This is a genomic window from Aeromicrobium sp. Leaf350 (assembly GCF_916858655.1).
Lineage (GTDB): Bacteria > Actinomycetota > Actinomycetes > Propionibacteriales > Nocardioidaceae > Aeromicrobium.
In genome coordinates, this window is the sequence record NZ_CAKASL010000001.1 from 503656 (window position 1) to 618998 (window position 115343).

Genomic DNA, 115343 nt, shown 5'->3' on the forward strand with positions numbered 1-115343 from the left:
CTACTACAAGTGGGTCGAGCGGGCGTGGCGTGGAGGCCAGCGCCTCTGGGTCAACCTCCTCGTCGAGAACAACGTGCTGTGCTCGGTCTATCCGGGCCCGAACAAGACCTGCAACGACCTGGACTCGATCCGCACGCAGGCTGCCGAGACCCGAGCGTTCGAGAACTACGTCGACGCGCAGGCCGGCGGTCCCGGCAAGGGCTGGTACCGCGTCGTGACCACCCCGACCGAGGCCCGCGCGGTGATCAACCAGGGCAAGCTCGCGGTCGTGCTCGGCACGGAGTCGAGCAAGCTGTTCGGCTGCAGCGCGGTGCTCGACTCACCCGCGTCGGAGTGCACCGAGGAAGCGATCAACGCGGGGCTCGACGAGCTGTACGCCCTCGGCGTGCGCCAGATGGTGCCGACCCACAAGTTCGACAACGCGTTCTCGGGCGTCAAGGGTGACGAAGGCTTCAACGGCGTCGTCACGAACCTCGGCAACGTGCTGGCGAGCGGCACCTTCCTCGACATGGACATCTGCCCGGAGGGCCTCGGCCCCGACAACGCGCAGCTGAACCCGTCGCTCATCCCCCAGCCCGACGTCGCGCGACTCCTCGGCGGGCTGTTCGGCACCATCGCCAGCCTCGACCTGCTGCCCGTCGCGGTCCCGCTCTACAGCGAGGACCCGAACCAGTGCAACTCCCGCGGCCTGACCGAGACGGGCCGCTACATGCTCGAGCAGATGGTCGCGCGCAACATCGTCTACGACGTCGACCACATGAGCGCGCGGGGCCGCTCGGAGGCCCTGACGGAGTTCGAGCGCCTGGGCTACTCCGGCGTGATCTCGAGCCACTCGTGGTCCGACCCGTATGCCATCCCCCGGATCTTCGCCCTCGGCGGCATGGTCAACTCCTACGCCGGCGAGAGCACGGAGTTCGTGGAGGAGTGGCACGGCCACGTCGAGGACATGGACGGCCGGTTCTACTTCGGGCTCGGCTACGGCGCCGACACCAACGGCCTCGGCCCGCAGGGTGGTCCGCGCGGCGCCGACGTCGAGAACCCCGTGACGTACCCGTTCCAGGGCACCTTCGACGTCGAGATCGACCACCAGGAGTCCGGTGAGCGCACGTACGACATCAACGTCGACGGCGTCGCGCACTACGGGCTCTACCCGGACTGGATCGAGGACCTCAAGCAGATCGCCGGGAACACCATCGACGACGACCTCGTGCGTGGCCCTGAGGCGTACCTGCAGATGTGGGAGCGGGCCAACGGCATCACGAACGACGCGTGCCGCCAGCCCGAGCTGCGCCGCCAGGCCAGCGACTTCACCACGATCGCGGCCGGCACGAGCTCGGACGACGTGCTCACCGGCTTCGGGCAGCCGCACCTGCGCCGCGACTCGACCTACCAGTACTGCGCGCTCGACGGTGCCGCCGAGGCGACCGTGACCGTCAGCTTCGCGGGCACCGCGGTCGCCTCCGTCAGCACGGGTGACGTCCCGAGCGGCACCGGTGGCGGCGGGGCCACGACCGGCGGCGGCACCCCGCTGGTGGGTCCCGACGGGCAGACGCTGGCCGGCGGCGGCACCGTGAACACGTCCGGCGCACGGATCCCCGACACCGGCGGTCCGAGCCTCGGCACGCTCATGGCGGGCCTCCTCGCCGCCCTGATCGGCGGCGCGATGGTCGCCTCCACCCGGCGTCTCAGGGCCACGCCCCGTGCGGGGGACGTCGGGTGAACGCAGCCTGACCGCCCGATTTCGGGACGGGCGGTCAGGCTGGTAATGTTTTCACCCGCGCACCCCTAGCTCAATTGGCAGAGCAGCTGACTCTTAATCAGCGGGTTCTCGGTTCGAGTCCGAGGGGGTGTACCACTCGCCCTCCGACCTTCGGGTCGGAGGGCGTTTCCCGTTCACAGGGTTGTCTTCGACCGGTCGCAACATAACTTTAGGTACTGAAGGTTGTGCTCCTCGAGCGTGATGACCTGCCTGCACTCGCGCACGCGGCACTGGTTGACCCTCGGCTCGAGATGATCCATCCCTTCGCCGACCTCGACGACTTCGCCGCTGGCATCCGCCCGGCTCCGATCGCGCGTCGCACCCCGCGTCGCCTCCGCATCGCCGACGGAAGGCTCGCGGAGCTGGACTGATAGGCGGTCACACCGGGGTTCCGGAGTTGTCCCCAGGCCTCTTCGCGGCTCGGAGCGGGTGTCGGTGGGGGCGGGTTGGCTGGTCTCATGTTCGAGGACCTGGCACCGGAAGACGTGCTCGCCGCTGTGGCGAGTGCGGACTACGGCGTGGTCGAGCCGATCGACGTCATGGGCGGCAAGCACATCGACGCCATCTCCGCGTTGGAGCGGCTGGTGCGTGTGGCCCAGGCACGGATCGCCGAGCACGTGGCCGACCTGTATGCCCTGCGGCGGCTGGACTACTCGGGTGACCCGGCGCTGACGGTCGCCGCCGAGGCTGCGATGGCCCGGGGGCAGTCACCGAGTGCGGGCCGGAGCCTGCTCGAGGTCGCCATGACGCTGCGGCCGATGCCGAACCTGCGCCAGGCGTTCGGAGACGGTGCGGTGTCGGAGCCGGTAGTCCGCGCGGTGGTGCGGGTCGTGCGCGACCTCGACCCCGACACCATCACCGCCATCGACACCCACCTCGCCGGACGCCTCGACGGCCTGACCGCTCCTCAGGCGGGCGATCTGGTGCGTGAGCTCGTGGTCACCCATGACGTCGAGGCCGCCGCCCAGCGCGAGCAGGCCGCGCGGGCCGACCAGTTCGTCTCCTACTGGCCCTCACCCGACGGCGTCGGCACCCTGATCGTGCGTGGCCCCGCCGAGCAGCTCGTCGGCATCAAGCAGGCCCTCCAAGCCCATGCCGACCGGCTCCGCGCCCGGGGTGACGACCGCCGCCGCGGGCAGATCATGGTCAACACCCTCTTCGAACGGGTCACCGGCGTCGAGACCGTCGCGGGGCCGGATGTGGACCTGTCGATCGTGCTGCCCGTGGAGGCCCTGGCCGGTGCCGCGGCAGCCGAGGACCATGTCGGCACGACCGGCCGGCAACGACAGGGCGAGCCGAAGGCGAGGCAGGCGCCCGGGCGTAGCCCGGCACCGGCGAGGCACGAGCCGGTGAGACGGCGACGAAGGAGCCGTGCGCCCCACCAGTGCCGACAACCCGGATGCGGGTGCGGAATCCGCGACATCGACCACATCCGACCCCACCGCAACGGCGGACCCACCACCCAGACCAACGGCCAAGGCCTGTGCCGACTGTCCAACCTCGTCAAGGAGCTTCCCGGCTGGCACGTCGAACCCGGCGACAGTGGCGAGGTCACCTGGACCACCCCCACGGGGCACAGGTACACCTCACCGCCACCACGCGCCCACCCACGCACGTGAGGTCGTGGCTGGTCGTTCGACTAGCGGCGGTTCCACTCGATCGCGGGGCAGGTGTCCATGACCATCGGGACGCCTGCCTCGCGAGCGCGGTCGAACGCCGCCTCGTCGATCACGCCGAGCTGCAGCCAGATGGCCTTGGCGCCGACCTCGATGGCCTCGTCCACGAACTGTCCGGCGGCCTCGGAGCGCCGGAACACGTCGACGACATCGATGTCGAAGGGCACGTCGGCGAGGGTCGCGTACCCCTGCTCCCCCAGCACGACGGGTGCGTCCGGGTGGATCGGCACGATGCGCTTGCCCCGCTGCTGCAGCAGGGCCGCGATCGAGTGGGCCGTGCGGCTCGTGTCGCCCGAGAGACCGACGACGGCCCACGTCTCGAGGTCGTCGAGCATCAGGTCGACCGCTGCCTTGTCCTGCCAGTTCTCGCTCATGACTCCACCGTAGGCCGGAACTCCACGAGGGTTCAGTACGTTGAGGCCCAGAAGGAGCTGATTGCTGATGAAGTGCCCCACCGATGGAGCGACGCTCACGATGAGCGAGCGCGCCGGCGTCGAGATCGACTACTGCCCCGAGTGCCGTGGCGTCTGGCTCGACCGCGGCGAGCTCGACAAGATCCTGGACCGCGCTGCGGCCGAGGCCGGGCCGGCAGCGCCGGTGGCCCCGCCCGTCACGCCCGCGGCCCCGCAGCCCACCTACCGCGACGAGCCGTACAGGGACGACCGGTACCGCGACGACCGCCGCGACTCGTACCGCAGCGACTCCTACGGCAAGCCGTACCGCAAGAAGCGCAAGGAGAGTTGGCTCTCCGAGATCTTCGACTGACCGGCCCTCGGAGAGCCGGACCAGCGGCTTTCCGTCCTTGGTTGACTGAGGACATGAAGATCTTGCTCACCGGGGGAACCGGGTACATCGGATCAGCGGTCCTGGACCGCCTCACCAGCGCCGGCCACGAGGTCACGGCCGTCGTGCGCAGCGACGAGTCGCGCGCCACGGTCGAGGAGGCCGGGGCCACCGGTCTCGTCGGCGACCTGTTCGACTCGGCGTGGCTGCGCGAGCAGCTCGCGACGCACGACGCCGGCATCCACACCGCGGCGGGCAGCGACGCCGACGACCAGGCGCTCAACACGTCGGTCGTCGACGCGGCCCTGGCCGCCTTCGGCGGGACGTCCAACCCGTTCGTCCTCACGGGCGGCGTCTGGACCTACGGCTCGGGCGAGGACCTCTCCGAGGACCGCGAGCCGAACCCCGTGCCGCTGACGGCGTGGCGCGTGCCGCTCGAGCAGAAGCTGCTCGGGTCCGACGTGCGCGCGACCGTGGTGCAGCCGGCCGTCGTCTACGGCCACGGCGCCGGCATCCCTGCGATGCTCGCCGGTCAGAAGTCGCTCCCCGGCACCGGCGACCAGCACTGGACCACGGTGCACGTCGACGACCTCGCCGACCTGTACGTCTCGGCCCTCGAGTCGCCCGGAGGCCAGACCTACCTGGCGGCGGCCGGTGACAACCCGACCGTGCGCGAGCTCGGCGAGGCCATCGGCCCCGACGTCACCGCGCAGGGCGACCAGGCCACGCTCGACGCGCTCGGACCGTTCGGCGAGGCGCTGCTGCTCGACCAGCAGGCCTCCGGCGCCAAGGCCCGCACCGACCTCGGCTGGAGCCCGTCGCGCCCCGCGCTGGTCGACCTGCTGCGCGAGGGCTACCCCGCCGACCGCTGAACGACGAGCCGATACCCCTGACCGGGGTCGGTGAGGAAGAGGGTGGGGGCCGCCGGATCGGGCTCGAGCTTGCGCCGCAGCTGCGCCATGTACACGCGCAGGTAGTGCGACTCGCGGCCGTAGCCGGGCCCCCACACCTCTCGCAGCAGGTCCTGCTGCGACACGAGGTGGCCGGGCCTGCGCGCCAGCACCTCCACGAGATGCCACTCGGTCGGCGTGAGCCGCACCGGCTCGCCGTCGCGCTCGGCATGCCGCTCCGTCACGTCGAGCCGCACCCCCGCTGCCTCCACGACGAGGGGCGGCTCGGCCGCGGACGAGCGGCGCACCGCAGCACGCACGCGCGCCATGAGCTCCTCCATCTCGAACGGCTTCGTCACGTAGTCGTCGGCCCCGGAGTCGAGCGCCTCGACCTTGTCGTCGGTCTCATGACGCGCCGAGAGGATCACGACAGGCACGGCGTGCTGCTCACGCAGCCGCTGCAGCACCGACAGCCCGTCGAGGTCTGGGAGGCCGAGGTCGAGGATCACGGCGTCCGGCAGACGCTCCTCGACGATCTGCAGGGCCGATCGTCCGTCGCCGGCCGTCTCGACCTCGTAGCCGCGCGCCCGCAGGTTGATGCCCAGCGTGCGCACGATGGCCGGGTCGTCGTCGACGACGAGCACGAACGTCACGGCGCCTCCTGCGGCAGGTCGACGACGAACGTGGTGCCCCCACCAGGGGTGTCGTCGAGCGTGAGGGTACCGGCCATCGCCTCGGTCAGGCCGCGGGCGACCGCCAGACCGAGGCCGACCCCGGTGCCGCCGGGCACGTCGCCGAGCCGCTGGAACGGCGCGAACACGCGCTCCCGGTCGGCCTCGGCGATGCCGGGCCCGGTGTCGACGACCCGCAGCAGCACCCGGGGCCCGCTCGTCGCGGCGTCGACCCGCACGACCGCCGGCGCGGGTGCGTGACGGAGCGCGTTCGTGACGAGGTTCTCCACGACGCGCTCGAGGAGCCCGGCGTCGGCCCAGGCGTGCACCGTCGGGTCGACGGACACCGAGACCCGGTCCAGGGACTCCAGTCCGGCGAGCGCCGAGCTGACCACGGCCTCCAGGTCCGTCGGCCCGCGGCGGCTCGTGACCGCCCCGGCCTCGAGGCGGCTCATGTCGAGCAGGTTCGCGACCAGGGCGTCGAGGCGGTCCGCGCCCTCCTCGACCGTCGCGAGCAGCGCCTCGGTGTCCTCGGGGCTCCAGTCGATGTCGTCGTTGCGCAGGCTCGACGCCGCCGCCTTGATCGAGGCGAGCGGGGTGCGCAGGTCGTGCGACACCGCGGCCAGCAGCGCGGCGCGTGCCCGGTCGGCCTCGGCGAGCGCTCGGCGCTCGGCGCTCTCCTGCGCTGCCGCCCGCCGCTCCCGCAGCACTCTCACGTGGGCGGCGTAGGCCGTCATGAGGCGGAGCTGGTCGGGCGACGGGGCCTCCCCCGTGAACACCAGGGTCGCGGCGTCGTCGACCTCCACCCGCGTGGACTCCCCGAGCGAGGTGTCCCCGGCCGAGACGATCTCCAGACCGTTCGCGTCCAGCACCGCGACTCCGCGCATCCCGAAGACCTCGCGTGCGCGGTCGACGACGCCCTGCACGTCCTGACCGGCGTGCAGCAGGCCGTGGGCGAGCGCCGACAGGGCGTCCGCCTCAGCCGTGGCGCGCAGCGCCTGCGTCGTGCGCCGGGCGGCCAGGTCGACCACCGAGGAGACCGCCACGGCCACCGCGATGAACAGGGCCAGGGCGTAGGCGTTGTCGGTCGTCGCGATCGCGAGGGTGCGCAGGGGCGGCGTGAAGAAGTAGTTGAGGGCGAACCCGCTGACGAGCGCGGCGAGCACCGCGGGCCGCAGCCCGCCGACCAGGGCCGTCGCCACCACGACGACCATGAACAGCATCGCCTCGCTGGGCAGCGAGTGCAGGTCCGGCGTCACGAGCAGCAGGCCCGTCAGGGCCAGGGGTCCCAGCACCGCGAGGGCGAAGCCGGCCACGGTGCGCACCACGCCGAGCCCCTCGCGGGCCCGCACGTCTCCACGTCGCTGCCGCGCCTGCTCGTGCGTCACGATGTGCACGTCGATGTCACCGGACTCGGCGATCACCACCTCGCCGATCCCCGGGCGGACCAGGGTCGAGAGCCGGCCCCGCCGACTGGCGCCGATCACGACCTGTGTCGCGTTCTCGGCCCGCGCGAAGGTCAGGATCGCCCCGGCGGTGTCCCCGCCGTCCGCACCGCGCACGACCACGTGGAAGGTGCCGCCGAGGTCCTCCGCCAGGCGCCGCAGCGCCTCCAGGCGCGCCGGCGTGTGCTGCACCAGGCCGTCACCCCGCGCGACGTAGAGCGCCATCCACCGGCCGCCCCCGGTGCGGGAGGAGATCCGCTCGGCGCGTCGCATCAGCGACTCCGACTCGGCCCCGCCCGTCACGGCGACGACGAGCCTCTCTCGCGCGGCCCACGTCGCATCGATGTCGTGCTGCGCGCGGTAGCGTTCGAGGCCCTCGTCGACCCGGTCGGCGAGCCAGAGCAGCGCAACCTCCCGCAGCGCCGTCAGGTTGCCCTCGCGGAAGTACTGCCCGAGCGCCGCGTCGACGCGGTCGGGCGGGTAGATGTTGCCGTGCGCCATGCGTCGACGCAGCGCCTGCGGGCTCATGTCGACGAGCTCGATCGCGTCGGCCGAGCGCACGAACCGGTCCGGCACGGTCTCGCGCTGCTGCACGCCCGTGATGGCCGCGACGACGTCGTTGAGCGACTCCAGGTGCTGCACGTTGACCGTCGTGATGACGTCGATGCCCGCCGCGAGGAGCGCCTCGACGTCCTGCCAGCGCTTGCCGTGCTCCAGGCCCGGCACGTTGGTGTGGGCGAGCTCGTCGACGATCGCCACCTCGGGCGCCCGGGCGAGGAGGCCGGGCAAGTCGAGCTCGGACTGCTCGGTGCCGCGGTGCTCGACGGAGCGGCGCGGCAGCACCTCCAGGTCGCCGATGCGGTCGATCGTCTGTTGCCGACCGTGCGTCTCGACGATGCCGACCACCACATCGGTCCCGCGGGCCGCGCGACGACATCCCTCGTCGAGCATGCGGTACGTCTTGCCGACGCCCGGCGCCGCTCCGAGGTACACCCGCAGGGCGCCCCGTGCCGGCTCCTGGAGATCGCTCACGGGATCAGTCTGCTCCCTCGAGGGCCTGGTCGAGCGCACGGTTGAGGGCGACGACGTCGACCCGAGGCTGCCCGAGGAATCCGAGCTGGCGTCCCGAGGTGTGGTCGTCCACCAGCTGCTCGACCTCCGTGACCGGCAGGCCACGCTCCTCGGCGACACGATCGACCTGCAGCGTGGCGTACTCCGGCGAGATGAACGGGTCGAGGCCGGAGCCTGACGCCGTGAGCGCGTCGGCCGGCACGAGCGCCGGGTCGATCCCCTCGACCTCCGCGATCGCGGCCCGTCGCTCGTCGATCAGGGCGAGGAGGTCGGGATTCGACGGTCCGAGGTTGGACGGCGCTGACGCGAGTCCGTCGTAGTCGTTCGCGGACGGACGGCCGTGGAACCAGCCGTCGTCGGCCACCGGGAAGTCCTGGCCGATCGTCGCGTCGTCGCCGGGCACGGCCCGACCGGCCGCCCAGACCGCGGCGGGGTAGGCCACCCCGAGCAGGACCGTGGCCACGAGCAGGAGCCGCAGCCCCACCCAGGCCTGTCGACCCGTCGACGTGAGCGTGAGAGAGACGTTCATGTGATCACCCGATTCCCGGAATCATCGACACGAAGACGTCGATGAGCTTGATGCCCACGAACGGGACGACGAGGCCGCCGAGCCCGTAGACGAGGACGTTGCGGCGCAGGAGCGCCTCGGCCGACAGCGGCCGGTACTTCACCCCGCGCAGGGCGATCGGGATGAGGGCCACGATCACCAGCGCGTTGAACACGACCGCGGAGGCGATCGCCGACTCCGGCGTCGAGAGCCGCATGACGTTGAGCGAGTCGAGGGCGGGGTACGCCGCCAGGAACATCGCCGGCAGGATCGCGAAGTACTTCGCGACGTCGTTGGCGATCGAGAACGTCGTCAGCGCCCCGCGGGTGATGAGCAGCTGCTTGCCGATGGCGACGACGTCGATGAGCTTGGTCGGGTCGGAGTCGAGGTCGACCATGTTGCCGGCCTCCTTGGCCGCCGACGTGCCGCTGTTCATCGCGACGCCCACGTCGGCCGCCGCGAGGGCGGGAGCGTCGTTGGTGCCGTCACCCGTCATCGCGACCAGGCGTCCGCCGGCCTGCTCCTTGCGGATCAGCGCGAGCTTGTCCTCCGGAGTCGCCTCCGCCAGCACCTCGTCGACGCCGGCCTCGTGCCCGATGGCGGCCGCCGTGCGCGGGTTGTCGCCCGTCACCATCACGGTGCGGATGCCCATCGCGCGCAGCTGGACGAAGCGCTCGACCATGCCGTCCTTGACGACGTCCTTGAGGTGCACGACGCCGAGCGCTCGCGAGCCGTCGGGGCCCGACTCGGCCACGACGAGCGGCGTGCCGCCGGCGCCACTGACCTCGTCGACCTGCACCTGCACCGCGGCCGGCAGGCTGGTGCCGAGCCACGCCTCCACCGCCGAGCCCGCTCCCTTGCGGAGCGACCGCCCGTCGGCCAGGTCGACGCCGGACATGCGAGTCTGGGCCGTGAACTCCACGAAGGCAGCACCGTCGGGCAGGTCGGAGTCGTCGGCGCCGCGCTCGAGGGCGAGGTCGACGATCGAGCGGCCCTCGGGCGTCTGGTCGGCGAGGCTCGTGAACCGGGCGACGTCGCGCAGCTCGTCGTCCGTGACCCCCGGAGCGGTCAGCAGCTCCGAGGCCCGCCGGTTGCCGTACGTGATGGTGCCCGTCTTGTCGAGCAGCAGCGTGCTGACGTCGCCGGCCGCCTCGACCGCGCGGCCCGACATCGCGAGCACGTTGACCCGCACGAGACGGTCCATGCCAGCGATGCCGATCGCCGAGAGCAGGGCACCGATCGTGGTCGGGATCAGGCAGACCAGCAGCGCCACGAGCACGAGCGGCTCCTGCGGTGCGCCGGCGTACTCGGCCATCGGCGCCAGCGTCACGACCGCGATCAGGAAGACGATCGTCAGGCTCGTGAGCAGGATCGACAGGGCGACCTCGTTGGGGGTCCTGCGCCGTTCGGCACCCTCCACCAGCGCGATCATCCGGTCGAGGAACGTCTCACCCGGGGCCGCCGTGATCTGCACGACGATCCGGTCCGAGAGCACCCGCGTGCCGCCGGTGACGGCCGACCGGTCGCCCCCGGCCTCGCGGATGACGGGCGCGGACTCACCGGTGATGGCCGACTCGTCGACCGAGGCCACGCCCTCCACGACGTCGCCGTCACCCGGGACGACCTCGCCGGCCTCGACGACCACGCGGTCACCGACCGCCAGCTGGGTGCCGGGCACGACCACCTCGGAGCCGTCGGCAGCGAGCCGCCGGGCGCTGACGTCACTGCGGGCGGCTCTGAGCGAGTCGGCCTGGGCCTTGCCGCGTCCCTCCGCGACCGCCTCGGCGAGGTTGCCGAACACGACCGTGAGCCAGAGCCAGACGGCGATGAACCAGGCGAAGACCGACGGATCGGCGATCGCGACGACCGTGGTGGCGAGCGAGCCCACCCACACCACGAACATCACGGGGCTGCGCCAGAGGTGGCGCGGGTCCAGCTTGCGCAGGGCCTGCGGCAGCTGGGCGGCCAGCATCGGCAGCAGGGACGAGGTGGTCACGAGATGACTCCGTTCGTGAGGGCCTCGGCGATCGGGCCGAGGGCCAGGGAAGGCAGGTAGGTCAGGCCCGTCACGAGCAGCACGACCCAGACGAGCAGGGAGCCGAACAGGACCGTGTGGGTCGGGAGCGTGCCGGCCGTCGTGGGCACGGGACGCTGGCGGGCCAACGAGCCGGCCAGCGACAGCACCAGCGCGATCGTCACGAACCGGCCGAGCAGCATCGCGACGGCGAGCGCGACCTGGAAGAAGGTCGAGGTCACGGTGATGCCGCCGAACGCGCTGCCGTTGTTGTTGGCGGCGGACGTAAAGGCGTAGACGACCTCGCTGAACCCGTGCACCCCGGAGTTCCCGAGCGCGTCGTTCGTGGCGGGCAGGGCGATCGCCACGCCGATCCCGACCAGCACGATCGCGGGCACGCTCAGCGTGTACAGCGCCACCCGGGTGATCTCGGGACGGCCGATCTTCTTGCCGAGCAGCTCCGGCGTTCGACCGACCATGAGGCCGGCCACGAACACCGTCACGACGGCCATCACGAGCATCCCGTACAGGCCCGATCCGACCCCGCCCGGCGAGACCTCGCCCAGCATCATGTTGACGAGCGCGGCACCGCCACCGGTCGCCGTCAGCGAGTCGTGCGAGGCGTTGACGGCACCGGTCGACGTGCTGGTCGTGGCGGTCGAGAACAGGATCGATCCCCACGCACCGAACTGCGTCTCCTTGCCCTCCATCGCGGCACCGGCCGCGCGGGCCGCGGCACCCTGCCCGGTGGTCTCGGCCCAGGTCGCGACGGCCAGCGAGGCCGTGAACAGGGCCGCCATCGCACCGAGGATCGTCAGCCCCTGGCGGCGCGAACCGATCATGGTGCCGAACGTGCGCGTCAGGGCCACCGGCACCAGCAGCATCAGGAAGATCTGCAGCAGGTTCGCGAACGGCGTCGGGTTCTCGAGCGGATGCGCCGAGTTGGCGTTGAAGAAGCCGCCACCGTTCGTGCCGAGCTGCTTGATCGCCTCCTGGCTCGCGACCGGTCCGCCGGGCACGACCTGGCTGCCGCCGGTGACGGTCGTGATGGTCTGGTCCGCGAAACTCTGGACCACCCCCTGCGTGAGGAGGAGGACGGCACCGACGACCGCCACCGGCAGCAGGATCCGGCCGGTCACGCGCACGAGGTCGACCCAGAAGTTGCCGATCGTGCCGGACCGCGAGGCGAGGAAGCCCCGGACGAGGGCCACTGCGACGCAGATGCCGACGGCGGCCGAAAGGAAGTTCTGCACCGCGAGCCCCGCCATCTGGGCCGTGAAGCCCAGCGTCGACTCACCCGCGTAGGACTGCCAGTTCGTGTTGGTCACGAAGGAGACGGCGGTGTTGACCGCCATGTCCCACGGCATCCCGGGCAGGTCGCGGGAGAACGGCAGGTGCTGCTGACCCATCAGGATCGCGACGAGCAGCACGATGCCGACGGCCGAGAACGCCAGCACGCTCGTGGCGTACGACCGGGCGCTCTGCTGCGCCTCCGGGTCGACGCCGACGAGCCGGTACAGGGCCCGCTCGGGGCGGGCGTGGCGGGTTCCGGTCATGACGCGGGCCATGTAGTCGCCCAGGGGCGCCCACACCAGGGCCAGCAGGCCGGCGAGGGCTGCGATCGTCAGCAGCCCGGAGAGGGTGTCGTTCATCGCCGCCTCAGAACCGGTCCGCCAGGACCAGGGCGACGAGCAGGTACACGATCAGGGCGCCGGCGACGACCAGCCACAGCGCGGAGGAGAGTTCCATGTGCTCATCGCACACCCGCGCGGGCACCGGTCAGGCGTCCTTGACGGACCCCTGACCGGGTCTTGACGCGATCTTGACGCGGGGCGGGTCAGTCGCGGGTGACGCTGCGACCGGCGAAGGCCGCGAGGCGCTCGTACGCGTTGGCCCCCTCCGGGGCCGGCTTCTCGGGATCGAACGCGCCCTGGCGTTGTTCCGGACCCAGGTTCTCGAGCATGAACGCGTGGCCGACCTCGGCGACAGCCGGGTCGAGGTCGTCGGTGCCCTGCCCCAGGGCCGTCGCGAGGTCCCAGGTGTGCACGGCCAGCTCGGCGGCCGGCAGTCCGAGCTGCGCGTCGTCGGCCGCGGCCAAGAGGGCGGCGCCCCGCTGCCGGAACTCCGCCAGGGAGTCGTCGTGGTGCTCGACCGGGGCGCTCCAGTCGACTTCTTCGCCCTTGACCATCTGCGTCAGGCCGGCCGTCGTGTGCAGGACGTGGTCGACGAGGTCGCGCACGACCCACTCCGAGCACGGCGTGGGCGCGTCGTCGGTCTCGGGGCTGATCGAGGAGATCAGCGACTCGAGCTGGAAGACGGCGGTCGTGAGCGTGGCACTGGGCATGGGGTCAGTAGACGCCCCTGCACCGACACGATCAATACCCCCGGCATACTGACCCTCGACGTGACGCCTCCGAAAGGGACACCGTGCGCAATCCCCGTGCCTTCCTCCGCCCCCTCGCCGTCGGCGCTCCGGCGCCCGTGTCGGAGGTCCCCTTCCGGCCCAGCCGGATGATCCACTTCTTCGACCCGAGCAACGAGAAGATGGCCGCCAAGGTGCCGGACATCGCCGCCAAGGTCGACATCATCCTCGGCAACCTCGAGGACGCGGTGAAGACCGAGAAGAAGGAGGCCGCCCGCCTCGGCCTGGTCGAGATCGCGAAGAAGACCGACTTCGGCGACACCCAGCTGTGGGTGCGCGTCAACAGCCTCGACTCCCCCTGGGTCCTCGACGACCTGACGACCCTCGTGACCGAGATCGGCGACAAGCTCGACGTCATCATGGTGCCGAAGGTCGAGGGCGCCCAGGACATCCACTACGTCGACCGTCTGCTCGCGCAGCTCGAGGCCAAGGGCAACGTCCAGAAGCCGCTGCTCGTGCACGCGATCCTCGAGACCGCGCTCGGCGTCACGAACGTCGAGGAGATCGCCGCGGCCAGCCCCCGCATGCAGGGCATCAGCCTCGGCCCGGCCGACCTGGCCGCCTCGCGCCGCATGAAGACGACCCGCGTCGGCGGTGGCCACCCCGGCTACCTCGTGCGCCAGGACCCCACCGGCGACGACCTCCACGAGGGCCGCACGATCTACCAGCAGGACCTGTGGCACTACACGATCGCGCGCATGGTCGACGCCTGCGCCGCGAACGACATCCTCCCGTTCTACGGCCCGTTCGGCGACATCAAGGACGTCGTGGCGTGCGAGGACCAGTTCCGCAACGCGTTCCTGCTGGGTTGCGTCGGCGCGTGGAGCCTGCATCCCGTGCAGATCGACATCGCCAAGAAGGTGTTCTCGCCCTCGAAGGAGGACGTCGAGCACGCCAAGACTGTCGTCGAGGCGATGGGCGACGGCTCCGGCGCCGTCATGATCAACGGCAAGATGGAGGACGACGCGTCCTGCAAGCAGTGCCTCGTGATGCTCGACCTGGCCCGTGAGCTGGCCGAGCGCGACCCCGAGCTGAAGGAGCTGTACGACCTGTGAGCACCCCCTCTTCGAACGCCGCGATCCGCCCCCGCCGCTCCGTCCTGTACATGCCGGGCGCCAACGAGCGGGCGCTGGAGAAGGCCAAGACGATCGACGCCGACGCGCTGATCCTCGACCTCGAGGACTCCGTCTCCCCCGACGCCAAGGAGACCGGCCGCGCCAACGTCGTGGCGGCCGTGCGCTCCGGCGAGTACGGCCACCGCGAGCTCGCGATCCGGGTCAACTCGATCGGCACGCAGTGGCACGACGACGACGTGAAGGCCGCCTCCGAGGCCGGCCCGGACGCGATCCTCGTGCCCAAGGTCGAGTCGGCCGAGCAGGTGCACGCGCTCGTCGCGGCCATGGAGGCCGCCGGCGCGCCCGAGCACACCCAGCTGTGGGCCATGATCGAGACCCCGCGCGCGCTCCTGCACGCCGAGGAGATCGCGGCGGCGCACGAGCGGCTGACGGTCATCGTGATGGGCACCAACGACGTCGTCAACGAGACGTACGGCCTGCACGTCCCGGGTCGCAACGCGGTCGTGCTGACCTCGCTGGCCTGGACGCTCCTCGCGGTGCGCGCCGCCGGCAAGGTCATCATCGACGGCGTCTACAACGCCGTGAAGGACCCGGAGGGCTTCGATGCCGAGGCGAAGCAGGGCCGCGAGATGGGCTTCGACGGCAAGACGCTGATCCACCCGTCGCAGGTCGAGCCCGCCAACGTCGCGTTCAGCCCGTCGGAGGCCGACGTCGAGCGCGCCGAGGGCATGATTGCCGCCTTCGAGGAGGCCTCGCGCGAGGCCAAGGGCGTCGCGACCTACAACGGCAAGATGATCGAGGAGCTGCACATCCGCGACGCGAACCGCATCCTCGCCTTCGCGGAGGCCCTCAAGAACCGCTGACCCGACGAGGTCTCGTCTCCGGGCCCTGAGGGTCAGGCAGTCAGGCGCTGCGCCGCAGCGTCGATGCGCTCGTCGGTGGCCGTGAAGGCCACGCGCACGTGCTGGGCGCCGGCGGGGCCGTAGAACTCCCCCGGCGCGGCGAGGATGCCGTGCTCGGCGAGCCACGCGATCGTGTCGCGGCACGGCTCGCCGCGCGTGGCCCACAGGTACAGCGCGCCCTCGGAGTGGTCGATCGTGAAGCCCGCACCCTCCAGCGCCGCGCGCAGCAGCAGCCGACGGCGGGCGTAGCGCTCGCGCTGCTCGGCGACGTGCGCGTCGTCGGCCAGCGTGGCCGCGAGGGCCTGCTGCACCGGCGTCGGCACCATGAACCCGAGGTGCTTGCGCACTGCCAGCAGCTCGCCCACGACGGCAGGGTCACCGGAGAGGAATGCCGCCCGGTAGCCGGCCAGGTTCGAGCGCTTCGAGGTCGAGTGCAGGGCGATCAGGCCCGTGAGGTCGCCGCCGCTGACGTCGGGGTGCAGCACCGAGACCGCGGGGGCGTCCCACGCGAAGTCGAGGTAGCACTCGTCGGAGACCACCAGCACGCCGCGCTCGCGAGCCCAGGCGACGACCTTGCGGAGGTGGTCGACGCCCAGGATCCGGCCGCTGGGGTTGCCCGGCGAGTTCAGGTACAGCAGCTTCGGCGTGCGCGGGCCGATCGCGACGGTCGAGTCGGCCGCCAGCACCTCGCAGCCGGCGTAGCGGGCACCGACCTCGTAGGTGGGGTAGGCCAGCTCCGGGTACACCACCAGGTCGCCGGCGCCGAGCCCGAGCTGCGTCGGCAGGTTGGCGATGAGCTCCTTCGAGCCGATCGACATGAGCACCTGGTCGCGCGTCAGCTGCGGCGCGCCCGTCGCCCGGGTCACCCACCGCGCGATCGTGTCGCGCACCTGGTCCGGACCGGCCACGGTCGGGTACCCGTGGGCGTCGACGGCCGCGAGCAGCGCCTCACGCGCGACGTCGGGCACCGGGTCGACCGGCGTGCCGATCGACAGGTCGACGATGCCGCCCGGGTGCTCGGCAGCGCGGGCCTTGGCACCGGCCAGCGTGTCCCAGGGGAACTCCGGGAAGCGCGCCGAGACGCGGGACACGGTCAGTCCTGGTTCTGCGGGGGCAGCTCGGCGATGAGCGGGTGGTCGAGGTCGATGACCCCGAGCTTCGCCGCACCGCCGGGCGAGCCGAGCTCGTCGAAGAAGTGCACGTTGGCGTCGTAGTACGACGCCCACTCCTCCGGCGTGTCGTCCTCGTAGAAGATGGCCTCCGGCGGGCAGACGGGCTCACACGCACCACAGTCGACGCACTCGTCGGGGTGGATGTAGAGCATGCGCTTGCCCTCGTAGATGCAGTCGACGGGGCACTCGTCGACGCACGCGCGGTCCTTGACGTCCACGCACGGCTGGGCGATCACATACGTCACTGCTCACTCCTTCGAAGATCCGCTCACCAGTATCGCGGCAAAGCGGGTGGGGCCACACGTTAGGTTCGCCTCATGGACACCAGCCCCGTCCGACCCCCCGGAGCGGAGGTCGTGGGACGCCGCGTCAGCGTACGCCACCGCACCTCGGACGGCGGGGCGAGCGACGTCGTCGGCCGCGTGCTGGCGACCGCGCCGGAGCTCCGCCTGGAGCGCCGGGACGGGTCCGTCGGGGTCGTCGACCCGGCCACGGTGCTGATCTGGCGGCTCGTGCCCGACCGTCCCGTCCGCGCCCGGCGCGCCACCGCCACCCCCGTCGACCAGCTCAGCCGCACCATGGCCCGGGGCTGGCCGGCCATCGAGAGGGCCGAGCTCGGCGAGTGGGAGATGCGGGCGTCGGGCGGGTTCACGAAGCGCGCGTGCTCGACGGCCGCGTTCGGCGACCCGGGGATCGGCATCGACGGCGCGCTCGACCAGGTGCTGGCGTACTACGCGGCCCGGGACCTGCGCCCGCTGGTCAACCTCGAGGCCGGCGGCCCCTGGGAGGCCGCTCTCGTCGAGCGCGGCTGGACCCCGGTCGACGGCGGCGACACGACGGTGCTCGTCGCCCAGCTCGACCGTCGGTGGCCGCTCGACGCGGAGGCCGAGGTCGCGGGCGACCCTGACGACGCCTGGCTGGCGGCGTACGTCTCCCCCGGCGAGTCCGTCGACCTCGCGCGACAGGTGATGGGTGGCGCGCCGACCGCGGCCCACGTCAGGCTCGGCGGGGCGATCGCCCGCGTCGTCGTGACGGGAGAGTGGGCCGGGCTGAGCGCCCTGTGGGTGCCCGAGGAGAAGCGTCGCCCCGGCCTGGCCCGGCGCCTGGTGACGACCTGCCTGGGCTGGGCCGTCGAGCACGGTGCCGACAAGGCCTACCTGCAGGTCGTGACCGGCAACGACCCGGCCGAGCGTCTGTACCGCGCGTTCGGGTTCGTCGACCACCACGAGTACCGGTACCTCACGCTCACAGGAGCGGCACAGCCGACGCCCTGACGGAGTCCAGGCCCGCTGCCTACCGTCGGCCGCATGAGCGATCACACCGAGACCGAGGCCCATGACCTGGGCCTGTCGCACGACCTGCCGACGATCTTCACGCGGCGGCGCGCGCTGGGCATTCTCAGTGCCGCCGGCCTCGCTGCGGCCCTGGCCGCCTGCGGCGCCGACGGCACGAGCTCGGGCTCGTCCACCGGATCGACGCAACAGGGCGGGCCCGGCGGCGGCGCCCCGGGCGGATCGAGCGGCGTCGAGGTCGGCGACGGCGAGATCCCCGAGGAGACCGGTGGCCCGTACCCCGCCGACGGCACGAACGGCGTCAACGTGCTGACCGAGAGCGGGATCGAGCGCAGCGACATCCGCTCCAGCTTCGGCGAGGCGAGCGGCGTCGCCCAAGGCGTGCCGCTCACGTTCAGCCTCACGGTCATCGACGTCAGCAGCGCCGACGACCCGGGATCGGCGCTCGCCGGGGCCGCCGTCTACGCGTGGCACTGCGACCGCGAGGGCCGCTACTCGATGTATGACGACGAGGTCGTGGAGGAGAACTACCTGCGTGGTGTGCAGGAGTGCGACGCCGACGGCACGGTCACGTTCACGTCGATCTTCCCGGCCTGCTACTCGGGGCGCTGGCCGCACATCCACTTCGAGGTCTACCCGACCCTCGCCGACGCGACCTCGGCCAGCAACCGGATGCGCACCTCACAGCTCGCCCTGCCCGAGGACGTCTGCAGCACGGTGTACGCGACCGACGGCTACGAGGACAGCGTGCGGAACCTGCAGCAGGTCAGCCTCGACTCCGACAACGTCTTCAGCGACGGCTACTCGCTGCAGCTCGCCACCGTGACCGGGTCCGTCGCCGACGGCTACACCGCCACCCTCCGCGTCCCCGTGTGAGTGCGGGCGGGACCCGCTAGGCGGGCGGCGGGCCGCAGACGACGGCGTCGCCGGCGCGGTACACCGCGGTGTCGACCTCGGTCTTGACGACCTGACCGTTCTGCTTGAACGTGCGGGTCACGTCGACGTCGAAGCCCTGGATCGCCGCCTGCGGGGTGCACTCGGGCGACGTGTCGTACACCGTCGTGCCGCTGCGGAAGTTCCGCTTGGCCGAGACGCCCGCCTCGATGTCCCAGTACTTGGTGCTCCACATCTCGACGTGCATCGTGCCCTGCCGGCTCGAGTTGCTCGGCACGACCCAGGCCTTGATGAGGATCCCGTAGGGCGTGGAGTTCGTGAACTTCAGATCGGTCGTGCCCCAGTTGACCGTGGCCTCACGGCCCAGCGGGTACCGGGTCAGGTAGAGCGAGTGCGGCTTGTGCTCGTCGTCGTCGAGACCCGCGAAGAAGGCCGCGTTGTAGGTCGTGGTGGCGACCTGGGAGACGCCGCCGCCGAAGGACTCGACGAACCGGCCGCCCTCGATCACGCCGCCCTGCACGAAGCCGTTGGCCGCGGTGCGCTGACCGACGACCTTGTCGAAGCTGAACTGCTCGCCCGGCTCCAGGATGGTGCCGTCGATGAGCTCCGCGGCGCGCCCCTGGTTGATGTTGCGGTACTGCGTGTTCGGGTAGTTGGTCTCGAACTCGCTGACCTTCTCGACGATCTTGAGCGCCTCGGCGTCGGCGGTCGTGAACTCCGGCTCGACCGGCTGCGCCTCCAGCGTGAGCGCACGCTCGGGGCCGGCGGCGGTGAGCACCGGCAGCAGCTCGGTCGCCATGACGTCCGGCTGCAGACCGATGCCGGGCTTGCCCGGCGTGATGACGGGAGCGCCGTTGACGATGTCGATCGTGGCGTCGACCGCCTTCTCGCCGATGCCCGTCGTGGAGTCCGTGAGCGGACCTGCCAGCGCGACCGGGTCGATGAAGGGCTTCATCTCGTCGCCCTCGGTGCGGATCTGCAGGGCCGGCGTGTACGCCGTGACGGGCAGCTCGATCTGCTGCTGTCCGACGTTGAGGAGCACCGGCGCGCTCACGGCCGGGACGGCGATCTCCTGCATCGCGACCTCGAGCCCCTCGGCGTCGACGCCGGGCTCGACGACCTGCGTCGGGATCTCGACAGGGTCGTCGCTCAGCAGGTAGACCTCGCGCAGCGACTCCAGGAGGTCGTCGGAGGTCACCTGACGTCCGTCGGCCGGCTGGGTCGCGACCGGCTGGCCCTCGGGGAAGGTGATGAGCGACTCGGTGACCGGGATGTCGATGGTCTGGGCGATCGTGGCGCGAGCGGTGTCGAAGAGCTCGGTGTCGACCGTGAGCTCGGCCGGGTGGTCCTCGCCGCCGAACAGCGTCTCGACCATGTCGAGCGGATTCCAGCTGCGCTTGCCACCAGCCTCCTCGACCGAGCCCTTGGCATCGAGCGCGAGGCCCATGTCGGTGGCCGTGAAGGTGAACTCGCTCTCGTCGAGCACGAACGTGAGGTTCTGGCCCTCGCGGGGCCCGAGCTCGTCGGTCAGCGTCGCCTCGGCCTTGGCCGGGCTCATCCCGCCGACGTCGACGCCGGCGATCGTGGTGTCGGCCGCGAGGCGCGAGCCGGTGAAGTAGTAGCCGCCGACGTACAGGCCGCCCAGGACGATGACGGCGGCCGCGACGAACCACGGCCAGCGGCGACGCTTCTTCGGCTCCTCGCCGTCCGCCTCCGGCTCGTCGACGGGCGGGAGCACGGGCGGCACGACGGCCGTGCCGTCGGCGTCCTGAGGGCGGTCGACGGGCGGCAGGTCGCTGTGGGGGTCGTGCTCTGCGGCGGTCGTGAGGACCGTCGCCTCGGGATCGACGAGCGGCTTCTCGGCCGGAGGCTCCTCGACCGCGGGCTCCTCGACAGGCGCGTCGTCGGCCGGCGGCTCGGTGCTGCTCGTCCCGGCCAGGGCGGCGGCAAGCACGCCGGGATCCTGGTCGTCGGCGTCGGGGCCCTCGACCCGCTCGGTGAGCTCGTGATCGACCTCGTCCGGCGTCGCGACGCCGTCGGTCGGCTCGGGCGACTGGGACGGATCTCCCGTCCGTTCGTCGCTGCTCATGTCGTCTCCCCTTGGCGATAGGTCATCTCGGACTCCGGTGACCGCACGATGGTGCCGTAGTGCGACCGGTAATACAACAACGGAGCGGCGGGGTCCTCCCGCACGCGCGCGGCCACCACTTCACCCACCAGGATGACGTGGTCGCCACCGTCGTGCACGGCAACGGTGCGGCACTCCAGCCAGCCGAGGGCGTCGTCGAGCAGCATGACGCCCGTGCGACCCCGGTGGTGCGCGAAGCCCTCGAGCTGCCGCTCGAGCGGCCGTCCGCGCCAGGCGAACCAGGAGGCGGCGTCCTGGGCGGTCTCCGCCAGGATCGAGACGCCCCAGGTGCCCGACTCCAGCACGGCCTCGTGGAACCGGCTGACCCGATGGGCGCACACCAGCACCTGCGGCGGGACGAGCGAGACCGAGGTGAAGGCACTCGCGGTCATCGCGTGGTCGATCGCCCCGGACGGGGCCTGCTCGACGGTGCTGACGACCGTGACACCACTGGCGAAGTGGCCGAGCGCACCCCGGAACGCTGCGTCGTCGACGGGTGTCAAGCCGTCGCGAGCGTGGTCGAGGTTCACCGCCTCAGCCTAGAGTTCCCGATCACCGTGACCACGAGCAGGGCCAGCCCCAGCAGGGTGTACGTCCAGCCGACGGGGTCGTCGCCGATCAGGTACTGCCCCGGCGACGCCGAGCTCTGGAGCACCAGCACGGCACCCCAGCCGATCATGATCGCTGCCCCACCGAGCGAGACCGTGCGGTCGGCCACCAGGACGAGGGGCACCAGGGGCGCGAGCGCGACCAGCAGGCCCCAGGGCACGTCCACGCCCACGAGGTCGGCGTCGTGCCGGTGCACCACGGCACCCAGCACCCCCACGTACAGACCCGCGAGGACCCAGACCCCGCGGGTCAGAGCCCGGCGAACAGGTCCTCCTCGAGCCCCGACTCCCCAACCGGGCCACGCGTGCCCTTGACGAGCCGGTAGTGCTCGGTGCCCCAGGCGAGCTTGGCGAGGTCGACGCCCATCGCGAAGAACATGCCGTCCGGGGTGATCTGCGAGCGGTGGGCCCGCATCGCGGCGAGCTTGGCGTCGGTGTGCTCGGGCGACTCGATCACGGCGTCGAGCTGGTCGTCCTCGACCATGAACGGCGGCAGGTTGTCGGGGTCGAAGCCGTCGAAGCCCTCGGCGCCCGACTCCCGCATGAGCTTGATGCCCTCGCGCATGCGGTTGGCCGACATCGCGCCCCAGTAGACCTTCGCGACGTCCCACGCCTCGCCCAGGTCGGGACGGTGGCTGCGGGCGGCCGCGAGGTCGACGGCGTAGTGCGCGACGCGATGGGCCTGGACGTGGTCGGGGTGGCCGTAGCCGCCGAAGGTGTCGTACGCGAGCACGACCTGCGGGCGGACCTCACGGATGATCTCGACCAGCAGGTCGGACGCCTCGAGGAGGTCGGCGTTCCAGAACGAGCGGGGATCGATCTCGTCGGCCGCCGTGGCGTGTCCCTGCTCGTCCCACTTCATGCCGGAGTCGCGGAACCGGCCGGGCCCGCCCAGGATGCGGTGGTCGGTCACGCCGAGCTCGGCCATCGCCTCCGCGAGCTCGCCCGCCCGGTGGGCGCCCAGGGCGTCGTCGCGGTCGGCCGCGAGGTGCTCGAGCTCGGGCACCAGGATCTCGCCCAGGTCGCCCAGCGTGCAGGTGACGAGCGTGACGTGGGCGCCCTCCGCGACGTAGCGCGCCATCGTGACGCCGTTGCCGATCGACTCGTCGTCGGGATGGGCGTGGACCAGCAGCAGCCGACGGGCGGGAAGGGTCATGGGCCCAGGCTAGTCCGCGGCCGGCGGGCCGACGCGCTGCGCTCGACCGGCCGTGACGTGATGGGATGACGTCATGACTGACGACGTTGTCTCCTATCCGCGTCTCGCGGCGCGCACGCTGCGGTTCACGCTCGGCGTCCCCCGCTCCGTCACGGTGTCGCCCGACGGGGCCACCGTCCGCTTCATCCGCACCCCCGACGGGGTGACGCGCACCGGCCAGCTGTGGGAGCACGACGTCGCGACGGGTGTCGAGTCGCTGCTGGTCGATCCCCTGGCCCTGCTGGGCAGCGGCGACGAGGAGCTGTCGGCCGAGGAGCGCTCGCGGCGCGAGCGCAGCCGTGAGGGCGCCGCCGGCATCGTCGGCTACGACGTCGACGAGACCGGCCGCTGGGCGACGTTCGCGCTGTCGGGTCGGCTCTGGGCCACGCACCTGGGCACGAAGGCCACGCGCGAGCTGCCGTCGGAGGGCGCCGTGATCGACCCCCGCCTCGATCCGACCGGCCGCCGGGTGGCGTACGCCGCGGCCGGGGCGCTGCACGTGGTCGAGCTGACCGACTCCGCCCACAGCACGATCGCCTCGCCGGAGGGCGAGCACGAGGTGTGGGGCCAGGCCGAGTTCATCGCGGCCGAGGAGATGGAGCGCATGCGCGGCTTCTGGTGGGCGCCCGACGGCCGGTCGCTGCTGGTCGAGCGCTACGACGACGCAGCCGTGCCGGTCTGGCACGTCGCCTCGCCGGAGCACCCCGAGCGGCCCGCCGTCGCGCACCGCTACCCCGCTGCCGGCACGACCAACGCCGAGGTCACCCTCTGGCACGTGACGCTCGACGGACAGCGCACCGAGGTCACGTGGGACCGCGAGTCCTTCGAGTACCTCGCGCGCGTCTCGTGGAGCGAGGACGGCGCTCCCCTCCTGCAGGTGGTCTCGCGCGACCAGAAGCGCTCGCACGTGCTCGCGGTCGACGTCGCCACCGGCGCCACCGAGGTGCTGCGCGAGACCACCGACCCGGCCTGGATCGAGCTCGGCGCAGCGCCCCGCTGGACGCCCGACGGTGCGCTGGTCACGATCGAGGACGTCGCGGGGCAGCGCCGGGTCGTGATCGACGGCACCGCCGTCAGCCCCGACGGGTGGCAGGTGCGCGGGATCGTCGCCACGTTCGCCGACGCCGTCGTGGTCACGGCCTCGCACGAGCCCACGGAGGTGCAGGTCGTGCGCTGCGGGATCGACGGATCCTTCGACCCGATCACGCAGGGCCGAGCCGTGCACGGTGCCGTGATCGACGGTGACACGACGGTGGTCTCGCGGGTCAGCCTCGACGACACGCTCGTCCATCACGCGGTCCACCGCGCCGCTCCGGGTAGCGAGGCCGATGGGGAGCCCTCCTCCCTCGGCAACGTGGCGTCGCCGCTGCCGCTCTCCCCGTCGGTGCACCTGCTCAGCGCCGGCGCGCACGAGATCCGCACCGCTGTGCTGTTCCCGACCGACCACACGCCCGGCACGCCGCTCCCCGTGCTGCTCGACCCGTACGGCGGCCCGGGCGCCCAGCGCGTGTGGGCCTCGGCGCGGGCCTTCGCGGAGGCGCAGTGGCTCGCCGACCAGGGGTTCTGCGTGATCGTGGCCGACGGTCGCGGCACGCCGGGACGCGGCACCGCGTGGGACCGCGCGATCCACCACGACTTCGCCGGCGTGACGCTCGACGACCAGGTCGAGGCCCTGCAGGCCGTCGCGGCGGCCTTCCCCGACGACGTCGACACCGCACGGGTGGGCATCACGGGCTGGTCGTACGGCGGGTACCTCGCGGCGCTCGCCGTGCTGCGCCGCCCCGACGTGTTCCACGCGGCCGTGGCCGGCGCGCCCGTGACCGAGTGGCGGCTCTACGACACGTGCTACACCGAGCGCTACCTGGGGCATCCGGACGAGCTGCCGGAGGTCTACGACCGCAACTCGCTGCTGCCGCTGGCGGCGGGGCTCGAGCGGCCGCTGATGCTGATCCACGGCCTCTCCGACGACAACGTCGTCGCGGCCCACACGCTGCAGCTGTCGTCGGCCCTGCTGGCCGCCGGGCGTCCGCACACCGTGCTGCCGCTGAGCGGTGTCACGCACATGACGCCGCAGGAGGTCGTCGCCGAGAACCTCAAGCTGCTCCAGGTGCAGTTCCTCCGCGACCACCTCACCTGACCCCCGGGCGGTGACGTGCAGGACCCCCGCACCGGTGTCGGTGCGGGGGTCCTGTCGTGCGGGGTGCCGGTGATCAGCCCCGGCGCTGCGCGAGCGCGGCGTCGACCTCCGGGTCGCCGAGCTGGCCGAGCCACTCGAGCATGCCCGGGTAGGCCTGCGGGTTCGCGGCGGCGGCCGCGCGGGCCTGCGGGTGGTTCTGCACCAGGTCGGCGAGCTCGGCCTGCGAGATCGTCGGGTCCGAGGCGCGCTGCACGATCGGGTCGACCGAGACCTGCTCGGTCGGGGCGTCCGCGATCGGGATCTGCTGCGTCGGCGTGGGCTCGGCGGCCGAGCCAGCAGGTGCAGCAGGGGCGGCCGGAGCAGCCGGGGCCTCCGCAGCCGGCGCGGGAGCCTCGGCCGCCGGCGCGGGGGCCGGAGCAGGCGCCTGGTACGCCGGCGCGGGGGCCGGAGCCGGGGCGCTGACGATCGGGGCCGTCGGAGCCGGAGCACCGGGCAGCGGAGCACCCGCGGCCGGACCCGCAGCCTGCGCGTTGGCGAAGGCCTTCTTGAAGAACCCGCCGATCGAGGCCGCACCGGTGAGGGCGAACGCGATGAGCAGGGCCGCGAGGATCGCGCCCAGCCACGTGTCGGCTCCCGGGCCCGCCGTGCCGAAGCTCAGCGTCAGGAAGCCGGCAGCGCCCTCGTCGATGATCGCGACGATGATCGCGAGGATCGTGACGAGCAGCGCCCACACGCCAGCGGCGACGAGCGGGAGCAGCTTGCCCCCGGTTGACGACGTCGTGACGAAGCCGAAGACGGCCACGGCGGCGGAGAGGACCGAGAGGATCAGCGTGACGATCACGGCCGCGCCGAAGTCGTCGCTGATGATGCCGATGAAGATCGCACCGAGCACGTGCAGCAGCGAGGCCAGCGCGAGCAAAAGGAAGGCCGACTTCGCGGCACCCGCGAGCGAGACCGGGTGCGTGGCGCCGCCGGTCGCCCGCGAGGCGCCCGGCGACAGGGCCGCTGCGGCGGCACCCACGAGCAGGAACGCACCGAAACCGGGTCCGTTGAAGCTCTCGACGCCGGCCAGCAGCGTGAGGAAGCCGGTGAGCTGCGAGGCGTTCTGGCCGTCGATGTGCAGGATGCCGAGCACCAGGACCAGGAGACCGAAGCCCGCGACCAGGGCGATGCCGGCCGGCTTCGACAGCAGCGCCTGGACGGCGCCGTAGGCCAGGAGGACCGTGTAGACGATGGCGGCGAGGACGAACACGATGATCTCCGGCGCCTCGGCGCCCAGGTCGTTCAGGTCGTCGATGAAGAGCAGCGACGTGACCAGCGCGAGGAGCGCCGAGAGGGCGACGAGGCCACCCGTCACGTAGACCCAGATCTTGTCGCTCGGGGCGAGCGAGGCGGGCGGCAGCTCGTGCTTGCGCGGCTGGGCCACGAGGATCGCAGCGAACAGGCCGATTGCCACACCGACGCCGACCGCGCGGTCGTCCGCGAGGTCGAGGATCACGACGACGAGCACGACGATGAAGTACGGCACGGTCGCGAACAGCCGGATCAGTCCGTTGGTGCGCGGGTTCCAGGCCTGGCCGAACACGCCGAGCTTCCACAGGTAGGTCGCGGCGAGCGAGACGAGCGAGATCGCCATCGCCACGTCGACGAACCAGAGCTCGGCGCCACTGTTGACGCCACCGTCGAAGTTCCAGTCGTAGAACAACGAGGTGACCAGGAGCACGAGCGCGGCGACGTCACGCAGGACGTCGACGAGCGGGATGCCGGAGAACGGGTTGGTGACCTGGGCCGGCGCACCGGGAGCCTGCTGGTACTGCGGCTGCTGGTACTGCGGCTGCGGCTGCTGCGGCGGGTAGGGCTGGGAAGTCATGGCCAGCAGACTAGCCCGAACGGGCCATGAGGGCAGTCCGGAGTCCACCCAACGGCATGGGGACCACTCCCCCGCGGTGCGACGGGAACATCGGGAGCCCCCGTCGCCTCACTCGCGCCCCCGTCGCTTCGGCCCGTCCGGCAGCGCCGGACCGGTGCCCTCGGCCGGGAGCCGCTCGTCGCCGGGCATCCACCCGCCGTAGACGTCGACCATCTCCACGACCCGCTCGTCGAAGGGCGAGACGGTCAGGGCCCACGCGTGGTCCTCGGCGTCGTCCTCGCCCGCGAAGGGCTCCCGCCGCAGGTCAGCGGCGTATCCCTCCGCGGTGAGCGCCTTGACGAGCTCGGCCGCGTCGTCGGCCTCGTCGAAGTAGATCTCAGGGCTGCGTTCGGACATGACTACCCCCGGATGTGGCCGAGCACCTCGTCGCGGACCTTCGCCATCGTGGCCTCGTCGTCGCCCTCGACGTTGAGCCGCAGGAGGGGCTCGGTGTTGGAGGCGCGGACGTTGAACCACCAGGTGTCGGCCGTGACCGTCAGACCGTCGAGCCGGTCCTGGTCGAGATCGCCGTACGCCTCGACGAGGCGGTCGATGACCTCGGTGGCGTCGGTGACGGTGCTGTTGATCTCACCGGACGCCGCGTAGCGCGTGAAGCTCTCCATGAGCTGCGACACCGTGCCGTTGGTCTCGGCGAGCGCGCCCATGACGTGCAGCGCCGCGAGCATGCCGGAGTCGGCCAGGTAGAAGTCGCGGAAGTAGAAGTGGCCCGAGTGCTCGCCCCCGAAGACCGCGTCGGTGCGCGCCATCTCTGCCTTGATGAGCGAGTGGCCCACGGGCGTGCGCACGGCCGTGCCGCCGTTCTCGGTGACGATCTCCGGCACCGCGCGGGAGGTGATGACGTTGTGCAGGATCGTCGCCCCGGGCTGCTCGGCGAGGTAGCGGGTGCCGATGAGTGCCGTGATGGCGGACGGCGCCACGAGCTCGCCGCGCTCGTCGACCACGAAGCAGCGGTCGGCGTCGCCGTCGAACGCGAGGCCCAGGTCGGCGCCGTGCTCACGCACGGCCGCCTGCAGGTCGACCAGCGTCGAGGAGTCGAGCGGGTTGGCCTCGTGGTTCGGGAAGGTGCCGTCGAGCTCGAAGTACAGCGGCACCAGCTCGACGTCGATCTTGTCGAGGACGGCGCTGGCCGTGTGGCCGGCCATGCCGTTGCCGGCGTCGGCGACGACCTTCAGCCGACGGCCGGAGACGGGGGCCAGCGAGACGACGAGCTCGGCGTACTCCTGGAGGAAGTCGCGCTCGGTCAGCGTGCCGAGCAGGGCGCCGACCGGCTGCTCGAGCAGGTCACCCGCGGCCTCGGCGATCGTCGCCAGCCCGGTGTCGAGACCGATCGGCCGGGCGCCGGCCCGGCACACCTTGAAGCCGTTGTAGCCCGCCGGGTTGTGGCTGGCCGTGACCATCACGCCGGGGAGGTCCAGCACGCCCGAGGCGGCGTAGAGCATGTCGGTGGAGGCCAGCCCGATGAGCACCACGTCACCGCCCTGCGCGCGGATGCCGTCGGCGATCGCGCCGGCCAGCTCGGGCGAGGTGTCCCGCATGTCGTGACCGACCACGACGGTGCCGCCACCCTCGCTGACCCCCACCTCGTCGGCGTAGGCGCGGCCGAAGGCCAGCGCGAGGGAGGCGTCCAGCTGGTCGGGGGTGGTGCCGCGGACGTCGTACGCCTTGGTCACGGCAGCGAAACGGGGGTGCATGGATCTCCTGGGTCGGCCGGCGGGTCGACACGAGCCTAGTCGTCGCCCGAGGTGGGCGCGCCGGACGGACCTCAGTCGCGCGGAGGGACGCTGCTGAGCCCGGGCGGACCCGGCTGCTGCGGCTGCGTGCGGACGTCGCGGCCCGCTTCACGGACGGCGTCGGCGAGCGCCAGGAGGTCGTCGCGGGACGGCTCGGAGGCACCGGCGTCGATCGCGAGGCGGATGACGTTCCAGCCCTGCGGCACGGAGAGCCGGGCCGCGTGGTCGACGCACAGGTCGTACGTGTGGGGCTCGGCGGCCGTGGCGAGCGGGCCGATCACGGCCGTCTGGTCGGCGTAGACGTACGTGAGCGTGGCGACAGCCGCGGACGGGCAGCCGGCTCGGGTACAGCGTCGGACACTCACCCGGGCGAGACTACCCCGGCGGTCCGTCAGACCCGGCGAGACTCGCGCCGCGGCTACGATCGGCTCGTGGGCACCCCATCGCGTGACGAGCGCCGCTTCGTCGGTCCGGGGCTCGACCCCGTCGTCACCGGACCTCGACCGGGCCGCCTGCGCGACCGCCGCGGCCGCGGCGCGCGAGGACCGTTGGCGCTCCCCGGCCCCCTGTCGCCCACGAGCGTGCCGCTGCACCGCGCCCCGCGTGACGCCTTCGACCGTCTCGTCGCCGACGTGCTGGCCGCACTCGAGCCCCACTTCGTCCGCGAGACCGACGACGTCGACGTCGTCGTGGAGGAGGCGCCGCTGCTGCCGCCCGAGTGGGACGAACGCGTGCCCACGAGCGTCGTCGCGCAGCACCTCACCCCCGCCCGCCTCGTCCTCTACCGCCTGCCGCTCGCCAGCGGCTGCGAGACGCGCGCCGACCTCGAGGACGCCGTCTGGGACGCGGTGCTCGACGGCCTCGCCCAGGTCTGGCACGTCCCCCCGGAGTCCCTCGACCCGAGGTAACGCGCCGGTGGTTGAGGTGCGAGTGCCGCCTGCGGCGCGAGCCTCGAAACCTCCCGGTACGTGACCGCTCCCGTCGCCGACGGACAAGCGGCATGGACCGCGAGCGGCCCCCGGCGGTCGCCTCACCCCCGCGCCTGCACGATGTGGTCACTCCGGTCACGATTTGGGGCCACATTCGTGACAGAACTGACCACATCGTGCGGCCGTCGAGATATGGCGACTTTGGTCCCATTCTGGCGCCCAAAATGGGACCAAAGTCGACACATCTGGGCGGGGACACCCCTCGCGGTCCATGCCGCTTGTCCGTGGGGCGCGCTGGGCCGATCAACCGCCCCTGAACCGCGCTGGGCCTAGAACCCCGGGCGGACGTCGGGGCCGAGGGCGTCGACGGGCGCTTCCTCGAGGCCGAGCAGCGAGAGCAGGTTCTCGACCCGGTAGACGGCGGTGCCGTGCACGGGTTCGTCCGCACTGAGCACGACGTAGGCGATCTCGGGCGAGCCGAAGGCCGCCGGGTCGGCGAGGTCGACCTGGCCGAGCACGGTCGAGCCGACCTCGACCGTCGTCGACCCGACCGAGGTCATCGAGGCGTCGAACGCCTCGACCGTGACCTGCGCGGTCGCGTCGTCGGCCAGCAGCTGCAGGACGGGACGCAGCGGACCCGCGCCCGTGTCGACCGGCACGACGACGGGTCCGGTCCAGGCGGGGCTGGACGTCGCGTAGGCGAAGTCCTGCGCCGACGCCGTGACCCGGACGGTCGACAGCACCGGTCGGTCCGACGAGATGCGGAAGGCCGTGGCGTCGACGCCGGACGCCGCGGGCAGCGGGACGGAGACGACCGAGCCCGCGGGCACGGCCACGGCGTCGAGACCCTCGGGCACGAAGTCGGACTCCGCGCCGGCCTGGCGCACCGACGCCGTGGCGGCCGTGCTGCCGGGATTGGCGAGCAGGAGCGTGCGGGTGCCGGACGCCGCGACGCCCGGCAGGACGGTCTCGGTGGCGGGCTCCCCGGTCGAGGGCAGGACCTCCGAGCCGGCCAGGACCGAGGTGGAGGTGTCGACCAGCGCCGACGTCACCGCGCCACGGGTGCGGACCACGCGCAGTGCGACCTCGTCGGCGCCGACCGCAAGGTCGCTGATGCTGACGGTGCGGGTCTCCCCCGGCTCCACGACGATGCCGGTCTCGCCGACCGCGTCGATCGGTCCGGCGGGCCCCCAGAGCTCGACGTCGACGCTGCCGACCACGTCGGCGACGTTGGTCAGCACGAGCGACGACGCGTGGCGTGCGGTCGTGCCGGCGCCGAGGTACCAGGTCTCGTCGGTGACGCGGGGACACGCGCTGACGACCAGCCCGTTGCCGGAGGCAAGCCGTCCGGCGGCGTAGGCGACGCCACCACCCGTGCCGTCCTGGCGGACCGTGGCGCTGTCACCCGTGGCCGCGGCCGGGGTCCAGACGTCGGGGTCCAGGTCGGTCCGGGCGGTGTCCTCGCCGGTGGTCGTCGAGACCTCGCTGGAGGTGCCCGCGTCCACCTGACCTGCGGACGCCGTGAGGCCTCCGCCGATCGGGCACGCGGCGACCGACGCGGCGATGTCGACCTGGCGCGGACCGGTGGGGGCGGGTGTGGCGGGCCCGACCACGATGCCGAGGGCCACCACGACCACGCCCACGAGGGGCAGCGTGAGGACCTTGAGGGTCTCCAGCCCCATGCGGGGCTTGACCGAACGCCGACGGCTCATGGCAGGACCACCGCCTCGTCCTCCTCGACCTCGTCGGCGAAGGGCTCCGGCTCGGGCCGGCGGCGCACCGGCGCCGTGAGCACGAGGGCCAGGAGCCAGCTCACGGCTTGCACCAGACCCAGGGCGACCCGCCACCAAGGGCTGTCGCGCACCGTGACGTCGGCCTCGCCCTCGATCGTCCAGACGCGCGACGTGGGGCTCTCGCTGCCGGCCGGCTGCATCGAGGGCGCCGAGTCGACGCGTGACGCCAGCTGCTCGTCGGCGTCCGGCAGGTAGACGGCCGTGATGCCGGCGTCGAGCAGCGTCTGGACGTCGCCGGCGGACGGCGAGCTCAGGAGTCGGTCGACCGCGGTGCGGACCTCGTCGGCCGCGTCGGACGAGCGCGACATCGCCTCCTCGCCCAGGTGCTCCCCCGCGCCGCGCACGACGACGTAGGTGGCGCCGGACTCCAGGTCGCCCCGCACGACGAGCGTCGAGCCGTCACGATCGACCAGGTAGGCGGGGACGACGCCGACGGAGCCGTCGTGGAGGGGATCGTGCGAGCCGCGGACCAACCAGTGCAGGCCGGCCAGCGCCGGGAACACCAGGGCGAGCACGACGAGCCCCGCGGTGAGGCGACGCGGCAGGAACTCCAGCTCCTCGGACGCCAGGAGCGCAGCCCCCAGCATCGAGCCGAGGAAGACGCCGGCCGGGAGCGCGAGCGTCGGGACGATGCCGGACGCGCCGCTCGGGGTGCCGTACGTGACGGTGTAGCCGAGCACCGCGGTCGCCAGGCCGACGAGTCCCACGATCCAGGCCCACCGCACCTCCGAGCGGGTGAGGGCGGGCAGGAGCGAGAGCGCACCGACGAGCACGGCGGTGATGCCGATCCACCCCGGCGCCGACCCGGGGCCCGACCAGCCACCGAGGACGGACGACGGGAGCGACGGGTCCGCCGAGACCGCGAGGCCCGCGTCCCAGAAGACGCGCCAGGGGTTGAGCGCGCGCTGCACCAGCCACGGTCCGAGCAGGACCACCATGACCCCGACGGACAGGGCGACCTGGGTCGCCAGCGCGCGGAGCTCCGCATGACCGCGGCGAGCACCCAGCACCACGGCGAGGCCGAGGAGCGTCATCGGCAGCACCAGCGGGGCGAAGGCCGCGCCGATCGCGGTCCAGATGCCGAGCCGCAGACCCGTCTGCCAGTGCGGCACGGCGACGAGCTGCAGCGCGACGTTCACGATCACGGGGGCGACGACGAGGCCCACGACCGTGCCCAGGCGGCCCTGGTCGATCGCACCGCCGGCGGCGACGACGAGCCCGTAGGAGATCGCGAAGGTGATGCGGGCCGAGCGATGGCTGCTGACCAGACGGGCGAGGCGGTGGGCCGTGAGTCCCGCGAGCACCGGACCGAGGACGAGGAGGGCCCAGACGAGCAGCTCGGGCGCGAACCAGACCGGGATCGCGGCGAGCGCCAGCAGCAGCACGTAGGGCGGAGCGGTCGCGAGCGTCGGCAGGCCGATGTCGTCGGCACCCCGGAGCACGAGCTCCCACCAACCGCCCGCGGTCTCGGGCGCCGGCAGCAGTGCCCCGCCCGACAGGCCCGGCAGGAGCTGACGACCGGCGACCAGCGCCAGGATCGTGAACAGGACCGTGGCGGTGAGCCACGGACGGCGACGCCAGATCGACGGACCGGCGTCGAGCTCGATCTCCTCGCCGTCCTCGGTGTCGTCGTAGTACGTGCGGCGGCCGACGGTCTCGACCGTCTCGGGCCGCACCATCGCGCGCACGGTCTCGACGAGGGTGTCCCAGGTGTGCTGGTACGGCAGCCACCACGGCGGGAACAGGTGGGCGATGTCCTCGTGCGGGACGCGAGCCGTGGACTGGCGCCAGCGGCGGGCGCGCTTCAGCCGTCCCGGGTGCAGATAGATCGAGCGGAGGGCGAGCAGCTCGTCGGCCGCCCCCTCCGGGTAGCGCTCCACGAGCTGACCGACGAAGCGCAGCAGGGTGCCGAAGAACAGGCGCACGTACTGCCACGCGAACCGGCGCGTCGACACGTTGGCGAGCACCGTGAACATCTCGGCCCGACGGCGCTCGAAGTGGGGCGGGTCGCCCGCGCTGCGCTCGCGCACCCGGCGCCGGCTCGCCTCCGCGTGGAAGACGACGGCCGCCGGTGCCGTGCGGACCCGGTGCCCAGCGCGGTTGGCCCGCCAGCCGAGGTCGAGGTCGTCGGCGAACAGCGGCATCTCCGGGTCGAGCCCGCCCAGCTCGTCCCACACGTCACGGCGGACGAGCATGCCCGCGGTGTTGACGGCCAGGACGTCCTCGGCCCAGTCGTGCTGGCCCGCGTCGGGCTCACCCGTCTCCAGCCCGGTCTCGCGCGAGGCGGTGCCCGAGAGCGTCAGGCCGACCTCGAGCAGGCGACGCAGCGACGGCCACTCGCGGATCTTCGGGCCCACGATGCCGACGTCGGAGGATCGGGTGGCCTCGTCGAGCAGGCCGGCCAGAGTGCCCGGGGTCACCGTGACGTCGTCGTGGAGCAGCCAGATCCAGTCGGTGCGCGGCAGCTCGGACAGACCGAGCCTGACCGCCTGACCGAATCCGGTGCCGGAGGGCGCGTAGGTGATGCGCTCGGCGCCGAACGACCGGCGGAGCAGCTCGGCCGAGCCGTCGGTCGAGCTGACGTCGACCGCGTGCCAGGCCGTCGGCGCGTGCGTCAGGCCGGCGAGGGACGACAGGACCTTCGGGAGCCAGGTGGCCCCGTCGTGCGAGACGAGGACCGCGGCGACGGTGGGTGGACTGCTCCGCCACGTCGGGGTTGTCTGCTCGTCGTCCACGAGCGTCGACACTACCGGGCACGTGGATGAGCGGTCCGGGACGTCACGGGCCGCAGAGCGGGCTCCGTGACGGGGGTCTCAGGCGCGCTTCTTGAGCTTGCGCCTCTCGCGCTCGGACAGACCGCCCCAGATGCCGAACCGCTCGTCGTGCTGGAGCGCATAGTCCAGGCAGTCGCTGCGGACGTCGCAGGTCAGGCAGACCCGCTTGGCCTCACGCGTCGATCCGCCCTTCTCGGGAAAGAAGGCCTCCGGATCGGTCTGGGCGCACAAGGCGCGCTCCTGCCACAGGAGTTCTTCGGTGTCGCCCACCGGAAGGCCCAGATCGAATGACATGCATGTGATTACAGTCCCTCATCTGCCACACGTCAAGCCGAAAGTCCAAGATGGTGCCCCTGGACGGCGTGTCGCCCTGTGATTACGGCACGATGGACCGCATGCAACTCGTCCTGCTGTCCGGTGCGGCCGGTACCGGTCTGGCCCGGGAGCTCGCCGGTCGGTGCGAGCTCACGGTGGTCGCCCCGACCACCCGTGACTCGTGGGCCGACGGCCTCAAGCGGTCCCCCGACATCGACGCCTTCCTCTCCGATCCCGCCCACGAGCCGACCTACGGCGTCGCTCGGGCCCTGGAGGAGCTGGCCTTCGGTGCCGCGTGGCAGCGGGCGCACGACGACGAGATCGCCCTGCGCATCATGCGCACGGAGCTGCTCCACGCCGACTTCACGATGACCACCGCCGTCGCCGCGCTCGCCGAGCGCCGGAAGCTGCCGTTCACCCTGCTCCCACTGAGCGACGACCGCGGCGAGATGCGCTACGTCGTGACCGACGAGGAGTCGGGATCGCGCGCCGTCCACCACGACGAGTACCGGGCAGCGCTGCCCGTGGGCACGCCGCTGGAGCCGGCCGTCGTGGCCCTGACCTGGTCGGTGACCGAGCAGGTCGTCGAGGCCGTGAAGGCCTCCGAGCAGACCACGGTCGCGGTCGTCGGGGCGGACGCCGTGCTGCGGCACGCGATCGAGGCCATCGCCGCGCGCGTGCCGGAGGCCCGCTTCGTCGACGTGTCCGAGGCGGGCGTCGCCGAGGTCCTGCGCGCCGTGACGACGCCTCGATGAGGCCGACCAGCACCCTCTTCGACCTCGCCGCGCGGGTCGACCGTCCGGCTGCTCCGCTCGTGACGTACTACGACGCGGGCACCGGCGAGCGGGTCGAGCTGAGCGGCGTCACCACCGCGAACTGGGTCGCGAAGACGGCGAACTTCCTGCTCGACGAGCTCGACGCCGAGACCGGCGCGCGCCTGCGCATCGGCCTGCCGTCGCACTGGCTCCGGATCGTGTGGCTGCTCTCGGCCTGGCAGGTCGGGGCGGTCGTCACCGACCGCGACGCCGGCATCGCCGTGACGGGCCCCGACCTCGACGCGGACGAGCCCACTCGCGTCGCGTCGGCCCTGCTGCCGTTCGGCGTGAGGTTCCCGACCCCGCCGGAGGGCTTCCTCGACATCGGCGCGGAGATCCCGGGACATCCCGACATCTTCCTGGGTCTGGACCGCCCCGATCCCCAGAGTCCTGCGGTCGACCTGCCCGGCCTCGCTGCCACCCACGCGGACCTCCTGGGCACCGCCCCGGACGACCGCCGACTCCTGATCGGCGAGGGTGACGTGACCCGCGACGCCGTCCTCCTCGTGGCCGCGTGCCTCGGCCGCGGCTCGTTGGTGCTGTGTCGCGGCGGCGACGAGGCCGACCACGAACGGATCGCCGTTCAGGAACAGGCCACCATCTGGTCGCCGACCGTTTGACCTGAACCCCTAGCGTCCGGTGACGTGGTGACCACCGAGCCTGACGCGATCGCGCCCGCGGCCCGGCCGGGGCTGGTCCCGCTGACGCTCGTCGGGGGGCGACCGCCGCTCGGGACCTACCTCCGGCAGGTCTGGCAGCGCCGCTCGTTCATCTATGCGCTCGCGCGGTTCCGCATCGAGGCCGAGAACCACCAGAACCGCCTCGGCATGGCGTGGGTCGTGCTCAAGCCGCTGCTCAACGCCGGCCTCTACGGGACCATCTTCGGCGTCCTGATGGCCAGCGGCCGGCCGCCCCACTTCGTCGAGTTCCTCGTCATCGGCGTGTTCCTGTTCGAGTTCTTCGCGACCTCGTTCACGAGCGGCGCCAAGTCGATCACCACCAACACCGCTCTGGTGCAGAGCCTCGCGTTCCCGCGGATGGCGCTGCCGATCGCGGTCGTGCTCCAACGGCTCCTGCAGTTCGTGCCGATGCTCGCGATCATGGTCGTGGTGGTCGCGGCCTTCGGCCACCCGATCGGCCCGGAGTGGCTCCTGCTCGTGCCGCTGACGGTGCTGTTCTTCGCGTTCAACACCGGTCTCGCGCTGATCGCCGCACGGCTCACGGTCCACGTGCGCGACCTCAACAACCTGCTGCCCTTCATCACGCGGATCACGTTCTACACGACCGGGATCTTCTTCAGCATCGAGCAGCGCTTCGCCGACGACCCGCTCGTGCTGCGCATCGCGTCCTTCGTCCCGCTGCACGAGTTCCTGACCCTCGCGCGGGGCGTGCTGCTGGACGACCCCGTCTTCGAGGCACCTCCGGAGTTCTGGCTGTACGCGAGCGTGTGGTCGATCGGGGTGCTGGTGGTCGGGATCGTCTTCTTCTGGGCCGCGGAGGAACGCTATGGCCGGACCGACTGACCCGCAGGGGCGCCGCCCCGTCGTCGTGGTCGACGACCTGCACGTGGAGTACCGCGTGCTCGCGACCGGCAAGCGCGCCAAGGCCGGCGAGGCCCGGGGCGGTCTGCTCCACCGCGGACGCACGACCCGCACGGTGCACGCGCTCCGCGGCGTGAGCTTCACCGCCTACGAGGGCGACAGCGTCGGTGTCATCGGGGCCAACGGGTCGGGCAAGTCGACGCTGATGCGCGCGATCGTCGGCCTGACGCCCGCGACCCGCGGCACGGTCCAGGCGGCCGGGCGCCCGAGCCTCCTGGGCGTCGGCGCCGCGCTGGTCAAGGAGCTGTCGGGATCGCGCAACATCATCCTCGGCGGGCTCGCGCTCGGCTTCACCCGCGAGGAGATCGAGGCCCGCCACGACGACATCGTGGCCTTCGCCGGCCTCGAGGAGTTCATCGACCTGCCGATGCGGACCTACTCCTCCGGCATGACGGCGCGGCTGAAGTTCGCGATCGCGACGGCCCGCAACCACGACATCCTGATCGTCGACGAGGCGCTCGCCGTCGGCGACAAGGGCTTCCGCGCCAAGAGCGAGGGCCGCATCCGCGAGATCCGTGACGACGCCGGCACGGTGTTCCTCGTGAGCCACTCGATGAAGTCGGTGCGCGACACGTGCAGCCGCACGGTCTGGATCGAGCGCGGCCGCCTCGTCATGGACGGCCCGACCGACGAGGTCGTCACCGCCTACGAAGCCCGCTAGCCGAGGACCTAGCCCCAGGAGGCCTCGAGCTCGGACAGGGCACTCTCGAGGTGCAGGAGGAGCCGCTGGAGGTGCGGCACGGTGCGGCGGCAGCCGATGATCCCCACGTCGATGTGTCCGGCGCGGCTCGTCAGCGTGATGTTGATGGCCTGTCCGTCCAGCGCGATCGAGACGGGGTACATGCCGTCGAGGCGCGCCCCGTTGAAGTACATCTCCTCGGTCGGTCCGGGCACGTTCGAGACGATCACGTTGAAGGGCGGGTGCGTGTACTTCACGAACCCGGGCACCGGGGTGAAGGCGAGCGGCAGCATCTGCAGCGCCGAGAAGGCGAGGATCTGGGTCGGCGTCAGGTCGCCGAGGATCCGCTTGGCCTGGCGGGCCGAGTAGGCGATCTCCTCGAGGCGGGTCGAGCCGCTCTCACGGTCGGTCGCCAGGTTGACGATGATCACGCCGACCTGGTTGCCGCCCGTGCCGTCGTCCTCGCCGGCACGGAGGGCGAGCGAGACCGGCACCATCGCGGTCATCGGCTCGTCGGGCAGCGCGTTGTTCTCGACGAGGTACTCGCGCAGCGCGCCCGAGACCATCGCCAGGACGACGTCGTTGAGCGTCGTCGCCGACGACTTCGCGACGCGGCGGATGCGCTCGATCTCCCACGACTGGGCGGCGAAGCGCCGGGCGCCGCCGATCGGCACGTTGAACATCGTCCTCGGCGCCCGCGGCAGGGTCAGGTCGTTCGACCCGATCGCCTCCGCCGCGATGCGGGCCGACGCGGGCAGCAGCCCCGCGAGGTCGCCCGCCACGCCCATCGCGGCGCCCGCGAACGAGCGCGCCATCGACAGCGGCGCGAACCCTCCCCCACCGGAACCGTCGGGTCGTCCGCCGGTGCGCTCCGGCTGCAGCCACGGCGGCAGGCAGTCGTCGGCCTCCGCGTCGGTGCTGAGCGAACGCTGCATGAGCCGGATCGCCGAGACGCCGTCGATCATCGAGTGGTGGACCTTGTTGTAGACGGCGAACCGGCCGTCCTGCAGCCCCTCGACGACGTGGCACTCCCACAGCGGGCGGTGCCGGTCGAGCAGCGAGCTGTGCCAGTGCGAGGTCGCCTGCAGCAGCTCACGGATGCGCCGCGGCTCCGGCAGGGCCGAGTGCCGCACGTGGTAGTCGAAGTCGACGGTCTCGTCGAGCGACCACCAGGTGTTGCCGACCGCGCCGACCGGCTCGGCCGGCCGCTTGCGGAACAGCGGGTTCACGTTGTCGCTGCTGCGGAACTGCTCGATCAGGTCGCGCACGTACTCCGGCCCTGCGTCCGCCGGCGGCTCGAAGAGCTGCAGGCCGCCGACGTGCATCGGGTGCTCGCGGGACTCGGCGAGCAGGAACATCGAGTCGGTCGGCGGCATGAACGGCATGGTGGGTTCCTCGCGCAGGTGGATCGGACGTCGCGTACGCTAACGAGCGGATGTGAAGCAAGTCACAACAGGTCACGTTCTCGTGAAATCTCGAGAGCCGCTGGGGAACGGCAGTGACAGGAGGGAGTCGAGATGGGAAGCCACCTCACGGTAGCCGCGGACGCGCAGTTCCGCTCTGGTGCGAGCCTGCCGTCCCAGGTGCTGGCCTTCGGGCTCAAGCACACGGTCCGACCGCTGCTCGACACCTGGTCGAGGCTGCCGTTCGACGTCTTTCCGCCGAACCTCCTCGAGCACGCCGCCCGCCTCCTGCCCGCGCCCGAGGGCACGCGCTGGCGCACGGTCGACCTGCCGCACTGCCGCGCCGAGTACGTCATGGGCGCCGACGTCGACGACCTGCCCGGCCAGGGCGGGGCGATCCTGTACCTGCACGGTGGCGCCTTCCTGACCTGCGGCCTGAACACGCACCGACGCCTCGTCTCGCGCGTCTCCTCGGCCTCCGGGGTCCCGGCGCTCAACGTGGGCTACCGCCAGATGCCGTACGAGCCCGTCACCGAGTCGATCGCCGACGGCCTCGAGGGGCTCCACTGGCTGCTGGCCCAGGGCCACCGCATCGAGGAGATCACGATCGCCGGCGACTCCGCCGGTGGCTACCTGGCCTTCGCCGTGGCCCGCGCCGCGATGGACGCGGGGCTCGGCCGGCCTGCGGGCGTCGTCGCCCTCTCGCCGCTGCTCGACTTCGACCCCGCGGGCAAGGCGGCCCACCGCAACGCCCACCGCTGCCAGACGTTCTCGCTGCGGGCCGTCTCGAAGCTCACCGACGTCACGGACCGGCTCGACACCCGTCGTGGGGTCTCCGGTCGTCGCACCTGCCCCGTCAACATGCCGCTGGCCGACATGCCGCCGACCCTGATCCACGTCGGCTCCCGCGAGATCCTCCTGGCCGACGCCGAGCTCATGGCCAACCGCCTCGTCGCGGCCGGCGTGCCGTGCGACCTGACGGTCTGGGACCGCCAGGTCCACGTGTTCCAGGCCGCGGCCTCGTGGGTGCCGGAGGGCCGGGCCGCGATCAGCGAGATCGGCTCGTTCATCAGCTCGCTCGAGGCGCGTGAGGGCACGGTCCACGCGCCCGCGACCGCGACGTCCACCGGCTCCCTGCGGGGAGGTCGTCGGAGCTCCGCGGCACCGGCCTGACCCGGGACACCGCCGGTAGGGTGCTCACGTGAGCAGCAACCCCGGACGCATCTTCCTGTCCCGCATCGTCGGTCAGCCGGTCTTCGACCCGGCCGGCGACCGCGTGGGCAAGCTGCGTGACGTCGTCGTGACGGTGCGCTCGGCCGGACGACGACCGCGGGTGCTGGGCATCGTCGTCGAGGTGCTCGGGCGACGCCGGGTCTTCCTGCCCATCACGCGTGTCACGTCGCTCGACGGCGGGCAGATCATCACGACGGGCGTCGTCAACATGCGCCGCTTCGAGCAGCGCAAGCACGAGACCCTCGCGGTGCACGAGCTCTTCGACCGCCAGGTCTCGCTGCGCGACGGCGTGCCCGGCACGGTCTTCGACCTCGCCATGGAGATGGACGCCCGCCGGGACTGGCACCTCACGCACGTCGCGGTGCAGGAGTCCGGCAAGCGCTTCGGCCGCCGCGGCACGGCCCACACGCCGGAGTGGTCGGACGTGGTCGGCCTGGCCGACGAGGACTCCGTGCAGGGTGCCCAGCACCTGCTCAAGACGATGGACGAGATGCGGGCCGTCGACCTGGCCAACGCGCTGCTCGAGGTCACCCCGAAGCGTCGTCTCGAGATCGCGTCCGAGCTCGGCGACGAGCGCCTCGCCGACGTGCTCGAGGAGCTGCCCGCCAGCGCCCAGGTCGAGATCCTCGGCGTGCTCGACCCCGAGCGCGCCTCCGACGTCGTCAGCGAGATGAACGACGACGACGCGGCCGACCTGCTCGGCTCGCTGCCCCCGGCGACAGCCGAGCAGCTCCTGCAGCGCATGGAGCCCGAGGACGCCGAGGACATGCGTCGCCTGCTGACCTACGAGGAGGGCACGGCCGGCTCGATGATGACGACCGACCCCGTCGTGCTCGCCCCCGACGCCACGATCGCCGAGGCCCTCGCCCGCGTGCGCGAGCCCGACCTGATCCCGGCCCTCGCCTCGATGGTCTACGTCTGCCGCCCGCCGGTGGAGACCCCCACGGGCCGCTTCCTGGGCGTCGCGCACCTGCAGGCCATGCTGCGCCACCCCCCGTCGACCCTGGTGAGCGCGATCGTCGACGACGACATCGAGTGGCCGCGCCCGGAGTCGTCGCTGGCCGACGTGTCGAGCCTCCTGGCGGCCTACAACCTCGTCGCCCTGCCCGTGATCGACGAGTCGAAGCACCTCGTCGGTGCGGTCACGATCGACGACGTGCTCGACCACCTCCTGCCCGAGGGCTGGCGCGAGTCCTCCACGGACGGGGTGCGTCATGGCTGAGCAGTCCCGTCGCGACAGCGACCGCCAGAGCCGGCTCGACCAGCCGCGCGACCGCCGCCGCGGGTGGAAGAAGGGCACGTCCTTCGACACCGAGCGGTTCGGTCGGTTCGCGGAGTCGTTCGCCCGGTTCATGGGCACGGCCACGTTCCTGGCCGGCATGACGGTCTTCATCATCGTGTGGCTCGTGTGGAACGTGCTCGGCCCCGAGGACGCGCAGTGGGACCCCTACCCGTTCATCTTCCTCACGCTGATCCTGTCGCTCCAGGCGTCGTACGCGGCCCCGCTGATCCTGCTCGCGCAGAACCGGCAGGAGGCGCGCGACCGCGTGCAGCAGCAGCAGGACCGCGACGCCGACGCGCAGTCGCACGCCGACATGGAGTTCCTGGCCCGCGAGGTCGCCAGCCTGCGGCTGGGCCTGGGCGAGGTCGCCACGCGCGACTTCCTGCGCAGCGAGCTGCGCAGCCTCGCCGAGTCCCTCGACCCCTCTGACGACTCCGAGCGGCGCGAGAAGCCCAAGAAGGACAAGCGCGACTCCTCCTCGTCGTGACCCCTCCTGGCTGACTGAGGCAGGACTCACCTCGGACGCACAGCGGGCCCCCGTACGATGGAAGGCATGGCCGTCGTCACCGAGGAACAGGTCCGTGAAGCGCTCACGCGCGTCAACGACCCCGAGATCAAGCGTCCCATCACCGAGCTGGGGATGGTCGACACGATCACGATCGACGACACCGCGATCACGGTGCGCCTGCTGCTGACCGTGGCGGGCTGTCCCCTCAAGGACACGCTGACGCGTGACGTCACGAACGCCGTGGCCGGGGTCGCCCCCGCCCACCTCGTGCACGTCGACATGGGCGTCATGACCGACGAGCAGCGTACCGACATGCGCGCGATGCTCAAGGGCGGCGCGGCGGAGAAGGAGATTCCCTTCACGCAGCCCGGCAACCTGACCCGGGTCTACGCGATCGCGTCGGGCAAGGGCGGCGTCGGCAAGTCCTCCGTCACGGTGAACCTGGCCGCGGCCATGGCCCTGAGCGGGCTCAAGGTCGGCATCCTCGACGCCGACATCTACGGCCACTCGATCCCCGACCTGATGGGCGTGGGTGACCACCGCCCCACCCAGGTCGACGACATGATCATGCCGGTGCCCGTGCCGGTCGCCACGCTCGGTGACGCGCCGGGCGCCCTCGTGGCCCCCGACATCAAGGTCATCAGCATCGGCATGCTGAAGCCGCGCAAGGACCAGGTCGTCGCGTGGCGCGGGCCGATGCTCGACCGTGCCCTCGTGCAGATGCTCAGCGACGTCTACTGGGGCGACCTCGACGCCCTGCTGCTCGACCTCCCGCCGGGCACGGGCGACATGGCCATCAGCGTCGGCCAGCACCTGGCCAACGCCGAGGTCGTCGTCGTGACCACCCCGCAGCAGGCCGCCGCCCAGGTGGCCGAGCGGGCCGGCACGATGGCGTCGATGCTGCACCAGCGCGTCGTCGGTGTCGTCGAGAACATGTCGTACCTCGAGCTCCCCTCGGGCGAGCGCATGGAGGTCTTCGGCAAGGGCGGCGGCCAGCAGGTCGCCTCGACCCTGGCCGAGCGTCTCGGCCACGACGTGCCTCTGCTGGCCGAGGTCCCCCTCGACGAGGAGCTGCGTGTCGGCGGCGACGGCGGACGCCCCATCGTGGTGGCCAACCCGCAGTCCACCTCGGCTCGCGTCCTGCAGGCCGCGGCCGACCGGCTCAGCGGCCGCTCCCGTGGCCTGGCCGGCATGCAGCTCGGCCTGACCCCCGCCGGCCGGCTCTAGGACCCACCGTGTTCGGGATGGGCTGGGCCGAGATCGGCGTCATCGCGGTCGTGGCCATGCTCGTCTTCGGACCCGAGCGGCTCCCCGAGCTCGCACGGCAGGCCGGCGGATTCGTCCGCACGGTCAAGCAGATGGCCGACAACGCCAAGAACGACCTCGGGCGCGAGATCGGCCAGGACCTCTCCGGCCTCCAGCTGCGCGACCTCGACCCCCGCGAGGCCGTGCGTCGCACGTTCCTCGACGAGCCGGCGCGCACGAGCGTCGCCGCCAAGGCCGTCGCCGCACGGTCGCTGCGCCCCGGCGAGAAGCCGCCCTTCGACGCCGAGGCCACCTGACGCGCCCCACCCGGGGTCCCGAGATGTGCTCCCGAATCCACCGAAAGGTCGACGCCGGTCGGTGGATTCGGGAGCAAATCTGGGGCGGCGTCAGCCCGCGGCGACCCAGGAGGTCATGCGGTGCAGGCCGTCCTCGATGCGCTCGACCGTGGACCGGGCGGGGGTCGAGGGCAGCTGCGAGACGACCTGTGCGATGCGGTCGGTCCCGGCGTCGGTGACGACGGTGTAGACGACGCCCTCGGCCTCCCAGGCGACGACGGTGGGCATGCCCTCGCGGACCCAGACGTCGGAGCCGGCGACCGTGCGGCGGTCGAAGCCGGCCATCGCGGGCTCCTCGAGCGCCCCGATCTGCTCGATCAGGTGAAGCTGCACGTGCTCGCCCTCGTACCGCAGCGAGACCTCGGCGTCACCGACCAGACGGCCCTCGATGCGGTCCAGGTCACCCGCGAGCGTGACGTGGCAGGGCCATCCGTCGGCGTCCAGCTCGTCGAGCTCGGCCGTGCTGAGCCTCTCGCCGCCCACGGTCGAGGTCGAGGCAGCCACCACGTCGGGCGCGCGCTCCGAGGCGGCCTCCTGCAGGAAGTCGGCGGCGTAGCCGTCGAAGTCGGGGCTCACGGGGTCGGCCGTGGTGGGCGGCGTGGGCGCCAGCACGTAGGCCAGCAGCAGCACGGCCGCAGATGCGCCCACCAGCGCGACGACGACGCCGAACGAGCGCTGCAGGGCCTGGCGGCCCCGTGGGTCGGCCGGTCCCGGGTCGGCCGCGACCGCGGCGAGCGCGGCAGCCAGGTGCGCCGGGACCCCGGTGCTCGGGCCGGCGGACATCCGCCGCTTGAGCTGCTCCTGCTGGATGACCAGCTCGCGGCACCGCTCGCACCCGGACAGGTGACGACGCGCCAGCTCCTCGCGCTCGGGCGAGAGCTGCCCGTCGACGAAGGCCGCGACATCGGCACCGAGATGGGTCATCCGATCCCGACCGGTCCCCAGACCCGCGTGCGACCACGGCTCGGCGCGCGGTGGGCCAGCGCCGCCCGCAGCTGGGTCCGTCCGCGGTGGATCCGCGACCGGACGGTGCCGAGCTTGATGCCGAGCACGTCGGCGATCTCCTCGTAGGTCAGTCCCTCGACGTCGCACAGCACCACGACGACCCGGAAGTCCTCCGGCAGCGACTGGAGGGCCTGCTCGATGTCGGGGTCGAAGCCCGCGTCGTGCACCGTCTCCTCGGGCCGCAGGTCGCGCGCGAGGATGCGCTCCTCCGCGCCGTCGGCGAAGCGGTCCATGCGGATGCGGGTCGCGCGGCGGGCGCGGTCGAGGAACAGGTTGGTCGTGATGCGGTGCAGCCAGCCCGGGAAGTTGCCCGGCTCGTAGGTGTCGAGCGAGCGGAAGACGCGCACGAACACGTCCTGCGTCAGGTCCTCGGCGTCGTGCGGGTTGCCCGTGAGACGCAGCGCCAGCCGGTACACCCGCGCGGAGTGCTCCGAGACGATGGCGTCCCACTCGAGGGAGGGGTGCGGCTCGCTCTCGGCCGCTGCGCTCACCTCGGCGCCCGGCGCGGGGCTCACCTGGAGGCTCGTCACGGAGTTCCTGTCGCTCGTCATGGGTCGATCGTGGCGCTTCTTGCTGAGAGAACGCCCAGCACCCGCTGACGGTTCCCCAAGCACCTGCACCGGTCTCGAAGTGCCCCCATCCTCCCGCGCGCCGCCGGAGTCTGCAGGCCGGATCGCACTACGCTGGCGCCGTGGCCCGGAGGACAGCATGATCAACGCAGCCAGCCTGACGTTCGCGGAGGAGTACCCCCGCGAGGACGCCGTCCTGGCCGAGGCCCGACAGCGCGCGACGGTCGTCGGAGTGGTGCCGATCGGCGCTGGCGGTGGAGCGACGCTCGCCTTCCTCGCTGCGGCCGTGGGCGCCAAGGCGGTCGTCGAGATCGGCACGGGCACCGGGGTCTCCGGGCTCTGGATCCTGCGCGCCGCCCCGGACGCCGTGCTCACGTCGGTGGACCTCGAGGCCGAGCACCAGCGGCACGCCCGCGAGGTCTTCGGGCTCGCCGGACTCGCACCGCAGCGATTCCGTCTGATCGCCGGGGCCGCGCTCGACGTGATGTCGCGGCTGGCCGACGGCAACTACGACCTGGCCTTCCTCGACGGCGACAAGGTCGAGTACGGCGAGTACCTCGACGAGGCGATCCGCCTCGTGCGGCCCGGCGGCCTCATCTGCTTCGACAACGCCCTGTGGCACGACCGCGTGGCCGATCCGTCACAGCGTGACCCGGAGACGACCGCGATCCGCGAGCTCATCGCCCGCGTGAGCGACGACGAGACGTTGCGCGCGATCGTTCTCCCGGTCGGCGACGGACTCCTCGCCATCCAGAAGATCGGCTGAGTCAGCTCTCGAAGCGGGCCGACGACCGGAAGCCGGCCGGGCCCCGCACGACCGCGACGACCTCGTAGGGCTCGATCAGGATCGGCAGGCTCCCGATCAACCGGGTGCCGGCGGCGGTCGCCACGCTCGCCTCGAACTCCTCCTGGAACTCGGCGCGCGCCTCGGCCGAGACGAACACGTAGGTGCCCTCGAACCACTCACCGTCACGGGCACGCCACGTCTTGTGACGCAGCCCGTCCATGCCGGCGAACCGGGCGAGGGACTCCTCCTCGATGAAGGCGTGGAGCCGTTCGAGCGTGCCGACCGGTGCGTCGGTCAAGGACCAACGCACCGAGAGTCCGAACATCAGACCGCTTTGAGGGCGTCGCCGAGCGTCGCTGCTTCCTCGTTGTTGAGCTCGACGACCAGGCGGCCTCCACCCTCCAACGGGACGCGCATGACGATGCAGCGTCCTTCCTTGGTGACCTCCATCGGACCGTCTCCGGTCCGTGGCTTCATGGCCGCCATGAGTTCCCCTCTCGTCGAGCAGGACCCGCCGTCGCAGCGGGCCCGAGCCCCCATTATCGCCCATGGTCGCGACCGATGCGACGTCACCTGGGTTCCAGGTGGGTGACGACCTGGTCGGTGCCCTCAGGCGGGGGCCACGGCGCAGTCCTGGAGGTGGTCGTCGACCAGCCCCACGGCCTGCATGAGCGCGTAGGCGCTGGTGGGGCCGACGAACCGGAATCCCTGGGACTTCAGGTGCTTGGCGAGCGCGGTGGACTCGGGGGTGACTGCCGGGACGTCGGCCAGCGTGCGCGGGCGAGGGCGCTCGGGCAGGGCGTACGACCAGATCTGCGCGTCGAGGCGACCGTCGAGCGCCACGACGGCGCGGGCGTTGGCGAGCGTGGCCTCGATCTTCGCGCGGTTGCGCACGATGCCGGCGTCGCCGAGCAGCCGCTCGACGTCGGCGTCGCCGAAGGCGGCAACGGCGTGTGGGTCGAAGCCGGCGAACGCCTCGCGGAAGGCCGGGCGCTTGCGCAGGATGATGGCCCACGACAGACCGGACTGGAACGCCTCGAGCGTGAGCCGCTCGAACAGCCCGACGTCGCCGTGGACCGGACGCCCCCACTCGGTGTCGTGGTACTCGAGCATGTCGGGCGCCGCGCCCCAGGGGCAGCGCAGCAGACCGTCGGGGCCGGGGATCGCGTTCACGCGCCGATCGTGCCACTCGCCACGGACACGAGCTCCTCCCACTACGCTTCTCCACGTCGTCGGCGATCGTCTCGCCGCGCGCACACCGGGAGAAGGAGCAGGGGTGACCGAGGCACGCGCACGGGTGAGGGCTCTCGTCGACTCGCCCCGATTCCAGTGGTTCATCATCGGCGTGATCGTCGTGAACGCCGCCGTGCTCGGCGTCGAGACCTCGCCCGGCATCCTCGACGACGCGGGCTGGATCGTGACGCTGGGCTGGGTCACGGTGGGCATCTTCGTGGTGGAGATCGCGCTGCGGATCTTCGCCCACGGCACCGACTTCTTCCGTGACGGCTGGAGCCTGTTCGACCTGTTCGTGGTGCTCATCGCGCTGGTCCCGGCGTCCGGCAACCTCGGGGTGCTGCGCGTCCTCCGGGTCCTGCGCGTGCTGCGACTGCTCTCGGCGGTGCGCTCGATGCGTCGGGTGGTGGCCGCGCTCGGCGCCACGATTCCCGGCATGGCCTCGATCGGTGCGCTGCTGCTGATGCTGGTCTACATCTGCGGCGTGATGTCGACGCACATGTTCGGCTCCACCGATCCGGAGCACTTCGGCGACCTGCCGACCTCGCTGCTGAGCCTGTTCCAGGTCATGACGGGCGACGACTGGGCCAACGTGATCCGCCCCGTCACCGACGAGCACCCGGCGGCCTGGGTCTTCTTCATCGTGTACATCCTGGTCTCGACCTACATCGTGCTGAACCTGTTCATCGCCGTCGCGGTCGAGGCCCTCGACCGCCAGTCGGAGGACGACAAGGCCGAGATCGTCGCCGAGGTCGAGGAGGGCGAGAGCCTGATGCTCGCCGCGATCGCCGACCTCAAGGCCGAGGTCACGCAGCTCCGCTCGGAGCTCGAGGCCCGCGAGCCGGGGCGCTAGCTAGCCCTGCTCGAGCCGGCGCGCCATCAGCACGTCGTCGACGTCGGCGCCCCCGAGCCGGTACTCGGCCCGCAGGACGCCCTCGACCTCGAAGCCGCACCGCTCGTACAGCCGGCGCGCGACGGCGTTGTGGCCGAGGACCGCGAGGGTGACCTTGCGCGCGCCGCGGCCCCGCGCCCGCTCGAGCGCTGCCTCGACGAGCGCCCGCCCGACTCCGCGCCCCTGCGCCGAGGGCGTCACGCCGAATCCCGAGATCTGCAGCACGTGGTCGTGGCTGGGCGACGGTCCGACGGCTCGCAGGCCTACGTAGCCGACGACCGCGTCGTCGACCACGGCCACGAGGTGCTCCGTGCGGTCGTCGTCAGGGTCGACGAAGCTCGAGCGCGTGGCCCGGTCCGGACGCTCGACCGGGCTCGACCACGGACCCCACGTGGCGTCGTCGACGTCCACAAGGGCCTCGTCGTCGCCGGGCTCGGCGAGCCGGACGTGGACCGACATCAGGTCATCCCTCCCGCGTCAGGTGGTCAGCCAGGCGCGGAGCTTGTCCTCGACGCTGCGCAGGTGCGCGACCGGGACCTGCTCGTCGGCCTTGTGCGCGTAGACGGGATCGCCGGGTCCGTAGTTCACGGCCGGCACGCCGAGCACCGTGAACTTCGCGACGTCGGTCCAGCCGAACTTGGGACCCACCTCGGCCCCGACGGCCTCGACGAACGCGGCCGCGGCCGGCCGCGAGAGCCCGGGCAGCGCGCCGGGGGCCGAGTCGGTGACCACCAGGTCGAAGCCGGCGAAGGTCTCGCGCAGGAAGTCGAGGGCCTGCTCCTCGGAGCGGTCCGGCGCGAAGCGGAAGTTGACCGTGACCGTGGCGGCGTCGGGGATCACGTTGCCCGAGACCCCGCCGGTGATGCCGACGGCGTTGAGGCCCTCGACGTACGTGAGTCCGTCGATCTCGACCCGACGCGGCTCGTAGGCGTCGAGCGTGGCCAGGACCGGCGAGAGCGCGTGGATCGCGTTGGACCCCATCCAGGCACGGGCCGAGTGCGCCCGCTCCCCCTGCGTGCTGATGTCGATGCGCATCGTGCCCTGGCACCCGGCCTCGACGCCGGCGCGCGAGGGCTCCATGAGGATCGCGAAGTCGCCCGCGATCCAGTCGGGGTGCTCGCGCGCCAGCCGACCCAGGCCGTTGTGGACCGCGGCGATCTCCTCGGCCTCGTAGAAGACGTACGTGACGTCGCGCGTCGGCTCGGAGACCGTGGCGGCCAGTCGCAGCGCCACCGCGACCCCGCCCTTCATGTCGCACGTGCCGAGTCCGTGGAGCACGTCGCCCTCCAGGCGCGACGGCAGGTTGCCGTTCTCGGGCACGGTGTCGAGGTGTCCGGCGATGACGACCCGCTCGCCGCGGCCGAGGTCGGTGCGGGCCACGATCGTGTGACCGTCACGCACGACCGAGAGGTGCGGCAGCTCGCGCAGCGCCGCCTCGACGTCGTCGGCGATCTGCTGCTCGTCCAGGCTCTCCGACGGGAGGTCGACGAGGGCGGCGGTCAGGTCGACGACGTCAGCGGTCAGATCGAGGGCCATGCGTCCACTCTGCCACGCCCCGCGGACGGACTCAGCGCGGCTCGAAGACGCAGAACTCGTTGCCCTCCGGGTCGGCCATGACGGTCCAGGGCTCGTCGTCGAGGGGTGCGCGCAGCAGGAAGGCCCCGCGGTCCTGGAGGTCGCGGACCGACGCGCCGGGCTCGAGGAGGACGTCCCAGTGCACCCGGTTCTTCACGGTCTTCGGCTCGGGCACCGGCGAGAAGTCGAAGCCCTCGCCCGGCATGCCGGGGACGTCCTCCAGCGAGGAGTAGCCGTGGTCGTCGTGGTGCGTGAGGGTGCCGCCGATGACGTCGGCCCACCACGCGGAGACGGCCTCGTGGTCGACCGCGTCGACCTCGAGCGCCTTGAACGCCGGCGCGGCGCCCTCGGTCACGAAGACGCAGAACTCGTTGCCCTCGGGGTCGAGGAAGGTCGTCCAGGAGAACTCGCCGGTCGCGCTGACCTGCGTGAGCTCCTCGAGCCCCGCCAGGGAGCCGGCTCGGACGTCGAGGTGCACGCGGTTCTTGACCGTCTTGGGCTCCGGCACCGGGTTGAACCAGATCGTGCGGCCGGGCTCGTCGCCGCGGAGCACGGCGTCGTCGCCCTCGCCGTCGTCGAACACCTCGAGGCGGAGGCCGAGTCGCTCGGCCCAGAACGTGGCCGAGGCCGGGGCGTCGGCGGCGTCGATCACGAGGTCCTTGAACGTCACGAGGCTCATGCTCCGAACCTAGGCTCGCGCACCGACATCGGCACCTCGTGCCCGTCACCTCGTGCCCGTCGCCTCGTCAGTCCTGCACGGCCTTCGTGATCGTGACGGCGACGGTCACCCGGTCCGGGTCGCCGTCCTCGATCGCCCACATAGCGTTGTGGGCCTCGCGGACCAGCACCCAGTCGCGGGCGCGGTCCTCGTCGAGACCCGCGCCGTCGACCAGGGCGTGGAACCGGCGGCGGACCGTGCGGCGCGCGTCGTGGGAGGCGACGACCTCCTCCCACCGGTTCCAGAGCATCGGAGCCGGCTCGTAGTGGGGGTCGCCCGAGAGGGGCTGGGGGTCGATCGCGAGCCACGGCTCCCGCTCTGCGCCCAGCACGTTCTCGTCGTGCAGGTCGGTGTGCACGAGCGTGCCGTCGGTCGCGGGGTCGGAGGCGAACGCGCGACCCAGGTGCACGGCCTGCTCCACGAGGCGGCGCGGCAGGGGCGCCGACCTCGGCAGGGCGGCCAGGTCGTCGGTCCGACGCGCGACCGCGACCGAGAGACGGTCGAGCCGCGGCGGAGCGGGGACGTGCAGCGTGCCGTACAGGGCGGCCACGACCTCGCAGGCCGCGACGTCGTCGAGCGAGAGGAGGTCGACGGGACGCAGGCGCTCGAGCAGCAGGACGTTGGACGACGGGTCGGCGCGCAGCAGCCGTACCGCTCCGTGACCGTCCCAGTGCCGCAGGGCGAGCCACTCCTGGCGAGGCTCCTCGTACGGCCAGCCGACCTTGAGCGCCGCCGGGACGCCGTCCGCGACGACCGGGACGACCAGCGCCGTGTGACCGTGCCAGGGCGCGCCGTCGACCGTCAGCTCCCACGCCTCGAGGGCGCCCGCGACGCGTCGCGGCACGGAGTCGACCCAGGCCGCCCACCGCTCGTCGCGCTCCGCGTGCGCCAGGAAGGACGCCGGGAGGTCGAAGGGCAGCAGGCTCACGTCTCGAGCCTGCCACCCCTCGGGGAGACGAACGCGTGGATCAGAGCGTCGACTGGACGCCGGCGAGGAGCTGGCGGCCCATGACGATGCGCTGGACCTGGTTGGTGCCCTCGTAGATCTGCGTGATCTTGGCGTCGCGCATCATGCGCTCGACCGGGTAGTCACGCGTGAAGCCGTAGCCACCGAGCAGCTGGACGGCGTCGGTGGTGACCTGCATCGCGACGTCGGAGGCGAACGCCTTGGCAGCAGCGCCGAAGAACGTGAGGTCGGAGTCGCCGCGCTCGGAGCGGCCCGCGGCAGCGTAGGTGAGCTGGCGGGCGGCCTCGATCTTCATGCCCATGTCGGCGAGCATGAACTCGATGCCCTGGAACTCGGCGATGGCCTTGCCGAACTGCTTGCGCTCCTTGACGTAGCCCAGCGCGTAGTCGAGCGCACCCTGCGCGACACCGACGGCCTGCGCCGCGATCGTGACGCGCGTGTGGTCGAGCGTCTTCATCGCGATGCCGAAGCCCTCGCCGACCTCGCCGATGATGCGGTCACCGGGGATGCGGACCTGGTCGAGGTAGACCTCGCGGGTCGGCGAGCCCTTGATGCCGAGCTTCTTCTCGGGCGCACCGAACGAGACGCCCTCGTCGGACTTCTCGACGACGAACGCCGTGATGCCCTTCGAACGCTTCTCCGGATCGGTCTGCGCCAGGACGGTGTAGTACTCCGACTCGCCCGCGTTGGTGATCCAGCGCTTCGTGCCGTTCAGGACCCAGTCGTCGCCGTCGCGGGTCGCGCGGGTCTTCTGGTTCGCGGCGTCGGAACCGGCGTCGGGCTCGGACAGGCAGTACGAGAACCCGCCCTCTCCGGCGGCGAGCTTGCTCAGGTAGGTCTTCTTCACCAGGTCGCCACCGCCGATCTGCACCGGGAGCGAGCCCAGCTTGTTGACGGCGGGGATGAGGGACGACGACACGCAGACGCGGGCGACCTCCTCGATCACGAGGACCGTGGCGAGCGCGTCGGCCCCGGCGCCGCCGTACTCCTCCGGCACGTGGGGCGCGTGGAAGTCGGCTGCGAGCAGCGCGGCAGCCGCCTCGTGGGGGTAGCGCGCCTCCTCGTCGACCTCGGCGGCGAACGGCGCGATCTTGGCCTCGGCCACGTTGCGCACGGCCTCACGGATGGCCTGGTGCTCCTCGGACAGCACGAACATGTCACTCATCGTCGACTCCTGGTGGACGGATTTCTCCGGCCCGGGGTGGTGGGCCGTGCTCACATTGTAGGACTTCCGACTAACGGGCGTCCCAGCAGCCGGGCTGCCGAGACGCGTGGCGTCACCCACACTGGGTCCGTGACACGACGATTCGACGGCCACATCGTCGGCCTCGGCACGACCAGCGGCACGCGTGTCGTGGTCGGCATCTGGGACCGGACGCCGCACGGGCGCTTCGCCGACGCGATGGTCGAGCGCGCGGACGGCCGACGCCTCCTGCTCGCGCCCGACACCTGGGTGGCCGACCTCGTGTCCGCGACCTACACCTTCGACGAGGTGCGCGTCGTCCCCGTGGTGGTCGACGGCTGGGGCGTCACCGCCGGTCCCCTGCAGGTGAGCTGGACCCCCGGCACCCGCGCCCCGATCGGATGGGTGCTCCGGACCGTGCCGCCGCCACTCGGCCGGCTCGAGGCGTGGGCGCGGTTCTGCGACCCGATCGCCCGGCGGATCATGCCCGGCGTGCGCACCCACGGCAGCGCCGGGAACGGCCGCACGGAGTGGTACGCCGCGTCCGACGCCTGGCGCGTCGAGTCCGCGCGCGTGACCTGGGACGGCGACGACCTGGGCCCCCTGGCGCCCGTCGACCCGCCCGTGCGGTTCGGCTTCGCGTCCGCCCCGCGCACACCGACGCTCACGCGGGTGACGTCCTTCATCCGCGACTGAGACGCACTTCACATCGCGGCCGGGCAATCTCACACCCGATCGATGCGGCCCTCAACCACCTCGTCCGGCAGAGTTGAACGGTGGACCTCCGACGGTCCCCACGTCTGCCGCAAGGAGTTGTCGAGCGTTGTCCGAGAACGCCAGTCTTCCCGTCCCGCCGGCCTCGCCGCTGCCCGATCGCGTCACGACCGACGTGCTGCTCGTGGGCGCCGGCGTCATGAGCGCCACGCTCGGCTCGATGCTGCGTGCGTTCGAGCCCGACTGGTCGATCACGGTGCTCGAGCGCCTGGCGCACCCGTCGCTCGAGAGCACCGGCCCCTGGAACAACGCCGGCACCGGCCACGCCGCGCTGTGCGAGCTCAACTACACGCCGAAGACGGCCAACGGTGACGTCGACATCTCCAAGGCGCCGATCGTCAACGAGCAGTTCCAGCTCTCGCGCCAGTTCTGGTCGCACTGCGTCGACAACGGGGTCCTGAACGACCCCTCCACCTTCATCAACCCCGTGCCGCACGTCAGCTTCGTGCAGGGCGCCGAGAACGTCGAGTACCTGCGCAAGCGCTACGACAAGCTCTCGGCCAACCCCCTGTTCCAGGGCCTGGAGTTCATCGACGACCGTGACGAGTTCGCGCGCCGCCTCCCGCTCATGGCCGAGGGTCGCGACACCGACGAGGACGTCGCGGTCAGCTGGTCCGACCACGGCACCGACGTCGACTTCGGTGCCCTGACGTCCCAGCTCATCAACCACCTCGCCCGCACGGGTGCGGACATCCGCTTCGACCACCACGTCAAGAACCTGACCCGCGAGAGCGACGGCACCTGGCGCGTCACGGTCAAGGACCGTCAGTCCGGCAAGAACGTCATCATCTCGGCCAAGTTCGTCTTCGTCGGCGCCGGCGGCGGCGCGATCTCGCTGCTCCAGGCCTCGGGCATCGAGGAGATCAAGGGCTTCGCCGGCTTCCCGGTGAGCGGCCAGTTCCTGCGCTGCCTCGACGAGGACATCGCGTCGAAGCACCAGGCCAAGGTCTACGGCATGGCCGCCGTCGGCGCACCGCCCATGTCGGTGCCGCACCTCGACACCCGCGTGATCGACGGGCACCGGTCGCTGCTGTTCGGCCCGTACGCCGGCTGGACGCCGAAGTTCCTCAAGGAGGGCTCGTTCACCGACCTCCCCAGCTCGATCCGTCCGCACAACCTCTTCCCGATGGCCGCCATCGGCGTCACGTCGTGGTCGCTCATCAAGTACCTGGTGCTCGAGCTGGCCAAGACCCGCGGCGGCAAGGTCGACGCGCTGCGCGTGTTCGCCCCCGAGGCGGAGGACCGCGACTGGGAGCTCATCACGGCCGGTCAGCGCGTGCAGGTCGTGCGCAAGAAGGGTCGCTTCGGCGGCTCCCTCGAGTTCGGCACGACCGTCGTCAACGCGGCGGACGGCTCGATCGCCGGCCTGCTCGGCGCCTCCCCGGGTGCCTCGACGGCCGTCTCGGCGATGCTCGACGTGCTGCAGCGCTGCTTCCCGACCGAGTTCGAGGGATGGCGCACCCAGCTCAAGGACGTCGTCCCGTCCTACGGCACCTCGCTCGAGGACAACCCCGCGCTGCTCGACGAGCTGCGCACCTGGACCGACAAGACCCTCCAGCTCACCCGCTGACCCCACCCCACCCCGCGGGGCGGTGGGTGGTCAGCGAGGGCCGAAGCCGGCGGGGCCGTGGCCCGTGGCGCCGTCGCGGACCTTCGCGCCCTTGGCGCGCGCCGCGTCGGCCAGCGCGGACTGGAAGTCGAGCATCTTCTGCGTCAGCGTCTCGTCGCCCGTGGCGAGGATGCGCGCCGCGAGAAGACCCGCGTTGCGGGCGTTGCCAATCGAGACCGTGGCCACCGGCACTCCGGCGGGCATCTGCACGATCGACAGCAACGAGTCCATGCCGTCGAGGTACTTGAGCGGCACCGGGACGCCGATGACCGGCAGCGGGGTGACCGCCGCGAGCATGCCCGGCAGGTGGGCCGCTCCCCCGGCACCCGCGATGATCACCTCGAGGCCGCGCGCGTGCGCCTCGCGGCCGTACGCCAGCATCTCGTCGGGCATCCGGTGGGCGGAGACGACGTCAGCCTCGAAGGCGATGTCGAACTCGCCGAGCGCCTCCGCAGCGGCCTCCATCGTCGGCCAGTCGGAGTCGGATCCCATGACGATGCCCACGCGTGCGCTCATGCCCTGATCCTAGTGCGGTGCCACCCCGCGACGGAGCGCCCGTCGCCACGGCTCAGCCGTCGGTGAGGAGGGCGGCGGCCCGGCGGGCGTCGGCGAGCACGGCGTCCAGGTCGTCGCCCACGACCGTGACGTGCCCGACCTTGCGACCGGGCTTGACCGCCTTGCCGTACAGGTGGACCTTGGCGTGCGGCACGGCGGCGAGCACGACGGGCAGCTGCCCCTCGAGGTCGGTCACGGCGCCGCCGAGCACGTTGGTCATGACGCTCCACGGCGCCAGCGGGCGCGACGGGCCCAGCGGCAGGTCCATGACGGCCCGCAGGTGGTTCTCGAACTGGCTCGTGACGGCGCCGTCGATGCTCCAGTGGCCCGTGTTGTGCGGGCGCATCGCGAGCTCGTTGACCACGATCCGGCCGTCCTGCGTCTCGAAGAGCTCGACCGCCAGCATCCCGACGACGTCGAGCTCGGTCGCGACGCGCTCCGCGAGGGCCGCGGCCTCCTCCGCGAGGGCCGGGTCGAGGTCGGGCGCGGGGGCCACGACCTCCGCGCACACGCCGTCGGCCTGACGCGACTCCACGACCGGGTACCGCACGACCTCGCCGCCCGGGCGGCGCGCGACCTGGGCCGAGAGCTCGCGCCGGAAGTCGACAAGCTCCTCGGCGAGGAGTCGGACGCCGGGCGCCAGCGCCCCCTCGTCGAACAGCGCCTCCGCGTCCGCGGGCTCGCGCACGACCCAGACGCCCTTGCCGTCGTAGCCACCACGCGTGGTCTTGAGGACGGCCGGGAAGCCGAACGCTGCGACGTCCTCGCCCGACTCGACGAACGCCCAACGGGGGCACGGCGCGCCCAGCGCCGTCAGCCGCTCGCGCATCTCACCCTTGTCCTGCGCGAACAGCAGCGCGTGAGGACCCGGACGCGGAGCGTGACCCGCGGCGGCGAGCGCCCGCAGGTGCTCCGGCGGGACGTGCTCGTGGTCGAACGTCACGACCGAGACGCCCTCGGTCACGGCCTCGAGGTCGGCCAGCACGGTGTGGTCGCCCACCACGGAGTCGGCGACGACCTGCGCGGCGGAGACGTCGGGCCCCTCGGCGAGGAGACGGATCCGCAGGCCGAGGGCGATCGCCGGCTGCTGCATCATCCGGGCCAGCTGGCCTCCGCCGATCACTGCCAGGTGTGCGCGCGCCATGCGCCGAACTCTAGCGAGCGGCCTCCGCCGATCCGCGGGACGGCCGCTGCCCAGGCACGAAAGGACGGTGAGTCTGGGACCCGTCCCGGAGGGCAGCGGTGACCTAGGGACGTGTCTCGACCCTCGACACGTCCCTGTCTCACCGCCCACGCAGACGACACGTCCCTGTCTCACCGCCCGGGGTGGGGTCAGCGGGAGCGGAAGGCGCGGCGCTGGGTGACCGTGATGGGCGAGACGTTGCCGAAGCCACGCAGCGGGCGGGGCGGCAGGGCGCGCGTGGCGAACTCGGGCCCGATCGCCCGCGCGGTCTCCTCGTCGACCAGCACGCGATGGGCGCGGGCGACGTGCGAGAGGCGTGCAGCGAGGTTGACGGGCGGGCCGAACACGTCGCCGAGCCGGCTCACGACCGACCCGGTCGCCAGCCCCACGCGGATCGCCGGCACCTCGTCGTGCGCCCCGACGCTGCTGACGAGGTCGAGCGCGATGCGGGTCGCGACCACGGGATCGACGGTCACGTAGAGCACGGCGTCGCCCAGCGTCTTGATGACCCGGCCGCCACCGACCGTGATGACGTCGGCACCGCGCTCCTCGAACTTCTCCACGAGCGATCCCAGGGCCGCGTCGTCGAGCTGGTTGGAGAGCGACGTGAACCGGCTGAGGTCGGCGAACCCGACGGTCATGGTCGTCGTGCGGAGCTCGGCGTCCTTTGCGCCGATCGCCTCCATGCGGGCCGCAGCAGCCGTCAGGTGGCGCCGCCACACCTGCACGAGCACCTCCTCGAACCGCGGCGCGACGTGCTCGGCAAGCGTCATCGCCACGCCGAGACGGCTGTCGGCGCGGCCGACCTCCACGTCGCGCTCCATCTCGTCGACGAGCGTCGCGACCTCCCAGTCGGCGAGCCGCGCCATCGTGACACCCAGCGCCCGCGCCAGTCGGAGCACGGTGTCCTCGGTCAGCAGGTCCGACGTGACGGCCGCCTTGACCTGGGCGAACGCGGCGACGTCGGCGTCACCGAACGCCTGCCGGTCGCCGGGCTCGGGAAAGCCCAGGGCCCGCCACAGGCGGCGCGCCAGCTCGACGTCGACGTCGGCGTCCTTGGCCGCGGCCGCGACGTCCCGGTCCAGCTGCTCGCGCAGCAGCAGCCCGAGGAGCTGCGACCGCAGCTCGCCCCGGGCGGGCTCGCGTGACGGCGTGGGGTCGGGACGGGTCATCGAGGCGCCGGCTCAGTCATCGTTCTGGTTCTGCGCCTCGAACACCAGGTCGCTGATGGCGCGGTGGAACTTCTCGACCTGCGGGACGTCGTCGAGCTTGAGACCCTCCTCGTCGGCGGCGTTGTGCACGATGAGGGTGCCCGAGCGCAGGATGCGGTCGTTGAGGTTCTTCTCGTACGACACGTCGTTGATGCGGCTCAACGGGATGATGCGGCCCGTGCGCGTCAGGATGCCCTTCTGCTCGACGATCCGACGGTTCGTCAGCGTGTACGTCCAGAGGTACCAGCGCAGGAACGGGATCACGACGAACCACAGGCCGAGCACGACCGCGATCGCGACGATCGCCCAGCGCACGTAGCCGTCGCCCGTGTCGCCGGCCTGGGCCGCGCCGAACGATCCGGCGAACGCGATGACCAGCAGGAGCAGGAAGGGCAGGATCAGCGCCTTCACGTGCGTGCGGGTGGTCTGGATGTTGTGCTCGCCGGTCATGAGCATCTTGTCGGACAGTGCCATGCGCCTGATCTTGTCACGTGGCGACCGTGGCGGGGAGAGCCTTCTCGCGACTGTGCTCGTAGGGCGCTGGCGCGCCGGGGCTCGCAGGGCGCTGGCGCGCTACGGCTGTCAGGGCGCTGGCGCGCCGGGGTCCTAGGCGCGAGCGCGCACGTGCGTGACGTCGCCGGCGCTGACGGCGGTCCCGGCGACGACGAGGCGCCCGTCGACGTCGACGTCCTCGGCCGTGCCCTGCAGGACCGAGCCGTCCGGCATCGCGACGTCGACGACACGACCGACCGTGTCGCAGCGCGCCACGTAGTCGGCGCGCAGCGTCGCCGCGTCGCCGGTGCGCCAGCGCTCGTACGCGAGGTCGAGGTGGTGCAGCAGCAGCGCGAGCACACGCCCGCGGTCGAGGTCGGCGGCGCCGGCGATGCGCAACGACGTCGCGTGCGGCACGGGGAGCTCGTCGTCGGTGAGGTCGACGTTGAGGCCGATCCCGACGACCGCGGCGGCGGCAGAGCCCGCGCCGGGCGTCTCGACCCGCTCGAGCAGGATCCCGGAGATCTTGCGCCCGTCGACCAGCACGTCGTTGGGCCACTTGAGCCGACCGTGCACGCCGAGCTCCACGAGGGTCGCGTCGAGGGCCAGACCCGCGGCGAGCGGCAGCCACACCCAGTGCCGCAGGGGCACCTCGGGACGCCAGACGACCGACACCGCGATGCCGGAGCGCTCGGGGAGCGTGAAGCTGCGGTCGAGCCGACCCCGACCAGCGAGCTGGTGGTCCGCCGTCACGACCGAGCCGTGCGGCGCCCCCTCGCGCGCCCACTGCGCGGCGTCGGCGTTGGTGCTGCCCGTCTCGACCAGCACCCTGATCTCGGCGTACTGACCGGAGAGCGCGGCCTCGAGAGCAGTGGCGTCGAGCGATCCTCGCGACAGGTGGGCGTCCACGCGCCCAGACTCGCACACGGCGTCACGACGAACCTCACAGCACGGTCACCGCTGACGGTGGTTACGCTGACCCCCGTGACCGAACCTCTGAGCACTGACGACCTCGAGATCAAGCCCGAGCTGCACACGACGGCCGGCAAGCTCTCGGACTTCCGTGACCGGCAGCACGAGGCGACCGTCGTGGTCGCCGAGAACGCCGCCGAGAAGCAGCACAAGCGTGGCCGCAAGAGCGCCCGCGAGCGCATCGAGCTGCTCTTCGACGAGGGCTCGTTCGTCGAGCTCGACGCCCTCGCCCGCCACCGCAGCCACTCCGCCGCGCTCCAGGACAAGCGTCCGCTGGGCGACGGCGTCATCACGGGCTACGGCACCGTCGAGGGCCGCCAGGTCTGCGTCTTCAGCCAGGACTTCAGCGTCTTCGGCGGCAGCCTCGGCGAGGTCTACGGCGAGAAGATCACCAAGGTCATGGACCTGGCGATCAAGGCCGGCTGCCCCATCATCGGCATCAACGAGGGCGCCGGCGCCCGCATCCAGGAGGGCGTCGTCTCGCTCGGCCTGTACGGCGAGATCTTCAAGCGCAACGTGCACGCCTCGGGCGTCATCCCGCAGATCAGCATGATCATGGGCAACTGCGCCGGCGGCCACGTCTACTCCCCCGCGGTCACCGACTTCACGATCATGGTCGACCAGACCTCCGGCATGTTCATCACCGGTCCCGACGTCATCAAGACGGTCACCGGCGAGGACGTCACGATGGAGGAGCTGGGCGGTGGTCGCACGCACAACACCAAGAGCGGCAACGCGCACTACCTGGCCGCTGACGAGGACGACGCGGTCGAGTACGTCAAGGCGCTGCTCTCGTACCTCCCGCAGAACAACCTCGAGGAGGCCACGGTCTACGACGAGGTGGCCGACCTCGAGCCGAACGACGGCGACCTGGCGCTCAACACGCTGATCCCCGACTCGGCCAACGTGCCCTACGACATCCGCACGGTCATCGAGACCGTCGTCGACGACGGCGACTTCCTCGAGGTGCAGCCGCTGTTCGCGCCCAACATCGTGATCGGCTACGGCCGGGTCGAGGGCCGCAGCGTGGGCGTCGTGGGCAACCAGCCCATGCAGTTCGCCGGCTGCCTCGACATCGACGCCTCCGAGAAGGCCGCGCGGTTCGTCCGTACCTGCGACGCCTTCAACATCCCGGTCCTGACCTTCGTCGACGTGCCGGGCTTCCTGCCGGGCACCGAGCAGGAGTGGAACGGCATCATCCGCCGCGGCGCGAAGCTCATCTACGCGTACGCCGAGGCGACGGTGCCGCTCATCACGATCATCACGCGCAAGGCCTACGGCGGCGCGTACGACGTCATGGGCTCCAAGCACCTCGGTGCCGACGTCAACCTGTCGTGGCCCACGGGCCAGATCGCGGTCGTGGGCGCCTCGGGCGCGGTCAACATCCTCTACCGCAAGCAGGTCGCGGCGGCCGACGACCCGGAGGCCCTGCGTCAGGAGCTGATGACGGCCTACGAGGACGAGCTGTGCAACCCGTACATCGCGGCGGAGCGCGGCTACATCGACGCGGTCATCGAGCCCGCGACGACTCGCGCCGAGGTCACCAAGGCGCTGCGGCTGCTCAAGACCAAGCGCGAGTCGCTGCCGCCCAAGAAGCACGGGAACATCCCCCTGTGAGCGAAGCGAACGAGTCCGGCACCGTGAGCGAAGCGAACGAGTCCGGCACCGTGAGCGAAGCGAACGAGTCCGGCAACGTGAGCGAAGAGACTCCGGAGCCGCAAAAGCCTGCCCTCCGGGTCGTCAAGGGCGACCCGACGCCCGAGGAGCTCGCCGCGCTCGTGGCCGTGCTCGCTGCGCGCTCGGCGGCTGCGGCCGACGCCGCGGCGCGGACCCGCAAGCCGGTGCGCTCGGAGTGGGGCCACCCGGCCCGCGCCGTGCGCGGTGTGCACCGCCCGGGTGCCGACCAGTGGCGCCGCTCCTCCTGGGGCTGACGTGACGCTGACCCACGAGCCGGACGCCTCCGTCGCCGACTGGTTCGTCGACGCGGAGGCACCGGCCGAGGTGCTGGCCCTCCAGGGGCCACCGGGGTACGAGGCGTACGCGACGATCCACTTCGACGGCGCGAGCGACGCGGCGGACGAGTCCGGCTACCGCAGCGACCCCGCTCTCGTGGCCCTCGTGACGGGGCTGTGCGCCCACCACACGGCCACACCCGAGGACGTGTTCTTCGCCCTCTGGGACGGCTGGGGCGAGATCGACGGCGGCGACGCCCGGCTGCTCGGGGTCGACGTGCGTCACCGCGTCCTGCCGCGGATCTACCGCGACCACCGGGGCCCCGCGTCGCCCCCCGCCTTCGGGCCGTCCGTCGTCGACGCACCCCGGGCCGACCTCGGTGGCATCCGGTCCTACCTGCTCTTCCGAGGACCCCTCTCACAGGTCGGCGAGTGGGGCGCACGCCCGCTCGCGCCGGGTTGGCCCCGCGCCCTGCCCCAGGCCTCGCTGACGTGGCCGCGCGACCGCGCGTGGTTCATCGCCTCCGACGTCGACCCGGCGTGGTTCACCGTCGCGGGCTCCCGCGAGCTCGTCACCATGCTGCTGGGTCGCACCGACCTGGTCGCCTCGGTGGGCCGTCACGGATCACCCAAGGAGGTCTGATGAAGGTCGTCCTCGCCTCGCAGTCACCCGCGCGGCTCGCGACCCTGCGGGCGGCCGGCATCAAGCCGGACGTCGTCGTGTCGGGCGTCGACGAGTCGCAGATCGTGTCGCGCGACCCCGCCAACCTCGCCTCCGCGCTCGCCCAGCTGAAGTGTCGGACCGTGGCGGCCGATCGTCCCGACGACCTCGTGATCGGGTGCGACTCGGTCCTGGCCTTCGAGGGCGAGATCCTCGGCAAGCCCGGCGACGCCGCCACGGCCACCGCACGGTGGCGCAAGATGCGCGGACGGTCCGGTGTCCTGCACACGGGGCACTGCCTGCGCCTGCGCGGGGAGGAGGTCGTCGAGTCGGCCTCGACGATCGTGCACTTCGCCGACGTGACCGACGACGAGATCGCAGCCTACGTCGCGACGGGCGAGCCGCTGCACGTCGCCGGGGCCTTCACGATCGACGGCTACGGGTCCGCCTTCGTCAAGGGGATCGAGGGAGATCCGCACACCGTCGTCGGCATCAGCATCCCCCTGCTGCGCGAGCTCGTGGCCGATCTGGGCCTGCGCTGGACCGATCTCTGGGCGTTCATCCACCCCGACGCCTGAGGCCGCGACGGACACGATTGGCTTCCGGAGCCCGACTGGAGGACCCTAGGAGGACCATGACCGCCAATCGCCGCCCCCTCGCCAGCAGTCCCTTCCAGCCGCCGAAGCCTCCGGAGGACCGGACCTTCGTGGTGGGACAGCGGGTCGCGCACGACACGTACGGCCTCGGCCGGGTGGTCAGCGTCTCCGGGATGACGGCCGTCACGGTCGACTTCGGCACCCGCGTCTGCCACCTCGCGCTGCCCTGCGTCGCCCTCGACATCCTCTGAGGTGACGGTCAGCCGTCCGTCCGGCTGAGGTGGGCCACGGCGTCGTCGAGACTGCCGGCCCCGTAGGTGCGCAGCAGCTCCGCGATCGCGGGGTGGCTCTCCTCCAGGAGGTCCGCGGCACCCAGGTGGTCGGTGGCCGCGGCGACCCCGCGGAACACGGCCTGGACGGCCCCGGCGGTGTCGCGGGCCGAGACCCGTCGCGCCGTGCCGGTCAGCGCCTCCCCCGAGGCACCCGCGTCGTCGATGCGCGCCAGGGCGTCCGACACCCCGACCGCGCCTGAGGCCACGTCGTCGAGGACCTCGACCATGACCTGCAGCCGTCGGACCGCGCTCGGGTTGCCGATCTTGATGCGCTGGCCACTCATGACCTGCGACAGCATCGGGGCCGAGATGCCGAGGACGGCCGCGAGCTGCGACTGGTTCAGTCCGAGCACCTCCCGGCAGCGACCGAGGACGTCACCCAGCGGCGCGCCGTAGATCTCGCGCTGTGCCGCGCGGTTGGACTCGACGTCAGCCACCGGATCTTCCCCTGTCGACCACTCGAATTTGCAGATGCGAACTCCGCCATGTTGACACTGCAACGCTTTCGAGGCAAACTCCTGCCAAAGATTTGCAACTGCAAAGGTTCAGGGGGAACCATGCGCCATCTGCTGGCCGTCGCGCTCACCGCGTTGACCTGCCTCGTCCCGATCACGACCGTCGCACCTGCCTCGGCGCAGGAGTCCGAGACCGAGACCGCCGGGCGTCTGATGCTCGTCCTGGACTCCTCCGGCTCGATGTCGGAGCTGACGGGTGACGGCCGCACCCGCATCGACGCCGCCAAGGACGCCCTCCGGGCCGTCGTGAACCAGCTCCCCGACGACCAGCCCGTCGGCATGCGGGTCTTCGGCGCCACCCAGCCGACCCGCGCCGGCGCGGAGCTCTACTGCGCGGACTCGCAGAACGTCGTGCCCGTCGCCACCGACAACCGCGACGCCCTCGGAGCGGCGATCGACGACTACGAGCCGTACGGCGAGACGCCCATCGCGTTCGCCCTCCAGGAGGCCGGCAAGGACCTGGGTCCCGAGGGCCAGCGCTCCATCGTGCTGGTCAGCGACGGGATCGCGACCTGCGAGCCCGACCCGTGCGTCGTGGCCGAGCAGCTGCGGGCCGGAGGCGTCGACGTGCGCATCGACGTCGTCGGGCTGAACGTCGACGCCGCCGCGCGGGCCAGCCTCGAGTGCGTGGCGTCGGCGGGCGGCGGCACGTACTACGACGCGACCGACACGGAGAGCCTGATCGACGGCCTGACCGTCGCCCAGACCCGCTCGGCCCGGCCGTTCGACCTCACCGGCGAGCCGGTCGAGGGCACCGCTGACCCCGCCGACGCCCCGGAGATGGCGGCGCCGGGCCAGTACCTCGACGCGCTGCCGACGAGCGGGCCGCTGCACTACCGGATCCCCCGCACGCAGGCGGGTTCGACGATCCACGTCGGGCTCTCCTTCGCCGGGGAGTCCGGCTCCGTGGGCCAGGGCGTGCGTCTGACGCTGTACCCGGCGAGCGGCCTCGACGGCGTCTCCTGCGTCTCCAACGTGTCGTACGGCGACAGCATCGGCCAGAGCAACCCCTTCTACTTCGGGGGCATCAGCACCTGGAAGGCCGACCCCGAGGACCCCTGCAACACCGAGGACGAGGTCGTGCTCGAGATCGAGCCGACCGGCTCGGGCACGGCAGGTCGGCCGGTCGAGCTGGCGGTGTACGAGGAGCCGCCCCTGGCGAAGGGCGCCGACCGCGACCTCGACCCGGCGCCGGCGAGCCCCACGTGGAGCACCCTGACGCCTGACACCGATGCGGTAGACGACGTGGTGCCCGGCAGCAGCCTGGCGAGCGCTCCCCTGCTCGAGGACGGGACCTACGCGCTCGACATCACCCAGGGCGAGACGCAGGTCTTCGCGGTGCCGCTCGACTGGGGACAGTCGCTGCAGGCCCAGCTCGACACGGTCCTGACGAAGGAGACGGTCGATGCGGGCGTCGCCGGCAGCGGGTTCCGCGTCGCCGTGACGGGTCCGCTGCGCACCGACGACTCCATCTCGTTCTTCGCCCAGGAGCCCGAGGACTGGACCACGACCGCCCTCGCGAACATGTCGGCCGGTGATCCGTTCCGCACGGGCGCCCAGTCGCCGGAGATCGCGTACCTCAACCGCTCGAAGAGCCTCAACGACCGCGGGCCGTCGCTGCCGGGGCTGCGCTACGTCCGCGTGTCGTTCGAGGCGCCCCAGGGGTCGTCCAACCAGTCCTACACGCTGACCCTCGCGACGAACGGCGACGGCGGGGCGGGCGCGCCCGAGTACGACACGTCCGAGCTGTCCGCGCCGGAGGCCGACTCCCCGCTCGTGACCTCCCCCGTGCGCGACCTCGACACCGACACGACCGCGAGCGACGGCGGCACGGACGAGGGCGACGGCTTCCCGCTGCTGCCCGTCGGGCTCGGCGCAGCGGGCGTGCTCGCACTGCTGGCGGCCGGGGCTCTCCTCGCCCGGTCCAGGAGGGCTAGCGGACGCCCGTGACCACGGCGGCCACCACCAGGGCCACGCCGACCAGCCCCAGCGCCCAGATCCCCACCGGCGTGCTCCCGTTCACCGCGGGGCGGCGCGGCTCGCGGGTCGGGACGGGCGTCGGAGCCGGTGACGGGGGCCCGGGCAGGGGCTGACGCGGGCTGATTGCCCGACGGCGGGTCGGCTCCTGGGTGCTGACGTCGGTCGGACGGTCCACGGTCGGAGCGGCCGGCCCGGCCGCCGGAGGACGGGCCGGGGGCAGCGCCTCGACCGCCCGAGGGCCCTCGGGCCCCCACCCGCTCGGCCACTCGGGCAGGTGCGAGAACACCTCGACGGGCTCCGCCCCCGGGGCCGGCGGGACGACCGCCACCGACTCCAGGGCGGCCCGGGCGCTCGCCGCATCGGGGAACCGGTCGCGAGGATCTGCGGCCACCAGGCGGGACACGACCTCCGCGAACGGGCCGTCCGGCACCGGCACGACCCCGTCGCGCTGCGGACGAGCCGCCGTGAGCATCTCGACCAGCACGACCCCGGCGGCGAAGAGGTCCTGCCGGGGATGCGGGTCGGCGTCGGTGAAGACCTCGGGAGCCGCGTAGCCGGGCGTGTGGACGACCTCCCACGCTCGCGTGAGCCGCGGCTCGTCCACCACGGCGGCGATGCCGAAGTCCGAGAGCCGCAGCACCGGGGCGGCCGTGCCGGTCGCCTCGAGCAGGAGGTTGGCCGGCTTGACGTCGCGATGGACCAGGCCGGCCTCGTGCACCGCCTGCAGGGCCACGAAGAGCTGGCGACCGACCTCACGCACCCAGGCATGGGGCAGGGGTCCGTGATCGGCGACGACCTGGGCGACGGATCCGCCGCCGATGATCGGCATCGCGAACAGCACCGTGCCGTCCTCGGCCGACCACCCGGTCGGGGCGACGACGTGCGGGTGCTCCACCCGCGTCGACGACTCCCGCACGAACCGCAGGAGCGAGGCGCTGTCGGCCTGGCGTTGCAGCTTCGCCGCGCGGTAGACGCCGTCACGCAGGTCCCAGACGCGCCACACGTCGCCCATGCCGCCGCGGCCCAGGAGGTCCACGAGCTGATAGCGCCCTGCGAAGACCTCGGCCACGCCGCCACCCTAACCGCCGACGCGGCTCCCCGCGCCCGCCCGGGTTCCCACGAGACCGCTCGAATCCCGCATCGAGCACACGAAGCTTCGTGCGCTTGACGCGGGATTTCTGCGCTCACCCAGGAAGTTTCCGACGGTCTCGTGGGAAACCGGCATCGCGCACAGTCACCACTGACCGCCCTGCGGGGTGCGCCGCCCGAGGCCTCCCCTAGACTCGGCCCGCAGCCCTGCCGTGTCCGAGGAGAGCATTTCGTGAGCACCCCCTTGCAGAAGGTCCTGATCGCCAACCGTGGTGAGATCGCGGTCCGCGTGATCCGCGCGGCGAAGGATGCCGGCATCGGCTCCGTCGCCGTCTACGCCGAGCCCGACCGTGACGCGCTGTTCGTCCGGCTGGCCGACGAGGCGTACTCGCTCGAGGGCGCGACGCCCGGCGACTCGTACCTGTCGATCGAGAAGATCATCGCGGTCGCCAAGAAGAGTGGCGCCGACAGCGTGCACCCCGGCTACGGCTTCCTGGCCGAGAACGCCGAGTTTGCCCAGGCCGTCATCGACGCCGACCTGATCTGGATCGGCCCGCCGCCGTCCGCGATCGAGAGCCTCGGCGACAAGGCCAAGGCCAAGCAGATCGCCCTCAAGGCGAACGCTCCGCTGGCCCCAGGCACCAAGGACCCGGTCAAGGACGCCGACGAGGTCGTCGCCTTCGCCCAGGAGCACGGCCTCCCCGTCGCGATCAAGGCCGTCTTCGGCGGCGGCGGTCGTGGCCTCAAGGTCGCCACGACCCTCGAGGAGATCCCGGGCCAGTACGAGTCCGCCGTGCGCGAGGCCGTCTCGGCCTTCGGTCGCGGCGAGTGCCTGGTCGAGAAGTTCCTCGACAAGCCGCGCCACGTCGAGACCCAGTGCCTCGCCGACAGCCACGGCAACGTCGTCGTCGTCTCGACGCGCGACTGCTCGCTGCAGCGTCGCCACCAGAAGCTCGTCGAGGAGGCCCCCGCGCCGTTCCTCAGCGACGACCAGCTCGAGCGCCTCTACACGTCCTCGAAGGCGATCCTGTCCGAGGCCGGCTACGTCGGCGCCGGCACGTGCGAGTTCCTCGTCGCGGCCGACGGCACGATCAGCTTCCTCGAGGTGAACACGCGCCTGCAGGTCGAGCACCCGGTCTCCGAGGAGGTCACGGGCCTCGACCTCGTGCGCGAGATGTTCCGCATCGCCGCAGGCGAGGAGCTCGGCTACGACGACCCGAAGATCATCGGCCACTCGATCGAGTTCCGCATCAACGCCGAGGACGGCGGCCGCGGGTTCCTGCCCGCACCCGGCACCCTGACCGCATGGGAGCCGCCGAGCGGCCCCGGCGTGCGCGTCGACTCGGGCTACGTCAACGGCGAGACCATCCCGGGCGCGTTCGACTCGCTCGTGGCCAAGCTCATCGTGACGGGCAGCAGCCGCGAGCAGGCCATCGAGCGCTCGCGCCGCGCCCTGGACGAGTTCGTCGTCGAGGGCATGCCGACCGTCATCCCCTTCCACCGCGACGTGCTGGACAACCCGGCCTACAACGCCAGCGAGGGCTCCTTCGACGTCTACACGACGTGGATCGAGACCGACTACGACAACCAGCTCGAGCCCTACGTGGCCGTGTCGGCCGACGACGACGAGCCCGCAGCGCGTGAGCGCGTCGTGGTCGAGGTCGGCGGCAAGCGCCTCGAGGTCGTGCTGCCCGGCTCCCTCGGCGTCACTGCTGCTGCCGGCGGCGGTGCGAAGAAGCCCAAGCGCAAGTCCGGTGGCGCCGGCGGCGCCGCCGTGTCCGGCGACTCGCTGACCTCGCCCATGCAGGGGACGGTCGTGAAGCTCGCGGTCGAAGAGGGCCAGGAGGTCGCCGAGGGCGACCTGGTCGTCGTGATCGAGGCCATGAAGATGGAGCAGCCCATCAACGCCCACAAGGCGGGCACCGTGACGGCCCTGGCCGCCGAGGTCGGCGCCACGATCGGCGCCGGTGCGGTCATCGCCGACATCAAGGACGCCGACGCGTCCTGACCCGAAGCAACGACGAGGGCCCCAGCGGATGTCCGCTGGGGCCCTCGTCGTTGTTGCCGGGTGTCAGGAGACGGTCGGGATCGACCGCAGCTGGGCCAGCGCCTTGTCGATGACGGCGTCGGCGTCGGCCGCACCGCGCGACTCGCGCAGGAGGGCCCACGCGCCGCTGTCGATCACGGCGCGCGGGTCGACGGCCGACACGCGGTGCTTCCAGCGCGGGGCGACGACCTGCGGGTCCGGGGTCGTGCAGTAGGCCTCGAGCTCGTCGTAGTTCTCGTCCAGGACCCGCGAGGACGGATCGAGGTTCGTGATGAGCAGCGTGCCGGTCGGGTTGGAGTTCAGCGGCAGGAGCAGCAGGTCGGGGCGGTGCTTCTCGAGGATCTCCATGACCTTGTAGACGTCGCCGGCCCAGGCGTTGGTGCGCCGGATGCGGTACGCCTCGAGGTCGTTGCGCGGCAGCATGTCGTCGAACACGATGACGCCGGCGCGCGACATGAGCTTCTCGAGGTTCATGAAGTCGCGCAGCGCGAACTCCGACAGGTGCATGCCGTCGATGAACGCGAAGTCCAGCGGGACGCCGTCGAAGTGGTCGACCGCGCCGGGCTTGGCGAAGAAGTCGTCGCTCTTGTCGAGGTGCACCTGGATGTGCGCGCCCAGGTCGTAGGTGATGTTCGGGGCCGGGTCGACACCGATCGAGGGCACGTCGACGTACGACAGGCTCGCGCCGTTGTCGATGCCGATCTCGAGGTAGGTACGGGCGCCGATGGCCTCCTGCAGGCCGCGCAGGACCTGGTGGCGCCCGAGGGCGGCGGTCGGGAACTTCTCGAACTTGTCAGGGGTGACCCAGCCGACGTTCTGCTCCTGGTTGACGATGCCCTCGAGCTCGATGCGCTCCAGCTCCGCGATGCGGCGCGAGCGGCGCTGCCCGTCGAAGGGACCGGCGATCGACCGCCACGCGTTGTTCGCGCCCTTGTAGAAGCGGGAGCCGGCGGGCGTCTCGATCGCGTGCAGGATCTTGTCGCGCACGCCCTCGTTCAACAGTGGCACTGGGGGTCCTCTCGTCTCGGCACATGCCTCGAGGTCCTGCATTCGGGAGGCTCGGCGCCACCATCGTGCGGAACGACGGGTGCGCTGCGGGCATCTGCTCCAGCTGTGGTGCGGCACCATGGGTGCGCCGCATCCGAGAAGTATAAGCCGACCCGACCGGGCCGAAGCGCACTCAGGGGGCGATGTCGCCCACGTAGAGCGAGAGCGTGATGGTGCCCGAGCCCTCCGTGGACTCGTACGGTCGGGTCTCGACGGCCTCGAGGTGGCCGTCGCCGGTCGAGAAGGTCGCGTCGCACCGGGAGTCCGTCAGGACCCAGCGCGTGTTCGTGGCGGCCATCGCCTGGAGGTTCATCTCCTCGAACACCGGGATCGAGAGCACGACCGAGTCGAGCGCGCCCTTGTCGATCGGCCACGCCATCCCGAGGTAGTAGTACGCGATGGGGACGGCGGAGCTGACCTTGACCTTGCGCAGGTCGATGCACGAGTCGGCCGTGGTCATCGTGCCCGGCTCGATCTCCTGGGTGAGCCTCGCGAGCTCGCCGAGGGCCTCCTCGCGGGGCGTCTGCGGGTTGTACGTGTCGGTGGTCAGGTCGTCGCGGACGAAGTTCACGACGTCCGGGGCGGCGGCGAGGAACACCGCGACGCACAGCAGTCCGCTCGCGACCAGCGTGCGGCCGGACACTGCGCGTGGCGCCAGCGGCCCGGAGGCGGCGAGCACGGGCGCCGCGTCCGCCTCGGGGTCTGCCTCAAGCTCCGGCTCGGGATCCGCGGCTCGCGACCGCTCCCCCAGGATGCTGGCCCAGCCGACCAGCGCGACGACCCCCATCACGAGGTAGAGGTCGAGCCAGAAGCGGTACGGCTCCTGGTTCGGGCCCCACACCTCGTTGGTCGACAGCAGGATCGCGACGACGAACGCCACGGACGAGAGCGCGATCAGGTCGCGGTGCCGCGTGCGCACCGCCAGGACGATCACGACGACCAGCGGCAGGGCGGCCGGGAGCGACGCGAGCAGCGTCTCCCACCGGATGACACCGAGGTCCTGGGTGGACGCGACGCGGTAGGTCAGGAAGGGGTCCTCGGTGCGGATGCCGTGGATCGTCCACAGCAGCTGCGGGCTCGCGGCCAGGGTGAACAGGGCCGCGCAGATCACGAGCCTTCCGCGACTCACGAGCGCACCCTTGACCAGGCCGGGCGCGGCCGCGCCGAGTCCGGCGACCAAGGAGGCCAGGGGGCTGATGTCGGCGACGAGACCGCCCGTCGCCAGCACCACGACCAGCAGCACGCCGCTGGCGATCCACCAGGCCCGCGTGCCGTGACGCAGCAGCACCGCCACGGCCGTGACGTAGGCGCTCAGGTAGGCGACCTCGAGGAACGTGTACGTCTGGACGCCCGACAGCAGACCGAGCGCGACCGCCGTGGCGCCCGTGACGACCCACCGGGTCCGTGACGGGGTCGGCCTCATCCAGATCGCGGCCAGCACCGCGATCGCCGCCATCATGACGCAGAGCCCGGCCGCGCCGGCGTTGCCGACCGAGATGGCCGCGAACGGCCCCCAGAGGATCGCGTGCGAGTCGTACCGGGTGTACCAGCCGTCCTCGCCCACGAGCCAGCCCATCGTGCCGAGCAGCACCGGGAGCGGGGCGAGGAAGGCTGCCCACGAGCGTCCGGAGAGCCGGACCAGCGCCAGGGCCACGATCGCGATGGCGACGAGCTGCACCACGAGGGTGACGACGTTCCAGGTCGTGACCGGGTGCCACCCCGTCGCGCGGGCGACCAGTCCGAGGAACGTGTAGTAGCTCCGCGGATAGAAGTTGTTGCCCGTCTCCGTGACCGGCTCCCGCAAGGACAGGTCGCCCTCCGCGACGTTCGCCACGATCGCGAGGTAGCCCAGCTGGTCGTGCATGCCGAGCGTGTGCAGTGAACGCAGCGGCCCCGGCTCGGCCGTCAGGAGGTTGCGGAACGAGACCAGCGTGTGAATCACCAGCGAGGTGAGGACACCGAGCGTGACCACCCAACGAGAGGTGGTCCGTGACGGGGCAGGGCGGGCCACGAGAAACCTCCGCGAAGTCGTCAGGACACCGCGAACGCTACCCGGCGGTGGGCAACTGGCCCGCCTGCGGGTCCGTCGGTCAGGTCAGCGGGGTGCCGGCCGTGTAGTACGCCTTCTGCGCCGCCGGGAGCTGCTCGATGGGCGGCACCGTGCCGCCGTTCGCCTTCAGCAGCGCCGCGTACGACGTCACGTGCTGGATCGTGCGACCGTCGCCGCGGTAGACCTCGGCGCTGCCCGCGAACTGCACGTACGTGCCGGCCACGAGCTCCGGCGCCCCCACCGGCACGAGCGCCGACGTGGCCTCGCCCCACCCCAGGATCGTGGGGGCGGAGCCGCCCGCGAGCTGCAGGAGTCGCGCCCAGCTGCGCACGTGGTGCAGCTGTCCGCCCTCGACGAGGTACACGGCTGCGCCCGAGCGCTGCACGAAGAACGGCGGGGACAGGGTGCCACCGGCGGGCACGAGCGCGTCACAGGCCTGGGCCGAGATGGTGACCGGCGTCAGGCCGGAGCTGCCCCATCCCGTGACCTGCGTGAGACGGCCGCTCCCGACGAGGTAGCTCTTCGAGCCGCACGTCACCGCGGGTCCGAGGCTGCCCTTCGACGTGGGGTTGCGATCCAGCAGGCCGTCACCGACCGTGACGAGGCGCGTGACGCCGGCGTCCTTCGCGATGTCGAACGACGACACGTGCGCGAGCTCGCTGTCGTTGGCGCTGAGGTAGACGGCCGGGTCCGACTGCTCCTTGACGAGCACGCCGGGCTGGACCACCGCCGGGCCGGGGGTGTACTTCGCGGCGTTCGCCGCCGACATCCGGCCGACGGAGTCGGACCCGCCGCGCACGGCGATCCAGGCCTCGACCGAGGTGATGGGCCGTGAGGTGCTGCCCGAGATCAGGTTCAGCTGGGTGCCCGTCTCGACGGCGAAGACCGGACCGACCTCGCCCCCGGTGCCGAACTGTCCGACCTGGGCGGCCGAGAGCGGCAGGTAGGAGCCCAGCTCGTACCCGTACTTCGCCACCAGGTCGACCGTCGGGAAGCGGTGCTTCGTGCCGTCGGCGTGCAGCAGGTAGAGCGCCTGCGAGGCCTGGTCACGGACGTAGCGGGTCGCGGGCGAGCCCGTCGGGTAGCGCGAGAGCGCGGAGGCGTCGACCGTCGAGACGTACGAGCCGAACCTCGTCGCGAGGATCGCCATCTCGGCCCCGTCGGGGACGTGGTGCTTAGTGCCGTCGACGAGCAGGTAGATGCTCGGGTCGTTGGCCGACTTGACGAAGGAGGCGTTCGCGGCCAGCGCGGCCTGGACCTGGTCCGACATCCCGCCGGGTGCGTTGAGCCAGCCGAAGACCTGGTTGCCCGGGCACGCGGTCGACTTGACGCTGCGGTGGCCGTCGATCCGCTGGATCGTGACGCCACCGATCGAGTACGCGCCCTTGGCGGGCACGCCGAACAGCGAGTGGCGCCACGTCGCGAGCTGCACGAGCGCGTTGGTCATCGCCAGGGGCGGGACGGCGCTCGTGAACTCGCCCATCAGCGAGATGCCGGTCGTGTTGGCGTTGACCTGGGTGTTGCCGGCGTGGGCGCCGTAGGGCGTGTTGGTGATGCCACCGGCGCGGCCCTCGAAGATCTGGCCGTAGCGGTCGATCAGGAAGTTGTAGCCGATGTCGCACCACTTCTGGCCGTCCATGTGGTACGCCTGGATCGACCGGACGATGCCGCCGGACTGCTCCGGGCCGTACACGTTGCTGCCGGCCGTGTGGTGCACGATCGTGCCCTGGAACGTGCCGTTCTCGGGGGCGGAACCACACCCCGAGCCGCCGTACGGACGGGCTCCCCAGGCCGCGCGGGACGTGATGCTCGGCTGGGCGTTGGCCGCCTGCGTCAGGGTCGGGGCCGAGCCGGGCGACACGGTGACGAGCGTCAGCCCGGCCGGGTCGATGTCGCGGCTGGCGACGATGCGCGCCTGGGCGCCCTGCGAGGGTCCGATCCACTTCGGCTCGGTGCCGGGGATGCCGCCCTCGGCGGGCTCGTCCTCGGGATCGAGGATCGTCCACTCCGACCAGGTGCCGTCCTGCTGCCAGCGCACCTGCACCTCGGCGACGTCGACCGGCACGCCGCCGGTCCACGTGACGCCGAGCAGCTCGAAGGACGGAAGGTCGTGCGGCGCGAGCTCGGCGACGACGGTGCCGTTCTGGATCGTCGGCACGGACGGGTCGACCGTGGCGACCAGGGCGGCGTCCTCCGGCGTGTAGGCGGGGCGCTCAGCCGCGGGGGTGATCTCGAACTGGCTCTTCTCGACCTCGGCCGGCGTGCCGGACGTGTCCTGCGAGCGCAGGGACGTCACCGTGACGACGGCCAGCAGGGCCGCGACGAGAGTCGTGACGGCGAGCATCGGCACGAGGCGCACGAGCAGTGACCTGCGGGTGCGGCGCACGCGGAGGCGGCGGTTCTGTCGGCCGAACATGGATCTCCCCATCCGGCGGTGACTCGGGGGAAGGTTCACCGCCAGGGTCGATTAGACACCACTTTGGTCCCACCCGCCACACCCATCACAGAACTACAACGGTGTCATTTCGCCTGGAACGACAGGGATCTCTGCGGAGGACCTTCGTCACTCGGGTCGGTGGATGCGGCGGGCCACCTCGGCCACGGTGCCCGACATCGACGGGTACACGGTGAACGCGTTGGCGACCTGGTCGACGGTCAGGCTCGTCATGACCGCGAGCGAGACGACGTGGATCAGCTCACTGGCGCGCGGACCCACGATGACGCCGCCGATCACGGTGCCGCTGCCCCGCCGGGCGAACAGCTTCACGAAGCCGTCGCGCACGCCCTGCATCTTGGCGCGCGGGTTGGCCGCGAGCGGCAGCATCGCGACGTCGGCCTGGATGCCCTGCTCGTCGAGCTTCTTCTGCGACAGGCCGACCGTCGCGATCTCGGGCGACGTGAAGATGTTGCTCGAGACCTCCGAGAGGTTCAGCGGGTGCACGGCCGAGCCGAGGACGTGCGCCATCGCGATGCGACCCTGCTGGGCGGCGACGGAGGCGAGCATCAGGACGCCGGTGCAGTCGCCTGCGGCGTACACCCCCGGTGCCGTGGTGCGCGAGACGCGGTCGACGCGCACGAAGCCGGCGTCGTCGAGCAGCACCCCGTTCTCGGCCAGCCCGAGGTCGCCGGAGTTCGGGATCGAGCCGAGCGCCAGCAGGCAGTGCGATCCCTCCACGACGCGACCGTCGGTCAGCGTGACGCGGACGGTGTCACCCTCACGCTCGACCGAGGCCATGCGGGAGTTGCCGAGCACGTCCATGCCGCGGCGTCGGAAGACGTCCTCGATCGTGTCGGCGGCGTCGGGGTCCTCGCCCGGGAGCACGCGGTCGCGGCTCGAGACGAGCGTGACGCGCGCGCCGAGACCGTTGTAGGCGCTGGCGAACTCGGCACCCGTGACGCCGGAGCCGACGACCACCATGTGCTCGGGCACCTCCTGCAGGGCGTAGACCTGCTCCCACGTGAGGATGCGCTCGCCGTCGGGCTGAGCGCTGTCGACGACCCGCGGGTGGGCGCCGGTGGCGACGAGCACGGCGTCGGCCACGACGGTCTCGGTGGGCCCGTCCGCCGAGGTGATCTCGACCGTCGTGCCCTCGACGAGCCGGCCGGTGCCACGCACGACGCGCACGCCGCTCGAGCTGAGCCGCTCGCCGATGTCGCTGGACTGCGCCAGCGCCAGGTCGAGCACGCGCCGGTTGACCTTGGCCAGGTCGGCGTGGACGCCGGAGGGCAGCTCGACACCCAGCTCGAGCGACTCGGCGACCTCGGTCAGGACGTCGGCGGTCGCGATGAGCGTCTTGCTCGGCACGCAGTCGGTCAGCACGGTCGAGCCGCCCCAGCCGTCGCGCTCGACGATCGTCACCTCGGCACCGTGCCGGGCCGCCACGAGGGCCGCTTCGTATCCGCCGGGTCCGCCACCGATGATCGCCACGTGAGTCACCGGACCATTGTCCCGCACGTCGCACCCCACCCGATGATCGAGGTGCGAGGAGCCCCGGCGACGAGCCTCGAGACCGCCAGTCGCCTGACCGCGCGCGTGACACCAACAAGCGGCCACGGACCACCCGGCGGGGCGGGCGAGCGCTGATGCGTTCGGGCTGTCCTGGGTACCGGAACGCCTCAGTCCTGGTCAGGACGACCGAAGTCCTGCCGACCGGACCGTCTCAGTGCTGCCAGGCGGGCAGCTGCTGCGTCAGCTCGGCGAACAGGGCGCCGTTGAGGCCGAAGACGGTCTTGACCTCGGCCAGCACCGCTTGCTGCTGGCCGGGGTCGAGGGGCAGCGCGTCGAGGCGCTCGCGGTAGGCGTCCTTGTACGGCTTCGGCTTGGGGATCTCGGGAAAGGCGTAGAACGCCACCCCCGCGCCGTCGAGCTCGAACTGACGCGCCAGGAGGCGGCCGATGGCCTGCCCGCCCGAGAGGTCGCCGAGGTAGCGCGTGTAGTGGTGGGCCACGAAGGCGGCGCCGTCGCCCGCGGTCTGCTGGATGCGCGAGACGTAGGCGTCGGTGGCCGGGCTGGCGTGCTCGACGAAGCCGCCCCAGAACTCCAGGTCGGCGTCGATCGCGGCGAGACGCTCCAGGCTCGGGTCGATCACGGCGGAGGCGACCGGGTCGGCCACCAGGGTGGCCGCGGTGCCCTCGAGCGCGGCGTACACGCGGCGCAGGCAGGACAGGTAGACGGCGTAGCCCTCACGCGAGACCCGACCGGCCAGCAGCTCGCCCATGAAGGACGAGCCCTCGGCGGCCTGGTGCTCGGAGGTCGAGCCCTCGCGGAGCAGTGCCGACAGCCCCACGGGGGTCAGCGGCTGCACGGGCGACGAGACGATCGTCATGGGAGGTCCCTTCCTCGGTCCTGCTCGTGAGTATATGACGCTTCGTCACCTTGATGCGACACGTTGTCAGAAAATTCAGTGCGGCGGGGAACCACGGAGACGTGGCCGTCGGGGGTCGGCACGACGTGCACGGCGATGCCGTACACCGCGAGGATGCGCTCGGCGGTCAACACGTCGGCCGGCGGACCGCAGGCGACCAGTCGCCCCGCGTCGATGATCGCGACCCGGTCGGCCCACGCGGCAGCGACGCTCAGGTCGTGCAGGACCACGACGACGGCCTTGCCGGCGCGGGCGAGACGCCGCGCGACGGCCATGACCTCCTCCTGGTGGCGGAGGTCGAGCGCCGCGGTGGGCTCGTCGAGCAGCACGACCGGCGTGTCCTGCGCCAGCACGCGCGCCAGCGAGACACGAGCACGCTCGCCGCCGGACAGGGCGGTGTAGGGACGGTCCAGCAGATGTGCCACGTCGGCCCGGTCGATGGCGGCGCTGAGGGCCTGCTCGTCGTCGGCGAAGCCGGAGGCGCCCGCCCACGGGCTGCGGCCCATCTCGATGACCTCGGCCGCCCGGAACGGGAAGCTCACGTCGTTCGCCTGGAGCAGGACCGACCGCTGCCGAGCCAGCTCGCGCGGCACCCAGGACCCGATCGGTCGGCCGTCGAGCTCCACGTCGCCCGCCGCGACCGACAGGTCGCCCGCCAGGACCCCGAGCAGGGAGGACTTCCCGGCGCCGTTCGGCCCGACGAGTGCCAGCACCTCGCCGGAGCGGACGTCGAGCGTGACTTTCGTGAGCACGGGGCGGCCGCCGCGGACGCACGTGACCTCGCGCACGGCACACGCCGCGGTCATGCCCAGCCTCCGGATCGCTGGCGCGCGCGACGGATCAACCAGAAGAAGAACGGGCCGCCGACGAGCGCGGTCAGGAGGCCGATGGGGAGGTCGGCGCCGACGACGACGGTGCGGGCCAGGAGGTCGGCCCACACGAGCAGCACCGCCCCACCCAGCGCGCTCGCGACCAGGAGCAGCCGGTGCGCGGGGCCCACCAGGATGCGCACGAGGTGCGGCACCACCAGGCCCACGAACGCGATGATGCCGGCGAACGCGACCGCGACGGCCGCCAGGAGCGTCACCAGCACGATGGAGACGAGCCGGAGGGCCTCGACGCGCACACCGAGGTGCCCGGCGGTCCGCTCCCCCAACGCCAGGAGGTCGTACCGGCCGGCGAGAGCGATCGCGATGGCCGTGGTGGGCACGGCGACGACCAGCACGACGAGCACCTCGGACCACAGCGAGCCGTTCAGCGATCCGAGCTGCCAGAACACGATCTGCTCGCGGGCCGCGGTGTCGCCGATGAACATCACCAGTGCGAGGCCGGCGCCCGCGATGGCGTTGACCGCGATGCCGGTGAGCAGCAGCGTCACGACCTCCGTCCGACCGGCCGAGCGGGCGGTGACGTACACGAGCATCGTGGACAGGAACGCGCCGACGAATGCGAGCGCGGCGACCGACCAGCTCTCCCCGAAGGTCAGACCGAGCGCGATGGCGATCGAGGCCCCGAGCGCCGCCCCCGAGGAGACGCCGACCACGCCGGGCTCGGCGAGGGGGTTGCCGAAGATGGCCTGCATGACGGCGCCGCTCACGGCGAGGGCAGCACCGACGAGCACGCTCATGACGACCCGCGGGTAGCGGATGTGGTCGAGGGTGCGGTCGACCAGCTCGCCGGAGGGCGGGGCCCAGTCGGTCGAGATGCCGAGGTGTCGCAGCAGCGACCCCAGCACCTCGCCGCGAGTGACCGGCAGCTGTCCGATCGTGGCGGACATGACCACGCCGACCACGAGCAGGATCGTCAGGGAGACGAGCAGCACCGTCCCGCGACCTCGGCGGGAGGTCTCGGGACGGGTCTCGACGGCAGCATCCACCACAGCGGTCATGATGCCGGTTTCTGCGGCGCGTACACCGCGCGGGCCAGTGCTGCCAGCACGTCGGACGACCGAGGGCCGAACGACAGGATGTCGCCGTCGGCCATGTCGACGAACCGTCGCTTCTCGCCCGCCTGCGTCAGCGCGATCGCGGGCCTGTCCTCCAGGAGGCCGTCGACGCCGCCCGTCGACTCGATGCCGCCCGTCATCACCAGGATGAGGTCGGGGTCCGCCGCGACGATGGCCTCGTCCGTCAGGGGCTGCATGTCGTTCCAGCCCAGCTCGCTCGCGACGTCGACTCCCCCGAGCCCCTCGATCAGGTCGCTCGCACCGGACTCGCGGCCGAAGATGTAGTACACGCCTGCCGATCCGCGCAGGTAGAGGAACACCATGCGGAGGCGGCCGTCTCCCTGCGGCGCGAAGGCCGCGATCTCACTGGCCGTGGTGGCGACCTCGGACTCGATCTGCTGCGCCAGCGCCTCGCCGGCCGCTGGTGCGCCGAGCGCCGCCGCGACCTGACGTGCCATCTCCGACGCCCCGTCGAACGACGACGTCTTGTCGAGGAAGACGACGGTCACCCCTGCGCTGCGGAGCTGCTCGATCACGTCGCGCGGGCCGACCGACCCGTCGGTGATCACCAGCGTCGGCTCGAGGGCCAGCACGGACTCGGCGTTGATCGAGTGGCCGTTCTCGGTCACCACCGGCAGGTCCTCGGCGCCGGGGAAGGTCGTGGAGCCGTCGCGCCCGACCAGGGAGTCACCGAACCCGAGACCCCACACCGTGGCCGCGACCGACCCGGCCAGGTCGAGCGCGATGATGCGCGAGGTGTCGTCGACCACGACGTCGACCTCGCCGGCGCGGTCGTGCGAGACCACGGTGGCCGGCAGGGACTGGGCCGGGTCCTCCTCGACCGGATCGATGTCACGGTCGACGAGACGAGCCGTGCTGGGGCCCTCGTACGCCTGGGGATCGTCCAGCACCTCCAGCTCGCTGAGGGGGGTGTCGTCGGCCGGGGAACCGTCGTCGGTGGATGCCCCGGGCGCCGCGGCGCAGCTCGCGACCAGGACGATCGCGAGCGTCGCCACGACGCCTCGTAGGTGCTGCTTCACGCGCTCTGTCGCCTCCCGATCGCGATGCCGCCACCGGCGGCGAGGGCCACCAGCACCGCCCCGCCGAGGGCCCACGGCCACCACGTGGTGCCGGAGTCGTCGCCGCCGACGGCCGAGGACGTCGTGTCGCCGGCTGCGGCGACCTCGTCCTCCGGGGCGCAGTCGGTGCCGGTCGAGAACGAGACGTCGATCGGGTCGAGCTCCGTGCCGGCCTCGTAGGTCGAGAAGACCGCGTGGCCTTCGGCCGTCAGCGTCGTCGGGACGTCCGTCGCCGACCAGGCACCGTCGCTCTCCTGCAGCGGCACGGCCGACAGGTCGAGCTCGGCGAAGGACACGTCCTGCGTCGTCGTCGCCGTCGTGTCGCCCGCCTCGGCAGCCGCGCGGTCCGCGGCGGTCACGTCGACCACCAGGAGCGCCGTGTCCTCGTCGACGACGCGGATCGACGGATCGGCGAATGTCACCGCCAGGGCACCGCTGTGGCCCGTGAAGTCCATCGTGCCCGTGAAGTCGACCTGACCGGTGAAGGCCTCGGCGTCGAAGGCACCGGTGCCGGAGGCGAAGTCGAACTCCGGCGTCGTGTACGAGACGTTGCCGCTGGTGGTCCAGTCGCCGTTCGCGATCGTGCCGGACACGTAGGAGCGGAAGGATTCCTTCAGTCCCCAGGTGGCCGCGGCATCGGTGACCTCACAGCCACCGATCTCCGCCGGGGCGACCACGGTGAACTCGATGCCTCGGTCGACCGACCCCTGGAAGGTCAGCGTGTGCCGACCGGGCTCCAGGCTCGTCGGGATCGTGCCCGTCCAGGTCACGGCGCCCGAGGCGTCGGCCGACACGTCCTCGTCGAGGACGATCGGGTCGGAGTACACGACGACCTTGATGCCGTCCTCGTTCGCCTGGAAGCCGTCCGCCTCGAAGGTGAGCGCCTGGCCGGGCGTCACGTTCTCCAGGTCCACGTCACCCACCACCGTGATGCCGGTGGTCGCCGGCGGGGTGGCCGGCGGGACGAAGGCGGGAGCCTTGGTGGACGCCGCGACGGTGCGCGCCGGAGCGAACGAGCCGGGCGCCACGTTGGAGCCGATCGCGAAGGTGACCGCGTCGGCCGCGTCGCCCGCCCGGTAGTTCGGCGTGGCGGCGAAGTCGCCGAACAGTGCCGCCGAGCCGGCAGCCGTCCACGTCGCCGGAGCGCCCGCGAACGTCGTGACGCCGTCGGCCGAGGTGCGCTGGGCGCGGGAGAGGTCGAGCGTCGCGACCGTGACCCGCGAGCCACCGTTGACGACGACCGACACGGTGCCCCGCGAGGCGGACTCGACCGTGACGATCGGGTCGCTCACCGTGACGGCCAGCGCTCCGGAGTGGCCCGAGAAGGCCACCCGGCCGGCGTACGACGTGCCACCCACGCCCGCCGCGTCCGCCGTGGAGGCGGTCTGGGCGAAGCGGAAGGATCCGACGCCGCCCGACGCACCGGCGCTGACCGCGACCGACCCGTTGGCGATGGTGCCGGTCACGTACCGCGCGAACGGAGAGCTGATGCCCCACTGCAGGTACCCGGCGCTGGCCGAGACGGGCGGGGTCACCGGAGGCGTGACCGGCGGCGTCACCGGAGGCGTGACCGGCGGGACGACCACGCCGCCCGGCTGCAGCTTGCTGAAGTCCAGCGCGATCGGCGTCGCGGTCGTCTGCGACGGATCGGCCGCCGCCTGGCCGTGGGCCTTCATCGTGTGGACCACGTACTGCTTGGTCGGGTCGAGCGCCGCGACCTGGTCCTTCGTCAGCGTGATCGTGGTCGAGAACGAGCCGTTCACGATCACCATCGGGGTCAGGAACTTCGTGCCCAGGTACTGCGAGGCGTCGACCGCGGAGGTCGTGCCCGCCAGGGCCAGCGAGACGTACAGACCCGGCGAGGCGCCGCTGAAGCCGGTGCCGACCACGTCGACCGACAGACCGTCGGACGACTGGGCGGTGATCGTCGGGGTGACGGTCGGGCCGGTCGGCTCCGGCGCGGGCTGGAGCAGGTCGAAGTTCAGGTCCAGGACCGTGTCGGTCGTCTGCGTGGCACCCGGATCAGGCATGCCGTGCGCCTTGATCGTGATGACCGAGTACGACTTCGTGGGATCGAGACCCGCGACCTGCGCCGGGGTGAGGGTCAGCGTGCGCGTGAACGTGCCGCCCGCGCCCATCGCCGTGTTCGAGACGAAGGCCGTCGTGAGGTACGCGCCGGCGTCCTGCGAGTTGGTCGTGCCGGTCTCACCGATCGACACGTACACACCCGGGAACACCACGTCGAAGCCGGAGCCGACCACGTCGACGCTCAGCCCGTCGGCCGACTGCGCCGTGATCGTCGAGGTCACCGACGGGCCGGTCGGCTCGGGAGCCGGCTGCAGCTTGCTGAAGTCCAGCGCGATCGGCGTCGCGGTCGTCTGCGAGGGATCCGTCGCTGCCTGGCCGTGGGCCTTCATCGTGTGGACCACGTACTGCTTGGTCGGGTCCAGCGCCGCGACCTGGTCCTTCGTCAGCGTGATCGTCGTCGAGAACGAACCGTTCACGATGAGGACCGGCGGCAGGAACTTCGTGCCCAGGTACTGCGACGCATCCACGGCCGACGTCGTGCCCTCCAGGGCCAACGAGACGTACAGACCCGGCGAGGCACCGCTGAAGCCGGTGCCGGCCACGTCGACCGACAGACCGTCGGCCGACTGCGCCGTGATGGTCGACGTCACCGAGGGAGCCGGCGGCGGCTGCAGCAGGTCGAAGTCCAGGTCCAGGACCGTGTCGGTCGTCTGCGTGGCACCCGGATCGGGCATGCCGTGCGCCTTGATCGTGATGACCGAGTACGACGTCGCGGGATCCAGCGCCGCGACCTGCTCGGGCGTCAAGGAGAGCGTGCGCGTGAACGTGCCGCCCGCACCCATCGCCGTGTTCGAGACGAACGCCGTGGTCAGGTAGGCGCTCGGATTCTGCGAGTCCGTCGTTCCGGTCTCGCCGATCGACACGTACACACCCGGGAACACCACGTCGAAGCCGGAGCCCTCGACCGTCACGTCCAGGCCGTCGACACCCTGCTTCGTGATCGTGGCCGTCACCTCCGGGTCGGACGGGACGATGATCGGGGGCTCGAACGTCACGGGGGTGGCGGTCTCGTAGGCGGCGACCGAGGCACCGCTGCCGCCATAGGTGTAGATGCCGTAGCTGCCCGTCGCCGAGACCGCGTCAGCAGCAGCCTTGTCCAGCACCAGCGTGGTCGAGAACGACCCGTCCGCCTTCAGCTCGACACCCTGCGCACCCAACGTCTCGTACTGACCCGCCGGAACCGCCCACTTCTGGTCCACGACCTTGCGCGAGGCCGAGGCCGCACCAGCCGACGGCTTCCACACGTCAGCGAACTTGCCGAAGACCACGTACGCGCCACCGGGCTGACCAGCGAACGGCGGACGCGTGCCCGTCGCCAACGACGGATCAAAACCAGAACCCGTCACCGTCACCGTCGTCTTGCCCGACGACGGCACCGACGTCTTCGACACCGACACCGCAGGCGTCGTGAACGCGACGGGGGTGGCGGTCTCGTAGGCCGCGACCGAGGCACCGCTGCCGCCATAGGTGTAGATGCCGTAGCTGCCCGTCGCCGAGACCGCGTCAGCAGCAGCCTTGTCCAGCACCAGCGTGGTCGAGAACGACCCGTCCGCCTTCAGCTCGACACCCTGCGCACCCAACGTCTCGTACTGACCCGCCGGAACCGCCCACTTCTGGTCCACGACCTTGCGCGAGGCCGAGGCCGCACCAGCCGACGGCTTCCACACGTCAGCGAACTTGCCGAAGACCACGTACGCGCCACCGGGCTGACCAGCGAACGGCGGACGCGTGCCCGTCGCCAACGACGGATCAAAACCAGAACCCGTCACCGTCACCGTCGTCTTGCCCGACGACGGCACCGACGTCTTCGACACCGACACCGCAGGCGTCGACGGTGCCGGCGGCTCCTCGGGGTCGACCGGCTCCTCCGGCTGCTCGGGAGCCGTCGGCTGCAGCTTCGAGAAGTCGAGCACGAGCGGGGTGTCCGTGGTCTGCGTGGCACCCGGGTCCGGCGTGCCGTGCGCCTTGATCGTGATGACCGAGTACGACTTCGTGCGATCGAGGGCCGCGACCTGCGCCGACGTGAGCGTCAGCGTGCGAGCGAACGTGCCGTTCTCCCCCATCGCGGTGTTCGGGACGAACGCCGTGGTCAGGTAGGCGCTCGGGTTCTGCGAGTCCGTCGTGCCCGTCTCGCCGATCGACACGTACACACCCGGCGCCGCCAGGTCGAACCCGGAGCCGTCGACCGCGACCTGGAGGCCGTCGGGGTCCTGCTTCGTGATGGACGTCGTGATCGTCGCCGTGGACGCGGCGTCGGCGGACGGCACGTTCATCGTCAAGGAGCCGACGAGAGCGACCGCGAGAGCGAGGACGACCGAGAGCACACGGCGCACGGGGGATGCGGCAGTCATGCGAGACCTTTCGAGCAGACCGCGGGCGAACCGCGGCCGGAATCAGCAGCACAGGGCAGCCAACCCTCAACGAGGTGAGGCTGGCCTAAGAACCATAGCGTGCTGACAGCGCGTCGTGAAAGGGGGTCGGCCAGGCTCGCGCCACCGACCGCGTCACAGTGCCGTCGATGGGGCCGTCGAAGGGGCACTCGACGGGGCACTCGACGGGGCGACCGAAGAGCGGTCGACGGGGTGCCGCGGAGGGTCAGGCGGCGACGGCGCGCACGACGAAGTCCGCGACGGACTCCGCGTCGATCCGCCGCGGCTGCAGGCACGCGTTGACCAGCGTCACCGTCGTGCGCAGGTCGTCGACGCGGAACGCACCCGATCCCATGCCCTCCTGCAGGATCTCCAGCAGCACGGCCTCGACCTCGACCACGTGCTCGCGCATCTGGGCGAGAGCCGCCGGCGAGAGCAGCCCCAGGAGATCGGGTCCGAAACCGAAGTGCAGGTCGCCCTGACGCTCGATGTGGTGGCGGACGTACGTGCGCAGGGCGTCCGTCGGTCCCGTCGAGCCGAGCACGGCGGCGCGGGCGGACGTGACGTAGGCCGTGGTCTCGTGCAGCGCGAGCTCGACGACGACCGACTCCTTGTCGCGGAAGTGGTTGTAGAGCGCGGTGCGTCCGACCCCGGCGCGCGCCGCGATGTCGCTCAGCGTGATGGCGGCGTAGCCCCGCTCCTCCATGAGCGAGATGAAGGCTTCGAAGACGTGGGATCGCACCAGCGCGCGGTGGTCGGCGAGGGTGTCGCCCACGATCTTCGGCATCGGTCCAGAATACGGGACGGATGCCCCCGACGCGCGTGATCCGACGGCCGCACGCAGGCGCGCCGCTGTCGTACGGTGGGTCGGTGAACCCCTACGAGCACGCCCAGAGCGCGGCTGACGAGCTGCGCAAGCGCACCGGAGGAGGCGACCACGACGTCGCCCTGGTCATGGGATCGGGGTGGATGCCCGCGGCCGACGCCCTCGGGCAGCCGGACCACGAGATCTCGCTCGCGGATCTTCCCGGTTTCAGCGCCCCCGCCGTGGCGGGCCACGGCGGCACGGTGCGCTCGCTGCGGGTGGGCGACCGCCGCGTGCTGGTCTTCCTCGGACGCACGCACTTCTACGAGGGCAAGGGCGTCGAGGCGGTCGTGCACGGCGTGCGGACCGCCGCGGCGGCCGGCGTGCGCTCGCTCGTGCTGACGAACGGCTGCGGCGGGCTGGTCCCGGAGTGGACCCCCGGCACGCCCGTGCTGATCAGCGACCACATCAACCTCACGGCGTCCTCGCCGCTGGTGGGGGCCACGTTCGTCGACCTGACCGAGGTCTACTCCCGCCGGCTGCGCGGCCTCGTGCGCGAGGTCGACCCGACGCTCGCCGAAGGCGTCTACGCCCAGGTCACCGGGCCGCACTACGAGACGCCGGCCGAGATCGGCATGATCCGCGCGATCGGCGGGCACCTGGTCGGCATGTCGACGGCCCTCGAGGCCATCGCCGCGCGCGAGGCCGGGCTCGAGGTCCTGGGCATCTCGCTCGTCACCAACCACGCGGCCGGCACCACCGGCGAGCCGCTCAACCACGAGGAGGTCCTCGAGGCGGGCCGCCAGGCCGCCACGCGCATGGGTGCCCTCCTCGCCGACGTCCTCCCCCGGATCTGACCATGGCCGACCACGACACCCCCGACCACGACACCCCCGACCACGACACCGCCGCCCTGCACCAGCGCGCTCGCGAGTGGATCGCCCAGGACCCCGACCCCGAGACCCGCGCCGAGCTGCAGGGGCTGCTGGACGCCGGCGCCGACACGGAGATCGCCGAGCGCTTCTCCGGCCGGCTGCAGTTCGGCACGGCCGGCCTTCGCGGCGAGCTGGGCGCCGGTCCGCAGCGCATGAACCGGGTGGTCGTCGCGCAGGCAGCCGCAGGTCTGGCGGCCTACCTGCACCAGCACGAGGCATCGCCCTCGGCCGTCGTCGGCTACGACGCTCGCCACAACTCCGACGTGTTCGCCCGCGACACCGCCGAGATCCTGGCCGGCGCGGGAGTCCGGGCCGTGCTGCTCCCCGAGCCGCTGCCCACCCCGGTGCTGGCGTTCGCGATCGGGCACCTCGGCCTCAGTGCCGGCGTCATGGTCACCGCGTCGCACAACCCGCCGCGCGACAACGGCTACAAGGTGTACCTGGGCGACACGAGCCAGATCGTGCCTCCTGCCGACTCCGACATCTCGGCGGAGATCGACCGGGTCAGCCGGGTCGACGAGCTGCCCCGGTTCGAGCACTACGAGGTCGCCGGCCCCGAGGTCGCGGCGGCGTACGTCGCTGCAGCCGCGGCGACGGTGCCGCCCGGTCCTCGCGAGGTGACGGCGGTGTACACGCCGATCCACGGCGTCGGTCTCGCCACGCTCGAGCACGCGGTCGCGGCCGCGGGCTTCGCCCCGGTGCTGCCGGTCGCCGAGCAGGCCGCGCCGGACCCTGACTTCCCGACCGTGGCGTTCCCCAACCCGGAGGAGCCCGGCGCGATGGACCTCGCGCTGGCCCTCGCCACGAGCTCCGGGGCCGACGTCGTCATCGCCAACGATCCGGATGCCGACCGCTGCGCCGTCGCGGTCCCGACGGGCCGGGCTGACGGCTGGCGGATGCTGAGCGGCGACGAGGTCGGAGCCCTGCTGGCCGACCTGATGCTGCGCCGCGGCGTCGAGGGCACCTACGCGTCCTCGATCGTCTCCTCCGACCTGCTGGGCCGTCAGGCGGCGGCCCACGGCCGCGCCTGGCAGCAGACGCTGACGGGCTTCAAGTGGATCGGCAAGATCCCCGACCTCGCGTACGGGTACGAGGAGGCGCTCGGCTACAGCGTCGCTCCGCACATCGCCCGCGACAAGGATGGTGTGACCGCGGCGCTCGCCGTGCTGGCGCTGACGGCCGACCTGCGCTCCGAGGGCCGCACGCTGCTCGACCGGATCGACGACCTCCACCGTGAGCACGGCGTGCACGCCACGGGTCAGCTGTCGGTCCGTGTCGACGACCTGACGATCATCACGAACGCCATGGCGACGCTCCGCGGAACTCCCCCGACGTCGCTCGGCGGTCTCGAGGTCACCTCGGTCGACGACCTGACCGACGGCTACCACGGGCTGCCGCCCACCGACGGCATCCGACTCGGGCTCGGCACCGGCACGCGGATCATCTGTCGACCGTCGGGCACCGAGCCGAAGCTCAAGTGCTACCTCGAGGTCGTCGAGCCCGTCACGTCCTCGCTGGAGGAGGCCCGAGCCCGCGCCGCCGAGCGGCTCGACCTCATTCGCACCGACCTCGCCGACGCGCTCGGTCTCTGACCCCGGCGCACGCGCCGGGGTCAGAGACCGCAGGTCGACCCTGCCGCGGTCCTCGGGCTACAGGATCCCGGGCCAGAACAGGCTCAGGAACGTGAGGAAGATCCACCACAGGAACGCCAGGAAGTCCGGCTGCGTCGGCGGCACCTCGGGCGACGTGGAACCGACGGGGTCGTAGCCCACGATCGTCGGGTCGTGGTCGCTGGCCCGGAACACCGAGTCGTCGTACAGCAGCGTCGCGTTCTGGTTGTAGCGGCTGTACTCGCGCGCGACCGCCTCGTCGGCGTTGACGTCCCACGTGTCGGCGCCCGTGACCCGCTCGAACGCACCCGCCGAGGCGAAGACGTGGTCGAGCGAGCCCACCTGGCCGTCGAAGGCGTAGGTCTCGCCCGCGTCGAGCGAGGCACCGACGTTGACGTAGCCCGCGTCGGCGAGGACCTTCAACGGGTCCTCCTGCGTGTAGGAGTTGAAGTCACCGATCAGGAACGCCTGGTCGGTGCCGGCGGCCGTCTGCTGGTCGGCCGCGAACTGCACGAGCGCGGTGGCCTGCAGGACGCGCGAGTAGTTCGACGCCCCCTGGCCGTCGCCCGTGTCGGCGTCCGCTCCCGATCCGGACCCCTTCGACTTGAAGTGGTTGACGACCACGAGGAACGTCGAGTCCTCGCCACCGCCCGCCGGGCGGAAGGCCTGCGCGAGGGGTGCCCGGGCGTTCACGAAGGCCGGGTCGTCCAGGATCGCGGACTCCCCCACCGGCTCGACCACGTCGGTGCGGTGGATGAAGGCCGTGCGGATGACGTCCTCACCGGTGGTGGGTGCCGTCGCGGGCGACGGGACGGCCGCCCAGGTGTCCTCACCGGTCGCCGCGTTGAGGGCGGTCACCAGCTCGTCCAGGGCCGCGTCGCGGTCCTGCCCGAAGGCCGCGGAGTTCTCGATCTCCTCGAGCCCGACCACGTCGGCGTCGAGGGTGTTGATCGCGTTGACGATCTTGGCCTGCTGACGCTGCAGGTCCTCCTCGTCGGCGGCACCACGCGGGCCGTTCGGCGTGCAGGAGTTGACGTTGACGGGCTCGCCCGTGCGGTCGCCGTAGTACGTGCAGCGTCCGCCGGAGGCGACGAAGTCGGCGCCCGTGGTCGTGAAGTAGTTGAGCACGTTGAAGCTCGCGATCTTCACGGCACCACCGACGTCGTCGGGCGCCGCCTCACGGGTGTCGCCGAACGTGACGGGCTTGGCGCCGTCCGCGGTCAGCGCCGAGGTGGGCTGCACGCGCCAGGTGTCGAAGCGGTAGTCGAGCACGAGCGGCTCGGCGACCTCGGCCGGTGCACCGATGCGCACCTCGTTGTCCGCCGTGAGCCACGGCTGGGCGACGTCCTTCGCGCCCGCGGTGTAGTTCGCCGACGAGCCGTCGTCCAGCACCACCGACCGGGCCGCGTTCTCGGCGACCAGCGCCGTGTACTCGGCGCTGCCCGGCGCCACGACGTCGGTCGGCTGCTCGAGGGGCTCCGTGCCCGCCGCCAGGCCGATCTCGCCGAAGGAGTGCGCCGTGTAGTTGTCGGTGACGGTCCAGTCGCCCTCGAGCGAGACCAGCATGCCCTCGAGCGCCTCCCGCTGCGTCTCGTCGATCGGGAAGTCGACCGCCGTCGGCTGCACCTCGGCCGGCCCCTCCAGGACCTGCCAGGCACTCGCCGCGGGCGTGATCTGCGTCAGCCCGAAGTACTCGCTGACGACGCCCGTCACCTCCACGAGCTGGCCCACCGCGACCTCTGTCGCGAGGGCCTTGGAGTACACGAAGATGCCGTGCGAGGCGGCCGCAGCGGGGTCATGGGGTCCGCCCGTGCCGGACGTCTGCAGGTAGACGCCGTCGAGGCCGCCCGTCGGGTAGGCCGCCGTGACGACGCCCTGCGTGCGGACCGTGCTGCCCACCAGCGGGCTGACGGCGCCGTCGCCCTGCACCTCGGCGATCGTGGCGTCCGTCGGGTCGACGGGCTCCTCCGGCTCCTCGGGCTCCTCCGCGTCGCATCCCGCCGCGGTGCACGGGGTGACCTCGGAGGTCAGCGTCAGGTCGGCGCTGTTGTCGTCGGAGTCGACGGCGTCGGTGCGCACGATCGAGCGCGGGTCGTTCGTCGCGGTGGGTGCCGGCGCCGCCAGGGTCTCGAACGTCGAGGCGTTGCCGTAGCCCACCAGGTCGGCCGGGCCCGTGCCGGCGACGACCACGTCGCCGCGCGTGGTGGCCGGCAGCGCGGTCGTGCCGTCGACCAGGGCGACGATGCCGCCCGTCGCCGCAGGGTTGAACCCGCCGATCACGAGGTCGGCCGTGGGCAGCGGCACGCCGTTGCCCGCGTTGCTGCCGCCCTGCACCAGGAAGCTGCCGCCGGCCGGGATCGTGCCCGAGAGCGCGTACGTCGAGAACGCGTTCGTCCCCGTGGCCGAGCGGTACTGCAGCGACCAGCCGGCCAGGTCGATCGGCTCGTCGGTCGGGTTGTGGAGCTCGGCGAACTTGTTCGTGAAGGGCGCGTTCGCGCTGCCGCCGTTCACGTAGAGCTCGCTGATGACCGGGCCGGACCCGTCCGGTGCCGCCGCGACCGGGGTGGCCGCCAGCAGGCCCGCGACGAGGCTCGTGCCGAGCGCGACGCAGACGGACGTCAGACGGCGCTTCATCGGGTCACCTCGACCGTCGTCACGACCTGCTGCGGCGCGGCGCCCGAGAACGGGATCGACGTGACGGTCACGGGGTGCTGGCCGGGGCCGAGGAACAGCGTCGGCACCGTGATCGACCCGGTGCCGTTGACCGTCACGCCCAGACCGACCAGGAGGGAACCCTTCGTGGCGAGGAGCAGCGACGAGCCACCGGCCGGGTCCGTGACCTTCAAGGTCGCCGGGCGCAGCCAGCGGACCGGCTCGCTCGTCACCTGGAGGCCCGTGACGGGCGCTGCCTCGACCTGGAGCGGGATGCGCGCCAGGGTGCCGGCCGGGGCGACCGCGACCTCGAGGGTCACGGCGCCACTGACCGAGGCGGGCAGCGTGGCGTCGATCGTCGTCGCGCCCGCCTGGACCGGGAAGGCTCCCAGGTCGGTACGGGTGCCGTCGGCGGCGACCAGCGTCGCCGTGGCCTCGGTCGAGGGCGGCGTGCCCTTCGACGTGAGGTCGAGGGCCGAGAGGCTCACGGCCAGGTCGCTCCCGGAGGGGTACGACGGCTGGACGCCCTGGACCTGCACCGCGTGCCGGGCGTAGGACGGGGCGACGGGGCTCTGCGCGCCGAGGTACTCGATCCAGGCCTCGTAGTCGAGCAGGCCGGTGTCGACCGCCGTTCCCTCGGTGAAGGCGCGGAAGTTGTCGCCGCCGCTGGCGAGGAACGACGGCACCGCGACCTTGTAGGACTCGGCCGGGTCGACCGGCGCACCATTGACGGTGATGGACGTGATGCGGTCGCCCTCGGCCCGCGTGGGATCGAAGGTGTAGCTCACGTTCGCGGACGTGCCGAGCTGCAGGTACGGACGCGAGGGAACGGCACCGGCCGCGTCGCGCTGCCACTGCTGCTCGAAGACCTTCTTCAGGGACTCACCCGTCAGGGTCACGGTGCTGAGGTTGTTGGCGAAGGGCAGCACGGCGTTGGCCTCGGCGAACGTGACGACGCCGTCGCCGCCGCCCGCGCCGCCGCCGGCGAACAGGAGCTCGCCCCGCAGTCCGCCGGGGTTGGTGATCGCGAGGTCCGCGCCGGCCGGCGTCTCCGCTGCCGAGGCGCGGATCGACTCCGCGACCAGGTTGCCGAGCGTCGACTCCTTCGAGCGGTCGTCGCGCGTCTCACCGACGAAGGCGGTGGTGATGTCGCCCGTGATGGTCGCGACCTCCTGGCCGCCGATCTCCGCGGCGTACGCGAGGGCCGCGTCGACGATGGTCTTGACCTCGGCGACGCGGGGGTAGGTCGCGACGAGCTCGGCGGCCGGCGTCGTGGTGCGGGCGACGTTCTCGACCGTGTGCGCCAGGACGTCGCCGGTGGCCGGGTCGACCGTCAGGGTGATCTCACCGAGGAACTCGCCGTAGCTGCCGGTCTGGAGCACCGGGCGCGTGCGGTCGGGCTCTCCGGGCACGGGGGCGTCCCAGGCGTACTGCTTATGGGTGTGACCCGTGAAGATCGCGTCGACCTCGGGGTCGGTCTTCGTGACGATGTCGGCGAAGGCGCCGCCGCCCGCGACCTCCGTGGCGAGGTCGGAGCCGTCGGGTGTGCCCGCGCCGGCCCCCTCGTGGTACGCCGCGACGATCAGGTCCGGCGCGTCGGCCGAGGCCTCGAGCTCGGCGACCGTCTCGTTGACCGCGGTGACCGGGTCGGTGAAGGTCAGGCCCTCGATGCCGGACGGCGAGACCAGGCTGGGCGTCTCCTCGGTGACGACGCCGATCACGGCGACGTCCAGTCCGGAGACCGTGAAGGTCTCGGAGGCCGGCAGGATCGGCTCGCCGTCGGGGCCGAGCACGTTCGCGGCCAGGTGCGTGAAGTCGGCGGTGTCGGAGACACGGCCGAGCAGGTCGTCGACGCCCTTGTCGAACTCGTGGTTGCCGACCGCCGAGACGGCGAGGTCGAGCGCATTCAGGATCTCGAGCGTGGGCGTGTCCTGCTGCGTCGCGGAGGCGAAGAGCGAGGCGCCGATGTTGTCGCCGGCCGAGAGGAAGAGGGTCGAGTCCTCACCGTGCTCGGCCCGCAGCTGCTCGACCGTGCCGGCGAAGCTGACGGTGTTGGCGTCGATGCGGCCGTGGAAGTCGTTGATGTCGACCAGCGTCACCGTGACGGGATCGGCTGCGGGGGCGGTGGGCTCGTTCGCCGAGGCCGCGGGTGCGACCAGCAGGGCGAGGCCGAGCGAGGCTGAGAGGGCGGCGGCCAGTGGGCGCAGGGAGCGCCGAGGCGTGCGGGACATGGAGGACGACCTTCGTGTCGAGTCGGGACATGGCGCACCGAGTCGTGGGTCGTCGAACTGCCTGATTCCCCCCGAAATCGTGCTCCTCCACCACACCGCACCGCGAAGTTCGGGTCAACGCCCAGGACCGAAATCCCGATGACGATTGGGTGAAGAGCGAGGTCGGGCAGACCGGCGGTCGGTCAGTACGAGGAGGCGTCCGACGCGCCGGTGCCCGCGCCGCCGGCCTCGCGCGCCGCGGCGTCGTCGAGGATCGTGGCGGTCGCGCTCGTGCCGAAGCGGGTGATGCCGAGGGCCCGCATCTCGAGCAGGGTGTCGAGGTCGCGCACGCCGCCGGAGGCCTTGACCTGGACGTCGGGGCCGACGCTCGCGCGCATCAGCGTCACGTGGGGCACCGTGGCTCCGCCGCCCGCGAAGCCCGTGGAGGTCTTGACGAAGGCGGCACCGGCTCGCTCCGCGGCCTTCGCGCCGGCCTCGATCTCGGCATCGGTCAGGTAGGCCGTCTCCAGGATGACCTTCACGACGTGGTCGCCCGCGGCCTCGACCACGGCGGCGATGTCGGCCTGCACGTCGTCGAGCAGGCCCGAGCGGAGACGGCCGATGTTGAGCACCATGTCGAGCTCGATCGCACCGTCGGCGAGGGCCTGGCGCGACTCGGCCACCTTGGTCTGGGTCGAGGTCGTGCCGTGCGGGAAGCCGATGACGGTGCCGACCGCGACGCCGCTGCCGGACAGGCGCGTCACGGCGTGGGCCACGTCGCTGGGCCGCACGCACACGCTGAAGATGCCGTACCGGGCCGCGAGGTCCAGGTCGGCGTCGACCTCCGCGCGCGTCAGCTCCGGCTTGAGGATGGCGTGGTCGATGAGGGCGGCGATCTCCGCGGCACGGACGGTCTCAGACATGACCACCACCCTACGACGCTCCCCCGGAGCCCTCGGGCGCCGCGACTAGGCTGGTCTCCCGTGGGAGTCGTCATCGTGGCCGGGCCGTCCGGGTCCGGGAAGTCGCACCTGGGCGAGCGCCTCGGGTGGACCGTCCTGCGCCTGGACGACTTCTACCGCGACGGCGACGCTGCCGGCCTGCCCCGCTCGGACCTCGGCATCGTCGACTGGGACCACCCCGGCTCGTGGGACGCCGAGGCCGCGCTCACGGCGATCCGTGAGCTCACCGCGACCGGGACGACCGAGGTGCCCGTCTACGACATCGCGACGAGCCGGCGCACCGGCACGCACACGGTCACCTGCGACGGCCGGTTCATCGCCGAGGGCCTCTTCGCGCCCGACATCGTGGCGGCCTGCCGAGAGGCCGGTGTGCTCGACGACGCGATCTGCCTGGCCCGCCCCCGCCTGCTCACCTTCGCCCTGCGGCTGCGCCGCGACCTGCTCGAGGGCCGCAAGCCGCCCCTCGTGCTCGTGCGGCGCGGGTGGCGTCTGATGCGGGCCGACCCCCAGGTCGTGGCGCGCGCCGTCGCCGCCGGATGCCGCCCGGTCAGCCCGTCAGCAGCGTTCGCGGACCTCTCGGCCGCGGGGCGGCGGGCCGGCTGACCGCTCCGCGAGATGACGACAGGCAAGAGCCGCACGGACCAGGCGCGGTGGGCCCCGCTGCCCGCAGGCTGACCGGAGATGATGCATCCGGGTGGCCGGGACAGCCGCAAGGCATCATCGCTGGTCCCCCGCGGGCGGTCAGGCGACCGGCCCGCAACCGCCCTACAGCGCGGCGTAGGCCGGCTTGATGACGTCGTCGATCAGGGCGAGGCGCTGGTCGAACGGCAGGAAGGCGCTCTTCATCGCGTTGATCGTGAGCCAGCGCAGGTCGGCGACGCCGTAGCCGAACGCATCGGCCAGGAGCTGCATCTCGCGGCCCATCGAGGTGTCGCTCATCAGGCGGTTGTCGCAGTTGACCGTGACGCGGAAACCGAGGTCCGCCAGCGGGCCGATCGGGTGGTCGGCGACCGAGGTCATGCCGGGCACCGCATCGGTCTGCAGGTTCGACGAAGGGCACATCTCCAACGGGATGCGCCGGTCGCGCACGTAGGCCGCGAGCCGGCCGAGGCGGGGCCCACCGGGGGCGTCGAAGTCGATGTCGTCGACGATGCGGACGCCGTGACCGAGGCGGTCGGTGCCGCAGCGCTGCACCGCCTGCCAGATGGACGGCAGCCCGAACGCCTCGCCCGCGTGGATCGTGAAGTGGGCGTTCTCGCGCCGCAGGTACTCGAAGGCCTCCAGGTGCAGGATCGGCGGGAAGCCGTCCTCGGCACCGGCGATGTCGAAGCCCGCCACGCCCCGGTCGCGGTACTCCACGACGAGCTCGGCGATCTCCTGGCCGCGGTCGGCGTGACGCATCGCGGTGAGCAGCTGCCCCACGACGATCTCGCGACCCTGGGCACTGGCCTCGGCCCGTCCCTCGTCGATGCCCGCCTGCACGGCCTCGACCGCGCCCGACAGGTCGAGTCCGCGCTCGAGGTGCTGCTCGGGCGCCCAGCGCAGCTCGGCGTAGACGACACCGTCCGCCGCCAGGTCGAGCACCGACTCCCGGGCGACGCGGGCCAGGTCCTCCGGCCGCTGCATCACGGCGACGGTGTGCTCGAAGGTCTCCAGGTAGCGCGGCAGCGACCCGGACGACGACGACTCCGCGAACCAGCGCGCGAGCCCCTCGACCGAGTCGGCGGGGAGCACGTGGCCGATCTCGTCGGCGACCTCGGCGACCGTCGCCGGGCGCACGCCCCCGTCGAGGTGCTCGTGCAGCGCGACCTTCGGCGCCGCCGCGACCTGCTCCGAGGTCGCCGGCGTGCCGCCGCCCCGCTTGGTGACCTTCAGCTCGGGGGTCTCGGACGTCACAACGCACCGCCTTCCATGAGCAGCGAGACGGTCTCGGCGACGCACGCCGGACGCTCCTCGCCGCGGATCTCCACCGTGTGGCGCAGGGTGGCACGCTGGCCCTTCTCGATCTCCTCGACCGACACCAGGTCGACCGTGTTCCGCACCTTCGAGCCCACGCGGACCGGCGTGATGAACCGCACCGTGTTGAGGCCGTAGTTGACCCGCGCGACGTTGCCCGCGAACGCGAACACCTGCGCACCGAGGAACGGCAGCAGCGAGAGCGTCAGGTACCCGTGCGCGATCGTCGTGCCGAACGGCCCCTCGGCCGCCCGTTCGCTGTCGACGTGGATCCACTGACGGTCGCCCGTCGCGTCGGCGAACAGGTCGATCCTGTCCTGCGTGATCGTGAGCCACTCGCTGGAGCCGAGCGTCGTTCCTGCCGCTGCCGAGATCTCGGCCGCGTCGTTGAAGACCTTCATCCGTCACTTCCGTGCTGGTGCTGCATGACCACTCGACCCTAACCGAGGCGCCGTGCGACCCACGTCACACCCACCCCCTCCTCCGGGTTCCCACGAGACCGTCGGAAACTTCCTGGGTGGACCCAGGAATCCCGCTCCGACCACATGAAGTTTCCTGCGCGCGACGTGGGATTCGAGCGTGGGGGCACCTCCCACGACGGAGTCGTAGGGGGACTCGTGGGAAACGGGGTCAGTCGACGCGGGCGAGGACGACCGAGGCCGGGAGGTCGGGGGCGTCGGTACCGATGTCGAACGCGTCGGCCAGCGCCTCCTCGGCCCGGGCGAACCGCTCGGGCGTGTCCGTGTGCAGCTCGATCAGCGGCTGCCCCCGGCGCACCGTGTCGCCGGGCTTGGCGTGCAGCACGACCCCGGCGGCCGCCTGCACCTGCTCACCCGGGCGCGATCGACCGGCCCCGAGCCGCCACGCGGCGACACCGACCGCGAGCGCGTCGAGCCGGGTCAGCACCCCGTCGGCCGAGGCGGTGACGACCTGCGTCTCCTTCGGCGTGGGGAGCGCCGCGTCGGGGTCGCCGCCCTGCGCGGAGATCATCCGGCGCCAGACGTCCATGGCGCGGCCGTCGGCCAGGACCTCGGCCGGGTCGACGTCACCCCGCCCCGCCGCGGAGACCATCTCGCGGGCCAGGGCGACGGTCAGGTCGACCACGTCCTGCGGCCCGCCGCCGGCCAGCACCTCGACCGACTCGGCGACCTCCACCGCGTTGCCCGCGGTCAGGCCGAGCGGCGTCGACATGTCGGTGAGCAGGGCGACGGTCGTGACCCCGGCGTCCTGGCCGAGCGAGACCATCGTCTCGGCGAGCTCCTGGGCCTGCTCGAAGCTCTTCATGAAGGCGCCGGAGCCGACCTTCACGTCGAGCACGAGCGACCCGGTGCCCTCGGCGATCTTCTTGCTCATGATGGAGCTCGCGATGAGCGGGATGGCCTCGACCGTGCCCGTCACGTCGCGCAGCGCGTAGAGCTTCTTGTCGGCCGGCGCGAGTCCCGCACCCGCGGCGCAGATGACCGCTCCGACGTCCTCGAGCTGGCTCAGGATCTCCTCGTTGGACAGGTCGGCCCGCCACCCGGGGATCGCCTCGAGCTTGTCGAGCGTGCCGCCCGTGTGGCCGAGCCCGCGACCCGAGAGCTGGGGCACCGCGACACCACACGCCGCCACGAGCGGCGCCAGCGGCAGGGTGATCTTGTCGCCCACTCCCCCGGTGGAGTGCTTGTCGGAGGTCGGGCGGCTGAGGCTCGAGAAGTCCATGCGCTCGCCCGAGGCGATCATGGCGGCGGTCCACCGGCTGATCTCGGAGCGGTCCATGCCGTTGAGCAGGATCGCCATCGCGAGGGCCGACATCTGCTCCGGCGCGACGACACCCCGGGTGAAGGCGTCGACGACCCAGTCGATCTGCTCCGGGCTCAGCCGGTGCCGATCGCGCTTGGCCGCGATGACCTCGACCGCGTCGAAGGGTTCAGTCATGGGATGCCTCCTGGGGTGGCGGTGGTGGAAGAGGGTACGGCTGCGGGGACGCGACCGGGTACGCGTGGCCGGGCTGCTGCGGGTACGGGTGGTACGCAGGCGGGTACGGGTACGGGTACGGGTACACGTACCCCGGCGCCCACGTCGGCGGGGGCGGCGGCGGAGGCTTCGGGGGCATGGGCGGTCGGGTGCGCTGCAGGCCGCGCGCCCGGGCCATGACCTCCACCAGCAGCACGAACACGATCGACGTCACGAGGGTCGGCAGCACGTCGAGCACGCCGTACTCCTCGGAGGTGACCCCCACGGTGTTGAACGACTCGAGGGTGAACAGCACGAGGTTGTTGGCGACGTGCGCGGCGATGGCCGCCTCGAGACCGCCCGTGCGGATGACCAGCCACGACGCCGTCAGCGCGAAGATCGTCACGTCGACGAGGCCCCAGAACTCGTAGAGGTGACCGGCCACGAACAACGGCGTGCTGACCAGCACGGGAACGACGGCCCACCGCGTCCACGACCCCACCAGCTGGAACAGGTACCCGCGGAACACGTACTCCTCGGCCGTCGCCTGGAGCGGCGTCACCAGCAGGGCGACGGCGAAGTAGATCCACGCGTCGTCCGCGAGGCTGGGTGCGTCGAGCTCGCCGCCCAGGCCGAGCGCCAGCCCGCCGAGGATCGCCGCCGCGTACAGCACGAGCGCCACCGCGCCCACCTGCGCCAGCCAGCCCCAGCGAAGGCGGCCCTCGACGGACGAGAGGTACCCGACCGGTCGGGGTCCGGTCGCCAGCACACTCAGGAGCACGGCCGGCAGCATCAGGGCGATCAGCAGCAGCGAGAAGCCGAGCTCCCAGGGCGAGGACATCAGCCCGGCGCCGAGGTCGTCGATCCAGCGCTCGATCTCGTCGCCGTCGCCGCCTGAGGCGATGACCAGCACCAGGAGTGCACCGACCGTCAGGGCGGCGGCGGCCAGGACGTACCCGAACGCGCCGATCAGGCCGGCGACCGGGAGCTTCCACCACTCGTGATCGGGGTGCTCACGTGCGAGCCGGTGGTACGGGGTCGCCACCGCTCACGCCTCGGTCAGGTCGCAGACGAGGCTCTCGTAGCCCCGCAGCACCCAGGTCGGGCGACGCGGTGCGTCGAGCAGCTCGATGCTGCCGTAACGCGCGAGCAGGGCGCGCAGGCTGATCTGCAGCTCGAGGCGCGCGAGCGGCGCGCCGAGGCAGAAGTGGAGTCCCATGCCGAAGCCGACGTGCGGGTTCGGGTCGCGGGACACGTCGAACGCGTCGGCGTGCTCGAAGGCCTCAGGATCGCGATTGGCCGAGCCCATCAGGCACGCCACGACCTCGCCGGCCCGCACCGTCTGCCCGTCGACCTCGACGTCGCTCGTGGCGGTGCGCTCGAACAGCTGCAGGGGCGCGTCGAAGCGGATGAGCTCCTCCAACGCTGTCGCGACCTCGACCTCGCCCGAGCGGACCCGCGCCTCCTGCTCGGGGTGGCCCAGCAGGGCGACCAGCCCGTTCCCGAAGGTGTTGACCGAGGCCTCGTGGCCGGCGTTGAGCAGCAGCACCACCGTCGCCACGAGCTCGTCGTCGGAGAGCTTCTGGCCCCCGCCCCCGTCGGCGTCGTCGCGGGCCGCGACGAGATCGGTCACGAGGTCGTCGCCCGGGGTGCGGCGTCGGTGCTCCACGACCTCGCGCACGTAGGCGGCGAAGCTCACGCTCGCCTCGACCGCGGCGGCGCGCGTCGCGTCGTCGACGTCGGACTCGTACATGTGGACGATCGCCTGCGACCAGTCCCGCAGCAGCTCGTGGTCGGTGCGCGGGAAGCCCAGCAGGTCGGCGATCACGAAGACCGGGAAGGGCTCCGCGAAGTCGGCCAGGAGGTCGCTGCGGGGCTCCAGCCGGTCGACCATCTCGGCGGCCAGCGTCTCGATGCCCGGCCGCAGCCGCTCGACGTGGCCCCGCCCGAAGGCGCCGGCGAGCAGCCGCCGCATGCGGGTGTGCTCCGGGGGCTCGTTCTCCATCAGCTGGTTGCGGTGGAGGGTGTTGAACGGCTCCATCACGTCGGCCGGCTCGTGGTCGGTCCAGAGACGTCCGAACGCCCGGTTGCGCAGCACCTGGGTGACCGAGGCGTGCGTCGTGGCGAGCCAGCGACCCGTGGGCTCGTGCCACCGCAGGCTGCCGCCGGCCCTCAGCTCGGCGAGCGCCGGGTAGGGGTCGGCGACGAAGCCGGGGGCGGTCAGGTCGAGGTGGCTCGCGCTCACGCGGGCGGTTCCGGAGCGGCCGTCCCGGCCGCCAGGTCGGTCACGTCGAACGCGTCGGGCAGGACCTCGTCCATCGTCTTGATGCCCGAGGGCGTCTGCAGCTGCATCGTGGGTCCGCCGTTCTCCCACAGCAGCTGTCGGCACCGGCCGCACGGCATGAGCGGACGGCCCTCGGAGTCGACGCAGGCGACCGCGATGAGGCGTCCCCCGCCCGTGGCGTGCAACGCGGAGACCATGCCGCACTCGGCGCACAGCGCGACCCCGTACGCGGCGTTCTCGACGTTGCAGCCCAGCACCACCCGGCCGTCGTCGACCAGTCCGGCGACACCGACCTTGTAGTTCGAGTACGGCGCGTAGGCGCGGCCCATGACCTCGGTCGCGTAGCGCGTCAGGGACGCCCAGTCGACCGGGTCGTCGGCGCCCTTGATGCCCAGCGACATCGCTGCGGGCGCCACTAGCCCGCCCCTCCGCGTCTGTACGGTTTCCCGTCGGCCGCCGGCATGCGGAGACGTTGGGAGAACACGGCCAACACGAACAGCGTCACGACGTACGGCGTCATGCCGGTGAAGGACGCGTTGACCGTGTCGGAGCTGAAGAACCAGACGAAGGCGCCGAGCGACAGCCCGGCGATGACGAGGCCCGTGGTCCGCTCGGCCGCACGCACCTTGATGACCGCGAACACCGCCAGCAGGATCGCGACGAGCAGCAGGAGGGCGTGCACCAGGGTGCCGCTGTTGGACAGCAGCGAGATGCCGTCGGTGTAGCCGAACATCAGCGAGCCCGTCAGCACGCCGCTGGGTCGCCAGTTGCCGAAGATCATCGCGGCGAGGCCGATGTAGCCGCGGCCACCGGTCTGACCGACGGTGAAGGACGACGAGGCGACCATCGCGAGATACGCGCCGCCGAGGCCGGCGAAGGCCCCCGAGATCAGCACCGCGACGTACTTGTAGCGGTACACGTTGATGCCGAGGGTCTCGGCCGCCTGCGGGTTCTCACCGCAGGAGCGCAGCCGCAGGCCGAAGGACGTGCGCCACAGGACCCAGGCGGTCACGGCGACCAGCACGAAGGCCAGGACCGTGAGGACCGAGAGGCGCGTCGTGACGCCCGCGATCGCGCCGGCGACGTCGGAGATGATGAACCAGTGCCGGTCGGCGAGCGACCTGGCCCCGTCGGCGATGAGCGGCACCGTGAACTCCGGTGGCGTCGAGTAGCCCGACAGGTTGCGCGGTCCGCCGCCCTCGAGGTCGTCGAAGGTCGTCTTGGCGAGGAAGCCCACGGCCCCCAGCCCCACGATGTTGATCGCGACACCCGAGATGATGTGGTCGACCCCGAACGAGACCGTCGCGATCGCGTGCAGGAGTCCGCCCAGCAGACCCATCGCAGCCGCTCCGAGCACGCCCACGAGCGGCCCGTAGTGGTACGCGAAGAACGCTGCGCCCCAGGTGCCGAGGAGCATCTGGCCCTCGAGACCGATGTTGACGATGCCGGCACGCTCGGCCCACAGCCCGCCGAGACCGGCGAGCAGGATGGGGCACGCACCGATGGTCGCGGCCCGCAGCGTGCCGGGAGCCGTGATGCGGTCGGCGCCCGTGTAGAGCCGCACCGACGAGATCACGACGATCACGGCCAGGGCCGCGAGCCACCAGGTGTAGCGGAACGTGCGCGCGCGCATGACCTCGGCGCTGACCTGCGGGCTCATGCGGACGCCCCCTCTCGCTCGGCGTCGAGCTGTCGCGAGACCCGCTCGGCCTCGGTCTTGGCACGGCGGCGCCCCACGACCTCGTAGGCCACGACGACCGCGAGCACCGTGACGCCCTGGGTGATGTCGATGACGTCCTTCGCGATGCCGGCCGACTGCAGGTTGTTCGACTGTCCGGACAGGAAGGCGAACAGGGCGGCGGCGAAGAAGATGCCCAGGGTGCGGTTGCGACCCAGCAGGGCGACCGCGAGGCCGAGGAAGCCCAGGCCCGCCTGGAAGTTCTCGGGCGTGCCGAAGGTGTGCACGGAGCCGAAGTAGGCCGGCATCCAGACCAGGCCGGCCACGGCACCCGACAGCGCCATCGTGGCCAGCGTCATCCGCTTGACGTTGACGCCGCTGGCGCGTGCCGCGGTGGCCGACTCGCCCGTGACGCGCAGCTCGAAGCCGAACCGGGTGCGCGCGATGAGGAACCAGTACCCGATGCCCAGGATCAGGGCCAGGCTCGAGAGCGCCCAGACGTCACCGGGGGCGTCGGCGAAGATCTTGAAGCCGAGCGGCTGGCTGTCGAGCGGCAACCGCTCGGTCGTGAAGGTGTAGCCGCTGGCCTGGCCGTAGTTCGTGACGAGGTAGCCCGCCATCGTCAGCGCGATGTAGTTCAGCATGATCGCGCTGATGACCTCGCTGACTCCGCGGTAGACCCGCAGCAGGCCCGCGATCAGCGCGTAGGCGGCGCCCGCGGCAGCAGCCACGACGAGGGTCGCCAGGATGTTGAGCGGCCCGGCCACGAGCCCGCTGCCGGCGAAGAAGGCCCCGGCGCACGAGCCCACGATGTACTGGCCCTCGACACCGATGTTGAACAGGCCCATCCGGAACCCGATGGCCGCCGCGATGCCCGAGATCGAGAGCATGGCCGACTGGTTGATGATCGTGAGCAGGACGCGATCGTTCGGCACCGAGAAGATGACCTCGAGGAAGTCGCCCGGCGACCCTCCGAAGGCGGCGATCAGGACGCCGGTCGCGAGCATCGCGGCGACCACCGCCACGAGGGGCGGGAGCAGGCCACCGACGACCGTGTCGAGGACACGTCGCATGCTGAGACTCCTCATGCCGCCTCCCCTCCGGTCATGGCTTCGCCGAGGTCGCTCGCGGTGACCGAGGACGGGTCGAACTGGGCCGTGAGGCGCCCTCGCAGGATGACCTCGAGACGGTCGGACAGGCCGATCAGCTCGTCCAGGTCGGCCGAGACCAGCAGCACGCCGAGTCCTTCGCGTCGGGCGGCGCGGATGTGGTCCCAGATCGCGGCCTGGGCGCCGACGTCGACGCCGCGGGTCGGGTGCGACGCGATCAGCAGCCGCGGGCTGCCACTCATCTCGCGGCCCACGATGAACTTCTGCTGGTTGCCGCCCGACAGCGCGCGGGCGGAGGTCTCGACACCCGGGGTGCGGACGTCGAACTCGTCGATGATGCGCTGGGCGTCGGCCCGCGCACCCTTGCGGCTCACGAGCCCGCGCCTGACCGCGGGGGCCGAGGTCTGGTGGCCCAGCACGCGGTTCTCCCAGAGCGGGTAGTCGAGCACGAGTCCGTGCCGGTGTCGGTCTTCCGGCACGAAGCCCACGCCGAGGTCACGCACCGCACGGGTGCTGAGCCGGGTGATGTCGTCCTCGCCGAGGTGGATCGAACCGGCGTGGGCGCGCACCATGCCCATCACGACCTCGACGAGCTCGGACTGGCCGTTGCCCTCGACCCCGGCGATGCCGACGACCTCGCCGGCGTGCACGGTCAGCGAGATGTCGTGCAGCAGGTCGCGACCGGTGTCGTCGGCGACCGAGACCCCGTCGAGCCGCAACACGGGCCGATCGGTCACGGTCGACTCCGAGGTGGCGGGCGACGGGAGCTCGGCGCCGACCATGAGCTCGGCGAGCTCGCGCTTCGTGGCGGTCTTCGGGTCGGCGGTGCCCACCGTCGTGCCGCGTCGCATGACCGAGATGTCGTCGGCGATCTGCCGCACCTCGTCGAGCTTGTGCGAGATGAACAGGACCGAGCGGCCCTGGGTCACGAGCTCGCGAAGGTTCGCGAACAGTGCGTCGACCTCCTGCGGCACGAGGACCGCGGTCGGCTCGTCGAGGATGATCAAGCGGGCGCCGCGGTAGAGGACCTTGAGGATCTCGACCCGCTGACGGACCGCGACCCCGAGCCGCTCGACCAGGGTGTCCGGGTCGAGGCCGAAGCCGAAGCGGTCGGAGATCTCCCGGATCTCGCGCTTCGCGTCGTCGCCGATGCCGTGCAGCTTCTCCGCACCGAGCACGATGTTCTCGGCCACCGTGAGGTTGTCGGCCAGCATGAAGTGCTGGAACACCATGCCGATGCCGGCGGCGATCGCGTCGGTCGGCGAGGCGAACGACACCGGGGCGCCGTCGACAAGGATCTCGCCGTCGTCGGCGGGCTGGACCCCGTAGAGGATCTTCATCAGCGTGGACTTGCCGGCACCGTTCTCACCGATCAGCGCGTGCACGCTCTCCGGCCGGATGTGCAGGGACACGTCGTGGTTGGCGACGACGCCGGGGAACCGTTTGCCGATCCCGCGCACCTCCACATCGATGGTCGTCACGCAGACATCCTCTCGCAGGTCGTGGGCAGAACAAGGAAAACACAAGTGGGTCCGGGAGCCTCCTCCCGGACCCACTCATGACGCGTGGGTGAAACGACTCACGGCTCGGTCGGAACCTCGATGTCACCGCTGATGATCTGCGCCTTGTAGTCCTCGAGCTGGGCGATCGTCTCGGGGGTCAGGAACCCGCCCGACACCGAGTAGCCAACGCCCTCGTCGGCCAGGGTGAAGGTCGTGAAGCCCTGGTCCGGCTCGCCGTTGACGACCGACTCGATGAAGCCGAACGTCGCCGTGTCGACGCGCTTGAGCATCGACGTGATGATGTGCTGGGCCTGCTCCGGACCGGCGGTCAGGAACTGGTCGGAGTCGACACCGATCGCGAGCTTGTCGGCCGCGACCGCTGCGTCGAAGACGCCCGTGCCCGAGAAGCCGGCGGCGTGGAACACGATGTCGGCACCGTCGCCGTACTGGCCCTCGGCGGCAGCCTGTCCACCGGCCGGATCGCCGAAGCCCGCGGGATCGGACTCCTCGATGTAGGTCGAGAGGATCTCGATGTCGGGGTCGACCGCCTCGGCGCCCGCGGCGTAGCCCGCCTCGAACTTCTGGATCAGGGTGTTGTTGACACCGCCGACGAAGCCGATCGTGCCGGTCTCGGACTGCAGAGCAGCCGCGGCACCGACGAGGAAGGAGCCCTCGTTCTCGGCGAAGCCCAGGTAGGCGACGTTGCAGTTGACGTCGTCCTCGGTCGGGTCGAAGCCGTCGATCACGGCGAAGGCGACGTTCGGGTACTCCGGCGCGACGGTGTCGACCGCCTCGCTGTACGCGAAGCCGACACCGACGATGACGTTGTGGCCGCTGTCGGCGAAGTTGCGCAGGCGCTCCTCGCGGATGTCCTCGGACTCGTCCTGACCGGCCTCGCCCTCGCTGACGTCCGTGAGACCGAACTGCGCGACGGCCTTCTCGAGACCGGCGTAGGCCGAGTCGTTGAACGACTGGTCACCGCGTCCGCCGACGTCGTACGCCAGGCTGACCTTGGCGTCACCCTCGATCTGCACGGGGTCGCACTCGGGCGCGGCCTCGGTGTCGTCGGTGTCGTTGTCGGCGGCCGTGCCGCAGGCGGACAGGATGAGTCCGCACGTCGCGATGGCGACGCCGTACGTCGAGAGTCGGCGCACTTTTCCTCCTCGGTGATCGGCACGGCCTTCTGCCGGCCTGCGGCAGACTCTAGGTCGCGCCAGGCCTACCCGGAAGCGTTGTGACGACCCGTAACCGTTTTGTCACTCAGGCGGAGGCCGACCCCGCCCCTTGAGGTGCGAGCGAGGGACGAGCGAGCCTCGACAGGGGTGCCGCCACCACCGTCCGGTCCGGCCGTCCGCTGATAGAGCGCCTCAGCTCAGTGCGGCGGCGGCGAGGACGCGGGCGCCGACGGCGATGGCCCGCTCGTCGACCCGGAGGTTGCCCTGGTGGAGGTCGTACGTCGGCCCGTCGGGCGTGCGCGTGCCGAGGCGTCCCATGGCTCCGGGCACCGCCTCGACGTACCAGGCGAAGTCCTCACCGCCGAGGCTCTGGGAGGTCGAGGCGACCCCGCTCGGTCCGATGACCTCGGTCACGGCCCGGCGCATCGACTGCGTGGCCGCGAAGTCGTTGACGACGGGCGGCACGCCCCGCACGTACAGCACGTCGGCGCTCACCCCGAACGGCTCGATGATGTCGGCGATGAGACCGCGCACGAGGTGCTCGGCCTGGTGCCACGCGTTCGCGTCGAGCATGCGCAGCGTGCCGGCGAGCTCGCCCGTGGCGGGGATGACGTTGGCGGCCTGACCGGCGGCGATCTGGCCCCACACCATCGACACCCCGGCCCGAGGGTCGAAGCGGCGCGACAGCACGGCGGGCAGCTGCGTGACGAGGCTGCCCAGCGCGTACGTGAGGTCCTCGGTCAGGTGGGGGCGCGACGTGTGCCCGCCGCGGCCGCTGAGCGTGACCTGGATGCGGTCGGAGGCACCCGTGATGGGGCCCTCGCGGAGGCCGACCTGGCCGACGTCGAGCGACGGGTCGCAGTGCAGCGCGAAGATGCGCGACACGCCCTTCAGCACGCCCTGCGACAGCAGCTTGAGCGCGCCGCCGGGCATGACCTCCTCGGCCGGCTGGAAGAGGAACCGCACCCGGACCGGCAGCGGCTCGATGCGGTGCGCCTCGGCCAGGGCCACGGCCGCCCCCACCAGTCCGGAGATGTGGACGTCGTGGCCGCACGCGTGGGCCACGTTCGGCACGATCGATCGCCACGTGTCCTGGGTCGTGTCAGGGATCGGGAGCGCGTCGAGGTCGGCGCGCAGGGCCACGATCGGACCCTCCTCGCGTCCCACCTCGGCGACGAGGCCGGTGCCGGGGAGCAGCTCGTACGAGATGCCGTGCTTGTCCATCCACCGGGCGACCACGTCGGTCGTGCGCTCCTCCTGCCAGGAGAGCTCGGGATGGGCGTGGACGTCACGGCGCAGGTCGATGAGGTCAGGGGTGATCTCGTCGATCGTGCGCGTCACGACGTCGAGGGAACCCATCAGGCCAGGATACGCGCGGCTCGGGATGTGCGTGGGTGCACGACCGAAGGCCGGGATCAGACGAGGTCGAGACCGTCGTCGACGGGAGCGGTCGCGCGGCTCGACCAGGGACGCGGCAGGCGGCGGCGGTTCGCCAGCGCGAGGCGGATGGCGGCGTCGTGGCGCATGAAGTAGACGGCCGAGGCGATGACGCCGAGCCCGACCACGAGCCCGCTCGCGGCCAGGGCCCAGCGGGCGCCGAAGGCCTCCGCGAGCCAGCCGATGACGGGCGCCCCCAGGGGCACGCTGCCCAGGAAGACCATGAGGTAGAGCGACGCGACGCGTCCGCGCATCGCCGGGTCGGTCGACATCTGGATCAGGGCGTTGGCGGTCGTGACCGCGGTCAGCACCGACAGCCCCACGAGGGGCAGGACGGCCGCGTAGGTCACGTAGGTCGGCATCACGGCCGACAGCACCTGCACGGCGGCGAACAGCAGGGCCGCGCCGACGATGAAGCGGAGCCGTGGGGAGGGGCGACGAGCGGCGAGCAGGGCCCCCGCCAGCGAGCCGATCGCCATGATCGAGCCGAGCAGCCCGAACTCCCCCGCGCCCTTGCCGAACTCCTCGGTCGCCATGAGGGCGCTCGTGACGGCGAAGTTCATCCCGAAGGAGCCGAGGAAGAACACGCACGAGAACAGCAGCACCAGGTCGGGCCGCGACCGCACGTACCGGACGCCGGCCCGCACCGCGCCACGTCGGTCGCCCGTGAGCGGTGCCGGGTGCAGCCGGGCCGGGTCCATGAGCTGCAGCGCGAGGAACACGAAGCCGTAGCTCAGCGCGTTCGCGAGGATGACCCAGCCGGTCGCGTCGACGCCCGAGCCGAACGCCGCGATCAGCACGCCGGCCAGCGCCGGGCCGACGAGGCGTCCGGAGTTGAAGGAGGCGGAGTTCAGGGACACCGCGTTGCTGAGGTGCTCCTGTCCCACCATCTCGGCCACGAACGACTGACGGGCGGGGGCCTCCAGCGCACGCGCGGCTCCGAACAGGGTCGTCAGCACGTACACGTGCCACACCTGCACCACGCCCGTGATCGCGAGCAGGCCGAGCAGGGCCGAGGGCACCGCCATGCCGAGCTGCAGCCAGCGCATCAGCGTGCGCTTCGCAACGCGGTCGGCCAGCACGCCGGCGAACGGCGAGAGCACGAGCGACGGGAGGAGCTGGAGCGCGATCGTGAGGCCGAGCGCCGCTCCGCTGCCCGTGAGCTGCAGCACGAGCCAGGCCTGTGCGGTGCTCTGCAACCAGGTGCCGACGTTCGACAGCAGCGCACCCGAGGCGTAGATCCGGTAGTTGCGGACCTGGAGGGAGGTGAAGGTGCCCGGGCGGGGTGCGGTCGTGGTGCCGCCGCGCCTCACGACTCGGCCAGACGCGTGAGGATGCGCGCCGCCTCCGTCAGGACCTCGCGGTCGGTGGGGTCGAGCTCCTGGAGCCGCAGGTAGAGCCAGGCGTCGCGCCGCTCGCGCTCCTCGGAGAGCACCTTCTCGCCCAGCTCGGAGACGCTGACGACGACCTGGCGGCCGTCGTCGGGGTGCGGGGCGCGGTCGGTCATCCCGAGCTCGGCGAGGCTGCTGAGGGTGCGGGTGATCGAGGGCGGACTGACCTTCTCGTGCGCGGCCAGGGCACCGGGCGTCGTGGGTCCGGTCGAGCGCAACGAGCCCAGGACCGACAGCTGCGTGGGCGTCAGCTCGGAGTGTCGCTCCTGCCGGAGCCGCCGGTTCAGCCGCGCGACCGCCAACGCGATCTCCTGAGCAGTGGCGGGCATGTCATGAGCCTAGTTCATTAACCATGCAAACCAAAATCCCCTCCCCCTCCCCACGGGGCGGTGAGATAGGGACCTGTCCCGCGGGCCAGCGGTGAGATAGGGACCTGTCGTGGGCTCCGACACGTCCCTATCTCACCGCCGCCGGGGTCGACACGTCCCTAACTCACCGCCCGGGGGCGGGGTCAGGAGAAGGAGCCCTGGATCTGCCGGACGGTCTCGTCGGCGAGCTTGGCGACGGGACGACGCAGGACCAGGCCGGCGATCCACCCCCAGGACCTCGGGAAGTCGAAGACGGCGCGATAGTGCACGAGCGTGCGGTCGCCGTCGCGCGTGAAGGTCAGGTGGTCGGTCGCCGTGGTGCCACCGTTGACCCCGCGACACACGAAGTGGGTCGGCCGGTCGTGCGCGATCGTCTCGTAGTCCAGCTCGACCGTGCGCCCCATGAACGTCGACCGGTTGCGGTAGGTCGTGCCCAGGCCACCGTCGCCCGACGTCCGCCGGGTCCACACCGTGCCCGGGTCCCAGACCTGCGTGTTCTCGAAGTCGGCGAGGAAGTCGAAGACCTCCTCGACCGGGCGGTCCACCACGAAGCTGCGCTCGACGTCCATGCCTCCACGGTAGGGCGCAGGCGGGATCGCGGCTCGCCAGCCATCCCGCCCGTCCACTGAGTCAGCCGGCGTCGGCACCCTCGCGCTGGCGCGCACGGTAGGCCGCCGCGGCGACCCGGTTGCCGCACGCGATGCTGCAGAAGCGCCGCGACCGGTTGCGGGACAGGTCGACCACGACCCCCTCGCACTCCGGATCCTCGCACCGGGAGAGCCGCGACATCTCGTCGGCCCGGATCACGTCGATCATCGCCATCGCGGTCTCGACCAGGATGCGCTCGGCGAACGGGCGCTCCTCCCCCACGGCGTGCACGTGCCAGTCGAACCCGTCGTGCCGCGTGAGCTGCGGCAGCGCGCTGCCCTCACGCAGCATCTCGTTGACGAGGTCTACCGCGTCGTCGCGGGACGCGAGCAGCACCTCACGCAGTCGCGGCCGGAGGGCCCGCACCCGCCGGAGCTCGAGGGCGTCGTGCCGGCGCGAGCCGGTGTAGCGGTTCTCGGTCGCGAAGGCGTCGAGCTCGTCGACCGACGTCAGCGTGTCCGGATCGAGGGCGCTGTTCGCCAGCCACACGGCGGCCACGAGCACCTGCTCCACGTCATGGGCAAAGACCATGTTGACACCTTACGCCATCCGACCGTAGCGTCATGCCCCATGACCGCCTTGACTCATGACGACGCCCTGAGCGGCCCCCACGGGCCGACCGCCTCGCCCCGTCTCGCCGCCGGTCTGCTCCTCGCCCTCGTCAGCGCCACCGCCTTCGGCACCTCCGGCGCCCTGGCACGCGGCCTCATCGAGTCCGGCTGGTCCCCCGCCGCGGCCGTCACGCTGCGCATCCTGGTCGCGGCCGCCGTGCTCCTCGTCCCCGTGGCGTGGAGCCTGCGCGGTCGCTGGCACACCCTCCTGCAGAACGCACGCCTCGTGACCGCCTACGGCGTCGGAGCCGTCGCCGGGGCCCAGCTCTGCTACTTCCAGGCGATCGCGCGCATGGACGTCGGCATGGCACTGCTGATCGAGTACACCGCTCCCGTCGCCGTCGTGGTCTGGCTCTGGATCCGCCGTGGCGAGCGCCCCGGACCGTTGACCCTGGCGGGCGCCGTGGTGGCCGCCCTCGGCCTGGTGCTCGTGCTCGACCTGCTGTCCGGCGGCGAGCTCGACCCGATCGGCGTGCTCTGGGCGCTCGGCGCGATGGTCGGCGCCGCCTCGTACTTCCTGCTCAGCGCCGACGAGAGCTCGGGCCTGCCGCCGCTCGCCCTCGTGGGTGGCGGCCTCGTCGTCGCCGGCACCCTGCTCGGCCTGGCCTGCCTGGTCGGCGTGCTGCCGTGGGCCGCGACGACGGCCGACGTCACCTACACGGTGGGCACGGTGCCCTGGTGGGTCCCGCTCCTCGCGCTCGGCGTGATCGCCGGTGCCGTCTCGTACCTCACCGGAGTGGCCGCCGCGCGTCGCCTCGGCTCGCGCCTGGCCTCCTTCGTCGCCCTGACGGAGGTGCTCATGGCCCTCGTCTTCGCGGCCCTGCTGCTCGACCAGGTGCCCACCGCCGTGCAGCTGCTCGGGGCCCTGGCCGTGCTGACCGGCGTCGTGCTCGTGAAGCTGGGAGAGCCCCGGCCCCCGATCACGCCCGCGGAGGGTGGATCGCTGGCCGGGGCTCTCCCGGTCGCCGGTTCGTGAACCGGCTCGGCGTGCTTCCGATCAGCTGCCGACGGCCTGGCGGGACAGCGCGCCCAGCAGGTCGCGGTTCAACCGGCTGATGACGTCGAGCGGGATGCCCTTGGGGCAGGCCGCCGTGCACTCACCGATGTTGGTGCAGCCGCCGAAGCCCTCGGCGTCGTGCTGCTCGACCATGCCGAGCACGCGCGAGTCACGCTCGGGCTGACCCTGCGGCAGCAGGCCCAGGTGCGTGATCTTGGACGCGGTGAACAGCATCGCCGAGCCGTTGGGGCACGCCGCGACGCAGGCGCCGCAGCCGATGCACGTGGCGGCCTCGAACGCGTGGTCGGCGTCGGCCTTCGGCACGGGGATGTTGTTGGCCTCGACCGCGGCACCCGTGGGGGCGCTGATGTAGCCGCCGGCCTGGATGATGCGGTCGAACGAGCCACGGTCGACGACGAGGTCCTTGACGACCGGGAAGGCACCCGCACGCCACGGCTCGATGTCGATCGTGTCGCCGTCCTTGAACGTGCGCATGTGCAGCTGGCAGGTCGTGGTGACCTCCGGGCCGTGCGGGATGCCGTTGATCACGACGCCGCAGGTGCCGCAGATGCCCTCACGGCAGTCCGAGTCGAACGCGACCGGGTCCTCGCCGTCGATCGTCAGCTTCTCGTTCAGGACGTCGAGCATCTCCAGGAAGGACATGTGCTCGTCGACCGACTCGAGCGGGTACGTGACCATCGAGCCCTTCGCGTCGGCATCCTTCTGGCGCCAGATGTTGACGGTGATCTTCATCGGTAGCTCTCCATCACTTGTAAGACCGGGCCTTCATCTCGACGTACTCGTACTCGAGCGGTTCCTTGTGCAGGATCGGGGTCTGCCCGTCGCCGTCGGTGTCGTACTCCCACGCCGAGACGTAGGCGAACTGGTCGTCGTGGCGCATGGCCTCGCCGTCCTCGGTCTGGCTCTCGGCGCGGAAGTGGCCGCCGCAGGACTCGGCGCGGTTGAGCGCGTCGATGCACATCAGCTCACCGAGCTCGAGGAAGTCGGCCACGCGGCCGGCCCGCTCGAGGGTCTGGTTGAGCTCCTCGTTGACGCCCGTGACCTTGACGTTGGTCCAGAACTCGTTCTTGAGCTCGCGGATCAGGCCCACGGCCTTCGTCAGGCCCTCGGCCGTGCGCTCCATGCCGCAGTACTCCCACATGATGTGGCCGAGCTCCTTGTGGATGGAGTCGACCGTGCGGGTGCCGTCGATCTCGAGCAGCTTCGTGATGCGCGCCTCGACCTCCTGGCGCGCCTCCACGACGCGCGGGTGGTCGTCGGCGATCTTCTCGAACGGGCTGGCGGCCAGGTAGTCGGCCAGCGTGTTCGGCAGGACGAAGTAGCCGTCGGCCAGGCCCTGCATCAGCGCCGAGGCACCGAGGCGGTTGGCGCCGTGGTCGGAGAAGTTCGCCTCGCCCGCGCAGAACAGGCCCGTGATGTTGGTCTGCAGGTCGTAGTCGACCCACAGGCCGCCCATGACGTAGTGCACGGCCGGGTAGATGCGCATCGGCTCGGAGTACGGGTCCTCACCCGTGATCCGGGCGTACATGTCGAAGAGGTTGCCGTACTTGGCCTCGACCGCCGGGCGGCCCAGACGCTCGATCGCGTCGGCGAAGTCGAGGTAGACACCCAGGCCACCGGGGCCCACGCCCTTGCCGTCGTCGCACTGGTACTTCGCGGCGCGCGAGGCGATGTCGCGGGGCACCAGGTTGCCGAACGAGGGGTAGATGCGCTCCAGGTAGTAGTCGCGCTCGTCCTCGGGGATCTGCGAGGCGGGGCGGTCGTCGCCCTCCTTCTTCGGCACCCAGATGCGACCGTCGTTGCGCAGCGACTCCGACATCAGGGTCAGCTTCGACTGGTACTCGCCCGAGACGGGGATGCAGGTCGGGTGGATCTGCGTGTAGCAGGGGTTCGCGAAGTAGGCGCCCTTCTTGTGGGCGCGCCACGTGGCGGTGGTGTTCGAGCCCATCGCGTTGGTCGACAGGAAGAACACGTTGCCGTAGCCGCCGGTGGCGAGCACGACCGCGTCGGCCGTGTGGGTCTCGATCTCACCGGTGACCATGTCGCGCACGACGATGCCGCGAGCGCGCTCGACGCCGTCGGCATCGGGCACGAGGATGACCTCGAGCATCTCGTGGCGCGTGTTCATCTCGACCGTGCCGGCGCCGATCTGGCGCTCGAGCGCCTGGTAGGCGCCGATCAGCAGCTGCTGACCCGTCTGACCGCGGGCGTAGAACGTGCGCGAGACCTGGACGCCGCCGAACGAGCGGTTGTCGAGCAGGCCGCCGTACTCGCGGGCGAAGGGCACGCCCTGCGCGACGCACTGGTCGATGATGTTCACCGAGACCTGCGCGAGGCGGTAGACGTTCGACTCGCGCGAGCGGAAGTCGCCGCCCTTCACGGTGTCGTAGAAGAGGCGGTAGATGCTGTCGCCGTCGTTGCGGTAGTTCTTGGCCGCGTTGATGCCGCCCTGGGCGGCGATCGAGTGGGCGCGGCGCGGGCTGTCCTGGTAGCAGAAGCTGACGACCTGGTAGCCGGCCTCGCCGAGCGTGGCGGCCGCCGAGGCGCCGGCCAGGCCGGTGCCGACGACGATGACCTTGATCTTGCGGCGGTTGGCCGGGTTGACCAGCTTGGCGTTGAACTTGCGGTCGTCCCAGCGGCGCTCGATCGGGCCGGTCGGGGCAGCCGCGTCGCGGATGTCGTCGCCGACGACGTGGAACTCGCCGGGTGCGGGGGTGGTGGTGGTCACGGCGTTCAGGCCTCCAGTCCGAGGAAGATCGCCCACGGCGGCAGCAGGAAGCCGATGACGATGACGAGCGTCACGACGACGGCGATGCCGGTGAGGCGGGAGTCGATGCGGGTCGCGCTGCGGTTGCCGCCGAGCGAGGTGAGCGCGCTCCAGATGCCGTGCCACAGGTGCAGGCCGACCGCGAGCATCGCGACGGTGTAGCCGACCGTGACGTACCAGATCTCGAAGCCGTTCACGACGCGGTCGTACGGGCTGTCGGAGGCGCCGCCGGGCGTCACGACCTGCGCCGTGAGGTGCAGCAGGTGGTAGACGATGAACGCCAGGATCACGACACCGCCCCAGCGCAGGGTGAACGAGGCGTAGCTGCGCTGGATGCCCGTCCGGTTCTGCTTGGAGTGGTAGCGCTTGCCACCGGCGTAGCCGGCGGCGCGGCGGTTGCGGATCGTCAGCACGACGACCGCGTAGATGTGCACCAGGATCGCGGCGAGGAGCACCACGCGCACGATCCAGAGCAGACCCTCGTAGGGCAGCATGGGCTCACCGAAGGTGCGCAGGTGGTGGGCGTACTCGTCGAACGCCTCCTGGCCCGCGAAGACCTTCAGGTTGCCGTACATGTGCAGGAGCAGGTACCCGATCATGATCAGACCGGACACTGCCATCGAGTACTTGAGCGCCACCGTCGACCGCGTCGCGGGCGTGCGCTTCGTCGGAGCAGAAGTCACCACGGGGCCACAGTAAGCCGGTTCCACGATTCTGTCGCAGTCTGACTGAGGCTCACTTTCATAGACGACGGGCATGCAAGACTGGTGACGTGCAGATCCAGCAGCTCCGGTACTTCGTGACGGTCGCCCAGACCCGGCACTTCACCCGCGCCGCCGAGCTCACGGGCGTCTCCCAGCCCAGCATGTCCAAGCAGATCCGGGTGCTCGAGAACTCGCTCGGCACCCCGCTGTTCGTGCGCAACCGCGGGGCGATCGAGCTCACGAGCGCGGGCGAGGCCCTGCTCCCCCACGCCGAGCGCATCATCATCGACGTCGAGGCCGCCGAGGAGTCGGTGCGCGAGGTGGCCGGGCTGCGCCGCGGACGCGTGCGCCTCGGCGCGACGCCCTCGCTGTGCGACGGCGTGCTGCCCGAGGTGCTGACGGCGTTCCACCGGCGCCACCCCGGCATCGACCTGGAGGTGCACGAGTCCGGGTCGCGGCTGCTGATGCGGGAGCTGGCGCGCGGGCGGCTCGACCTGGCGCTCAACATCGTCTCGGCCGAGACCGAGCACGAGGACCTCGTCACGACCGAGCTGCTGACCGAGCAGCTCGTGCTCGTGGGTCCGCCGCACCACGACCTCGCGACCGAGGTCCGGGTCAGCGACCTGCGCGAGGTGCCGCTCGTGATGGCACGCGAGGGCTACGACCTGCGCGAGCGCACCAACGCGGCGTGCCGCCAGGCGGGGTTCGAGCCGCGCATCGCGGTCGAGGGCGGCGAGATGAGCGCCGTGCTCCGGTTCGTCGAGGCCGGCCTGGGGCACGCGATCGTGCCGCAGATGGTCGTCTCGACCCGCCCCCAGCTGACCGTGGCCCGGCTCGCTCCCGCGCTCACCCGCACCATCGGGATCTCGCACCGGCCGGAGGAGGCCCTCTCCCTCGCTGCCCGCGCCTTCCGCGACGAGCTCGTCCAACAGCTCGGCTGACGCGGCTCGACCAACGGAGGCTCAGCCCAGGGGGAACCTCGTGTCGACGTGCCAGCCGCCGCCGTCGTGGCAGAACAGCACGAACTCGTGCACCTGGAACTCCGCGGAGAAGCCCGCGAGCTCGGCGCAGGCGTGGTCGAGCGACGGGGCGTCGAGGTGGTGCGCGACGGTCACGTGCGGGTGGAAGGGGAACTCGGGCTCGCCGGCCGCCAGCCCCTCGCGCACGTCGGCGGCGAGGCGCGACGTCTCCTCGCTGCCGTCGGCGACCGCCACGAACGCGACGGGCGAGACGGGGTGGAACGTGTCGGTGCCGTCGAGGCGCATCGTGAACGGTCGGTGCGACGGACCGATCGCGGCGAGCGCGGCGCGCACCGTCTCGATCTCCGCCGTCGACGCGGACGTCGGCGGCACGAGCGTGACGTGCGTCGGCACGAGCTCTCCCTCTGGATCACCGAACTCGCAGCGCTTGCCCCGCAGGTGGGAGGCGTGGGGCTCCGGCACCGCGATCGCGACCCCGTAGGTCGTCCCGCCCGTCGACTGCCCCACCGTCGTCATGCCGGGCGGACGAAGCCGGAGCGCTCGTAGACGAGCTCGAGGGTGGGAGCCGCGACCTCGCGGGCGCGCGCGGCGCCGGCGGCGAGGACGCGGTCGAGCTCGCCCTTGTCGTCCAGCAGCTCACGGGTGCGGTCGCCGAACGCTCCGACGAAGTCGGCCAGGAGGTCACCGAGCGCCACCTTGAGGTGGCCGTACTGCTGACCCTCGTACTCCGCGACCACGTCGTCGATCGTGCGACCGGTGAGCGCCGAGTAGATCGAGAGCAGGTTGGCGATGCCCGGCTTCGTGGCCGGGTCGTAGACGATCTCGGACCCGGAGTCGGTGACCGCCGACCGCACCTTCTTGGCGACCTGCTTCGGGGTGTCGGTCAGGTCGACGACGCCCGCGTGGGAGGCGTTGGAGCCGCTCATCTTCGACGTCGGGTCCTGCAGGTCGTAGATCTTCGCGGTCGCCTTCACGATGTGCGCCTCCGGCA

The 115343-nt window shown here is 71.8% G+C and carries 106 protein-coding genes, 1 tRNA gene and 1 pseudogene (2 of these 108 only partly in view); 36 read left to right on the top strand and 72 right to left on the bottom strand.

What is annotated here, in order from left to right; genetic code table 11:
• The 3 genes from LO931_RS02575 to LO931_RS02585 all read left to right on the top strand — a co-directional run.
• Window positions 1–1720, top strand: partial view of a hypothetical protein gene (locus LO931_RS02575; protein ID WP_229051659.1) — the 3' portion only. It extends 878 nt beyond the left edge of the window; only the last 1720 of its 2598 coding nucleotides appear in the window; its start codon lies off the left edge, out of view; its stop codon occupies window positions 1718–1720.
• Window positions 1721–1779: 59 nt separating this feature from the next.
• A tRNA-Lys gene (locus tag LO931_RS02580) sits at window positions 1780–1855 on the top strand.
• A 362-nt stretch (window positions 1856–2217) separates the two neighbouring features.
• Window positions 2218–3378 carry an HNH endonuclease signature motif containing protein gene (locus LO931_RS02585; RefSeq protein ID WP_229051660.1) on the top strand — a complete coding sequence of 387 codons (1161 nt, stop codon included), beginning with the start codon at window positions 2218–2220 and terminating at the stop codon, window positions 3376–3378.
• 20 nt (window positions 3379–3398) lie between these two features.
• Here LO931_RS02585 and LO931_RS02590 read toward each other — a convergent pair whose 3' ends face one another.
• The gene (locus LO931_RS02590) at window positions 3399–3809 is read right to left on the bottom strand and encodes a CoA-binding protein (protein ID WP_229051661.1); all 411 of its coding nucleotides are present in this window, start codon (window positions 3807–3809) and stop codon (window positions 3399–3401) included.
• Between the two features lie 67 nt (window positions 3810–3876).
• On the opposite strand from LO931_RS02590, the gene LO931_RS02595 reads away from it, so the two are divergent.
• Complete coding sequence (locus LO931_RS02595) at window positions 3877–4200, top strand: zf-TFIIB domain-containing protein (protein WP_229051662.1); 324 nt, start codon at window positions 3877–3879, stop codon at window positions 4198–4200.
• A gap of 53 nt (window positions 4201–4253) precedes the next feature.
• Window positions 4254–5090 (top strand): NAD-dependent epimerase/dehydratase family protein, encoded by an 837-nt coding sequence (locus tag LO931_RS02600; protein WP_229051663.1) that lies wholly within the window; start codon window positions 4254–4256, stop codon window positions 5088–5090.
• Here LO931_RS02600 and LO931_RS02605 read toward each other — a convergent pair.
• From LO931_RS02605 to LO931_RS02630, 6 genes are all read right to left on the bottom strand, one after another.
• A complete protein-coding gene (locus LO931_RS02605; protein ID WP_229051664.1) occupies window positions 5072–5761 on the bottom strand; it encodes a response regulator transcription factor in 690 nt (229 codons plus the stop codon). The two genes, LO931_RS02600 and LO931_RS02605, sit on opposite strands and share 19 nt — an antisense overlap.
• A complete protein-coding gene (locus LO931_RS02610; RefSeq protein WP_229051665.1) occupies window positions 5758–8256 on the bottom strand; it encodes an ATP-binding protein in 2499 nt (832 codons plus the stop codon). Before LO931_RS02610 ends, LO931_RS02605 begins: the two co-directional genes overlap by 4 nt.
• 4 nt (window positions 8257–8260) lie before the next feature.
• Window positions 8261–8824, bottom strand: coding sequence for a potassium-transporting ATPase subunit C (locus LO931_RS02615; protein ID WP_229051666.1), 564 nt, complete (start codon window positions 8822–8824; stop codon window positions 8261–8263).
• 4 nt (window positions 8825–8828) lie between these two features.
• Window positions 8829–10814, bottom strand: coding sequence for a potassium-transporting ATPase subunit KdpB (kdpB, locus tag LO931_RS02620; RefSeq protein ID WP_255657834.1), 1986 nt, complete (start codon window positions 10812–10814; stop codon window positions 8829–8831).
• Window positions 10815–10834: 20 nt separating this feature from the next.
• A complete protein-coding gene (gene kdpA / locus LO931_RS02625) occupies window positions 10835–12508 on the bottom strand; it encodes a potassium-transporting ATPase subunit KdpA (protein WP_229051667.1) in 1674 nt (557 codons plus the stop codon).
• Between the two features lie 185 nt (window positions 12509–12693).
• A complete protein-coding gene (locus LO931_RS02630) occupies window positions 12694–13200 on the bottom strand; it encodes a maleylpyruvate isomerase family mycothiol-dependent enzyme (RefSeq protein ID WP_229051668.1) in 507 nt (168 codons plus the stop codon).
• A gap of 83 nt (window positions 13201–13283) precedes the next feature.
• On the opposite strand from LO931_RS02630, the gene LO931_RS02635 reads away from it, so the two are divergent.
• Window positions 13284–14333 (top strand): CoA ester lyase, encoded by a 1050-nt coding sequence (locus tag LO931_RS02635; protein ID WP_229051669.1) that lies wholly within the window; start codon window positions 13284–13286, stop codon window positions 14331–14333.
• A complete protein-coding gene (locus tag LO931_RS02640; RefSeq protein ID WP_255657699.1) occupies window positions 14330–15217 on the top strand; it encodes a CoA ester lyase in 888 nt (295 codons plus the stop codon). The genes LO931_RS02635 and LO931_RS02640 overlap by 4 nt, the downstream gene beginning before the upstream one ends.
• A 32-nt stretch (window positions 15218–15249) precedes the next feature.
• Here LO931_RS02640 and dapC read toward each other — a convergent pair whose 3' ends face one another.
• Together dapC and fdxA are read right to left on the bottom strand one after the other, a co-directional pair.
• Complete coding sequence (gene dapC, locus LO931_RS02645) at window positions 15250–16347, bottom strand: succinyldiaminopimelate transaminase (protein WP_229051670.1); 1098 nt, start codon at window positions 16345–16347, stop codon at window positions 15250–15252.
• 2 nt (window positions 16348–16349) lie between these two features.
• The gene (gene fdxA / locus LO931_RS02650; RefSeq protein ID WP_229051671.1) at window positions 16350–16673 is read right to left on the bottom strand and encodes a ferredoxin; all 324 of its coding nucleotides are present in this window, start codon (window positions 16671–16673) and stop codon (window positions 16350–16352) included.
• A 72-nt stretch (window positions 16674–16745) separates the two neighbouring features.
• Between fdxA and LO931_RS02655 the strand changes: the two genes are divergently transcribed.
• Both LO931_RS02655 and LO931_RS02660 read left to right on the top strand, forming a co-directional pair.
• Window positions 16746–17702, top strand: a complete 957-nt coding sequence (locus LO931_RS02655; RefSeq protein ID WP_229051672.1) for an N-acetyltransferase — start codon at window positions 16746–16748, stop codon at window positions 17700–17702.
• A gap of 33 nt (window positions 17703–17735) precedes the next feature.
• Window positions 17736–18596, top strand: a complete 861-nt coding sequence (locus LO931_RS02660; protein ID WP_229051673.1) for an intradiol ring-cleavage dioxygenase — start codon at window positions 17736–17738, stop codon at window positions 18594–18596.
• A 16-nt stretch (window positions 18597–18612) separates the two neighbouring features.
• On the opposite strand, the gene LO931_RS02665 is transcribed toward LO931_RS02660, so the two are convergent.
• Genes LO931_RS02665 through mshB form a run of 4 tightly spaced genes read right to left on the bottom strand, consistent with a single transcriptional unit; the run spans window position 18613 to window position 22506 of the window.
• The gene (locus tag LO931_RS02665) at window positions 18613–20703 is read right to left on the bottom strand and encodes a VanW family protein (RefSeq protein WP_229051674.1); all 2091 of its coding nucleotides are present in this window, start codon (window positions 20701–20703) and stop codon (window positions 18613–18615) included.
• A complete protein-coding gene (locus LO931_RS02670) occupies window positions 20700–21272 on the bottom strand; it encodes a flavin reductase family protein (protein ID WP_229051675.1) in 573 nt (190 codons plus the stop codon). The genes LO931_RS02665 and LO931_RS02670 overlap by 4 nt, the downstream gene beginning before the upstream one ends.
• Window positions 21269–21568, bottom strand: coding sequence for a hypothetical protein (locus tag LO931_RS02675; protein ID WP_229051676.1), 300 nt, complete (start codon window positions 21566–21568; stop codon window positions 21269–21271). Before LO931_RS02675 ends, LO931_RS02670 begins: the two co-directional genes overlap by 4 nt.
• Before the next feature lie 32 nt (window positions 21569–21600).
• On the bottom strand, window positions 21601–22506 hold the full coding sequence (mshB, locus tag LO931_RS02680; RefSeq protein ID WP_229051677.1) for an N-acetyl-1-D-myo-inositol-2-amino-2-deoxy-alpha-D-glucopyranoside deacetylase: 906 nt from the start codon (window positions 22504–22506) through the stop codon (window positions 21601–21603).
• A 73-nt stretch (window positions 22507–22579) separates the two neighbouring features.
• On the opposite strand from mshB, the gene LO931_RS02685 reads away from it, so the two are divergent.
• Window positions 22580–24682 (top strand): S9 family peptidase, encoded by a 2103-nt coding sequence (locus tag LO931_RS02685; protein ID WP_229051678.1) that lies wholly within the window; start codon window positions 22580–22582, stop codon window positions 24680–24682.
• Window positions 24683–24755: 73 nt separating this feature from the next.
• Here the strand turns inward: LO931_RS02685 and LO931_RS02690 are convergent, their stop codons facing one another.
• The 4 genes from LO931_RS02690 to LO931_RS02705 all read right to left on the bottom strand — a co-directional run bounded on the left by LO931_RS02690 (window position 24756) and on the right by LO931_RS02705 (window position 28707).
• The gene (locus LO931_RS02690; protein ID WP_229051679.1) at window positions 24756–26552 is read right to left on the bottom strand and encodes a hypothetical protein; all 1797 of its coding nucleotides are present in this window, start codon (window positions 26550–26552) and stop codon (window positions 24756–24758) included.
• A 108-nt stretch (window positions 26553–26660) separates the two neighbouring features.
• Entirely contained in the window at window positions 26661–26948 is a 288-nt protein-coding gene (locus LO931_RS02695; RefSeq protein WP_229051680.1) for a hypothetical protein, read from the bottom strand.
• 2 nt (window positions 26949–26950) lie between these two features.
• Window positions 26951–28303 (bottom strand): phosphomannomutase/phosphoglucomutase, encoded by a 1353-nt coding sequence (locus LO931_RS02700; RefSeq protein WP_229051681.1) that lies wholly within the window; start codon window positions 28301–28303, stop codon window positions 26951–26953.
• Window positions 28304–28374: 71 nt separating this feature from the next.
• Complete coding sequence (locus tag LO931_RS02705; protein WP_229051682.1) at window positions 28375–28707, bottom strand: DUF3499 domain-containing protein; 333 nt, start codon at window positions 28705–28707, stop codon at window positions 28375–28377.
• Between the two features lie 66 nt (window positions 28708–28773).
• Between LO931_RS02705 and LO931_RS02710 the strand changes: the two genes are divergently transcribed.
• A complete protein-coding gene (locus LO931_RS02710) occupies window positions 28774–29250 on the top strand; it encodes a metallopeptidase family protein (RefSeq protein WP_229051683.1) in 477 nt (158 codons plus the stop codon).
• Window positions 29251–29600: 350 nt separating this feature from the next.
• Here LO931_RS02710 and LO931_RS02715 read toward each other — a convergent pair whose 3' ends face one another.
• The 3 genes from LO931_RS02715 to LO931_RS02725 form a co-directional block, all read right to left on the bottom strand.
• The gene (locus tag LO931_RS02715) at window positions 29601–30983 is read right to left on the bottom strand and encodes a DUF5719 family protein (protein ID WP_229051684.1); all 1383 of its coding nucleotides are present in this window, start codon (window positions 30981–30983) and stop codon (window positions 29601–29603) included.
• Window positions 30980–33799, bottom strand: coding sequence for a glycosyltransferase (locus LO931_RS02720; protein ID WP_229051685.1), 2820 nt, complete (start codon window positions 33797–33799; stop codon window positions 30980–30982). The genes LO931_RS02715 and LO931_RS02720 overlap by 4 nt, the downstream gene beginning before the upstream one ends.
• Before the next feature lie 78 nt (window positions 33800–33877).
• The gene (locus tag LO931_RS02725) at window positions 33878–34132 is read right to left on the bottom strand and encodes a WhiB family transcriptional regulator (RefSeq protein WP_229051686.1); all 255 of its coding nucleotides are present in this window, start codon (window positions 34130–34132) and stop codon (window positions 33878–33880) included.
• A 101-nt stretch (window positions 34133–34233) separates the two neighbouring features.
• Between LO931_RS02725 and LO931_RS02730 the strand changes: the two genes are divergently transcribed.
• The 4 genes from LO931_RS02730 to LO931_RS02745 are packed head-to-tail and all read left to right on the top strand — an operon-like array spanning window position 34234 to window position 37230.
• Window positions 34234–34908 carry a 2-phospho-L-lactate transferase CofD family protein gene (locus tag LO931_RS02730; RefSeq protein WP_229051687.1) on the top strand — a complete coding sequence of 225 codons (675 nt, stop codon included), beginning with the start codon at window positions 34234–34236 and terminating at the stop codon, window positions 34906–34908.
• Entirely contained in the window at window positions 34905–35588 is a 684-nt protein-coding gene (locus LO931_RS02735) for a TIGR03089 family protein (RefSeq protein WP_229051688.1), read from the top strand. The genes LO931_RS02730 and LO931_RS02735 overlap by 4 nt, the downstream gene beginning before the upstream one ends.
• A gap of 24 nt (window positions 35589–35612) precedes the next feature.
• Window positions 35613–36491: an ABC transporter permease gene (locus LO931_RS02740; protein WP_229051689.1), complete on the top strand. Its 879-nt coding sequence runs from the start codon at window positions 35613–35615 to the stop codon at window positions 36489–36491.
• On the top strand, window positions 36475–37230 hold the full coding sequence (locus LO931_RS02745) for an ABC transporter ATP-binding protein (protein WP_229051690.1): 756 nt from the start codon (window positions 36475–36477) through the stop codon (window positions 37228–37230). Before LO931_RS02740 ends, LO931_RS02745 begins: the two co-directional genes overlap by 17 nt.
• 8 nt (window positions 37231–37238) lie before the next feature.
• Here the strand turns inward: LO931_RS02745 and LO931_RS02750 are convergent, their stop codons facing one another.
• Window positions 37239–38633 (bottom strand): wax ester/triacylglycerol synthase family O-acyltransferase, encoded by a 1395-nt coding sequence (locus tag LO931_RS02750; RefSeq protein ID WP_229051691.1) that lies wholly within the window; start codon window positions 38631–38633, stop codon window positions 37239–37241.
• 132 nt (window positions 38634–38765) lie between these two features.
• Between LO931_RS02750 and LO931_RS02755 the strand changes: the two genes are divergently transcribed.
• The 5 genes from LO931_RS02755 to LO931_RS02775 all read left to right on the top strand — a co-directional run bounded on the left by LO931_RS02755 (window position 38766) and on the right by LO931_RS02775 (window position 43236).
• Window positions 38766–39824: an alpha/beta hydrolase gene (locus LO931_RS02755; protein ID WP_229051692.1), complete on the top strand. Its 1059-nt coding sequence runs from the start codon at window positions 38766–38768 to the stop codon at window positions 39822–39824.
• Window positions 39825–39852: 28 nt separating this feature from the next.
• The gene (locus LO931_RS02760) at window positions 39853–41106 is read left to right on the top strand and encodes a magnesium transporter MgtE N-terminal domain-containing protein (protein WP_229051693.1); all 1254 of its coding nucleotides are present in this window, start codon (window positions 39853–39855) and stop codon (window positions 41104–41106) included.
• Entirely contained in the window at window positions 41099–41653 is a 555-nt protein-coding gene (locus LO931_RS02765; protein WP_229051694.1) for a DUF1003 domain-containing protein, read from the top strand. The genes LO931_RS02760 and LO931_RS02765 overlap by 8 nt, the downstream gene beginning before the upstream one ends.
• 66 nt (window positions 41654–41719) lie before the next feature.
• A complete protein-coding gene (locus LO931_RS02770; RefSeq protein WP_229051695.1) occupies window positions 41720–42901 on the top strand; it encodes an Mrp/NBP35 family ATP-binding protein in 1182 nt (393 codons plus the stop codon).
• Between the two features lie 17 nt (window positions 42902–42918).
• Window positions 42919–43236, top strand: a complete 318-nt coding sequence (locus tag LO931_RS02775) for a sec-independent translocase (protein WP_229053058.1) — start codon at window positions 42919–42921, stop codon at window positions 43234–43236.
• Window positions 43237–43326: 90 nt separating this feature from the next.
• Here LO931_RS02775 and LO931_RS02780 read toward each other — a convergent pair whose 3' ends face one another.
• Together LO931_RS02780 and sigE are read right to left on the bottom strand one after the other, a co-directional pair.
• Window positions 43327–44199, bottom strand: coding sequence for an anti-sigma factor (locus LO931_RS02780; protein ID WP_229051696.1), 873 nt, complete (start codon window positions 44197–44199; stop codon window positions 43327–43329).
• On the bottom strand, window positions 44196–44831 hold the full coding sequence (gene sigE, locus LO931_RS02785; protein WP_229051697.1) for an RNA polymerase sigma factor SigE: 636 nt from the start codon (window positions 44829–44831) through the stop codon (window positions 44196–44198). The genes LO931_RS02780 and sigE overlap by 4 nt, the downstream gene beginning before the upstream one ends.
• Before the next feature lie 157 nt (window positions 44832–44988).
• On the opposite strand from sigE, the gene LO931_RS02790 reads away from it, so the two are divergent.
• Window positions 44989–45615, top strand: coding sequence for an O-methyltransferase (locus LO931_RS02790; protein ID WP_229051698.1), 627 nt, complete (start codon window positions 44989–44991; stop codon window positions 45613–45615).
• 1 nt (window position 45616) lies between these two features.
• On the opposite strand, the gene LO931_RS02795 is transcribed toward LO931_RS02790, so the two are convergent.
• The 3 genes from LO931_RS02795 to LO931_RS02805 all read right to left on the bottom strand — a co-directional run bounded on the left by LO931_RS02795 (window position 45617) and on the right by LO931_RS02805 (window position 46809).
• A complete protein-coding gene (locus LO931_RS02795; protein WP_229051699.1) occupies window positions 45617–45934 on the bottom strand; it encodes a hypothetical protein in 318 nt (105 codons plus the stop codon).
• A gap of 26 nt (window positions 45935–45960) precedes the next feature.
• On the bottom strand, window positions 45961–46122 hold the full coding sequence (locus LO931_RS02800) for a DUF3117 domain-containing protein (protein WP_019145023.1): 162 nt from the start codon (window positions 46120–46122) through the stop codon (window positions 45961–45963).
• Window positions 46123–46245: 123 nt separating this feature from the next.
• Entirely contained in the window at window positions 46246–46809 is a 564-nt protein-coding gene (locus LO931_RS02805) for a DNA-3-methyladenine glycosylase I (protein WP_304523489.1), read from the bottom strand.
• 103 nt (window positions 46810–46912) lie between these two features.
• On the opposite strand from LO931_RS02805, the gene LO931_RS02810 reads away from it, so the two are divergent.
• The gene (locus LO931_RS02810) at window positions 46913–47722 is read left to right on the top strand and encodes an ion transporter (protein WP_229051700.1); all 810 of its coding nucleotides are present in this window, start codon (window positions 46913–46915) and stop codon (window positions 47720–47722) included.
• Here the strand turns inward: LO931_RS02810 and LO931_RS02815 are convergent, their stop codons facing one another.
• From LO931_RS02815 to LO931_RS02835, 5 genes are all read right to left on the bottom strand, one after another.
• Window positions 47723–48220, bottom strand: a complete 498-nt coding sequence (locus tag LO931_RS02815) for a GNAT family N-acetyltransferase (RefSeq protein ID WP_229051701.1) — start codon at window positions 48218–48220, stop codon at window positions 47723–47725.
• A gap of 18 nt (window positions 48221–48238) precedes the next feature.
• A complete protein-coding gene (dapE, locus tag LO931_RS02820; protein WP_229051702.1) occupies window positions 48239–49297 on the bottom strand; it encodes a succinyl-diaminopimelate desuccinylase in 1059 nt (352 codons plus the stop codon).
• Between the two features lie 31 nt (window positions 49298–49328).
• Window positions 49329–50015: a VOC family protein gene (locus LO931_RS02825; protein WP_229051703.1), complete on the bottom strand. Its 687-nt coding sequence runs from the start codon at window positions 50013–50015 to the stop codon at window positions 49329–49331.
• Window positions 50016–50082: 67 nt separating this feature from the next.
• Window positions 50083–50982 (bottom strand): aminoglycoside phosphotransferase family protein, encoded by a 900-nt coding sequence (locus LO931_RS02830; protein ID WP_229051704.1) that lies wholly within the window; start codon window positions 50980–50982, stop codon window positions 50083–50085.
• Window positions 50983–51022: 40 nt separating this feature from the next.
• Window positions 51023–52186: an acyl-CoA dehydrogenase family protein gene (locus LO931_RS02835; RefSeq protein ID WP_229051705.1), complete on the bottom strand. Its 1164-nt coding sequence runs from the start codon at window positions 52184–52186 to the stop codon at window positions 51023–51025.
• A gap of 129 nt (window positions 52187–52315) precedes the next feature.
• Between LO931_RS02835 and LO931_RS02840 the strand changes: the two genes are divergently transcribed.
• Window positions 52316–52900, top strand: coding sequence for a hypothetical protein (locus LO931_RS02840; RefSeq protein ID WP_229051706.1), 585 nt, complete (start codon window positions 52316–52318; stop codon window positions 52898–52900).
• A gap of 127 nt (window positions 52901–53027) precedes the next feature.
• Complete coding sequence (mqo, locus tag LO931_RS02845; RefSeq protein ID WP_229051707.1) at window positions 53028–54548, top strand: malate dehydrogenase (quinone); 1521 nt, start codon at window positions 53028–53030, stop codon at window positions 54546–54548.
• 30 nt (window positions 54549–54578) lie between these two features.
• Here the strand turns inward: mqo and purE are convergent, their stop codons facing one another.
• The 5 genes from purE to LO931_RS02870 form a co-directional block, all read right to left on the bottom strand.
• Complete coding sequence (gene purE, locus LO931_RS02850) at window positions 54579–55103, bottom strand: 5-(carboxyamino)imidazole ribonucleotide mutase (protein WP_229051708.1); 525 nt, start codon at window positions 55101–55103, stop codon at window positions 54579–54581.
• Between the two features lie 52 nt (window positions 55104–55155).
• Window positions 55156–56286: a 5-(carboxyamino)imidazole ribonucleotide synthase gene (locus LO931_RS02855; protein ID WP_229051709.1), complete on the bottom strand. Its 1131-nt coding sequence runs from the start codon at window positions 56284–56286 to the stop codon at window positions 55156–55158.
• 188 nt (window positions 56287–56474) lie between these two features.
• On the bottom strand, window positions 56475–57497 hold the full coding sequence (locus LO931_RS02860) for an adenylate/guanylate cyclase domain-containing protein (RefSeq protein WP_229051710.1): 1023 nt from the start codon (window positions 57495–57497) through the stop codon (window positions 56475–56477).
• A 12-nt stretch (window positions 57498–57509) separates the two neighbouring features.
• On the bottom strand, window positions 57510–58010 hold the full coding sequence (locus LO931_RS02865) for a PH domain-containing protein (RefSeq protein WP_229051711.1): 501 nt from the start codon (window positions 58008–58010) through the stop codon (window positions 57510–57512).
• Between the two features lie 132 nt (window positions 58011–58142).
• Window positions 58143–58937: a biotin--[acetyl-CoA-carboxylase] ligase gene (locus LO931_RS02870; protein ID WP_229051712.1), complete on the bottom strand. Its 795-nt coding sequence runs from the start codon at window positions 58935–58937 to the stop codon at window positions 58143–58145.
• Window positions 58938–59003: 66 nt separating this feature from the next.
• Here LO931_RS02870 and LO931_RS02875 point away from each other — a divergent pair, with 66 nt between their 5' ends.
• From LO931_RS02875 to LO931_RS02895, 5 genes are read left to right on the top strand one after another with little or no spacing between them, the layout of a single operon-like run.
• Window positions 59004–60617 (top strand): acyl-CoA carboxylase subunit beta, encoded by a 1614-nt coding sequence (locus LO931_RS02875; RefSeq protein WP_304523501.1) that lies wholly within the window; start codon window positions 59004–59006, stop codon window positions 60615–60617.
• Window positions 60614–60931 (top strand): acyl-CoA carboxylase subunit epsilon, encoded by a 318-nt coding sequence (locus LO931_RS02880; protein ID WP_229051714.1) that lies wholly within the window; start codon window positions 60614–60616, stop codon window positions 60929–60931. The genes LO931_RS02875 and LO931_RS02880 overlap by 4 nt, the downstream gene beginning before the upstream one ends.
• A gap of 1 nt (window position 60932) precedes the next feature.
• A complete protein-coding gene (locus LO931_RS02885) occupies window positions 60933–61595 on the top strand; it encodes a hypothetical protein (RefSeq protein ID WP_229051715.1) in 663 nt (220 codons plus the stop codon).
• Entirely contained in the window at window positions 61595–62191 is a 597-nt protein-coding gene (locus tag LO931_RS02890; RefSeq protein ID WP_229051716.1) for a nucleoside triphosphate pyrophosphatase, read from the top strand. The genes LO931_RS02885 and LO931_RS02890 overlap by 1 nt, the downstream gene beginning before the upstream one ends.
• Before the next feature lie 56 nt (window positions 62192–62247).
• A complete protein-coding gene (locus tag LO931_RS02895) occupies window positions 62248–62460 on the top strand; it encodes a hypothetical protein (RefSeq protein WP_229051717.1) in 213 nt (70 codons plus the stop codon).
• Window positions 62461–62468: 8 nt separating this feature from the next.
• Here the strand turns inward: LO931_RS02895 and LO931_RS02900 are convergent, their stop codons facing one another.
• The gene (locus LO931_RS02900; protein ID WP_229051718.1) at window positions 62469–62978 is read right to left on the bottom strand and encodes a helix-turn-helix domain-containing protein; all 510 of its coding nucleotides are present in this window, start codon (window positions 62976–62978) and stop codon (window positions 62469–62471) included.
• 120 nt (window positions 62979–63098) lie between these two features.
• Between LO931_RS02900 and LO931_RS02905 the strand changes: the two genes are divergently transcribed.
• Window positions 63099–65006, top strand: a complete 1908-nt coding sequence (locus LO931_RS02905) for a VWA domain-containing protein (RefSeq protein ID WP_229051719.1) — start codon at window positions 63099–63101, stop codon at window positions 65004–65006.
• On the opposite strand, the gene LO931_RS02910 is transcribed toward LO931_RS02905, so the two are convergent.
• Window positions 64990–66105 carry a serine/threonine-protein kinase gene (locus tag LO931_RS02910; RefSeq protein ID WP_229051720.1) on the bottom strand — a complete coding sequence of 372 codons (1116 nt, stop codon included), beginning with the start codon at window positions 66103–66105 and terminating at the stop codon, window positions 64990–64992. The genes LO931_RS02905 and LO931_RS02910 overlap by 17 nt on opposite strands.
• 252 nt (window positions 66106–66357) lie before the next feature.
• Between LO931_RS02910 and LO931_RS02915 the strand changes: the two genes are divergently transcribed.
• Window positions 66358–68133 carry a biotin carboxylase N-terminal domain-containing protein gene (locus tag LO931_RS02915; protein ID WP_229051721.1) on the top strand — a complete coding sequence of 592 codons (1776 nt, stop codon included), beginning with the start codon at window positions 66358–66360 and terminating at the stop codon, window positions 68131–68133.
• A 63-nt stretch (window positions 68134–68196) separates the two neighbouring features.
• On the opposite strand, the gene LO931_RS02920 is transcribed toward LO931_RS02915, so the two are convergent.
• From LO931_RS02920 to LO931_RS02965, 10 genes are all read right to left on the bottom strand, one after another.
• A complete protein-coding gene (locus LO931_RS02920) occupies window positions 68197–69180 on the bottom strand; it encodes a class I SAM-dependent methyltransferase (protein ID WP_229051722.1) in 984 nt (327 codons plus the stop codon).
• A gap of 172 nt (window positions 69181–69352) precedes the next feature.
• The gene (locus LO931_RS02925; protein WP_229051723.1) at window positions 69353–71191 is read right to left on the bottom strand and encodes a hypothetical protein; all 1839 of its coding nucleotides are present in this window, start codon (window positions 71189–71191) and stop codon (window positions 69353–69355) included.
• 118 nt (window positions 71192–71309) lie between these two features.
• Entirely contained in the window at window positions 71310–73685 is a 2376-nt protein-coding gene (locus LO931_RS02930; protein WP_229051724.1) for an N-acetylmuramoyl-L-alanine amidase, read from the bottom strand.
• A 147-nt stretch (window positions 73686–73832) separates the two neighbouring features.
• On the bottom strand, window positions 73833–75206 hold the full coding sequence (locus LO931_RS02935) for an NAD(P)H-quinone dehydrogenase (RefSeq protein WP_229051725.1): 1374 nt from the start codon (window positions 75204–75206) through the stop codon (window positions 73833–73835).
• A 223-nt stretch (window positions 75207–75429) separates the two neighbouring features.
• On the bottom strand, window positions 75430–76095 hold the full coding sequence (locus LO931_RS02940; protein ID WP_229051726.1) for a heme oxygenase (biliverdin-producing): 666 nt from the start codon (window positions 76093–76095) through the stop codon (window positions 75430–75432).
• Window positions 76092–76940: a heme ABC transporter ATP-binding protein gene (locus LO931_RS02945; protein WP_229051727.1), complete on the bottom strand. Its 849-nt coding sequence runs from the start codon at window positions 76938–76940 to the stop codon at window positions 76092–76094. The genes LO931_RS02940 and LO931_RS02945 overlap by 4 nt, the downstream gene beginning before the upstream one ends.
• Complete coding sequence (locus LO931_RS02950) at window positions 76937–78022, bottom strand: iron ABC transporter permease (RefSeq protein WP_229051728.1); 1086 nt, start codon at window positions 78020–78022, stop codon at window positions 76937–76939. The genes LO931_RS02945 and LO931_RS02950 overlap by 4 nt, the downstream gene beginning before the upstream one ends.
• On the bottom strand, window positions 78019–79095 hold the full coding sequence (locus LO931_RS02955) for a hemin ABC transporter substrate-binding protein (protein ID WP_229051729.1): 1077 nt from the start codon (window positions 79093–79095) through the stop codon (window positions 78019–78021). Before LO931_RS02955 ends, LO931_RS02950 begins: the two co-directional genes overlap by 4 nt.
• 20 nt (window positions 79096–79115) lie before the next feature.
• Window positions 79116–83597, bottom strand: coding sequence for an HtaA domain-containing protein (locus LO931_RS02960; protein ID WP_229051730.1), 4482 nt, complete (start codon window positions 83595–83597; stop codon window positions 79116–79118).
• Window positions 83598–83841: 244 nt separating this feature from the next.
• Window positions 83842–84402 (bottom strand): TetR/AcrR family transcriptional regulator, encoded by a 561-nt coding sequence (locus LO931_RS02965; RefSeq protein ID WP_229051731.1) that lies wholly within the window; start codon window positions 84400–84402, stop codon window positions 83842–83844.
• Window positions 84403–84485: 83 nt separating this feature from the next.
• Between LO931_RS02965 and LO931_RS02970 the strand changes: the two genes are divergently transcribed.
• Entirely contained in the window at window positions 84486–85277 is a 792-nt protein-coding gene (locus tag LO931_RS02970; protein WP_229051732.1) for a purine-nucleoside phosphorylase, read from the top strand.
• 2 nt (window positions 85278–85279) lie between these two features.
• On the top strand, window positions 85280–86947 hold the full coding sequence (locus LO931_RS02975; RefSeq protein ID WP_229051733.1) for a phospho-sugar mutase: 1668 nt from the start codon (window positions 85280–85282) through the stop codon (window positions 86945–86947).
• A 57-nt stretch (window positions 86948–87004) separates the two neighbouring features.
• Here the strand turns inward: LO931_RS02975 and LO931_RS02980 are convergent, their stop codons facing one another.
• From LO931_RS02980 to deoC, 4 genes and pseudogenes are all read right to left on the bottom strand, one after another.
• A complete protein-coding gene (locus LO931_RS02980; protein WP_370636085.1) occupies window positions 87005–89299 on the bottom strand; it encodes an ExeM/NucH family extracellular endonuclease in 2295 nt (764 codons plus the stop codon).
• Window positions 89279–89599, bottom strand: a pseudogene (locus tag LO931_RS17620) (lamin tail domain-containing protein); the annotation flags it as partial. The pseudogene LO931_RS17620 and the gene LO931_RS02980, both read right to left, overlap by 21 nt.
• Window positions 89596–91848: a bifunctional UDP-sugar hydrolase/5'-nucleotidase gene (locus tag LO931_RS02985; protein WP_229051735.1), complete on the bottom strand. Its 2253-nt coding sequence runs from the start codon at window positions 91846–91848 to the stop codon at window positions 89596–89598. The pseudogene LO931_RS17620 and the gene LO931_RS02985, both read right to left, overlap by 4 nt.
• 182 nt (window positions 91849–92030) lie before the next feature.
• Window positions 92031–92750, bottom strand: coding sequence for a deoxyribose-phosphate aldolase (gene deoC / locus LO931_RS02990; RefSeq protein WP_229051736.1), 720 nt, complete (start codon window positions 92748–92750; stop codon window positions 92031–92033).
• A gap of 60 nt (window positions 92751–92810) precedes the next feature.
• On the opposite strand from deoC, the gene LO931_RS02995 reads away from it, so the two are divergent.
• Complete coding sequence (locus LO931_RS02995; protein ID WP_229051737.1) at window positions 92811–93392, top strand: uridine kinase; 582 nt, start codon at window positions 92811–92813, stop codon at window positions 93390–93392.
• 162 nt (window positions 93393–93554) lie between these two features.
• Here LO931_RS02995 and LO931_RS03000 read toward each other — a convergent pair whose 3' ends face one another.
• From LO931_RS03000 to LO931_RS03070, 15 genes are all read right to left on the bottom strand, one after another.
• Window positions 93555–94664 carry an adenosine deaminase gene (locus LO931_RS03000; RefSeq protein WP_370636086.1) on the bottom strand — a complete coding sequence of 370 codons (1110 nt, stop codon included), beginning with the start codon at window positions 94662–94664 and terminating at the stop codon, window positions 93555–93557.
• A gap of 17 nt (window positions 94665–94681) precedes the next feature.
• Complete coding sequence (locus LO931_RS03005; protein WP_229051739.1) at window positions 94682–95146, bottom strand: MaoC family dehydratase; 465 nt, start codon at window positions 95144–95146, stop codon at window positions 94682–94684.
• Between the two features lie 229 nt (window positions 95147–95375).
• Complete coding sequence (locus LO931_RS03010; RefSeq protein WP_229051740.1) at window positions 95376–96662, bottom strand: thymidine phosphorylase; 1287 nt, start codon at window positions 96660–96662, stop codon at window positions 95376–95378.
• Window positions 96655–97725, bottom strand: coding sequence for a CPBP family intramembrane glutamic endopeptidase (locus LO931_RS03015; RefSeq protein ID WP_229051741.1), 1071 nt, complete (start codon window positions 97723–97725; stop codon window positions 96655–96657). Before LO931_RS03015 ends, LO931_RS03010 begins: the two co-directional genes overlap by 8 nt.
• Window positions 97726–97728: 3 nt before the next feature.
• A complete protein-coding gene (locus LO931_RS03020) occupies window positions 97729–98925 on the bottom strand; it encodes a cytochrome P450 (protein ID WP_229051742.1) in 1197 nt (398 codons plus the stop codon).
• Entirely contained in the window at window positions 98922–99365 is a 444-nt protein-coding gene (locus LO931_RS03025) for a cytidine deaminase (protein WP_229053064.1), read from the bottom strand. Before LO931_RS03025 ends, LO931_RS03020 begins: the two co-directional genes overlap by 4 nt.
• A gap of 14 nt (window positions 99366–99379) precedes the next feature.
• Window positions 99380–100624, bottom strand: a complete 1245-nt coding sequence (locus LO931_RS03030) for an ABC transporter permease (RefSeq protein WP_229051743.1) — start codon at window positions 100622–100624, stop codon at window positions 99380–99382.
• Complete coding sequence (locus LO931_RS03035; protein ID WP_229051744.1) at window positions 100621–101715, bottom strand: ABC transporter permease; 1095 nt, start codon at window positions 101713–101715, stop codon at window positions 100621–100623. Before LO931_RS03035 ends, LO931_RS03030 begins: the two co-directional genes overlap by 4 nt.
• Window positions 101716–101726: 11 nt before the next feature.
• Window positions 101727–103232, bottom strand: a complete 1506-nt coding sequence (locus LO931_RS03040; RefSeq protein ID WP_229051745.1) for an ABC transporter ATP-binding protein — start codon at window positions 103230–103232, stop codon at window positions 101727–101729.
• Between the two features lie 98 nt (window positions 103233–103330).
• The gene (locus tag LO931_RS03045; protein WP_229051746.1) at window positions 103331–104407 is read right to left on the bottom strand and encodes a BMP family protein; all 1077 of its coding nucleotides are present in this window, start codon (window positions 104405–104407) and stop codon (window positions 103331–103333) included.
• A gap of 213 nt (window positions 104408–104620) precedes the next feature.
• A complete protein-coding gene (locus LO931_RS03050; protein WP_229051747.1) occupies window positions 104621–105787 on the bottom strand; it encodes an amidohydrolase in 1167 nt (388 codons plus the stop codon).
• A gap of 56 nt (window positions 105788–105843) precedes the next feature.
• The gene (locus LO931_RS03055) at window positions 105844–107178 is read right to left on the bottom strand and encodes an MFS transporter (RefSeq protein WP_229051748.1); all 1335 of its coding nucleotides are present in this window, start codon (window positions 107176–107178) and stop codon (window positions 105844–105846) included.
• Entirely contained in the window at window positions 107175–107585 is a 411-nt protein-coding gene (locus LO931_RS03060) for a MarR family winged helix-turn-helix transcriptional regulator (protein WP_229051749.1), read from the bottom strand. The genes LO931_RS03055 and LO931_RS03060 overlap by 4 nt, the downstream gene beginning before the upstream one ends.
• Before the next feature lie 182 nt (window positions 107586–107767).
• Entirely contained in the window at window positions 107768–108193 is a 426-nt protein-coding gene (locus tag LO931_RS03065; protein WP_229051750.1) for an SRPBCC family protein, read from the bottom strand.
• Window positions 108194–108254: 61 nt separating this feature from the next.
• Window positions 108255–108803: a CGNR zinc finger domain-containing protein gene (locus tag LO931_RS03070; protein ID WP_229051751.1), complete on the bottom strand. Its 549-nt coding sequence runs from the start codon at window positions 108801–108803 to the stop codon at window positions 108255–108257.
• Window positions 108804–108842: 39 nt separating this feature from the next.
• On the opposite strand from LO931_RS03070, the gene LO931_RS03075 reads away from it, so the two are divergent.
• The gene (locus LO931_RS03075; protein WP_229051752.1) at window positions 108843–109859 is read left to right on the top strand and encodes a DMT family transporter; all 1017 of its coding nucleotides are present in this window, start codon (window positions 108843–108845) and stop codon (window positions 109857–109859) included.
• A 21-nt stretch (window positions 109860–109880) separates the two neighbouring features.
• Here the strand turns inward: LO931_RS03075 and LO931_RS03080 are convergent, their stop codons facing one another.
• Genes LO931_RS03080 through LO931_RS03090 form a run of 3 tightly spaced genes read right to left on the bottom strand, consistent with a single transcriptional unit; the run spans window position 109881 to window position 113354 of the window.
• Entirely contained in the window at window positions 109881–110633 is a 753-nt protein-coding gene (locus LO931_RS03080; RefSeq protein WP_229051753.1) for a succinate dehydrogenase/fumarate reductase iron-sulfur subunit, read from the bottom strand.
• 13 nt (window positions 110634–110646) lie between these two features.
• Window positions 110647–112638 (bottom strand): fumarate reductase/succinate dehydrogenase flavoprotein subunit, encoded by a 1992-nt coding sequence (locus LO931_RS03085; protein ID WP_370636087.1) that lies wholly within the window; start codon window positions 112636–112638, stop codon window positions 110647–110649.
• Window positions 112635–113354, bottom strand: coding sequence for a succinate dehydrogenase cytochrome b subunit (locus LO931_RS03090; RefSeq protein WP_229051754.1), 720 nt, complete (start codon window positions 113352–113354; stop codon window positions 112635–112637). Before LO931_RS03090 ends, LO931_RS03085 begins: the two co-directional genes overlap by 4 nt.
• An 86-nt stretch (window positions 113355–113440) precedes the next feature.
• Here LO931_RS03090 and LO931_RS03095 point away from each other — a divergent pair, with 86 nt between their 5' ends.
• The gene (locus tag LO931_RS03095; RefSeq protein WP_229051755.1) at window positions 113441–114313 is read left to right on the top strand and encodes a LysR family transcriptional regulator; all 873 of its coding nucleotides are present in this window, start codon (window positions 113441–113443) and stop codon (window positions 114311–114313) included.
• Window positions 114314–114334: 21 nt separating this feature from the next.
• On the opposite strand, the gene LO931_RS03100 is transcribed toward LO931_RS03095, so the two are convergent.
• Window positions 114335–114868, bottom strand: a complete 534-nt coding sequence (locus LO931_RS03100; protein WP_229051756.1) for a 2'-5' RNA ligase family protein — start codon at window positions 114866–114868, stop codon at window positions 114335–114337.
• Window positions 114865–115343: the end of a tryptophan--tRNA ligase gene (trpS, locus tag LO931_RS03105; RefSeq protein WP_229051757.1), read on the bottom strand. Its footprint extends 568 nt past the window's final position; only the last 479 of its 1047 coding nucleotides appear in the window; its start codon lies beyond the right edge, outside the window — the gene reads right to left on this strand; its stop codon occupies window positions 114865–114867. The genes LO931_RS03100 and trpS overlap by 4 nt, the downstream gene beginning before the upstream one ends.

What these genes read in the sequence shown, in the direction of transcription:
- LO931_RS02585 (WP_229051660.1), top strand. Translation starts at nt 2,218, where the DNA reads ATGTTCGAGGACCTGGCACCGGAAGACGTGCTCGCCGCTGTGGCGAGT.
- LO931_RS02590 (WP_229051661.1), bottom strand. Translation starts at nt 3,809, where the DNA reads ATGAGCGAGAACTGGCAGGACAAGGCAGCGGTCGACCTGATGCTCGAC.
- LO931_RS02595 (WP_229051662.1), top strand. Translation starts at nt 3,877, where the DNA reads ATGAAGTGCCCCACCGATGGAGCGACGCTCACGATGAGCGAGCGCGCC.
- LO931_RS02600 (WP_229051663.1), top strand. Translation starts at nt 4,254, where the DNA reads ATGAAGATCTTGCTCACCGGGGGAACCGGGTACATCGGATCAGCGGTC.
- LO931_RS02615 (WP_229051666.1), bottom strand. Translation starts at nt 8,824, where the DNA reads ATGAACGTCTCTCTCACGCTCACGTCGACGGGTCGACAGGCCTGGGTG.
- kdpB (WP_255657834.1), bottom strand. Translation starts at nt 10,814, where the DNA reads ATGCTGGCCGCCCAGCTGCCGCAGGCCCTGCGCAAGCTGGACCCGCGC.
- kdpA (WP_229051667.1), bottom strand. Translation starts at nt 12,508, where the DNA reads ATGAACGACACCCTCTCCGGGCTGCTGACGATCGCAGCCCTCGCCGGC.
- LO931_RS02630 (WP_229051668.1), bottom strand. Translation starts at nt 13,200, where the DNA reads ATGCCCAGTGCCACGCTCACGACCGCCGTCTTCCAGCTCGAGTCGCTG.
- LO931_RS02655 (WP_229051672.1), top strand. Translation starts at nt 16,746, where the DNA reads ATGGACACCAGCCCCGTCCGACCCCCCGGAGCGGAGGTCGTGGGACGC.
- LO931_RS02660 (WP_229051673.1), top strand. Translation starts at nt 17,736, where the DNA reads ATGAGCGATCACACCGAGACCGAGGCCCATGACCTGGGCCTGTCGCAC.
- LO931_RS02665 (WP_229051674.1), bottom strand. Translation starts at nt 20,703, where the DNA reads ATGAGCAGCGACGAACGGACGGGAGATCCGTCCCAGTCGCCCGAGCCG.
- mshB (WP_229051677.1), bottom strand. Translation starts at nt 22,506, where the DNA reads ATGACCCTTCCCGCCCGTCGGCTGCTGCTGGTCCACGCCCATCCCGAC.
- LO931_RS02685 (WP_229051678.1), top strand. Translation starts at nt 22,580, where the DNA reads ATGACTGACGACGTTGTCTCCTATCCGCGTCTCGCGGCGCGCACGCTG.
- LO931_RS02690 (WP_229051679.1), bottom strand. Translation starts at nt 26,552, where the DNA reads ATGACTTCCCAGCCCTACCCGCCGCAGCAGCCGCAGCCGCAGTACCAG.
- LO931_RS02695 (WP_229051680.1), bottom strand. Translation starts at nt 26,948, where the DNA reads ATGTCCGAACGCAGCCCTGAGATCTACTTCGACGAGGCCGACGACGCG.
- LO931_RS02700 (WP_229051681.1), bottom strand. Translation starts at nt 28,303, where the DNA reads ATGCACCCCCGTTTCGCTGCCGTGACCAAGGCGTACGACGTCCGCGGC.
- LO931_RS02715 (WP_229051684.1), bottom strand. Translation starts at nt 30,983, where the DNA reads ATGAGCCGTCGGCGTTCGGTCAAGCCCCGCATGGGGCTGGAGACCCTC.
- LO931_RS02725 (WP_229051686.1), bottom strand. Translation starts at nt 34,132, where the DNA reads ATGTCATTCGATCTGGGCCTTCCGGTGGGCGACACCGAAGAACTCCTG.
- LO931_RS02730 (WP_229051687.1), top strand. Translation starts at nt 34,234, where the DNA reads ATGCAACTCGTCCTGCTGTCCGGTGCGGCCGGTACCGGTCTGGCCCGG.
- LO931_RS02735 (WP_229051688.1), top strand. Translation starts at nt 34,905, where the DNA reads ATGAGGCCGACCAGCACCCTCTTCGACCTCGCCGCGCGGGTCGACCGT.
- LO931_RS02745 (WP_229051690.1), top strand. Translation starts at nt 36,475, where the DNA reads ATGGCCGGACCGACTGACCCGCAGGGGCGCCGCCCCGTCGTCGTGGTC.
- LO931_RS02750 (WP_229051691.1), bottom strand. Translation starts at nt 38,633, where the DNA reads ATGCCGTTCATGCCGCCGACCGACTCGATGTTCCTGCTCGCCGAGTCC.
- LO931_RS02755 (WP_229051692.1), top strand. Translation starts at nt 38,766, where the DNA reads ATGGGAAGCCACCTCACGGTAGCCGCGGACGCGCAGTTCCGCTCTGGT.
- LO931_RS02765 (WP_229051694.1), top strand. Translation starts at nt 41,099, where the DNA reads ATGGCTGAGCAGTCCCGTCGCGACAGCGACCGCCAGAGCCGGCTCGAC.
- LO931_RS02770 (WP_229051695.1), top strand. Translation starts at nt 41,720, where the DNA reads ATGGCCGTCGTCACCGAGGAACAGGTCCGTGAAGCGCTCACGCGCGTC.
- LO931_RS02775 (WP_229053058.1), top strand. Translation starts at nt 42,919, where the DNA reads ATGGGCTGGGCCGAGATCGGCGTCATCGCGGTCGTGGCCATGCTCGTC.
- LO931_RS02780 (WP_229051696.1), bottom strand. Translation starts at nt 44,199, where the DNA reads ATGACCCATCTCGGTGCCGATGTCGCGGCCTTCGTCGACGGGCAGCTC.
- sigE (WP_229051697.1), bottom strand. Translation starts at nt 44,831, where the DNA reads ATGACGAGCGACAGGAACTCCGTGACGAGCCTCCAGGTGAGCCCCGCG.
- LO931_RS02790 (WP_229051698.1), top strand. Translation starts at nt 44,989, where the DNA reads ATGATCAACGCAGCCAGCCTGACGTTCGCGGAGGAGTACCCCCGCGAG.
- LO931_RS02800 (WP_019145023.1), bottom strand. Translation starts at nt 46,122, where the DNA reads ATGGCGGCCATGAAGCCACGGACCGGAGACGGTCCGATGGAGGTCACC.
- LO931_RS02815 (WP_229051701.1), bottom strand. Translation starts at nt 48,220, where the DNA reads ATGTCGGTCCACGTCCGGCTCGCCGAGCCCGGCGACGACGAGGCCCTT.
- dapE (WP_229051702.1), bottom strand. Translation starts at nt 49,297, where the DNA reads ATGGCCCTCGATCTGACCGCTGACGTCGTCGACCTGACCGCCGCCCTC.
- LO931_RS02825 (WP_229051703.1), bottom strand. Translation starts at nt 50,015, where the DNA reads ATGAGCCTCGTGACGTTCAAGGACCTCGTGATCGACGCCGCCGACGCC.
- LO931_RS02835 (WP_229051705.1), bottom strand. Translation starts at nt 52,186, where the DNA reads ATGAGTGACATGTTCGTGCTGTCCGAGGAGCACCAGGCCATCCGTGAG.
- purE (WP_229051708.1), bottom strand. Translation starts at nt 55,103, where the DNA reads ATGAGCGCACGCGTGGGCATCGTCATGGGATCCGACTCCGACTGGCCG.
- LO931_RS02855 (WP_229051709.1), bottom strand. Translation starts at nt 56,286, where the DNA reads ATGGCGCGCGCACACCTGGCAGTGATCGGCGGAGGCCAGCTGGCCCGG.
- LO931_RS02860 (WP_229051710.1), bottom strand. Translation starts at nt 57,497, where the DNA reads ATGACCCGTCCCGACCCCACGCCGTCACGCGAGCCCGCCCGGGGCGAG.
- LO931_RS02865 (WP_229051711.1), bottom strand. Translation starts at nt 58,010, where the DNA reads ATGGCACTGTCCGACAAGATGCTCATGACCGGCGAGCACAACATCCAG.
- LO931_RS02890 (WP_229051716.1), top strand. Translation starts at nt 61,595, where the DNA reads ATGAAGGTCGTCCTCGCCTCGCAGTCACCCGCGCGGCTCGCGACCCTG.
- LO931_RS02895 (WP_229051717.1), top strand. Translation starts at nt 62,248, where the DNA reads ATGACCGCCAATCGCCGCCCCCTCGCCAGCAGTCCCTTCCAGCCGCCG.
- LO931_RS02905 (WP_229051719.1), top strand. Translation starts at nt 63,099, where the DNA reads ATGCGCCATCTGCTGGCCGTCGCGCTCACCGCGTTGACCTGCCTCGTC.
- LO931_RS02930 (WP_229051724.1), bottom strand. Translation starts at nt 73,685, where the DNA reads ATGTTCGGCCGACAGAACCGCCGCCTCCGCGTGCGCCGCACCCGCAGG.
- LO931_RS02940 (WP_229051726.1), bottom strand. Translation starts at nt 76,095, where the DNA reads ATGACGATCGTCTCGTCGCCCGTGCAGCCGCTGACCCCCGTGGGGCTG.
- LO931_RS02945 (WP_229051727.1), bottom strand. Translation starts at nt 76,940, where the DNA reads ATGACCGCGGCGTGTGCCGTGCGCGAGGTCACGTGCGTCCGCGGCGGC.
- LO931_RS02950 (WP_229051728.1), bottom strand. Translation starts at nt 78,022, where the DNA reads ATGACCGCTGTGGTGGATGCTGCCGTCGAGACCCGTCCCGAGACCTCC.
- LO931_RS02960 (WP_229051730.1), bottom strand. Translation starts at nt 83,597, where the DNA reads ATGACTGCCGCATCCCCCGTGCGCCGTGTGCTCTCGGTCGTCCTCGCT.
- LO931_RS02965 (WP_229051731.1), bottom strand. Translation starts at nt 84,402, where the DNA reads ATGCCGAAGATCGTGGGCGACACCCTCGCCGACCACCGCGCGCTGGTG.
- LO931_RS02975 (WP_229051733.1), top strand. Translation starts at nt 85,280, where the DNA reads ATGGCCGACCACGACACCCCCGACCACGACACCCCCGACCACGACACC.
- LO931_RS02985 (WP_229051735.1), bottom strand. Translation starts at nt 91,848, where the DNA reads ATGTCCCGCACGCCTCGGCGCTCCCTGCGCCCACTGGCCGCCGCCCTC.
- deoC (WP_229051736.1), bottom strand. Translation starts at nt 92,750, where the DNA reads ATGTCTGAGACCGTCCGTGCCGCGGAGATCGCCGCCCTCATCGACCAC.
- LO931_RS03005 (WP_229051739.1), bottom strand. Translation starts at nt 95,146, where the DNA reads ATGAAGGTCTTCAACGACGCGGCCGAGATCTCGGCAGCGGCAGGAACG.
- LO931_RS03010 (WP_229051740.1), bottom strand. Translation starts at nt 96,662, where the DNA reads ATGACTGAACCCTTCGACGCGGTCGAGGTCATCGCGGCCAAGCGCGAT.
- LO931_RS03025 (WP_229053064.1), bottom strand. Translation starts at nt 99,365, where the DNA reads ATGTCGCTGGGCATCAAGGGCGCCGACGACCCGGTCGACTGGGCGTCC.
- LO931_RS03030 (WP_229051743.1), bottom strand. Translation starts at nt 100,624, where the DNA reads ATGAGCCCGCAGGTCAGCGCCGAGGTCATGCGCGCGCGCACGTTCCGC.
- LO931_RS03035 (WP_229051744.1), bottom strand. Translation starts at nt 101,715, where the DNA reads ATGCGACGTGTCCTCGACACGGTCGTCGGTGGCCTGCTCCCGCCCCTC.
- LO931_RS03050 (WP_229051747.1), bottom strand. Translation starts at nt 105,787, where the DNA reads ATGGGTTCCCTCGACGTCGTGACGCGCACGATCGACGAGATCACCCCT.
- LO931_RS03060 (WP_229051749.1), bottom strand. Translation starts at nt 107,585, where the DNA reads ATGCCCGCCACTGCTCAGGAGATCGCGTTGGCGGTCGCGCGGCTGAAC.
- LO931_RS03065 (WP_229051750.1), bottom strand. Translation starts at nt 108,193, where the DNA reads ATGGACGTCGAGCGCAGCTTCGTGGTGGACCGCCCGGTCGAGGAGGTC.
- LO931_RS03070 (WP_229051751.1), bottom strand. Translation starts at nt 108,803, where the DNA reads ATGGTCTTTGCCCATGACGTGGAGCAGGTGCTCGTGGCCGCCGTGTGG.
- LO931_RS03075 (WP_229051752.1), top strand. Translation starts at nt 108,843, where the DNA reads ATGACCGCCTTGACTCATGACGACGCCCTGAGCGGCCCCCACGGGCCG.
- LO931_RS03080 (WP_229051753.1), bottom strand. Translation starts at nt 110,633, where the DNA reads ATGAAGATCACCGTCAACATCTGGCGCCAGAAGGATGCCGACGCGAAG.
- LO931_RS03100 (WP_229051756.1), bottom strand. Translation starts at nt 114,868, where the DNA reads ATGACGACGGTGGGGCAGTCGACGGGCGGGACGACCTACGGGGTCGCG.